Here is a 110,506-nt window from a genome sequence, read left to right on the forward strand (position 1 = left end):
CATGATGGTCGACATGGCGAGCGAGGTCCCCGGCGACGACGACCGGATGAAAGTACCGGGCAAGGCCGCCGCAAGCGGCCCACGCGAGGATGGGTCCATGCCGAACGCCGCCGCCACCCCCACGCTGGCCGACCGGCTGCGCAAGGACCTGCGCAACCCCCTGTTCCTGCAGGCCTACGCGCTCATGATCAACACGGCGATCACCGCCGTGCTGGGCCTCGGCTACTGGGTGCTGGCCACCAGGCTCTACTCCCCCGCCGCCTTCGGCGAGGGGCAGACGATGATCAGCGCGATGCGCCTGTTCTCCTCCCTCACCGGGCTGGCGTTCGTGGGCGCGATGGCGAGGTTCATCCCCGTGGCGGGGCGGCGCACCTCCGAGTTCGTGCTGCGCGGCTACGGCGTGGCGGGCGCGACCGGGGTGGTGGCCGCGCTGGGGTTCCTGCTGACGCTGCCGCTGTGGGGCCCGGCCTACGCCCAGCTCGGCGGGTTCGGCCCCGGCCTGTTCTTCCTCGTCTCCGTGCTGGTCTGGACGATCTTCACCTTGCAGGACGTGACGCTGGCGGGGCTGCGCAGGGCGGTCTGGGTCCCGGCCAACAGCCTCGGCTTCGGGCTGGTCAAGATGGTCCTGCTGGCGGCCCTGGCGTTCGCGCTGCCCGAGGGCGGGCTGTTCGGCGGCATCTTCCTGTCGTGGATCATCCCGACCGCGATGGCGCTGATCCCGATCAACTGGTTCATCTTCAGGCATGCCATCCCCCGGCACGTGGAGCGGACCGAGGACGACCCGCCGCGCCTGCGCGAGATCGGCCGCTTCCTGGCCGGCGACTTCCCCGGCGCGCTGTCGTTACTGCTGACGCTCTACCTGGTGCCCGTGCTGATCGCGGCCTGGCTCAACGACGCCACCGTCTTCGGCTACTTCTCCGTCACCCACACGCTGGGCTGCATGATCGGCCTGCTGGCGGCCAACATGGCGGTCTCGCTCACCGTGGAAGGATCGTTCCACCCTGCCGAGCTGGCCCGCAGCGTGCGCAACGCGCTGCGCCGCACCGTGCTCATCGTCGTGCCGATCGTGGCGATCGTGACACTGGCCGCGCCGCTGATCCTGACCGTCTTCAGCGCGGAGCTGGCCGAGGCGACCTCGCCGCTGCTGCGGCTGATGGCCCTGGGGGTGCTGCCCGGCATCCTGATCGAGATCCACCTCAGCACGCTGAGGACGCTGCGCCAGGCCAGGCGGCTGGCGATCGTCCAGATCGGGCTCGCCGTCATTATGCTGGGACTGATCGCGGTCCTCTTCCCCCTCGCGGGGGTCACCGGCGTGGGTTACGCGGTCCTGGCGGCCAACGCCGTGGTGGCCCTCGCCGTCGTGCCACATCTTCGCAGGGTCGCCGTCGTCTCCTAACAAGGTGGGTCATGCAGCAGCTCGACAGGAAGCACCACTCCGTATCGGTTGTTCGGCCCGACGAGCTCGGCGAGAACGAGCTCAGCGCCTGGCGCGGCATGCAGGCCGCGCAGCCACATCTGGCCAACCCCTTCCTCAGCCCCGAGTTCACCCTGGCCATGGGCGAGGTCAGCCCGTCCGCGCGGGTCGGGATCCTGAGCGACGAGGAGGGCTTGGCCGGCTTCCTGCCGTTCGAGTTACGCGCGAGAGGAGTGGGGTCGGCGATCGGCGACTGGGTGTCGCTGTGCCAGGGCGTGGTCCATCGGCCGGGCGCCGCCTTCGACGCCGACGCGCTGCTCCAGGGGCTGGGCCTGCACGTGTGGGAGTTCGGCTGCCTGGTCGAGCGGCAGCCGTGGTTCGCGCCGTACGAGACGCTCTCGCAGCAGAGCGTGGTCCTCGACCTTTCGGCGGGTTACGCCGAGTACTCCCGGGCGCTGGCCGGGCGCTCGCCCAAGTTCTACAAGAGCACGCTGTACAAGGAGCGCAAGCTCGGCAGGGACGCGGGCGAGATCAGCTTCACGTTCGCCTCTCGCGAGCCGGACGACTTCCGCACGCTGCGGAGGTGGAAGTCCGATCAGTACCGCCGCATGGGCCGCGCCGACCGTTTCGCGAAGCCGTGGGTGGTGGAGCTGACCGAGCGGCTGCACGCCATCGACACGCCGTCCTTCGCGGGGCCGCTGTCGATGATGTACGTCGACGGCAGGCCCGTCGCCGGGCACTTCGGCCTGCGCTCGGACTCCGTCCTCGTGGGCTGGTTCCCGGCCTACGACCCCTCCTTCGCCAAGTACTCCCCCGGCCTCATCCAGCACCTGCGCATGGCCGAGGCCGCCGCGGCGGCGGGGCTGGGCGCCATGGACCTCGGCATCGGCACGGGCTCGGAGTACAAGGAGGCGTTGCGCAGCCACGGCGCGCCGGTCGGCGAGGGTGTCGTGCGCCGCCGCACCCTCGGCGCCGCCGTGCACCGCGCGCGTCACGAACCCGTGAGGCTCGCGCGCAGGTTCGTGCTCGAGACCCCCGTGCTCTACAGGGCCGCCGACAAGCTGCTTCGCGCGTACGGGACACGCGCGTCCGCCAGGGGCCGATGATGCGCGACAGGATCGGGCAGGACTGCCTCCACGTGCCGTCGGCCAGGTTCGGCCTCCTCCTCGCGCTGCGTCACTGGTTCAGGCCCGGCGAGCGGGTGCTGCTCGCCCCGACCAACTGCGAGAGCGTGCTGTTCGTGGTGCTGGCGGCCGGGCTCACCCCGGTGATGGCGCCGGTCTCGTGGCGCGACGGCAACCTCGACGTCGAGGCCGTCGACTGGAGCGGCGTCTCGGGGGTGCTCACCACCCACCTGTACGGCCAGCCCGACCGGATGGACGCGCTCACGGCGGCCTGCTCGCGGCACGCAGTGACGATCATCGACGACGCCGCGCATGCGATGCTGACGACCGTGCGGGGCCGCCCCGCGGGCACGTTCGGGGCGGCGGGGGTCTTCAGCCTCGCCAAGCACGGCAGGGCGATGTCGGGAGGCTTCCTCACCTGCCCCGACCCCGCGGACCTGCAGGCCCTGGCGGCCGCGCGCGACGAGCTGCTGGTCCCCGGCCGCCAGCTGCCCGCGGTCCTGCGTCCGGTGATCAGGGAGACGATCTACAGGACCGGGCTGGTCAGGCCGGTGTGGAACGCTCTGCGGCGTCTGGGCCTCGTGCGGTGGACCGGACACCGCCTGCCCGCCCGCGAGCCCGACCTGCGCGCGGCGCTCGACGGCCTCGGCCACCCCCGTGAGGGCGGCGAACACGGCGACATGGAGCACGCGCTGACCGCGCTCGACTACTGGCTGTCCATCGATCTGGCCGACTGGCGGATGCGGCAGGGCCCGCTCCTGCGCCGGTACCAGCGTTCTCGCTTCAGGGTGATCGACCGCGAGCGGGAGCCCCGGCTGGCGGGGGTCAGGCTGCTGCGTGAGACGCCGTGGGCGGCCGAGGGGGTACGGCACGCCGAACCCCAGCCGCTGCTGCGGGTGCCGCTGGTGGTCGAGGACAGGGACACCGTCGTCGCCCAGCTGGAGCGGCGGGGCGTCGTGCCAGGCTTCGTCTACGACCCGCCGCTGAGCGACTATCTCGACCTGGTCGCGCAGGGGCCGGACCCCGAGGTGGCCCGCTGGTGGACGAGCCATGTCCTGCCCGTCGACCCCCTGCGCGCCCGGCGGGTGGCCGGACTGCTCGCCGACCTCAAGGTCCGGCCCGCCGTTCCACCAGACGTCTGACCCCGGGCACGGCTGGCGTGGGTCCAGGCCCGGGGCTCAAGGCGTTCACATCCAGCCGGGGGGCGCCATTCCCGCCGGTCAGACCTGAGAAAGAAATGGACCTTTCTCTCTCGCGAACACTCACAAAGGTAATAGCGCAATTCGCGAAACCGCCACACATTAAAATTCTGGCGTGCGCAGATTATCTCCCGCAGAACGCCGCCTGTGGCGGGCCTTCCCCACCGGCGCGTGGGTCGATCTGCGGGAGGGAGACAAGGAGCTCGACGATCCCGCGCAGGCGGGCCGATGGGGGCGCGAGCGGGAGGTGCGCGCCGAGGTGATCGCCGCCCTGCTCCTCGGCGCGGTCGAGCGCACCCCCGGGCAGGTGCCGGGGGTACGGCTGGCGGGCGCCCGCGTGACCGGTGTCCTCGACCTGTCCGACGCGGCGATCGACGCCACGCTCTACCTGCTCAACTGCCACCTGGCCGAGACGGTCGACCTGACCGACGCCACGACCAGGGGCGTGCGGCTGCGCGGCTGCGAGCTGGCCAGGTTCAGAGGCTCGCGGATGCGGGTGGACGGCCTGTTCGAGCTCGACGGCTCCACGGTGCACGCGGGCGTGCGCCTCGACAACGCGCGCGTCGAGGGGCAGTGCCGCCTGTCCAGGGCGGTGCTGACCGCGCCGCCGCGCCGCACGACGACCTCCGAGTCGGCCTTCGGCGACGTCCGCGAGCCGGAGGGCGACGCCGGCAACACCATGCACGAGTGGGCGCTGTGGGCGGGAGGGCTGTCGGTGGGCGGCGGCACGTTCCTGCGCGGCCTGCGCGCCGACGGCGCCCTCCGGCTGATCGGCGGCGACTTCCCCGGCGGGCTCTACCTGGAGGGCGCCCACGTCGGCGCGGTCAACGCCGACTTCGTGACGGCCGGCACGGTCGAGCTCAGCCGGGGCTTCACGGCGGAGGGCACGGTCAGGATGCGCGGCGCGCGGATCGACGGGGTGCTCTCCCTGCACCACGCCTCGGTGCGGGCCGAGGGGCGGGCGCTGCACCTGAGCCACATGCAGGCCGACGAGGTGATCATGCGGCCCGACGAGGTCGTGGGCGAGGTCAACCTGGGCTACTCCCGCTTCGGGGTGCTGCTCGACGCGCCCGACGCCTATCCGGGCCAGGTGCAGCTCAACGGGCTGAGCTACGAGACCCTGCGCGGCGAGTGGACCGTGGCCGAGCGGCTCGACTGGCTGCGCCGCGACCCCGACGGGTACCGGCCCCAGCCGTACGAGCAGCTGGCCTCGTGGTACCGGCGCATCGGGCACGAGCCCGACGCGCGGCGGGTGCTGCTGGCCAAGCAGCGCGAGCGGCGCGGCACGCTGCGCGCGCCCGGCAGGGCGTGGGGACGGCTGCTCGACCTCATGGTCGGCTACGGCTACCGCTCATGGCTGGCGGGGTTGTGGGCGGCGCTCCTGCTGGCTGCGGGAACGGCGATCTTCACCAGGGTGCCGCCTGTCCAGGTGGACCCCGACGAGGTGCGCACGTTCACCCCCTTCGTCTACTGCCTCGACCTGCTGGTGCCGGTCAGCGTGTTCGAGGTGCGCGGCGCCTACGAGCCGGCGGGGTGGACGGCCTGGGTGGCCTGGACGCTGGTGGTGTCAGGCTGGGTTCTGGCCACCGCGCTGATCGCGGGCGCCACGCGGGTCCTTCGGCCAGCCCCCGGGTCCTGAGTCGGCGAACGCGCCGTAGGAGGAGCTCTCCACCCTGAAACGGGGCAGCGCGTGGGGGTGGTTGGCCCTGAGGTAGGCCACCAGGTGCTCGCGGGCGTCGGCCTTCAGGTCCCACACCGAGGCCGAGTCGGCCGCGCTCATCAGCGCGCGCAGCTCCACCAGGCCGTTGGGCAGGACGTCGGTCACCTGGAGCGTCCAGTCCTTCTGGTCCCACAGCGGGTGGTCCTTGATGAAGCGGTGCAGTTCCTCACGCAGCTCGGGGACCGGCACCGACCAGTCGACCCTGATGTAGACGTGTCCGATGACCCTGCTGCCGTGCCTGGTCCAGTTCTCGAACGGGTTCTGGGTGAAGAAGGAGACCGGGAAGACCAGCCTGCGCTCGTCCCACGAGCGGACCACGACGTAGGTGAGCGTGAGCTCCTCGATCCTGCCCCATTCGCCGTTGACCACGACCACGTCGTCGAGCCGCAGCGCGTCGCTGAAGACGAGCTGCAGCCCGGCGATCATGTTGCCGATCGTGGACTGCGCCGCGATGCCGATGATCGCTCCGAAGATGCCCGCCGAGGCCAGCAGTCCTGCGCCGAGCGCCCGCACCTCGGGGAAGCTGAACAGCGCCGCGCCGAAGGCGATGACGATGATCACCGCGGCGGCGACCCTGCGGACCAGGGCGATCTGGGTCCTGGTCCGCCTGGCCCTGCGGTTGTCCTCCTCGACCCGCTCCAGCTGGTCGAGGACGAGGTCGGTGACCGCGTAGGCGGCCTGGATCACCAGCCACGTGACCACGGCGATGGTGATGACGCCCATGAACCGCTCGACCAGCGGCTCGGCCGACCTGCTGACCATGTTGGGGGTGAAGGCGGCGTTGAAGGCCACCACCGCCGCGACCGCGAACCCGGGCCAGGTGCACCTGCGCACGAGGTGTCCGATGAAGTCCCAGGTTCGGCCTGCCTTCAGCAGCAGCCGCCGAACCAGTTCGACTCCCACGACGGCTGCGAAGACGGACCCGATGAGGAGGAGCCAGTCCGTCGGCGACACAGTCATGCCCCCTAATGTCTCAGAATGTCTCGTCGAAGGTCACATTGCCCTCCACCGCCACCTGGTATGCCGAGACCCTGCGTTCGAAGAAGTTCGCCAGCTCCTGGACGTCCTGCAGCTCCATGAACCCGAAGGGGTTGGCGGTGCCGTACCTGATCGGCATGGACAGGCGGCGCAGCCGCTGGTCGGCGACGTACTCAAGGTACTCTCGCATCTGGTCGACGTTCATTCCCGACATGCCGTCGCCGCACAGGTCGCGGGCGAAGGCCAGCTCGGCGGCCACCGCCTCCTCGAGCATCAGGGTGACCTGCTCGCCGAGCTTGTCGTCGAACAGGTCGGGCTCCTCCGCCCTGACGGTGTCGACGACGCTGAAGGCGAACTCCATGTGCATCGACTCGTCGCGGAAGACCCAGTTGGTGCCGGTCGCCAGGCCGCTGAGCAGCCCGCGGGAGCGGAACCAGTAGACGTAGGCGAAGGCGCCGTAGAAGAACAGGCCCTCGATGCAGGCGGCGAAGCAGATGAGGTTGAGCAGGAAGGCCCTGCGGTCCTGCTTGGTCTCCAGGCTGCGCAGGTCGGCGAGGGTGTCGATCCAGCGGAAGCAGAACTCCGCCTTGTCGCGGATGGAGGGGATGTTGTCGACGGCGGCGAAGGCCTTGACGCGCTCGTCGGGGTCGGGCAGGTAGGTGTCGAGCAGCGTCAGGTAGAACTGCACGTGCACCGCCTCCTCGAACAGCTGCCTCGACAGGTACAGGCGGGCCTCGGGCGCGTTGACGTGCTGGTAGAGGTTGAGCACGAGGTTGTTGGCGACGATGGAGTCGCCGGTGGCGAAGAAGGCGACCAGGCGGTTGATGAGGTGGCGCTCCTGCGGCGTCATCCTGGCCAGGTCGGCCAGGTCGCTGTGCAGGTCCACCTCCTCGACCGTCCAGGTGTTGCGGATGGCGGCCCGGTAGCGCTCGTAGAAGTCGGGGTAGCGCATCGGGCGCAGGGTCAGGTCCATGCCGGGGTCGAGCAGCATTACTGGCAAGCCTCACAGATCTCGGGGTTCTCAAGGGAGCAGGCGACGGCCTCGGCCTCGGCGGGGACCAGGGCCTGCACGGTGGTCTGGGCGATGCGCGTGGCCGGGCGCGAGCGCAGGTAGTACGTCGTCTTCAGCCCCTGCTTCCACGCGTAGGCGTACATCGACGACAGCTTCCCGATCGTGGGGGTCGCCATGAAGAGGTTGAGCGACTGCGACTGGTCGATGTACGGCGTCCGCGCCGCCGCCAGGTCGATGAGCGCCTTCTGCGGCAGCTCCCACGCCGTCCTGTAGAGGATCTTCAGCTCGGAGGGGATGCCCGCGATGTCCTGGATCGACCCGTCGGCCCGCTTGACGGCGTCGCGCATCTCCTGGGTCCAGAGGCCGAGCCGCTGGAGATCGGTCACCAGATACCTGTTGACCTGCAGGAACTCACCCGACAGGGTCTCGCGCTTGAAGACGTTCGACACCTGAGGCTCGATGCACTCGTAGCAGCCCGCGATCGAGGCGATCGTCGCGGTCGGCGCGATGGCGACCATCAGGGAGTTGCGCAGCCCGGTCCTGTCGATCTTCTCGCGCAGGGCGGTCCACGCGGGCGAGGAGCCGAGGCCGTAGTGGTCGGGGTGCAGCACGCCGGCCGCGGCCCGCGTGTCGCCGTAGGACCGGTGGCGGCCCCGCTCGACCGCCAGGTCGGCGGAGGTGTCGTAGGCGGCCAGCGCGATCTCCTCGGCGATCCTCGTGGACAGCGCGAGAGCCTCGGGAGAGTCGAAGGGCAGGCGCAGCGAGAAGAAGACGTCGGCCAGGCCCATCACGCCCAGCCCGATCGGCCTCCAGCGCAGGTTGGCGGCCTCGGCCTCGGGCGTCGGGTAGAAGCCCAGGTCGATCGTCCTGTCCAGGAAGCGCACCGCGGTCCTGACCGTGGCGCGCAGCCGCGTCCAGTCCATCGACTCCCCCGCCAGGTGGGCGGCGAGGTTGATGGAGCCGAGGTTGCATACGGCGGTCTCGCCGTCGCTGGTGACCTCGAGGATCTCGGTGCAGAGGTTGGACAGGTGGATGACGTTCTCGGGGCGGGCGGTCTGGTTGGAGGCGCGGTTGGCGGCGTCCTTGAAGGTCATCCAGCCGTTGCCGGTCTGGGCGAGCGTGCGCATCATGCGGCCGTAGAGGGTGCGCGCGGGGATCTGGCGGGTGTGCAGGCCCTCGGCCTCCGCGGCCCGGTAGGCGGTGTCGAACGCCTCGCCGTACAGGTCGGTGAGGTGCGGCACGCGCTTCGGGTCGAACAGCGACCACATGGCGTCGGCCTCGACGCGGCGCATGAACTCGTCGGGGACCCAGTTGGCCAGGTTGAGGTTGTGGGCGCGCCTGGCCTCCTCGCCCGTGTTGTCGCGCAGCTCCAGGAACTCCTCGATGTCGGCGTGCCAGGTCTCCAGGTAGACGCACGCGGCGCCCTTGCGGCGGCCGCCCTGGTTGACGGCGGCGACGCTGGAGTCGAGGGTGCGCAGCCACGGCACGATGCCGTTGGAGTGGCCGTTCGTGCCCTTGATCAGGGAGCCGCGGGAGCGGACCCTGGTCCAGGAGATGCCGATGCCCCCCGCGTACTTGGAGAGCCTGGCCACCTGGCCGTACCTCTCGTAGATGCCCTCGAGCTCGTCGCGCGGCGAGTCGAGAAGGAAGCAGGACGACAGCTGCGGACGGCGTGAGCCCGAGTTGAACAGGGTGGGCGAGCTCGGCAGGTACGACAGCGTGGACATCAGCGCGTACAGCTCGGCGGCCTCGGCGACGGAGGCGGACAGGCCGCACGCCACGCGCAGCATGAAGTGCTGGGGCCGTTCGAGCACCCGCCTGGTCTCGGGGTGGCGCAGCAGGTACCGGTCGTAGACGGTGCGCAGGCCGAAGTACTCGAACCGGTCGTCGGCGCTCTCGTCGATCAGCGCGTCCAGCTCGGTTGAGTGAGCGCTCACGAAGGCGGCCAGGCCGTCCTGCAGCAGGCCCGCCGCGTGGGTGGCGGCGACCGACTCGGAGAAGGTGCGCACGCCGTGGGTGGCGGTCTCGTCGGCGATCTCCTCGGCCAGGAGTCCGGCGGCGACCTTCGAGTTCTCAGGGTCGGCGATCACCCTGGCGGCGGCCTCCTCAATGGCCAGCCTGCGGTCGACCTCAACGATCTGTGTCACGCTCTCTCCTCGCGAGCTCATCCTCGTGAGGGCAGGCGAGAGCACGCGGGCATGCCGCGTCACCCCCGGGCCCTCCCTCGAGGCCCTGGACAGGTCATACCGCTGGCAGGTCTTCGGACTCGCGGGCGCTGATCACATGCCTACTGGCCGTCGCTTCCATGACGGCGGTCGTTCCCGCTCACCGCTGCGGGGCAGTCCTGGTCTCGCACCAGGTTCCCTTTTGCTCCGCCCCTTTGCGAGGGGGCGAACCAGCGACGTCCAGGATCCTACATCTAGTGGCCGCCGACGCAACCACGCCCACAGGTTGTGTCGAGCAGGCCGAGCTCGCCCAGCACCGTGCGTGTCCTCGCGGTCTCGGATCCGAGCCACACGCCGAAGTCGTCGCCGAGGAGGGGGATCGGCGTCCACCCCTTCACGCGGCACGCCTTCAGCCACCGCTCGGACCTGACGACCTCGTCGAGCAGGTCGACCGCCCTGGCCTTCTCTCGCTCGCCCATATCGTTGGGCCCGAGCACCGCGCTCCAGTCGGTGAAGTCGACGCGGGCCCCCGACTCCAGCAGCGTGGGCGCGTCGATCCCGTCGATCCGCTCGGCCGACGAGACGGCCAGCACGCGCAGCCTGCCCTCGCCGATCCGCTCGCGCCACTGGCCCAGCGGGCCCGCCGCCACCCCCGCCTTCCCCGCCAGCAGCGCGTCGGCCGCGTCGGCGCAGGTGGGGTAGCCGGCGTAGTCGAGCACTCTCGCGTCGGCGCCGAGCCCTCGCGCGACCAGTCCGAACAGCAGGTGGTCCGACTCGCCCTGTTTCCTGCCCACCAGGGCCGTCTCTGCCGGAGAGGCCACCAGGTGCGCGGCGAAGGCGTCGAAGTCGCGAAAGCGGGACTTCCCGGGGACCACCAGCACCTCGACGTCCCCGATGAGCCTGGCCAGCGGGGTGCCCCGCTCGCCGACCCTGTTCATCTCGGCGGCGGCCAGGGCGGGCAGCCCCGTGACGGTGAGCCGGGTGCCGTCCTGCGCCAGGTCGGCGGGGTCGAGCAGGCCGGTGAGCGTCTCGGCGACGGGCTCCCACGCGGCGCCCCCGGCCACGAAGAAGAACCTGGGCGTGGGACGGCCCGGCTCGGTGCCGCAGCCGCTCAGGCACGCCAGCGCGCCCAGTGCCCCCGCCACGAAGTCCCGACGGCGCATGCGCGCCCTCCCCCGCTTCCGGTCCCGATCGCCCCATACAATACGTTATCGGTGCATCACAGCCAGTCACTCGGCGGGGTGGCCGTTCGGGTCACTCCTCCCGTGCGGGCGGGGCGGGCAGGTCCGCAGGCAGGGCCAGCAGACGCAGGTACAGGGGCCTGGCGCCCGGCGGGACGTCGGCGGCCCCGTGGCTGTACTTCTTCATCAGCGCGATGTACTCCTCGAAGAACGCCTCCAGCTCCTCCAGCCGCATCCTGCCGAGACCTCTCGAGACCTTCACCCAGGCCGGATCGGCCTCGTAGGCGGCGGGCAGCAGGTCGAGCAGGATCCCCTTGTCCTCCTCGTAGCCGATCCTGTGGAACTCGGCCAGCACGGGACGGTCCTCGGGCGCGAGCTCGGCAGGCAGCGGCAGCCGGATGTCACCGGTCTCCACGCGCCGCCACCACCGCTCACGTCCTGCCGAGCGCTCGACGATCTCCTCGATGAACCCGTACTTCTCCAACTGGCGCAGGTGGTAGCTGGTGGTGCCGGTCTTGGCGTCCAGCAGCGAACCGAGCGTGGTGGAGGTCGCCGGCCCGTGCAGCCCCAGGTGGCGCAGCATGGCCCGGCGCATCGGATGGGCAAGCGCCTTCAGTCTGCCCGGATCGTCCAGCACCCACGGCTTGTCATCCTTCATGAGGAGCAGCCTAATACTCCAGAAGGATATCTGCAGAGAAACCTTTGCCGAGAGGTCTCTGCAGACTACTGTCGGCGGTATGAACCGATTCTTGGTGACGATCGCGGCGGCGTTGATCGCGCTGGCCGCGCCCACGACAGCCGCGCAGGCGGCGCCCGTGCCCGACGGGCTGGTCGCGAAGGAGGTGAGCTTCACCGGCGGCGGCGGGCTCACCCTGCACGGGACGGTCCTGTCCTCCGGCCAGAGCGCGGCCGGCAGGCCCGGCCTCGTCCTGGTCCACGGGGCGGGAACAGGCACGCCCAGGACGAAGCTGATGACCGAGGCCACCGAGTTCGCCAGGCGGGGCCTCAGCGTGCTGGTCTACGACAAGCGGTCGGAGGGTTACTCCCTGTTCGAGCGCTCCTACTCGACACTCGCCGACGACGCGCTCGGCGCGGTCAAGGCGCTGCGTGCCCAGCCGGGCGTCGATCCCGCCAAGGTCGGCGTGTGGGGGCTGAGCGAGGGCGGCTGGGTGGCGCCGCTGGCCGCCGGCCGCTCCTCTGACGTCGCCTTCGTCGTGCTGGTCGGCGCCAACGCGCACCAGCCGCTGCGCCAGCAGGCGTGGGCGGTGTCGGCGGGCCTGAAGAAGGCGGGCGTGTCCGGCCCGCTGGCCGACAGGACCGTGCCGACGATGTACAGGGCGATCGCCGACGGCGGCCTGTTCCCCGAGCCGTGGTTCGACCCGCTGCCGACGCTCGGCCGGGTGCGCCAGCCCGTCCTGGCCGTCTGGGGCACGCACGACCTGCTGACCCCGCCCGCAGAGACACCGCCACTGATGGCGGGGGCTCTGGCGCGCGGCGGCAACGGGCACGTGACCATGCGCATGTTCGCCGGCGCCGACCACGCCGTCCACCAGAGCCCTGACGGCGGCGTCACCAGGCTCCCCGAACTGGCCCCCGGCTACGCCGACCTGGTCGGCTCATGGGTGAAGCAGGCCGCGGAGGGCAGAGCGCCGCGCACCCAGGACGCCGTCCAGGGCCCGCGCGCCAGCCAGGCCTCCTTGACCGTCGAGACCCCGCCGCCGGCCTGGTGGGAGTCGGCTCCCGTCCAGACCGCCGCGCTCGTGCTGTTCGTCGTCGCCTTCCTGGCCTACCCGATCACCGCGCTGGTCCGCAGGATCAGGGGCACCTCCGTACCGTCGGGAAGGGCGCCCCGGGTGCTGGCCTTCTCCGGCCTCGCCGTCAGCCTGGGCGGATTCGGCTACGTGATGTACCTGCTCATGACGGGCGGCAAGCTGGCCGCTCCCGGCCCCGTCCTGGCGGGGCGGCCGGTGCTCTGGCTGCTGCTGCAGGCGCTGGCCTTCACCGCGGCCGTCGCCACCGTCCTCACCGCGCTCGCCTGGCGGCGCGCGTCCGGCCGCTCCGAGCGGGTACGGCTGGGCGTGCTGGTGGCAGGCGGCGCGGTGATGATCCCGTGGGCCTTCTACTGGGGCCTGCTGCTCCCGTGAGGACCGCAGGCCGCGGGGTCCTACTCGACGGTGACGCTCTTGGCGAGGTTCCTGGGCTTGTCGACGTCGCGCTCCAGCGCGACGGCGGCGTGGTAGGCCAGCAGCTGCAACGGGATCGTGAGCAGGATCGGGTCGAGCTCGATCTCGTTCTTCGGGATCACGATCACGTCGTCGGCCAGCTTGGCGTCGGGCTGCCTGTGCCCCACCATCAGCACCCGCCCGCCGCGCGCCCTGATCTCGCCGAGCGTCGTGAGGTTCTTGTCCAGCAGTTCGTCGTCGGGCACGATCGCGACGGTCGGCATGTCGGGGCCGATGAGCGCGAGCGGTCCGTGCTTGAGCTCGCTGGCGGGGTAGGCCTCGGCGTGGACGTAGGAGATCTCCTTGAGCTTCTGCGCCCCCTCTCGCGCCACCGGGTAGCCGCGCACCCTGCCGACGAACATCATGCTCGGGTGGTCGGCGTACTTCTTGGCCAGCTCGGCGATGCGCTCGCCCTGCTTGAGGATCTGCTCGATCTGGTCGGGCAGCTTGCGCAGGCCCTCGACGATGCGCCTGCCGTCGGAGGGCGACAGGTCGTGCACGCGGCCGAAGTGCAGGGCCAGCAGCGCGAAGGCGATCGCGGTCGAGGTGAACGCCTTGGTCGAGGCCACCGAGACCTCGGGCCCCGCGTGCAGGTAGATGCCGCCGTCGACCTCGCGGGCGATGGCGCTGCCCACGGCGTTGACGATGCCGATGACCCTGCCGCCCTTGCGCTTGATCTCCTGCACGGCCGCGAGCGTGTCGTAGGTCTCGCCCGACTGGCTGATCGCGACGTACAGGGTGTCGGGGTCGATGACGGGGTTGCGGTAGCGGTACTCGCTGGCGGGCTCGGCGTCGGCGGGGATGCGGGCCAGCTCCTCGATGAGCTGGGCGCCGATCTGTCCCGAGTAGTAGGCGCTGCCGCAGCCGATGATCTTCACCCGGCGGAAGGAGCGGGTCTCGCGGGCGTCCATGTTGAGGCCGCCCAGGTGGGCGATGTGAAAGCGCTCGTCGAGCCGGCCGCGCAGCGTGCGGGCGATCGACTCGGGCTGCTCGGAGATCTCCTTGAGCAGGTAGTGCTCATAGCCGCCGGTGTCGTAGTGGCCGGCGTCCCAGTCGACGGTCAGCGGCTCCTTGGCGGTCTCGCGGCCGCCGCTGGCGAAGGTGTGGAAGCCGTCGGCGGTCAGGACCGCCAGCTCGCCGTCCTCCAGGTGGACGACCTGGCGGGTGTAGCGGACCAGCGCGGAGACGTCGGAGGCGGCGAACATCTCCTTCTCGCCCAGGCCCAGCACGATCGGGCTGCCGTTGCGGGCGACGACGATCTCCTTGGGCCGCTCGGAGTCGACGACCGCGATGCCGTAGGTGCCGACGATGCTCTTGAGCGCCTTCCTGACCGCCTCCTCGAGGGTCTCGGTCTCGGCGACCGTACGGGCGATCAGGTGCGCGAGCACCTCGGTGTCGGTCTCGGAGACGAACTCCACGCCCTCGGCGACGAGCTTGGCGCGCAGCTCGTCGGCGTTCTCGATGATGCCGTTGTGCACGACGGCGATGCGCTCGTCGGTCGACAGGTGCGGGTGGGCGTTCTCGTCGCTCGGCACGCCGTGGGTGGCCCAGCGGGTGTGCCCGATGCCGAGCGTCCCCTTGAACTTGGCGGGTACGGCCTTGGCCAGGTCAGCCACGCGGCCTTTGACCTTGCGCAGCTTGAGGCCTCTGTTGGACACCACCACCCCAGCCGAGTCGTAGCCTCGGTACTCCAGACGCTGGAGTCCCTCCAGCAGGATCGGGGCCGCGTCCTTGGGGCCGACATAGGCGACGATTCCGCACATGCAAGTCTCCTCTGATTGTCATCCGTAGACGATCCGGCGAAGTTGCCGCAGGGACAACTCCGGGGGCGCCATGCGGCGCGCCGGAAGTTCGGCCGCGATCCTCGGGAAGATCTCGTCGTTGGTGAGGCCACGGGACTTCAGCTCCCCGTGGCGCCGCCGTACGAACTCCTCGACGGTCTCGGAGTAGTACGACAGCACCTCCGCCACCACGCGCGCGGCCTCTCCAGGGCCGAGCGGACTCGTCCTGGTCAGGTGCGCGATGAGGTCCTCGTGTTGAGGCCGGGCCGTGGACACAGAGCAGGACACTACGCAGGGATCATCAGTCACGCCAACATCCTGCCCGAAATCGGGCAGGATTAGTCGTCCTCGCCGCGACACGCCGCAGGCGATCCCGCCGGATCCGCCGGAGAGGCCGTCGATTCCGGCCGAAAACGCAGCTCCAATCGGGAGGATCGGAGCAGCACGGCACTACTCTACGTAGCTAACTGATATCGCTACGTAGGGGGATGTCATGCTGCTCTGGGCCGCCGCGGTTCTCGCCGCCAGTGCCGCGGGAGGTCTTCAGGACGACGCCCGTGCCGCGGCCGCCGAGTACGGCGTTCCTGAGAGCGTGCTTCTGGGCGTCTCCTACCTGGAGTCGCGATGGGACTCCCACGGCGGCCGGCCGAGCGTGTCGGGCGGTTACGGCCCGATGCACCTGGTGGACGCGGCCGCCGTGCCGAAAGGCGGTCACCACCATGTCGGCGACCCGCGGGGAGACGGCGCGCGGCCGATGCGCATGGCCGCTCCCCTGCCGCCCGCACGGCCCGCCGAGCAGACGCTGCAGCGGGCGGCGCGCCTGACCGGGCTGCCGCCCGACGTGCTGCGGCGCGACAGGGCCGCCAACCTCAGGGGCGGCGCCGCGCTCCTGGCCGACGAGCAGCGCAGGCTCGGCGCCCCGCTCAGCTCCGACCCCGTCGCCTGGCACGGCGCCCTCACCCGCTACGCCAACGCCGGCTTCGCCAACGAGGTGTTCGAGGTGCTGCGCGAGGGCGCGGGACGCAGGACCGACGACGGCTCGCTCGTGCGCCTGCCCGCCACCCCGGTGCCCGCTTTCAGGACGGGCGGGGCCACGGCGGCCGAGTGCCCCTCCGAGCTGGCCTGCGAGTGGATGCCCGCCGCCTACGAACGTCTCGGCAAGGGCGACTACGGCAACCACGACAGGCTCGGGTCCAAGCGGCGCGTCGACTACATCGTCATCCACGACACCGAGGGCACCTTCCGCGGCATCCCCACGCTGGTCAAGAACCCCAGGTACGTGAGCTGGCACTACACGATCCGCTCACGCGACGGCCACGTCGCCCAGCACGTCCGCACCAACGACGTGGCCTGGCACGCCGGCAACTGGGACGTCAACTCCCGCTCGATCGGCATCGAGCACGAGGGCTACCTGGCCAAGGGCGGCACCTGGTACACCGAGGCGATGTACCGCTCCTCGGCCGACCTGGTGCGCCACCTGGCGGACAAGTACGGCGTGCCGCTGGACAGGGCGCACATCATCGGCCACGACAACGTGCCGGGCACCACCGCCAAGACCGTGCCCGGCATGCACGAGGACCCTGGGCCCTACTGGGACTGGGCGCGCTTCTTCGCCCTCATGGGCGCCCCCATCCAGGGCGACGGCGAGAGCGGGAGCGAGGGCGAGGGCGAGGGCACGTCGGTGATCATCAATCCCGACTACGCGACCCACCAGCCCACCTTCACCGGTTGCGTGAGCAAGACCTCCGCCAAGCTCTGCAAGCCGCAAGGGGCCGCCAGCGTCTGGCTGCACACCGAGCCCCGCTCCGACGCGGCCCTGGTCGACGACGCGGGCAAGCGCCCCGGCGCCGGCTCCACCTTCAGCGTCTACGACCACAGCGCCCGCGCCACCGCCGGACAGCGCTACGCCCTCGCGGGCACCAGCGGCGAGTGGACGGCCATCTGGTACCTCGGCCAGAAGGCGTGGTTCCAGAACCCGCCCTCCAGCCCCACCGCGGTCCGCGCGAACGGCCCGCTGGTCACGCCCATCACCGACAAGGTCAAGGTGTACGGCAGGGCCTACCCCGAGAGGTCGGCCTACCCCTCGGGCGTGCGCTACCAGGAGCACGCGCCGCTGCCCTACACCCTGCGCAAGGGCCAGTACTACTCCCTCGCCCAGACGCTGAAGGGCTCCTATCTGGCGGCGGGCTCCTACAACCCCGCCAAGCACGTCACGGTGCGGGGGAAGCTGCGCTACCACCAGATCCAGCTGGGGCACAGGGTCATGTTCGTCAGGGCCGACGACGTCCGGGTGATCTCCTGAGAATCGCGCCTTCCATGCGCACACGCACTCCCGAGAGGCGATATTGTTTTCCCGTGGCCGGTGAGCACCTCGCCGGAACGCACGCGGAAGTGGCTCAGTGGTAGAGCATCACCTTGCCAAGGTGAGGGTCGCGGGTTCGAATCCCGTCTTCCGCTCGGAGACGATCTCCTGGTGGAGTGGCCGAGAGGCGAGGCAGCGGCCTGCAAAGCCGTCTACACGGGTTCAAATCCCGTCTCCACCTCGGTGCGTGACGCGGAACCTTCAGGATCCGCTAAAGTAGTGCGAGCGCCATGCGGAAGTGGCTCAGTGGTAGAGCATCACCTTGCCAAGGTGAGGGTCGCGGGTTCGAATCCCGTCTTCCGCTCTGAGTTTCACCAACTCAATACGGACGATTAGCTCAGCGGGAGAGCGCTTCCCTGACACGGAAGAGGTCACTGGTTCAATCCCAGTATCGTCCACCATCCGCGAACGCGGGTCAGACACGCTCTGACCCGCGTTTCGTCTTTCGGCGAGAAAACCGATCGCCCCCACCGGCCGAGCGATCTATCGTCGGACGCGTTCGTTCCCGAATCGAGGAGCCCGCCATGGACCGCGACGAGATGTCCTTTTGAGCCCATCAGCAAGCGCCGCAGGGGGTTCCCTCTAGCGAGACCCACGTCAAGCGCGGCGACCGCCGCGTCGGCCTCGACACCGAGCTGGTCGAGAAGCTCGGCGGCGGCGACCCGTGCCCGTGCGGCTCGGGGCGGCGCTTTCCGCCGTTGCTGCCGGGCCACCGGCCGCTACGACGACACCCTCGGCCACTACTACGTCCGCGACCGCCCCTCGTAGCCTCTCCGCCCGATTTTGTCGGACCTCTGGCTCACACTCCCATCAACAGCCTTGGGAGAGGGGAGCCGGACGCGATGGCACGCCGGAAGGGCAGGAGGCGTCAGCGGAAGGGGCGGGAGATCGATCTGGTCCTGTGGGGCGGCGGAGCGGTCGTCGCCGTGGCGGTGGCCAGAGCGCTGTTCGGCTTCGTCGGCGAGCACTGGCCGCTGTTCGCGGCGGCCGGGCTCGTGGCGGCGGTCGCCGCCGTCGCCTTCCCCCTGATCCGTGCCCGCAGGGTCGCCCAGCGGCAGCGGCAGTGGTTCGCCGACCATCTGGAGCTGGCCCGCGTCGACGAGTTGTCGGGGTCCGACTTCGAGACGCTGACCGCCGAACTGCTGCGCAGGGACGGATTCCGCCACGTCAGGGAGCTGGGCAGGGCCGGCGACATGGGGGTGGACATCACGGCCGTCGGCCCCGACGGACGCCGGTTCGCCTTCCAGTGCAAGCGCTACGCGAGGACGGTGGGCTCCCCCGAGGTGCGCAACTTCCTCGGCGCGCTCGCCCACACCTTCGCGGGGCACACCGGCGTCCTGGTCACCTCGGGCCGCCTGACCCGGCACGCCATGGCCGAGGCGAGCGCGGCGAAGCTGATCCTCGTCGAACGCGACCAGCTCGCGGGCTGGCTGCGGGGGGAGGTCCCGCTGGAGCTGCGGCACTGAGGAGCCCGTCCGCACCGGGGAGGGGATGTCACACTTCGGGTCCGGTGTCGCTCTCAGGGTGCAAACGATCAGGAGGGCGAGACCACATGACAGTTCACACCCCGCGAGAATCGAAGCTCACGATCTTCGGGGCGACCCACATGGCCGACGTCGCGCTGATGGAGGAGTTCCTGCGCGGCAGCGACCTCGACTGGACGCTGATGCGCATCCCGTACGTGGTCGACAGGCCGCTGACGGGCCGCTACAGGACCGCGTACGGTCGCAACCTCAGGGGCGCCTTGCGCATCTCCCGCGCCGACGCCGCGCACCTCATGCTCGCGCTGGTCGGCCGGCCGGAGGCGGTGCGGCAGACGGTCACCGTCGCCTACTGACCGATCAAGGCGCGGAAGTCGCCGACGGCCAGGCCGGCGGCGCGCCGCATGGCGGCCACCACGCGTTCGGGCGGATCCTCCCGGCTCACGCTCACCGCCGCGGCCGCGGTCACGGCGCCCACGACGGAGCCGACCACCGCCGCGGCCGCGATGGGGTCGAGCGCCTCGGGATAGGCCCTGCGCAGGGCGTCGGCGATCAGCGCCTGCGCCTCCGCGAGACGTCGCAGCATCCGCGCCTGAAGGTCCGGCACCGACACGATGAGCTGGACGCGGCTGTAGGCGACTCCGCTGACCAGGTCGGTGTCCCCCGTGTGGGTGATCATCTGGTTGACCGCGCGCAGCAGCAGGTCCGTGAGGTGTTCGCCGGGCAGCGGCTGCTCGAAGACGCGCACGCCGAGCGCCACCCGCTCGGAGACCTCGGCCATGACCAGGTCCTCCTTCGCGGGAAAGTGGAGGAAGAAGGTCCTGACCGACACCTCGGCCGCGGCGGCGATCTGCGCGACGGTGGTCTGCTCGTAGCCCTGGCTCCTGAACAGCCCCATGGCCGCCGTGATCAACGCCTCGCGCGTGCGCCGCTTCTTGCGTTCGCGCAACCCCATGTCCTGACTCACGAGGAGCAGATTACTGCATCGCCTGAATCACTACATTGACTGCATTAATACATTGAGTGTAGTCATAGAGGCATGGGAACTCTCGAAGGGCGTGTCGCCCTCATCACCGGAGCCGGGCGTGGGATCGGCAGAGAAGAAGCGCTGTTCTTCGCGAAGGAGGGCGCGAAAGTCGTGGTCAACGACCCGGGGGTGGAGATCGACGGGACGGGCGGAGACGGCGCGGTCGCTCACTCCGTGGTCGAGGAGATCGTCGCCGCGGGCGGGCAGGCCGTCGCCAACCTCGACGACGTCACCGACTGGCACGGCGCGGAGCGCATGGTCGCCACGGCGGTGGAGACCTTCGGCGACCTGCACGTGGTGGTCAACAACGCGGGCATCGAACGGGTGCGCAGCCTGGTCGCCACCTCGGAGGAGGAGTTCGACGCGGTCATCGCGGTGCACCTGAAGGGCAGCTTCGCCGTCAGCAGGTTCGCCGCCCGCCACTGGCGGGAGCAGTACGACCTCGGCGCCCGCGTCGACCGCTCCCTCGTCAACACCGCCTCGGGCTCGGGCCTGCTCAACCCGTTGCCGCTGCACACCTCCTACGCCGCCGCCAAGGCGGGCATCGCGGCCATGACCACCGTCCACGCGCTCGAACTGGGCGGCTACGGCGTCCGGGTCAACTGCCTGTCCCCCTCCATGGCGCGCACCCGGCTGACCATGGAGGTCCCCGGCATGAGCGAGAGGCCGGCGCCAGGCGCGTTCGACCCGTTCCACCCCGCCGCCAGCGCCCCGGTGGCCGCCTATCTCGCCGCGGCGGGCTGCCCGCTCACCGGGCAGGTGCTGACCGTCAGAGGCGGCGACGTCATGGTCAACAAGGGCTGGTCGCCGGGCCCGCGCGTGGCCAAGGAGGGGCTGTGGACGGTCGGGGAGCTCGCCGCGGAGTTGGAGCGCCTGCCGTACGACGACCCCTTCGACAGGCTGGCCCAGGCGCTGGGCGGGGCGCTCGGCGGCGAGGGGCGTGAGCGGATCCGCGCCATGATCGACGCCGCCCTCGCCGAGCACGGCTGACCGTGCGGGCTACCTGGCCTCCCATGGCGGGCCGATCTCCGAGAACAGGGCCAGCCCCTCGGCGCTCGAGGTCACCAGCTCGTCGACCCCCTGAACGACGCGACGCTCTCCGACCAGCACGGAGGGGATGGGCAGCGGGTCGCGAGCGGTCAGGATCGCGGCCATCACCTGGGTGAAGGCGCCGGTGCGGGCGAGCGGCACGAGCGGCTCCCCGCCCGAGACGAGGTTCTCCAGCAGGTCGTCGCGACCGTAGGAGACGACAGGGTCCTCGCCCACGCGCACCTCGTCGCGGGTGTACCACAGCCTGATCCGGCCCCCGTCGCCGTGGACCGTGACGTACGGGTCAGCCTCACGCTCGGCGCAGAGCGTCACCGCGACCGCGATGACCGTGCCACCCGTGGTGCGGACCCGCAGGCTGGAGGTGTCGTCGGCGTCGATGGGGTGGGCGCGGAACAGCTCGGCCTCGACCTCGGCCACCTCGCCCAGCCGCTCGGAGCCCGCCAGGCACAGCGCGGTCGCGATGCCGTGCGCGAACGGGTTCGTGAGCGCTCCGTCGCCCGCCTCACGCCGCCCCGCCCACGCGGGCCCGCTCGTAGTAGCCGGGCTCGCGCGACCAGGTCCCCGTCACGCTGATGCCCCTGACCTGGCCGACGGCGCCGTCGGCGACGAGGCGGGCGACGGCGCCCAACGCGTGCGAGCCGAGGCTCTGGAAGGCGACCTGGCAGGTCAGGCCACTCTCGGCGACCGCGTCGGAGAGGCTTTCGAACTCCTCGACCGTGCGCACCGGCGGCTTCTCCAGCAGGACGTGGGAGCCACGCGCCAGAGCGGTGCGGGCGAGGTCCGCGTGGGTGTGGATCGGGGTGGCGATGATCGTGACCTCAGCTCCGGTACGGCGCAGCAACCAGTCGAGGTCGCTCGACTGCGGCACGCCGTCGAGATCGCCGTCGGCGTCCTCGAGAGGGACCAGGTCGCACACGCCCGCCAGCCGCAGGCCGAGACGGCGGATGTTCCGCAGGTGCCAGCGGCCGAACCCATGTGCCCCTGCGAGGACGACGTTCATGGGCTGATCGTAAACCTTCCGGCGTTTTCACGTTTTAATCATCGGCATGAGATATGTCGATCCGGTCCACGAGGGCCCCGCCGATCCCACCGTCGTATGGAACCCGTGGGCCCGGGCGTGGTGGATGTTCTACACCAGCCGCCGGGCCAACGTCCTCGGCCTGCCAGGGGTGTCATGGGTGCACGGCACCCCCGTCGGCATCGCCACCTCCGCCGACGGGTTCGCCTGGGATCACCTCGGCCACGCGGTGATCGACGTGCCGGAGCCGACGCTCTGGGCGCCGGAGGTGGTCGTGCATGAAGGGCTGGGCCACATGTTCCTGACCGTGGTGCCCGGCGTCTTCACCGACTGGGAGGCGGACCGCTCGATCGTCCACCTGGTCAGCGACGACCTGCGCCATTGGCGCGAGCCCCGGAGGCTGGAGCTGTCCAGCTCCAGGGTGATCGACGCCTGCGTCCACCAGCTGGAGGACGGCACGTGGCGGCTCTGGTACAACGACGAGCCCTCGGGCAAGCGGACCTTCTTCGCCGACAGCCCCGATCTGCGCTCGTGGACCGACCGAGGCCAGGCCGTCGGCGAGCAGCCGGGCGAGGGCCCCAACGTCTTCAGGTGGCGCGGCAGCTACTGGATGGTCGTCGACGTCTGGGACGGCCTGGCCGTCTACCGCTCGGACGACGCGCTGACCTGGGCCAGGCAACCGGGGACGATCCTGCGCGACGATCCGCGCGCTCACCACGCCGACGTGCTCGTCCGCGACGGGCGCGCCCTCCTCTACTACTTCACCCCGACGGGCGAGCGGACCAGCGCGGTGGGGGTCGCGGAGCTGGACCTGCGCGACGGGCGCCTCACCACCTCTTGACAGGGTTGTGATCAAGCCAGAGGATCTGCTAAATCGTTTTAAGAATGGAACCCCCCATGCGCCGAATCCGGGCAGTGACCACCACGCTCACTCTGCTTTTGTTAACGCTAACACCGCTGCGGGCCGCCGCCGCGCCGTCCGCCTACTCCTTCGACTTCGGCACCGCGGGCAGCGCCGTACAGGCCGGTTACACGCGCGTCACCGACACGACCTCCTACAGCAGCGCGCAGGGCTACGGCTTCGCCGACCCCACGGGGCTGTCCTCCACCGACCGGGGCACCGGCGACGCGCTGCGCTCCGACTTCGTGACCGCCACCGGCGCCACCTTCAGCGTGGACCTGTCCGACGGCGACTACACGGTCTCGCTCGTCGCGGGCGACGCGACCGAGGCGACCACCATCGCGATCTCCGCCGAGTCCATGGAGAAGGTCCAGGCGACGACCAAGGCGGCGGGCGAGTACCTGGAGATGTCGTTCGGCATCGCCCTGGTGGACGGCAGGCTCGACCTGGTCTTCTCCGGCGCCGCGCCGAAGATCAACGCACTGGTCGTGACCCGCCAGGCCGAACGCGGCCCTGGCACCATCCCGACCGCCTACCTCGCCGGAGACTCCACCGTCCAGACCTACGACCCCTACTGGGCGCCCGAGGCGGGCTGGGGCCAGATGGTCGAGCGCTTCTTCGGCACCGGCGTCGGATTCGACAACCACGCCATCGGCGGCCGGAGCTCCAAGAACTTCATCACCCAGGGCAGGCTGGACACGATCCTGCGCCAGATCAGGCCTGGCGACTACTTCCTGGTGCAGTTCGGCCACAACGACGCGACCGTCAGCGTCCCCGACCGGTACGCCTCCCCCGCCGACTACAAGGAGTACCTGCGGGTCTACGTCAACGGCGCGCGACAGCGCGGCGCGACGCCGATCCTGGTGACGCCCGTCTCCCGGCTGGACCACAACCCGGCCACCGGCGCGTTCAACGTCTCCTTCCCCGAGTACGTGGCGAAGATGAAGGAGCTCGCCACCGAGGAGGACGTCGCCCTGGTCGACCTGTCGGCGCTCAGCCGCGCCTACCTCGACTCCATCGGGCCTGAGGCGGCCAGGTCGGTGTTCCTGCACACCCCCGCGGGCGTGTACACCGCGTGGCCGAACGGCTCGGCCGACAACACGCACTTCCAGGAGTACGGCGCCATCCAGATGGCGCGCCTGGTCGCGGGCGCGGTCAAGGGCCTCGGGCTGCCGCTGTCCGCCCTGGTGAAGGAGGTCGAGCCGCCCGCCGCCGTACCCGCCAAGCCGACCGGCCTGGTCGCCGGCGGCATCTCCAACTCCGGCGCCGTGCTGAAGTGGGACGCCGCGGTGACCGCCGACGTCTACCAGGTCTTCCGCAAGGGGAGCGACGGCGCCTGGACGCTCGCCACGACGGCGACGATCCCCCAGGCCGCGCTCTCGGGCCTGGCCGAGGGCCGTTCCTACGACTTCCGCGTGGTGGCGGTGAACGGACGCGGCGACTCCGAGCCGTCCGACCCCGTGACGGTCACCACGCGTCAGGCCAAGTACCGCTACGACTTCGGCCCTGCCACCTCGCCGGTCGCGGCCGGGTACACGCAGGTCACCCGCGCCACCCTCTACACGGCCGAGCTCGGCCACGGTCTCACCGACGCCACCGGAATGATCGACAGGGACAGGGGCGCGGGCCTGGACGACGTGGGCAGGGACTTCCTCGCCTACTTCAACGGCCGCTACGAGTTCAAGGTGGACCTGCCCAACGGGCTGTACGGGCTGAACGTGCACGTCGGCGACCTGCTGGGCTCGGCGCGCACCAACGTCTCGGCCGAAGGAGGCACACCCATCGCGCTCTCTGCCAACAGGAACGTCACGACCAGGGCCGTCACCGGCGTGAAGGTCACCGACGGCCAGCTGAACGTGGTGATCACCGGCGCGACGGGCCATCTCAACGGCCTGGAGATCACGCCGGTCCTCACCGCGCCTACCGGGTTGACGGCCGGAGCCGTCACCTTCGAGGCGACCTCCGCCAGCGTCCCGCTGACCTGGCAGGAGGTCGACGGCGCGGCCGCCTACAACGTGTACAGGGCCGAGGAGGGCGACACCGCCCCCACCCTGCTGAAGAAGGTGCGGGACCCCTCCCACACCGACGCCACCGCGCGGATCGGCGGCGTCTACACCTACACGGTGACCGCGCTCGACCCGACGGGCGAGGAGTCCGTGCCCTCCGCGACCGCGAGCGTCGCGACCGTGGACGGCACGACGCCGCCGCCCGGCACGCCGCAGGACCTGCGGACGGGCAGGGTCGCCAAGAACAGCGTGGCGCTGCGCTGGCGAGCGGTGCCTGACGCGCTGCTGTACCGGGTCTACCGGGCGGAGAAGGAGGCGGGCCCCTACACCGGGATCGGGACGACCGAGCGGGCCTCCTTCGACGACGACGGCGTGCTGACGACGATCCCCTTCCACTACCGGGTCGCGGCGGTGAACAGGGGCGGCGTGTCCGAGCGGTCGGCGGTCGTCGCCTCGCGGGCGGTCACCAGGCTGAAGCGGCAGATGGAGCGCCTGGACCGGGCTCCGGTCGCCGTGGCCACCGGAGCCGGCGTCTACGTCGGCTGGCGGCTGCTCGGGCTGGACGAGGACGACCAGGTCTTCGACGTCTGGCGCGACGGCAGGAAGATCAGCAGCGTCAGGGGCGCCACCAACGTCCTCGACCCGCAGGGCAGTGCGCGCTCGCGCTACCGGGTGACGGCAGGCGACGGCGAGTCCACCGCCGAGTTCGGCGTGTGGAGCGCGCAGTACAGGGACCTCCCGCTGGACAGGCCCGCCGACGACTACACCAAGGACGGCCAGCCCCACTCCTACACCGCGGGCGACGCCTCCGTCGGCGACCTCGACGGGGACGGCCGCCACGAGGTGGTCCTGGTCTGGAACCCGACCAACGCCAAGGACAACTCGCAGTCCGGCTACACGGGCCTGGTGTACGTCGACGCCTACACCCTCGAAGGCAGGAGGCTCTGGCGCGTCTCGCTCGGCAGGAACATCCGCGCGGGCGCCCACTACACCCAGCTCGTGGTCTACGACCTGGACGGCGACGGCAGGGCCGAGGTGCTCATGAAGACCGCCGACGGCACGGTCGACGCCTCGGGCAAGGCCGTCGGCAGCCCCAGCAAGGACCACCGCAACTCCAGCGGCTACGTGCTGTCGGGCCCCGAGTACCTCACGGCCTTCGAGGGCGCGACGGGCAGGGCCGTCGACACGATCGACTACGTCCCCGCCCGCGGTGACGTGGCCTCATGGGGCGACGGCTACGGCAACAGGGTCGACCGCTTCCTCGCCGCCGTCGCCTACCTGGACGGCGAGCGCCCCTCCGCCGTCTTCACCCGCGGCTACTACACCAGGAGCGTCCTGGCCGCCTTCGACTTCGACGGCGAGAAGCTGAAGCGGCGCTGGGTGTTCGACTCGGCCTCGGCGGGTCCGCAGTGGGCGGGCCAGGGCAACCACAACCTGTCCGTGGCCGACGTGGACGGCGACCAGAAGGACGAGATCGTCTTCGGCTCCATGACGGTCGACGACGACGGCGAGGGCCTCTACAGCACCCGCCTCGGCCACGGCGACGCCCTCCACGTCAGCGACCTCGATCCGGGCAGGCCGGGACTCGAGGCGTTCGCCGCGCACGAGGACATGGGCAGCAGCGGCGGTCGCGGCGCGACCTTCAGGGACGCGGCCACGGGTCAGGTGCTGTGGGGGATGCCCGCCACGAGGGACACCGGGCGCGCCGCCGCGGGCGACATCGACCCGCGCCATCCGGGCGCGGAGGGCTGGGCGGTCACCACGACGGGCGAGTGGAACGCCCGTGAGGGCGAGCTGCGCTCCTCGGCCGGTGAGCTGATCGGGCAGGCCATCCCGCCGGCGAACTTCCTCGCCTGGTGGGACGGCGACCCGCTGCGCGAGATCGTCGACCACGACTACGACCCGGCCAGGGGCGTGGGCGTCGGCACGATCAGCAAGTGGGACTGGACGAGCGGCACGCCGAAACCGCTGCTCAAGGCGGAGGGCACCGCCTCGAACAACTCCACCAAGGGCACCCCCGCCCTCCAGGCCGACCTGTACGGAGACTGGCGGGAGGAGATCGTCTGGCGCACCGAGGACAGCTCCGCGCTGCGCATCCACACCACGGTCGACCTGACCGACGTGCGGCTGCGCACGCTGATGCACGACCCGGTCTACCGGCTCGGGGTGGCCTGGCAGAACATCGGCTACAACCAGCCGCCGCACCCCGGCTTCTTCATCGGGGCGGGCATGACCACGCCCGCGGCGCCACGCATCCGCTACACGCGAGCACGCTGACCCGACCGGAGGGGACGGCATCCACTGGAAAGCCGTCCCCTCCTGCACGGCGGTGAGGTCGAGGTGGCCGGTGGAGTCACGTTCCGTCGCGCAGTTCACCGACGACGTCCTGAGCCTCGTCGGCCAGGACGGACAGCGCCGCCTCGAGATCGGCGGCGCTGAGTGCACCCGAGATTTCGAGTGAGCGCCTGAACCTGTCGACCTCCATCACGGGGCGCAGCCACAGTGTCATGGAGCCATCCTCCACCAGAGCGCCGACACCCGAGGTCAGGGCGCAGCGGGTTCGCCGCGAGCGGGAGGGCGAATTCCGCCCTCAGCGGACCGCCAGGATGTAGTGGAGCAGGGGGCGTAGTTCTCCCGTCCCCTCGACGCGGAAGCCCGCCGCGGGGACGAGTTCGGCGAGCAGGTCGGGCATGCTCGGCCGTAGGGCGTGCCCGGCCACCACGCCGGCGAGGCGGGCAGCGAGCCGGTTGGCCGGTGGTCTCAACTCGACGATCAGCAGCCGTCCCCCGGGTCTCAGCACCCTGAACATCTCCCGCAGCGCGGTGCCGCGCGCCGCGGCCGGCAGGTGGTGGACGGCGAGGCAGGAGACGACGACGTCGAAGCGGGCGTCGGGGAACGGCAGCGCCTGCCCCTCCCCCAGCACGTACGCGCATGTGCCTGGGGCGCGGGCCCTGGCGTGCTCGATCATGGGCTGGGCGACGTCGAGGCCCGTCACGTGCCCCTCGGGCCCGACTCGTCTGGCCAGCAGCCTGGTCAGGTAGCCGGTGCCGCATCCGACGTCCAGGACGTGATCGCCGCGGCGGGCTCCCGACAGGGCGACCAGCCGGATGGAGACGAGGCGGCGCCGTCCCGCGAAGCCGATCTCGGACACCACCTCGTACAGCCTCGGTCGGAGGATGGGGCCGGCGCCCTCGGCGTGGTCGGTGTGGTGATGGAGCTTCATGGCCCCACCTCTTCCCTTTTTCCCGACAAGGTCCCGGTTCTTGCGAGGAGATCCGGGCGGCTGGCGTCGAGCCGATGAAGAGGAAGCCGCCGTACGGCGGGTTCGCCGTCAGTGGCGTCAGGCTCCCCTGGCGACGGCGCGGGCGCTCACCACTGGTCCTGCGGTAGCTCCACTCCCCCGACAGGGTCGTAGATGACGGTGTCGTCGGCCAGTCTGACGACCGCGACCCGCGTCGCGAGCCCCGCGTTCTCCAGCGCCCTCGCCGATTCCATCGCGTACTGCGCGAAGTGGTACTGGTCCCTGGTGCCGCTGAACGGCGCCAGGCGCTGACACAGCACCTCGTAGCGATCACCGGGCCAAGGGGGAGGTACATCCGCGGCACGCTGGTGCCGGGAGCCAACCGTCATCTCTCTCACCCCTGATGGTCTGTCTGTCGATGTCCTACCTTTGCAGATGATGTGGCCGTCCGGATAGGCGGGTGTCCCCTTCAGGCTCGTCGATCCCGGCCAACACGGCCCCGACCTGGTGAAACGCTGGTTACATGTGGCCGTGCCCGGGTAGCGCGGGTGGTCCGGCCCCGCGTGAATGGAGGTCTGCCGTGCGGACGCTGCGCGCCATCACGACCACCGTGCTGTGCCTCGCCCTCGCCACCGGCGCGTGTACGGGGGTGAGCAACGACTACGACGACGTGACCAGGTTCCATCACCCGCAGAACGAGGGGGCCAACGCCAGCGTGCACGGCCTGCACCTGCGCAACGCCTACCTGGTCGGCGGCGCGCCTGGCCAGCAGGCCCCCGCCGAGCTGCCCCTGTACGCGGTGCTGATCAGCAACCGCGCCGCGGCCGACAGGCTCGAGCGGATCACCGTCCAGGGCGGCTCCGTACAGCTGACGGCCCCCGTCGAGCTGCCGCCGAACCAGCCCGTCGGCGTGGACAAGCCGATCGCCACCGTCTCGGGGCTGAGGACGCAGAGCTCGGTCCCGATGACGTTCACCTTCAGTGGAGCGGGTGACGTGCGGGTGCAGGTCCCGGTGAAGGAGCGGGTGGGACAGTTCTCCAGCGTCGCTCCGCCGGCGAGCCCCTCCCCGACGCCCTGAGGGCTTCGATGCGCGTCACCGTCCTGTCCGACACGCACGCGCCGCGCCGGTGGCGGTCGTGCCCGCCGAGGGTGGCGGCGCACCTGCGCGGGGCCGACCTGATCCTGCACGCGGGGGACGTGTGCGTGCCCTCCGTCCTGGACGAGCTGGCGGCCTTCGCGCCCGTCCACGTCGTCAAGGGCAACAACGACGGGCCCGACGTGGTGGCGCCGGAGACCCTCCAGCTGGAGCTGGACGGGCTGCGCGTGGCGATGATCCACGACAGCGGACCCCTGGCGGGCAGGGGCGTCAGGATGCGCCACCGCTTCCCCTGGGCCGAGCTGGTGGTCTTCGGGCACTCTCACATCCCGATGGACGAGCAGGCCGAGGGCGTGCGGCTGTTCAACCCCGGCTCGCCCACCGACCGCCGCCGCCAGCCGCACGGGACGGTGGGGCTGCTCACCATCGAGCGGGGCGCGCTGGTGGAGGCGCGGATCGTGCCGGTCACCTGAGCGCGGCCCGTCCTGTTGGATAGGGGTGTGATGTCCATCGAGGAGGCAGAGGCCGAGCAGGAGCGGCTGCGCCCGCTGGTCGACCTGGACGATCCGGGGCCCGAGCGGGTGGAGTTCGTGGCCGGGCTCGACGTCGGCTACGGCGGCGACGACGAGGTGACGGGGGCCGTGGTCGTGCTGAGGTCCGGCACGCTGGAGGTCGTCGACCAGGTGGCCGTCCGTCAGCGCGCCGGCTTCCCCTACGTGCCCGGCCTGTTCGCCTTCAGGGAGCTGCCGCCGCTGCTGGCCGCCATGGACAGGCTGCGCGTGCCGCCTGACCTGCTGGTCTGCGACGGCTACGGCCTGGCCCACCCCCGCCGCTTCGGCCTGGCCTGCCACCTCGGGGTGCTGACGGGGCTGCCGACGATCGGCGTCGCGAAGACCGCCTTCGTCGGACGGCACGACGATCCGCCCGCCGCACGCGGGTCGTGGAGCCCGATCCTGCTCGACGGCGAGGTGGTCGGCCGCGCGCTGCGCACCCGCGAAGGGGTGAAACCCGTCTTCGTCTCGCAGGGCCACCGCGTCAGCCTCGACAACGCCTGCTCGCACGTGCTGCGACTGTCGCCGGACTTCAGGCTGCCCGAGCCGATCAGAGCGGCGGACCGGCTGTCGCGCTCGTGACCCCACCGGCCCTCGTGCGTCACCGGTGGACCACGGCCGCCCTTCCGTCGCTGCGCGGGTCGCTGCCCGCGGCGAAGGGGCCGGCCGCGACCACCTGAGCGTGTCCCACCCACTCCGAGCGAGGCGGAAGGGTCACCGCCGGCGCCCCTGAGGCGGTCAGCGCGGCCAGCTCCTCGTGGTCGGCCTCGACGCTGACGGTGTCCTCCCGCTGCCCGGCCTCGAGACCGCCGACCACGAAGCGCGCAGCGGCCACCGCGGCGGCGGGGTCGGCCCCTTCGAGCAGGCGCAGCAGCACCTGGGTGAGGATCTGCGGCTGGGCCTTGCCGCCCATCGTGCCCGCGACCCAGACCAGCCGTCCGTGCCTGGTGACCATGACGGGCATGAGGGTGTGAGCCGGCCTCTTGCCGGGGGCGATGACGTTGGGCGAGGCGGGGTCGAGGGAGAAGAACGAGCCCCTGTTGTGCAGCAGGACGCCGGTGGAGGGGTCGAGCACGCCCGAGCCGAAGCTGTGGAACAGGCTCTGGATGAGCGAGACCGCCCACCCTTCGCTGTCGGCGGCGACGACGGCGACGGTGTCGCCCGTGGCCCTGCCGGTGACGGCCGGTGGGGGCGAGGGGGTGAGCGCTCGGGCGGGGTCGAGGAGGGCGTCGACGTCCACCGGCACGAAGCGGGGGTCGGCCAGGTGCGCGTTCCTGTCGGCGATGCCGCGGTGGAAGGCCAGAGGGAGCGGCTCGGTGGCCGCGAGGGCCTGCAGGAGCAGGAAGCCGTGGGTGTTGGGCGGGCTGGTGTGCACGTCGTGGCCGCGCAGGGGACGGCTCAGCGGCGCGGTGCGCTCCACCTCGAAGGCGGCGAGGTCGGCCAGGTCGAGCACGCCGGAGAGGCAGAGGCGGCGGCCGAGCGGCCCGCCGTACAGGGTGGAGGGGCCGTGGGCGGCCAGGTCGGCCAGCGTGGCGGCCAGCGCGGGCTGGCGCAGGGTGTCGTTCTCGGTCAGCGGCCTGCCGCCGAGGCTGAAGACCTCACGCATGCCGGGGTCTGCGGCGATCAGCTCGGCCGCCTCCGCGATCGCCTCGGCCAGTCCGGGGACGACCGGGGTGTCGTCGGCGTGCCGTACGGCGGCCTCGAAGCAGGCGCTCCACTTCAGCGCCGCGCCCGCCTCGTGCAGCGCGGCCCATCCCGCGACGGCGCCCGGCACCGTGATCGTGTCGGGCCCCGTGACGGGCATCAGGGCGCCGTGCCTGGCCGCGAGCGCGGCGCGGTCGGCCGTGGCCGGGGCAGGGCCGCTGGCGTTGACGCAGGTGATGCGGCCCTCTGGGTCGCGCACGAGGGCGATCAGGTCGCCGCCGACGGAGGTGTTGTGCGGGTAGACGACGCTCAGCGTGGTGGCCGCCGCCAGCGCGGCGTCGAGCGCGTTGCCGCCGTTCGCGACCGCCTCCTCGGCGGCGGCCGTGGCCAGGGCGTGAGGGGTCGCGACGGCACAGGTGTAGGTCATCCGCTCATCGTGCCCGGCCTGTCGGGGCGGCTCCGTGCCGGGGGTCAGATGTCGAGGTCGAGCCTGGCGATCGGCTCGACCAGCTCCTCCTCCTCGTAGGCGAGGTGGGACAGCAGGGCCTCCGACAGCACCTCGAGGCGCTCGCGCACGCCGTCGATGGCGTCGGCGTCCTCGACCATGGCCACGAGCGCCGCGTCGAGGTCGGTCAGCAGCTCCGCGATGACCTCGTGCTCCTCCTGGAGCCGGTCGACGACCGGCGCGAGCGACGCCTGCGCGCTGCTGAGCGCGGGGAACATCCGCTCGTCCTCGATCGTGTGGTGGACGGTCAGGATCCTGCAGTAGGAGGCGCAGAAGCTGCCGAGGGTCCAGTAGTTCTGCCGCATGGTGAGCCGGCTGATCATCGAGCGGAGCGCCGCCACCTCGCCGCGGCCCGCGGCGACCTGCTCGACGGCGTCGCGGATCTGCGTCAGCTCCTGGCGCAGCTGGTCGTGGATCATCACCAGGCGCAGGCCGCGCTCCTGCTGCGCGGCGGGCAACGCGGCAAGGTCGCGCTTGGGCAGCCTGGGCCTGGTCGACTCCTCCAGCGGCCCCCGCGCCGCCGGCTGGACGGCCGGCGGACGCTCACGGCCCACCGCCTGCCTGACGGCGGGCGCGACCTCCTCGGCGAAGATCTTGAGGTCGCGCTCGTCGCCCGGCGCCATGACGAAGACGCTCATGCCGTACGCGTGGGCCAGTTCGGTGAGCTGCTCGGCCCACAGGGAGGGCGGCCCCTGGAGGAAACCCTTGCCCGCGAGCGCCGAGAAGCGGCCGCTGACGTTGTAGACGCGGCGGATCAGCCCGGGGTCGCGCCCGGCCTCCTCGGCGGCGCGGTCGACGACGGCGCTCATCGCGGCCAGCTCGGACGGCGCGGCGTAGGCGGAGGAGGGCACCCAGCCGTCGCCCACGCGCCCGGTCAGCTCCAGCATGCGCCGCTTGTACGCGCCGATCCACACGCCGATCGGGTGCGGGGGGAAGGGGCCGGGAAGCGCGCCCCGCAGGCGGTGGTGCTCGCCGTCGAAGGAGACAGGCTCTCCGGGCGTCCACAGCGCCCGCAGCACCTCGATGCTCTCCTCGAGCGCGGCCACCGCCTGCCCCGGCGTACGGCGCTCGCCGCCCATCGCGGCGATGCCGTCCCAGAAGGCGCCGGAGCCGACACCCAGCTCCAGCCTGCCGCCGCTGAGGATGTCGAGGCTGGCGGCGGCCCTGGCCAGCACGGCGGGCGGACGGAGGGGCACACTGGCCACGTCGGGGAAGAATCTGATGTGCTGGGTTCTGGCCGCGAGGACCGACAGCAGCGTCCAGGTGTCGAGGAAGGAGGGCTGGTAGGGATGGTCCTGCACCCCGATGATGTCCAGGCCGAGATCCTCCGCGAGCACGGCCTGGCGCACGAGCGGGTGCGCGTCCTTCGCCTCGGGCGTCAGGAACGCGCCGAACCACAGGTCATGCGGGAAATCAGCCATAGGACCTACACTACATAAGTGGCTTACGAAGTGTAAGTAGAGGAGGCCCGATGTCCTTCCCCGAGGCGCTCAGCCGGCACTGCCCGCGGTTCCAGATCGCGATCGAGCTGGTCGGGCGCAGGTGGAACGGCGTCATCCTGCTGGCGCTCGCCAGGGGCGCCACGCGCTACGGCGAGCTGCGCGACGACGTCCCCGGCCTGTCGGAGCGGCTGCTCGCCCAGCGCCTTCGCGAACTGGAGGAGGCGGGGGTGGTGGCCCGCGAGGTGACGCCGACCACGCCCGTCCAGATCCGCTACACGCTCACCGAGAGCGGCGCGGCCCTGGTCGAGGCGATGCGCCCGCTGATGGCGTGGGCCGACCAGTGGGCGGCCCTGCCCGCGGATCAGTCGGCGACGTAGCCGATCGAGCGCACCTCGTAGCCCCGCGCCTTGGAGCCCTTGACGTGCATCAGCATCGCGCCGCCCTCGTAGGACCAGGCACAGACGCTCGCCTGGCAGCCCTGGAAGGTGTACGGCACGCCCTTGGGGTCCCACTTCACCCTGAAGATCGTCTTGACCGCGGCCGCGCTCGCGACCTCCCTGCCCTGGTTGCGGTCACCCTTGTGCCAGGCGTCGAGCAGGTGCTTGGCGACGGCGGCCTTCGGCAGGTGGCGTGAGGTATAGACCTTCGTCACCTTGGCGCCTGAGACGATCATCAGCAGGCCGTTGAGCTCGCCCGGCACGCGCACGCTGGTGTGCGTGAACCGGCAGGCGCCGCCCACGCATCCTGCGAACCTGTCGGGCGCCCTGAACGGGTAGGCGAACAGGGTGTGCACCGCGGCGGGCGAGGCGAGCTTCGCCGCGGCGGTCCTGTCGGCGCGCAGCCACGCGTCGAACAGCTTCTTGGCGGTGGCGGGCGGCTTCGGTGCCGCGGCGTGGGCCCGCGGCGGCGGGGAGCGTCAGGGTCGCGGCCGCCGCTGCGGCGGCCACTCCGGTCAACCAGCGTCTGGACACGCGCCAAAGGTAGGCTCACGGGCTTGCACGCCGGTTGCAGCCTAGGGTGGCCTGATGGACTTCCTGGAGATCGCCGTCGAGCAGGCCAGGCTCGGCCTGTCCGAGGGCGGGGTGCCGGTCGGCGCGGCGCTGGTGGCCGACGGCCAGGTGCTGGGCGCGGGGCGCAACCGCAGGGTGCAGGAGGGCAGCGTCATCCGCCACGGCGAGACCGACGCGCTGGAGCGGGCAGGGCGCAGGCCGGCGCGGGTCTACCGGCGCGCGACCATGTACACCACGCTGTCGCCCTGCGCGATGTGCACGGGTGCGATCCTGCTCTACGAGATCCCCCGGGTGGTGATCGGCGAGAACCGCACCTTCATGGGGCGCGAGGACCTTCTCCTCGCGCACGGGGTGGAGGTCGTGGTGGCCGACTCCGCCGAGTGCCGCTCGCTCATGGCGGCCTTCATCGAACGCTGGCCGGAGGTGTGGAACGAGGACATCGGCCAGCCGTCCTGACGTGGCGGCGCGTGACCGGCCGGTTACCGAAAATCACCTCAAGCCGGTACGGCGCGCGGCTAAGGTCGGCCCATGGATCTACTCGCGCGTGCCGCGGAGCTGAAACCCGAGCTGCTGGAGTTCGCGGTGTCAGGCAGGTTCACCAGGGAGCTCGGCCTGGTGTACAGCCGATTCTTCCCCGACGGGGTCGTCACGGACGAGGCGACCTCCGCGCTGGCCCTCGACCACTTCGCGCTGGAGTACCGCCTGCCGGGCGGCGACCTGCTGATCGACAGGTTCCTGGCCGAGCGGCCCGAGCTGCACGAGGCCGAGCGGGCGATGGTGCTCGGTTGGAAGGACGTCGTCGAGGGCATCTTCGAGGTCCGCACCGTCGCGGGTCCCGCGCTCATCCTGCACAACCTGATCGACGAGCTCACCTACACCGCCCACTCCGACCTGGGCGAGGACGCCTTCGAGGCGCTCGACCCCGGCATGTTCATGGTCGGCAGGCTCATCCCCGTCACCTTCGACGACTGGATGATCAGCGCCACGCCCGCCGTCTACACCCCCGACGCGCGCAGGCAGCTGGTGCGGGCCGCGGCCGAGGCCGCGCTGCGCAACCCGGCCAGGGTGTTCCGCAACCCCGCCCTGCTGGCCGAGGCCTGGCAGATCCAGGCGGCGCAGCGGCGGCAGTTCACCGAGCACTTCGGCTCCGACCTGGTCGTGATGCAGGGGGCCGAGGTCGCCGCGCGGATGGGCGCGTTCACCTCGATGAGCTTTCCCGACCATCTGGCGCGGGAGGAGACGGTCGCGCTGATCTTCGACGAGCGCGACGGGCTCGGCTACTACACCGACTTCGGCGCGGTGGAGGAGGCCTTCGCCGATCCCTCGCTGGTGACCAGGGCCCGCTACCGCGACGCGGTCAGCCGCTACCTGCGCGGCGACTCCGTCTCACCGGTGCCGATCAGGCGCCTGGCCGCCCGCGATCCCGAACGGGCAGGCAGGCTGTTCGCCACCCTGCTCGGCAGGCGCGGCTTCACCTGGCAGCTCGACGGCGAGGCGCTGCTGAGGGCGCACAAGCCCGGCTACTTCAGCTCTCCCAGGCTGCCGGCGTGCACGCCCGTGACGGCGGTCATCGCCGAACTCGACCACGACCTCGAACAGGAGCACGTCCAGGACCACGGGCACGACGCCGAGCAGCGGGTCTAGCCGGGCGGGCGCCAGTCCTCAGGCCACGGGTTGTAGTCGATCTCCAGCGCCTCCTGCTCGGGACGCAGGTCGGCGGGCACGTGCTGCAGGTTGACCCTGATGCGGTACCACACGCTGCTGCGGCCGCGCATGCCGTCCACCAGCACGTCGGCGGGTTCGAGGAACTCCACGACCGGCTGGTGGCGGGCCTTCCAGCGCTCGAGCCCGGCCAGCGCCTCGTCCTTGTGCTGCGCCCTCGCGATCTCGATCAGCGGCAGCTCGGCGCGCTCGGGCGGCGGCCCCTGCGACTCGGCCAGCTCGAGGAGCGGGGCCAGCGAGCCCGCGTGCAGATCCATGTCCTCCCACGGGTCGCCGAGGGCGGCGAACCGCTTGGGCACGGTGTCGATCGTGAACTCCTCGGGACGGCACCCGGGCACCTCGTCCCACGTCAGCGGTGTGGACACGCGGGCGTCACGGACGGGCCTGACCGAGTAGGCCGAGGCGACGGTGCGGTCGTAGGCGTTCTGGTTGTAGTCGACGAAGACGCCCTGCCTCTCCTCCTTCCACCACCTGCTGGTGGCCAGGTCGGGCGCGCGGCGCTCGACCTCGCGGGCGACGGCCTCGGCGGCCTGCCGTACCTGGGCGAAGGGCCAGTCGGGGGTGATGCGGGCATAGACGTGGAAGCCGCGTGAGCCCGACGTCTTGGGCCAGGCCGTCAGGCCGTGGTCGGCGAGCACCTCACGGGCCACCTGCGCGGTCTCCACTACCTGGCCCCACGGCACCCCAGGCACCGGGTCGAGGTCGATGCGCAGCTCGTCGGGGTGGGCCAGATCGGCGGCGCGCACCGGATGCGGGTTGAGGTCGACGCAGCCGAGGTTGACCACCCACAGCAGCTGGCGGACGTCGGTGACGACGACCTCCTCCGCGCTGCGGCCCGACCGGTAGCGCAGCTCGGCGACCTCGACCCAGTCAGGACGCTTGGCGGGAGCGCGCTTCTGGAAGAAGGCCTCCTGCTCGATGCCGTGCACGAACCGCTTGAGGATCATGGGTCGTCCGAAGACGCCGCGCAGGGCGCCGTCGGCGACGGCCTGGTAGTAGCGGATCAGGTCGAGCTTGGTCCGCCCGCCCTCAGGAAAGATCACCTTGTCCTGGCTGGTGATCGTCACACCGTCGATGTCCGGCATGCCCTCACCTTACGCGGCGCCCCCGACAAGATCCCTGACCCCCTCAGGAGAAGTCGCCGTGGCGGCCGGCGCCCTCGGCGAAGCGGGCGGCGCCGTGCGCCGCCTCGCCGAGGGCGGCCACGCCGTGCCGCAGCTCGTTGCCCATCGCCTCCCTCTCCGGCAGGCCGAACTGCTCGAGCGCGGAGAGCCTGTCGCCTCGCATGCACGCCTGCGGGAACCTGGCCAGGTCGCGGGCGAGCGCCTCGGCCGCCTGGCGGGCCTGCCCTTCGGGGACGAGCCTGTTGGCCAGTCCCATGCGCAGCGCCTCGCCGGCGGGAACCGGCCTGCCGGTGAGGATCAGGTCCATGGCGTGGGACAGGCCGATGAGGCGCGGCAGCCGTACGGTGCCGCCGTCGATCAGGGGGACGCCCCAGCGGCGGCAGAAGACGCCGAAGACCGCGCTCTCCTCGGCCACCCGCAGGTCGCACCAGAGCGCGAGCTCCAGTCCTCCGGCGACCGCGTGGCCCGCGACGGCCGCGATGACCGGCTTGGACAGCCGCATCCTGGTCGGCCCCATCGGGCCGTCGCCCTCCTCGCCGACGTGGTTGTCGAGACGCTTGAGATCGGCGCCGGCGCAGAAGGTCCCGCCCTCGCCCCACAGGACGGCGACCGAGGCGTCCGACTCCTCGAACGCGGCGAACGCCTCGCTCAGCGCGTCCGCGGTCGCGCGGTCGACGGCGTTACGGGCCTCAGGGCGGGAGAGCACCACCGTGGTGACGGCGCCCTCCCTCTCGACGCGCACGGTCATCTGCTTCTCCGTTCGTCCGTCCCGGCGCCTTCTCCCGGGCCAGCCGATCGTAGCCAGCGCAGGCGGCGGGTCCGTCGCGGCCGCGCCGAGAGGATCGGTCGTCTAGGCTCGCCGTGATCCAGGTCATCGGCCGGCAACCAGGGAGGGGCGAGATGGCGACTCACGATGCCGCGCAGCCGACGGAGTTCCCGCCGCGGATGGGCAAGGTGGCCCCTCGCGAGCTGGCCCTCAACGGCTACACCCGCTACGACCAGCTGACGAGCGTGACGCCCGCGCAGCTCCTGCGTATCCATGGCGTGGGGCCCAAGGCCATCAGGATCCTCGAGGAGGAGCTGGCGGCCAGGGGGCTCGCCTTCGCCGACTCCTGAGCCTGCGGCCTGCGCGGCGCGTTCGGAGGCGGAGGTGGCTCAGGACTCGCCCACGCAGAACTCGTTGCCCTCAGGGTCGGCCATGACGACCCAGCGGTGACCGTGCTCCTCCACCTGGCCGTTCTCGAGCCGCCTGGCGCCGAGGGCCTCCAGCCGGTTCACCTCGGCCTCGATGTCGGCGGCATCGATGTCCAGGTGCATGCGGTTCTTGCCGGTCCTGCCCTCCTTCACCTTCTGCAGGAGCAGACGCGGGCCGCTGCGGCCTTCGGGCCGCAGCATGACGTAGTTGCCCACGCCGCCGACCACGGAGTAATGGAGCGCCTCGGCCCAGAAGGGCGCGAGCGTGTCCGGGTCGGCGACATCGAGCACCAGGCCGAAGCCGATTTCACTCATGACGGCAACCTAGCTCAGAACGGCCCGCCCAGATCAGAGCGTGACGGCTCCCGCGACGAGGTCGTCGAAGTGGTCCAGGTCCTCCGCCGTGCGGTCGAGGCCGCGCAGGGGGCCGTGGTCGGCCAGGTGGGCGTCGGCGTAGAGGCGGGCGACCAGGGCCTTGCGGTCGCCGTGCCCCGAGCGCTGCTCCCAGCCCGCCTGCTCGAGCAGCAGAGCCGCCGCGTAGACGTCCGCCATGAACTGGGCCAGCGGATACAGCCGCGCCTCCGCCGTGACAGGGTCGAGCGAGGACCAGACGGTGATCGCCTTGCGGAGGTCGTCGATCCGGCCGCGGACCAGGTCTCCCGAGCCGGGCGGGGCCTGCTCGACGGCCGTGGTCAGGCGCTCGAGGAACGGCTCGTGGGCGGACTCCTTCAGCATCGCCCGCCGTACGTCCAGGCAGAGGATGTTGTCGCCGCCCTCCCAGATGGGGTTGACCTGGGCGTCGCGCAGCAGGCGGGCGACCGGCCACTGCTCGATGTAGCCGTTGCCGCCGTGGATCTCGATGGCGTCGCTGGCGGCGTGCACCCCCAGCCTGGCGGCGCGCAGCTTGACCAGCGCGGGGGCCAGGCGCAGGCGTGGGCCGAGGTGTCCGTCGAAGACCAGCGCCTGGACGGCCTCGACCTCCACGACGAGCTCGGCCAGCTTGCGACGCATGAGCGGCTGGTCGATCAGGCGCCTGCCGAAAGCCTCGCGCGCCGAGGCGTAGCACAGGGACTCCACCAGTGCCCTGCGCGCGACGCCGAGGCCCATCATGGCCACGCCGAGCCTGGAGGCGTTGGTGAGCTTCATCATCGTGCCGAGCCCCGAGCCCGACCCCGAGCCCGCGAGGAGGAAGGCCTCCGCCCCGGTGAACTCGACCTCGGCGGAGGCGACCGACCTGGTGCCGAGCTTGTCCTTCAGTCTCCTGATCCGTACGGCGTTGCGCGCGCCGTCCCTGCGCTCCCACAGCACGAGGAAGGGAGCCACGTCGCCTGAGGGGAGCCTGGCCAGCACCACGAACGCCGACCCGTTGGCGTTGGAGGCGAACCACTTGAGGCCCGTGAGGCTCCACGCCTGCCCGTCGGGTGTGGCGGTGGCCTCCAGCGCGGCCAGGTCGGAGCCGCCGGTCCGCTCGGTGAACATCTGGGCGGCCTCGCCGGAGTAGAAGCCGTTGGCGAAGATCGCGCGGACTCGTTCGAGGACGTCGGCGGGCGCGTGCTTCTCGGCGAGGGAGACCACCATGTCGCCGCCCGTGCCCAGCGCGCAGCCCATCCCGATGTCGGCCTGGTCCAGCAGGTAGGTCCAGGCGGCGCCCAGCGCGGCGGGGTCGGCGCCGTTGTCCTTCGCGGTGGCGGCGAAGCCAGGCGAGGTGAAGTTGTCGGCCATGAGCGCCTCGCGAGCCGACGTGAACGACGGCGGCATGACGACCTGGCTGACGTCGCGGCCCCACCTGTCGTACTTCTCCAGGCGGGGCGGGTTGCGGTCGGTCTCCTCCGCGTAGGCGGCGATCGGCCCGCCCATCAGCGCGCCGAGGCGGGACAGGTGGGGCTCGGCCCAGCTGTAGCCCTCTCCGAGGTGACGGCGCATCAGCAACTGCAGCGAGGGGTCGCTCGTCCACCAGTTGCGGCCCGCGGCGCCCTGGTAGCGCGCGGTGTCGTAGCGGCCGCTCGGGCCGTCCACGGGTTCGATCAGATAGCTCGCCATTCTCGGAGTGTTACATATAATCGACACGCGATGGAAGACCGTAATACTCTCACCGCCCGCTCCGCCGTCCTGAGCGCGCTGCTCGGCAGCCACCCTCCGCGCCTGCCGAGCAGGGCTCTCGTGCGCGTCGGGGAGGTGTTCGGCATCGCGGAGGGCACCGTGCGGGTGGCGCTGTCCCGCATGGTCGCCGCCGGCGACCTGGTGCAGGACGACGGGCGCTACGAGCTGTCCGAGCGGCTGCGCGAGCGGCAGGCCAGGCAGGACGAGAGCCGCTCCCCGCACACCAGGCCGTGGGACGGCACGTGGGAGATCGCGATCGTGACGGCCGAGCGGCGCGCGCCGTCCGACAGGGCGGCCCTGCGGCACACCATGACGGCGCTGCGCCTGGCCGAGCTGCGGGAGGGCACCTGGCTGCGTCCCGCCAACCTGATCAGGCGGTGGCCGGAGATCGTCACCGCGCAGTGCACGCTCGTCGACGGGCGGCCGAGGGAGGATCCGACGGCGCTGCTGTGGGACCTCGACGGGTGGGCGGCCGAGGCGCGCAGGCTGGAGCGGGCTCTCGGCCAGGCGGAGGGGCTGGCCGAGGGGTTCCTGGTGTCGGCGGCGGTGCTGCGGCATCTGCTGGCCGACCCGCTGCTGCCCGCCGAACTGCTGCCGCAGGACTGGCCGGGGGCGCGGCTACGGGCGCGCTACGACGACTTCGACCGCGACTACCGCAGGGCGCTGCAGGCCCACCTCAACAGCTGACCCCGGCCCTCCCCCGCTGACCCCCGCTTCCCGCAGGAGCGATCGGAAGAAGCGGGCCGACGGAGCCGGAAAGCCTGGAGGTCAGAGGTCGACGCCGAAGATGACTCTGCGGTTCCTGAACTCGGTGACGCTCCACAGCCGCTTCCCCGAGACCGTCAGGTCCTCGGGCCCGACGGGGAAGGCCCTGACCGACACCTTGCCTCCCGACTCCACGACCAGCCTGCCGTTCGAGCGGGCGTCGACGGTCTGGCTGAGGTACCACCTCCCGCCGTGCGACACCGCCCCCTGGATCTTGGCCTGCCCCATCGTGTACGCGTCGACCGGCACCCCGTCGGTCAGGTCGAGGGCCCACCTGGCCACCCTGCCGGTCGGCGCCTCGCCGTCGTACTCGCCGGAGATCAGCGTGTGCGGGCTGGTGCTGCGGTCGACCGAGACGAAGGAGAAGTGCGCCCCCGGCGTGACGACCCGCCAGAAGTCGGTCTGCGGGATCACGTACCGGTAGCCGAAGGCGTGGAACCTGCCCTCCGACCGGCCGACCCGCGCCCCGTCGCCCAGGTCGCTCTGGACCGTCCGCAGGTCGAGGATCTTGCCGACGTCGAAGACGCGCAGGCCGCGCTTGGTGTCGGCGACGTACAGGTGCTCGCCGTACCACGCGATCCCGCCCGCGTGGATGTTGATCGGGGTGTAGGAGCCGTCCGGCCTGGCCTCCACGAGCAGCGCGTGCTGGTAGCGCAGGGTCTGCGGGCTCAGGAACGTCACCCTGATGCCCCGCTCGGCCACGGGGGGCAGGGGCTTGAAGTACCAGCTTGCGACGAAGGCCGGCACCCCCGCGGAGCCCGCGTCCTCCGAGCAGGTCAGACCCTGCGGGTACCAGTCGGGGGTGTCGTTGTCCTTCTCGTCGAAGGCGTACCACTCGTGCGGCCTCGGCCGCATGGCGCCGAACGCGGCGGGCGCCCCCTTGCGCACCGCCTTCCTGTTGGCCTGGGCCAGCACCGCTTCCACGGACGCGGCGCCGAGGTCGGCGGCGAGCTTGTCGGCGCCCTCGGCCAGCGTCCCCGTCGCCCGCCTCAGCGTGAAAGCGCCCTTGTCCGCAGGAAGCATCATTGTTGCCCTCGCTTTATCCCGTCTTTGCCATGTTTTGACGGGCGAAAGGGGCTTCTGGTTCAGTTATCGCCACATGTGCACGGGCATTCCCGTCAGCGCGTTCTCGTGATACCTGCGCACCAGCGCCTCACTGTCTCCTCCCAGCTCGGCCAGCGTCTCCCGCTGCCAGACCGCTCCCGTACGGCCCAGCCGTACGCGCTGGGCGATGACGTCGAGGTCGGCGTCGGCGGGGTCGACGCCCGCCCGCAGCAACGCCGCCTTCGCCTCGGGCAGCAGCGACAGCACCAGATCGGAGGCGAGCACCTCCTGCCCCTCCCAGGTGAGCTTGGCCTGCAGTCCACGCATGGCGGCGCGGTAGAAGTTCTGGTAGGCGTCGCCGAAGGGCAGCTCCGTCAGGTCCCTCTCGGCCAGTGCCAGCGTGAGGCCGAGCAGGAAGGCGGTGTTGGCGGCCATGTCGGCGCAGGTGGGCCCGGCGGGAAGGGCGCGGAACTCGATGCGGAGGTGGCCGCCGTCGGCCGGGTCGTAGACGGGCCTGTTCCACTGCCAGATCGTGCCCAGGTGCAGCCGCAGCTCGGGCAGCTCGCCCTCGTCCGACAGCGCGGGGATGACCGGCTCATAGTCGCGCACGTACCGCTCGAACAGCTCGAAGGCGCCCGAGCGCACCCAGTCGGAGCCGAAGGTGACGCGGCCGTCCCTGCGGAAGCGGCGTTCGACGTCACGGTCGTCCGAGGCCTCCTCGAACAGCGCGATCCTCGTCTCCTCCCACAGCTGTCTGCCCAGGAAGAGGGGCGAGTTGCCGCTCGCGGCCAGCACGGGACCGATCGCCAGCTGGGCGGCGTTGTAGAGCCTGGCGAAATCGGAGGCGGGCGTGCGCAGGTGGACCTGCCACGAGGTGTTGGCCGCCTCCAGGATGATGTCCTCCACCTCCAGCTCGAGCTCGTCGATCTGGACGATGAACGGCTCGAGCCGCAGCCTGCGCATGCCTCTGGCCATCGCGCGGTAGCGCGCCTCGTCGCTGATCGCGGCATGGGTGAAGTCGCCCGTGCCGAGTGTGGGCAGGATGCCGATGGGCAGCGCTCCCCCGCCGTCGATCGCGCCGTCGACGGCCTTGAACAGCTCCTGCATCTCGGTCGCGAGCGCCGTGAACGGCCTGCCCGCCAGCGGCAGCGGGGTGAGGTTGGCCTCCACGTTGTAGCGGCCGAGCTCCATGACCAGCCGGTCGTCACCGAGCTTGTCGAGCACCTCGGCGTTGCGCGGCAGCGGCCTGCCGCGCTCGTCGATCAAAAAGAGTTCGAGCTCGGCGCCCACGGTGGTGACACCGTCGCCGAAGCCCGGTCTATCGAGCAGCTCGCGAAGCTCGGCCAGCTGCTCGGTGAGGCGCTCCCCGAAGCGAAGGTAGTCCGCCTCGGAGAAGCGCTCCTTGTCCACATCTTGTCCCATGCCCCGGTTACTGTCCGGTCAGAAGGTGTCCACACCTCACCACGGAAGTGTCCCTTCGTCCTGCAGATAGGCGCCGCTCGGGCCCTCGCCGTCCAGGGTGGCCAGGCGGACGGCGATCTCGGCGCCCTGCTCGGCCGTACGGTGGCCGGTGTGGCCGTTGAGATCGGTCGCGCAGTAGCCGGGGTTGGCGGCGTTGACCTTGATCGGGGTGTCCCACAACTCCTTGGCGTAGGAGACGGTGATCATGTTGAGCGCGGCCTTGGAGGAGTTGTAGGCCATCAGGTTGAAGGGCCAGAAGGGGCTCTCGGGGTCGATCGCCATGGCGATGGAGCCGAGCTCGCTCGACATGTTCACGATCCGGCCCGCCGGTGAGCGCCGCAGCAGCGGCAGCATCGCGTTGGTGACGGTCACGACGCCGAACACGTTGACCTCGTAGACCTGCCTGAGCACGTCGGCGGAGGTGGCGCTGGGCCTGTCGTCGTCCTGCCAGACGGTGATGCCCGCGTTGTTGACCAGGATGTCGAGGCCGCCGTGCGCCTGCTCGATCCACTTGGCCGCGTCCTGCGCGCTGCCGGGGTCGGTGACGTCGAGCCGCACGTACGGCTGCCCGAGCCGCTCCGCGGCGGCTCTGCCGCGCTCCTCGTCCCGCGCTCCCACGATCGCGGTGATGCCGCGCTCGCCGAGCCGCCTGGCGATCTCGAAGCCGATTCCCTTGTTCGCGCCTGTGATGAGAGCTGTCGTCATGGCCTCCACGCTGGTCGCCCCGGTGGCCGGGCGGGAGAGACCCCGCGAGGCTGGGATCGGCGGTACCACCCACGCTTCGGCCGGGTGGACGAGACTGGCGGCATGAACCGTGAGGAGCTGGCCGAATTCCTGCGCAGCCGCCGCGCGCGGGTGACACCCCGCGAGGTGGGGCTGCCCGAGAGCGGGCGCCGCCGCACTCCCGGGCTGCGCAGGCAGGAGGTCGCCCAGCTGGCGGGCATGTCGATCGACTACTACATCCGCCTCGAGCAGGGCAGGGGCCCGCATCCCTCGCGGCAGGTGCTCAACGCGCTGTCCAGGGCGCTGATGCTGTCCGCCGACGAGCGCGCGTACCTGTTCCATCTGGCGGGGCAGGCGCTGGAGCCCGAGCGGCTGCGCGGCGACGTGCCGCGGTCGATCCTGCACCTGATCGCCTTTTTGGAGGAGGTGCCCGCCTACGTGCTCGACGCGAAGTACGACATCCTGGCGTGGAACCCCATGGCCGCCGCGCTCATGGGCGGTCTCGACAGCCGGCCGCGCGACGACCTGAACGTCATCCGCTGGGTGTTCCGCTCCCCCGACCTGGCCGAGCACCTGAGCGACGAGGAGAAGGGCCGCTTCGCCCGCGCCGCTGTCGCCGACCTGCGCTGGGCGGCGGGCCGTTACCCCGGCGACGCCGGCATCCAGGCGCTGGTCGCGGAGATGCTCGCGCTCAGCCCCGAGTTCGCCGCCCTGTGGGCCGAGCACGAGGTGAAGGTGCGCAGGGAGCAGCGCAAGCAGATCGCCCACCCGGCCGTCGGCGTGATCGAGGCGATCTGCCAGGTCCTGCCGGTGCCCGACAGGGAGGACCTGCGGCTGGTCCTCTACACCACCGAACCGGGCTCCCCCTCTCACCAGGCCTTGCGCAGGTTGCGGGAGGTGACTCTAAGCTCATGAGATGCGCGCGGTGACGTTTGACCTGTTCGGCGGGGAGCTGGACCTGCGGGAGCTGCCCGATCCCACTCCCGCATCCCACGGCGTCGTGATCAGGGTGGCCGCCACGGGCCTGTGCAGGAGCGACTGGCACGGATGGCAGGGGCACGACCCCGACATCAAGGTGCTGCCGCACGTGCCAGGTCACGAGCTGGCGGGCGTGGTGGCGGCCGTCGGGGCCGACGTGCGCGGCTGGCGCGAGGGCGACAGGGTGACCGTCCCCTTCATCTGCGCCTGCGGCGCGTGCGCCGCCTGCGCGGCCGGTGAGCAGCAGGTGTGCGAACGGCAGACGCAGCCCGGCTTCACCCACTGGGGCTCCTTCGCCGACTACGTCGCGATCGACCACGCCGACGTCAACCTCATCACGGTGCCCGAGGACATGGAGTTCAGCACCGCCGCGGGCCTCGGCTGCCGTTTCGCCACCGCCTTCAGGGCCGTCGCGCACGTCGGGGAGGCCAGGCCGGGCGAGTGGGTGGCGGTGCACGGGTGCGGCGGCGTCGGGCTGTCCGCCATCATGATCGCCACCGCCGCCGGGGCGCGCGTCGTGGCCGTCGACGTCAGCACCGACGCGCTGCACCTGGCCGAGCGGGCGGGCGCCACCCACTTCGTCAACGCCTCATCGGGTGACGCGGCCGACCAGGTCAGGGAGCTGACCAGGGGTGGGGCGCACGTCTCGATCGACGCGCTGGGCAGCCCGCAGACCGCGGCCGCCTCGATCGAGAGCCTGCGCCGCAGGGGCCGCCACGTGCAGGTGGGACTGCTGCCCGGCGGGCACACGCCGCTGCCCATGGGCAGGGTGATCGCCCACGAGCTGCGCCTGCTCGGCAGCCACGGCATGGCCGCCCACGCCTACGCCCCGATGATGGAGCTGATCAGGGCCGGTACGCTCCACCCCGACCAGCTCGTCACCCGCACGATCGGCCTGGCCGATGCAGGCAAGGCGCTCGCCTCGATCGGCTCGGTGCCGGGCGTGACCATGATCGTGCCCTGAGCCGGGCGCGACGTCACAGCCTGCGTACCCGCAGCCGCTGTCCCCACCTGCTGATCGCCTCGTCGTCGGCGAAGGCCAGCGCGCGCATCATGTTGCCGCCGTCGCTGTTCTCCACCGCCCGCCGCAGCCTGGCGCGCAGCGGCCCGGGCAGCTGCGAGGTGCCCGCCTCGATCGTGTCGCCGTAGTGCGGCGCGTAGGCCACCCCGCTGAAGCCGGTACGGCCGAGCAGCGTGGGCAGCGTGGCGGAGGAGTAGAACATCAGGTGGTTCTTGGTGAACCCGCTCCACCCCGACTCGTAGGCCTTGAGCAGCAGCGACCCGGCGTTCACCGTGAGGATGAGCAGCACCCCTCCGGGCGCCAGCAGGTGCCTGAACCGCTCGAAGTCCTCCAGCGGCCTCGGCAGGTGGGCCAGCACCGACCACAGTGTGATCACGTCGAACCCGCCGGCGGCGATCTCGGGCACGTCCTCAGGAGCGCCGAAGTAGGCCCTGGCCTTGGTGAGCCTGGCGTTGGCCTGCTCGACGGAGTCGGGTGAGAGGTCGACGCCCACCGCGTCGAAGCCGCGCTGCTCGGCCAGCTCAAGGAACAGGCCGGCTCCGCAGCCGAAGTCGAGCAGCCGCCGTCCCTCGCCGTGCTCGAAGACCGGCGAGAAGGCGTCCATGGTCAGCTGGTAGCGGCGCTGCCTGTTGGCGGCGTACTTGCCGGTCAGGAAGCTGCTGTAGGAGTTGGCGTACAGGTCGCCGAGCCGTTCGGGCCTGATGTTGGGGTTGCGGTAGAGGAAGCCGCACGAGGGGCAGCGCACGACGTGGTAGCGCCAGTTCCTGCCCCCTGTCGGCTCGAACAGCGGTTGCTGGCGAGAGTCCCCGCACATCATGCAGGAGAGGAACTCCTCGATCTCGCCGAGCGGGACGGTGGCCTTGTACTCCTCCAGGGACATCACGCGCGCGCTTCTGAGCTTGAGGCGCCATTGCGCCTCGCGCATCAGGCGCTCGCCGGGTCTGACATAGACTCGCTGCCCCCACGGCACGTTGTTGTAGCGGGATCCGAACAGCATCCTGGCGGCTGTGCGCTTGACAGAGACCATCGACACCTCACTTGGGCTTGGTTCTGATCCTCTTTGAACGCCTACCAGGCCCCCATAAAGTGACATTCATGGACTACACACGGCTTGGCAACACCGGATTGAAAGTTTCCCGGATCTGTCTGGGCATGATGAGCTACGGCGACCCGGGCGAGTGGGACTGGGTGCTGTCCGAGGAGGCGGCCGAGCCCATCGTGCGCAGGGCGGCGGAGGCCGGCGTCACCTTCTTCGACACGGCCGACGTCTACACCTCGGGGGCCAGCGAGGTCGTGACGGGAAGGCTGCTGCGCAAGATCTTCGCCAGGCGTGAGGACTATGTCCTGGCCACGAAGGTGTACTTCCCCGTCGGTGAGGCCGTGAACGACAGGGGCCTGTCGCGCAAGCACATCCACGCCGCGATCGACGCCTCGCTCGAGCGGCTCGGAACCGACTACGTGGACCTGTACCAGATCCACCGGTGGGACGACGAGACGCCCATCGAGGAGACCATGGAGGCGCTGCACGAGGTCGTGAAGGCGGGCAAGGCGCGCTACCTCGGCGCCTCCTCGATGTGGGCGTGGCAGTTCGCCAAGGCCCAGCACGTGGCCGCCGCCAACGGCTGGACGCGGTTCGTCTCCATGCAGCCGCACTACAACCTCCTCTACAGGGAGGAGGAGAGGGAGATGCTGCCGCTCTGCGCCGACCAGGGCGTCGGGGTGATCCCGTGGAGCCCGCTGGCGCGCGGCACGCTGGCCCGCGCGGGGCAGTCGGGCGAGGGCACCGCCCGCAGCGGCTCCGACGGCAGGATCGACTACCTGTACGACCCCGACAACGACGCGCTCATCCTGGACAGGGTGGCGGAGGTGGCACGTGAGCGCCGGCTGCCCGCCGCGCAGGTGGCGCTGGCGTGGCTGCTGGGACAGCCGGGCGTGACGGCCCCGATCGTGGGCGCGACCAAGGACAGGCACATCGACGACGCGGTGGCCGCGGTCTCTGTCGCCCTCACCGACAAGGAGCGCGACTACCTCGCCGAGCCGTACCGCGCCCGTGAGGTGCGGTTCTAGCCGGCGGAATGCGGGAGCCGGGCCGCTCGAGGGGAGCGGCCCGGCTCGCGCGGAGCTGGCGGCGTGGGCGAGGGGGGACGCCCACGCAGCCCGTCTACGGGGTCAGGACGTCCGCAGTGGAGGAGGTCCAGAACAGCGCCCTGGCGACCTGCGGGAACAGGCCCTTCGGGTGGTTGCGGAACATCGGCTCGGTGCCGAAGAGCACCACGGCCGCGCCCCGCTCGTCCCTGCCGCTGACCACCGCGGCCTGGCCTCTGGCGGCTTCGGGGCCGCCGCTGCCGTCGCCGGGGTTGGGCCGCCAGTGGCCCGCCACCAGCGGTCCCTCGGTGGCGTAGGTCTGCTCGACCCGCACCTCGGGGCCCAGCGCCGTGAACCAGCGCGGTGAGAAGACGAAGGAGTGCGCGGGTGAGCCCGAGCCGACGGGGCCGTTGGCCGAGGAGACCTTGACCACGCCGTTGGCGTCGGAGCGGCCCGCCACCGCGGTGGCGGTCAGCAGACCCGCCGCGGCGTTGAAGGCGGCGCCCGTGCCGCCGCGGGTGACCACACCGCCCCTGGTCATGAAGGCGTCGAGCGCCGTCCTGGCCGCGGGGTTGAGCGCGCCGTAGGACAGCCCGCTGGAGACGTACAGCACGTCGACGCCGCTCCAGTCGAAACCGTTGTTCAGCACGGTGGTCGAGACGGGCGTGACGGCGAAGCCCAGCTCGCGCAGCGTGAACAGCTCGTCGGCGGAGAGCGCGGCGGCGATCCTGACACGGGACAGCGGGGTTCCCGCGGTCGAGGCGGCCCTGGTGAACGGCACGCCGTACCTGTCGGCCACCGTCTTCGCCGCCTGCCTGGCCGAGGCGGGCACGACGGCACTGCCGTCGGCCGCCATGGTGACGGCCGTGCCCTGGCCGAGCAGGTCGTTGACGGCCCGCACCGCCTTGGCGTCGTCGATCCTCAGCGAGAGGGGGCCTTCGCCGCGCGGCACGTGGCCGGTGGGCGAGGCGAGCCTGACCGGCTGGGCCACCACGTGGAGGCGCCGCTCGGTGATCGGCTCGACCGCCGCGCCCCACAGCAGGGCGTGGCTCCATCCGGAGATGTCGTACATGGCGTCGACCCTCGGGCTGATGTCGGCGCCGGGCTCCAGCATGACGTTGGCCAGGCCGCGCTTGGGCTGGCGCATGTCCACGACGTAGGTGCCCTGCGGGTAGGTTCTGCCGCCGGCGCGGAAGGGCAGCAGCGCCCGCTCGACCTTCACGTCGTTGGCGAGGAGGAAGTCCACCAGGGTGGCGGCCGAGGGGGTGCCCGAGGGGATGGCGTAGGCGCGGGGGAAGGTGGTGGTGTAGACGTCCTCGGGGCCGAAGCCGGGGACGATGCCGAGGGGCACCTCCTTGGAGGGCTCACCCGCCGCTCCCCGCCTGAACACCTCGATCTGGTCGCCGACCAGCCTCTCCCTGTTGTTCTGGACGAAGGTGTAGGTGGCCCTGATGGAGGCGGCGGCGATGTCGACGTTGATGCGGCTGCGCCGCTGCAGCTCGGCCTGGGGCAGGGTGGTGTAGTCCGTGCCGTTGACGCGCATCGGGAACTCGATGGTGTGCGAGGCGACCGCGCCGTGGAAGGGGGCGTACTGCGGGGTGAAGATCGGCGGCCAGTCGTCCCAGCCTTCGGCGGAGTCGCGGAAGGGGATCTGCGGCGGGTGCGTGCCGTCCTTCTCGAAGGTGTAGCCGAGGGCGAGGATGGCCTGCTCGATGCCGAGCGCGTTGGCGTAGGCGTTCTGGATGAACAGGTCGTACTCGTAGTTGGCGCCGTGCGGCGGGGTGGTCGGCTCGACCAGGGTGCCGTTGACGTAGCCGTGCAGGTCGATCATGACGACCGGCTGGTTGTCGATCATGATCTGGCGCATCGCCCGCGTCTCGGGCTGCGAGGCGGTGACGAAGTCGCGGTTGAGGTCGAAGCCGTTGCCGTTGGGCCGCTGGCCCAGCACCCTGCCGTCGGGGTTGGCGGTGATGTTGAAGTACAGCCGCGTGGTGGCGAGCAGGTCCTTGATCTGGGGAGAGGTGCTGGTGGCCAGCTCCTCGATGACGCGCAGGCTGGCGTCGGTCCCCTCCCACTCGTTGCCGTGGATGTTGCCGTTGACGAAGACGGGCGCCTTGTAGGTCCTGGCCTGGATGCGGTGGCCGTTCTCGATCTGCTGGCGCAGCCGCTCCTGCCTGCGGGTCTCCGAGGCGCTCTCGGGGGCGGTGACGGTGACCAGGTACATGTCCCTGCCGCCGGCCGAGCGGCCGACCACCTCGGCGCTGACCCTGTCGCCCACGGCCTGCAGCTGGTTGAGCCTGGCCGCGATGGCGTGGTGCGGGACGAGGCCAAGCTTGATGGAGGCGTCGGCGGGGTTCTCCTGCGGGACGGGGAGCGTGGTCCTGCGCGGGTAGCCGCGGGTGTGGTCGGGGCGCCACGACAGTTCGGGCGCGCTCTCGCGCAGCGTCTTGGCGGCGGACTCGCCGACGCCTGCGGCCTCCTCGTTGCGGTCGGCGCCGTTGCCGAAGTCGCGTACGGGGGGCGTGGGGTCGGCGGCGGCCGTGCCGCCGGGCAGCAGAAGGACGGACAGCAGCGGTATCACGACACGTAAGCGCACGCTCTGTTCGTACTGATCGCACCCGACGCGGCACAAGGGGTGACATCCAATCCACGCCGATCCGTGATCTGGAAGTGTCAGAGCGTTCCCCTACGCTGGCCCCATGGCACGGGCAAACGACGAGGCGGCCGCCGCCCTTCAGGAATATTCGGAGTTGTTCGCTCTCACGGGCGGCGACGCCTTCAGGGTGCGCAGCTATCAGAAGGCGGCCAAGGCGATCGCCGGCTTCCCCGAGGACATCTCTCAGGTCGACGTGCGCAGCGTGCCGGGGGTGGGCGAGGCGATCGCGCTGAAGATGGAGGAGTTCCTCCAGCGGGGCAGCTTCCGCCAGCTCGACGCGTTGCGCGGCAGGGTGCCCGACGGCGTGCGGAGGCTGACCCGCGTGCCGTCGCTGGGCCCGAAGACGGCCATCATGCTGTTCGAGGAGTTCGGCATCGACTCCCCCGCCGGGCTGGCCGAGGCGATCGCCGCGGGCAGGCTCGACGGCGTCAAGGGCCTCGGCCCCAAGACCCTCGCCAACCTGGTGAAGGGCGTCCAGCAGCTGGAGCAGTCGGGCCGCAGGGCGCACATCGGGGTGGCGATGTCGCTGGCCGAGACCGTCATGGCGTCGCTGAGCGCCGAGCGGCTGGCCTACGCGGGATCGCTCAGGCGGATGAAGGACACGATCGGCGACATCGACATCCTCGCCGTGGCGCCCGAGTCGATCATGGAGGAGTTCAGGGCGCAGCCGTACGTCGCCGAGGTGATCGCGGCGGGCGAGAAGAAGACCTCGATCCGCACGACCAGCGGCATGCAGGTCGACCTGCGCAGGGTTCCCGCCGAGTCGTGGGGCGCGGCGCAGATCTACTTCACCGGCTCCAAGGAGCACAACGTCACCATCCGCGAGATGGCGGTGAAGAAGGGCTGGAAGCTGTCGGAGTACGGCCTGTTCGAGGGCGAGCGGGTGATCGCCTCGCGGACCGAGGAGGAGATCTACGCCGCGCTCGGCATGCAGTGGGTGCCGCCCGCCATGCGCGAGGACGGCGGCGAGGTGCGGGCCGCGCTGCGCGGCGAGCTGCCCACCCTGGTCACGCTCGGCGACCTGCGCGGCGACCTCCACACCCACACCAACCTGACCGACGGCATCGCCTCGCTGGAGGACATGGTGGCGGCGGCGCACGCGCGCGGCTACTCCTACTACGCGGTCACCGACCACGCGCCCGATCTGGCGATGCAGCGCATGACCCTCGACAAGGCCCTCGACCAGCGCGGCGCCCTGCTGGAGCTGCAGCGGAAATACCCTGACATGCGGCTGCTGCACGGCACCGAGCTCAACATCGCCCCCGACGGGTCGGTCGACTGGCCGGGCGAGGTGCTGAAGGGGTTCGACGTGTGCGTGGCCTCGGTCCACTCGCACTTCACGCAGTCGCGCGAGGAGATGACCAGGCGCTTCATCGCCGCCTGCGAGAACCCTCACGTCGACATCATCGGCCACCCCACCACCCGCAAGATCGGCAAGCGTCCCTCTGTCGACGCCGACTGGGAGGCCGTCTTCCGCGCCGCGGCCCGCACCGGCACCGCGATGGAGATCGACTCCTACCCCGACCGCTCCGACCTGCCCTCCGACCTGGTCAGGCTGGCCAGGCACCACGGGGTGAAGTTCTCCATCGACAGTGACTCCCACGCCATCCCCCACCTGGACAACCAGCGCTTCGGCATCGGCATCGCCCAGCGGGCCTGGCTGACCGGCGACGACGTGATCAACACCTGGCCGCTCGAGCGCCTGCTGGCCTTCTTCGGCCGTTAGACTGCTCCCCGAAAGTGAAAACCATTTCCACTTGAGGGGATCGTCATGACACCCGAGCTCGCCCAGGTGTGGCTGGAGCGCTGGGACGCCCAGCAGGAGCGTTATGTCGCCGATCGGGAGGCGCGCTTCGCCGCGATCGGGGAGGTGGTGGCCCAGGCGGTGCCAGGCTCTCCCCTGGTGCTCGACGTCGGCTGCGGCCCCGGCTCGCTGTCGGTACGGCTGGCGCGGCGCCTGCCGTCGGCCGAGGTCGTGGGCGTGGACGTCGACCCGCTGCTGCTGGCCCTCGGCAGGGCGGGCTACCCGGAGATCTCCCGTCTGGTGGACGCCGACCTGCGCTCCCCCGGCTGGACGGCCGCGCTCGGCCTCGACCGCAAGGTCGACGCGGTGGTGTCCACCACCGCCCTGCACTACCTGCCGAAGGAGCAGCTGGGCGCGCTCTACGCGGAGCTGGGAGGGCTGCTGCGACCTGGAGGGGTGCTGGTCAACGCCGACAACGTCCTGGAGGAGCAGCCGGCCGTCGCCACGCTGGCCGCGGCGCTGCGCCGCACCATGACGGCGGGGGGCGAGGACTGGTCGGCGTGGTGGCGCGCGGTCGAGGCCGAACCCGCGCTGGCCGACCTGGTCGCCGAGCGCGGGCGCAGGCTCGGCGCGCACGGCGGCGACCATCACCTGCCGCTGCGGACCCATCGTGAGCTGCTGCGGGAGGCAGGGTTCGGCGAGGTGGGGCCGGTCTGGCAGATGGGCGACGACGTGATCCTGGTGGCGGTGCGCTGACCACGATTAGAGAGTTAACTGGTAGGGAATAGGGAATACATGAGGCTGGCCACCGAGTCCATCGTCAAACCCCTGCCCTCCCACCTGTTCACCCTCCACGACGGCAACGCCGAAACGCGCTGGGAGGCGATGGCGGGTCAGGGATACCACACGCCCAACGACCGCTTCTTCGTCCGCAACCACACCGCGACCCCCCGCGTCGACGCGGCCACCTGGCGTCTGCTCCTGCACGGCCCAGGGCTGCGCCGCGCCGTCGAGGTGGGCTACCGGCAGCTGCGCGCGATGCCCGCCCGCAGCGTGGACGTGACGCTGGAGTGCGCGGGCAACGCCCGCCGCTTCTACGACATCCAGCAGCACGAGCCCGCCCCCGGCATCCAGTGGGGTCTCGGCGCGGTCGGGGTGGCGCGCTGGCGGGGCGTGCTACTCAGGGACCTGCTGACCATGGCGGGGCTCAGGGACGGCGCCGTGGACGTGCTGGCCACCGGGCTCGACGCGCCCTACGTCCACGAGGGCGAGAACCTCGGGCATGTGCGCCGTCCGATCCCGGTGCGCAAGGCGCTGGACGATGTCCTGGTCGCCTACGAGATGAACGGCGAGCCGCTTCCCGTGGACCACGGCTTTCCCGCGCGTCTCATCGTTCCCGGGTGGGCGGGAATCGCCTCGGTGAAATGGCTGGGCGACCTCGAGGTCTCGACCACGGAGTTGTTCACGCCGTGGAACACTCTCTTTTACCCCGGCGTGACGACCATGACGGTGAAAAGCGCCTTCGAACTGCCGTGGCCGGCCGTGCTCGAGGCGGGGCGGCGGCACGTGCTGCGCGGCAGGTCGTGGTCAGGCAACGGGCGCGTCGGGCACGTCGAGGTGAGCGCCGACAACGGAGCGACCTGGCACCCGGCCGAGCGCCGGGGTCCCCGGCGCGAAGCCTGGCTGACCTGGAGCGTCGCCTGGACCCCGCGCCAGGTGGGGCCGCACGTCCTGCTCGCCAGAGCCCTCGACGAGACCGGCGCGGGACAGCCCCCGCGTACCGCGCGCCACCCCTTCGGATACCACTTCGACGCCGTGGTCAGACACCCGATCACGGTTACCCGGGGATAGGGAATTATCACTTCGGATGGCTGAGCTGCACCATCATAAAAGTCAGCCGAAATCTTGGGAAGCGCTCTGGAATTCATCTGAAAGACTCTCGCAGAAACGTACTCGCAATCCTGGCGGGTCACCATGACACCACCGCGGAAAGGGAGGTCCCATGACGCAGCTGACCGCGCTCGACGCGCAGTTCCTGAGCGCCGAGTCCGCCACGACCGCCGCGCACGTCGCGGGTGTGGCCGTCCTCGACCCGAGCTGCGCACCGTCGGGCACGATCACGCGTGAGCGTCTGGCGGCCCTGCTGCTGGAGCGGATGCACCTGTCTCCTGCGCTGAGCCTGCGGGTGACGGAGGTGCCGTTCGGGCTCGACCATCCCTACTGGGCGCCCGATCCCGACTTCTCCATCGACAACCACCTGTTCGAGACCGAGCTCGAGGCGCCGGGCGAGGACACCCAGTTGGCCGATACCGTCGCCCGGCTGCACGCGCGGCACCTGAACCGCGATCATCCGCTGTGGGAGATGCACCTGATCACCGGGCTGTCCGGCGGCAGGGTCGCGGTCTACACCAAGGTCCACCACGCGGCCATCGACGGCGTCTCGGGCGCCGAGACACTGGCCGCGCTGCTCGACCTCTCCCCCGAGCCGCGCTCGGTGGAGCCGCCCTCGTGCCCGCCGCCCGAGGGCCCCGCACGTGCTCGACATGCTGGCGGGCGCCGCCGTGCGCACGGTGACACACCCGGCGCGGGCGGTGCGCTCGCTGGCCAGGGCGGCAGGTGACCTCGACGCGATCCCCGTGGTGGCCACGCTGCCTGGCTCCAGGCTGATCGCCAGGGCGGCCCGCTTCGTCACGGGCGACGAGCGCTCCAGGCCCGACCTGCCCTCGCTGGCCGTCCCGCACACCCCGTTCAACGGGCCGATCAGCGCCGAGCGCAGGTTCGCCTACGGCTCGGTGCCGCTGAAGGAGGTCAAGCACGTCGCCAAGAGCTACGGGATGAGCGTCAACGACATCGTCATGGCGCTGTGCGCGTCGGCGCTGCGCGCCTGGCTCGACGAGCGCGGCGCGCTGCCCGACCAGCCGCTGATCGCCGCGGTGCCGGTGGCGGTGCGCACGGCCAGCGCGCGAGACTGCGCGGGCAACCAGATCTCGGCCATGATCATTCCGATGGCCACGCACGTCGCCGACACCGGCGAGCGGCTGAGGGCGACGGCCGAGGCGATGAGCACCGCCAAGCGCAGGTTCGCGATGTCTCCCGCGACCTGGCTCCACGAGCTGTGCGCGATGCTGCCCTCGCCGGTCTCCGCGCTGACCCCCGCGGTCTTCAGGCTGGCCTCGGTGGCGTTCCCGCCGATCAATCTGATCATCAGCAACGTGCCAGGGCCGCAGTTCCCCCTGTACCTGTGCGGAGGGCGGGTGCTGTCGTACTACCCGCTGTCGGTGCTGACGGATCTGAGCGGCGGGGTCAACATCACCTGCTTCTCCTACGACGGCGTGCTCGACTTCGGCGTCGTGGCCTGCCCCGATCGCGTGGACGACGTGTGGCGGCTGATGCACCACCTGCGCACGGCGATGGACGAGCTCACCTTCCTCACCAGGGATCTCGCGCCGGTCTAGGGGCCTGAGGGAGGGCAGGCGCTCTCGGCCTGCCTGCCGTCCTCGATCGCCAGGATGGGCGCGCCGACGAGATGGCGCAGCGCCTTCCTCAGCACGGCCCGCTCCTGGGTGTCGAGGCCGCCCAGGAGCCGCTCCTCGATCGCCTCCATGTCGCCTCTGGCGGCCTTGAGCGCCCGGCCGCCCTCGGGTGTGACCTCGATGATGCGCGCCCTGCGGTCCGCGGGATCAGGCCTGCGCACGACCAGCCCAGCGCCCTCGAGCTCGTCGAGGATGATCACCAGCTTGCTCTTGTCGACCGACACCGCCTGGGCGAGGGCGAGCTGGGTGCGGGCAGGGGCCTCGACGATCGCCATCAGCACCGTGTAGCCCCACAGGCTCATCCCGTGCTCCCTGACCACCGCGCTCTCGGCGGTGGACAGGCCCTGCTTCAACCTGGCGAACGACCAGTGCAGGTCCTCGTGCAGCCAGCTGCCTGGCGAGTCTTCGGCGGCGGAGGCGGCGGTCATGACGCCATGATAGCAACAGCAAATCATCTTGACTTGAAACCATCTGATTCTATATTGATTTCTGTCTCAGATCATCTGAAGTTGAGAGGAATCAGCGTGGACACCGAACTCAGGGATCGCGTGGTCCTGGTCACCGGCGCGTCGAGCGGCATCGGGGCGGCGACCGCCCGCGCCTTCGGACGCGAGGGCGCCCGGGTGGCGATCACCTACAGGAGCAGCAGGGACAAGGCCGAGAAGGTGGCGGCCGAGGTGGAGGCCGCGGGCGGGCAGGCGTACGTCGTGCGGCTCGATCTCGAGGACCTGCCGAGCGTCGCCAGGGCAGTCGAGGCCGTCGCCGGACACTGGGGCGACGTCGAGGTCCTGGTGGCCAACGCCGTCCGCTGGGGCGGTGACGCACCGCCCGAGCCGGGCGTCCGGTTCGAGGACGTGCCGCTGAAGGAGTGGGAGGCGATGATCAACGCCAACCTGGTAGGGGCCGCCGCCTCCGTCAGCGCGGTCCTTCCCGGCATGCGCGCCAAGGGCTGGGGCCGCATCGTGCTGATCTCCTCGGGTGTCGCGGAGGAGGGCCTGCCGGGGCCGGGCCCGTACGGCACCGCGAAGTCGGGCCTGTACGGGCTCGCCCGCAGCCTCGCATGGAACGGAGGCAGGGACGGGATCCTGGTCAACGTCGTGGCGCCCGGCTTCACCCTGACCGAGAGCCGCCCGCCCGTCCCGGAGTTCGTCGTCGAGGCGCTGACCGCCGCGACGCCCACCCGCAGGCTCTCCGACGCCGACGACGTGGCCAGGATCGTGGTGTTCCTGGGCTCGGGCGCCAACGGCAATCTGACGGGCGAGCTGATCAGGGACGGCTCCTCCGCCGCGCGCGCTCCGCACCTCGGCGGTTAGCGAGGGGGCGGGGCGGTCAGGCGAGCGAGTGGGCGATGAGGTCGGCCACGGCGTCGGCGTCGATCTGGTGTCCGGTGAGCTGGCAGAGGTTCTCCTGGTAGAGCAGCACCGCGGCGAAGGTCGCCGCGGCCACCTCCAGCCGCGCCCTGTCGCCCCTGGCCCCGGGCAGCGCCAGCTCCAGCGCGAACCTGGAGCGCCCGATCAGCTCACCGTTCAGCCGCCCCAGCCGCTCGCGCACCGAGCCGTGCGTGTCGGCCTCCCTGAACAGGATGCGCCGCATCGCGGGCGAGGCCCTCAGCGGCAGCCGCCTGGCGAGCCTGGACAGCGTGCGGGCCGCGTCCCCCGGCACCGCCTCGACCTCACGCCCCTCCTCCACCAGCGTCCGCTCGTCGACCAGGGCGACCAGGACGTCGATCTTGCGGGGGAAGTAGTGGAACAGCAGCCCCTTGGGGACCTTGGCCAGCTTGGCGATCAGCGAGGTGGGCGTCGCGGCGTAGCCGCCACCCGCGAACAGCTCCTCCGCCGCGTCGAGGATCCGCGTGCGGGAGTCGCCTCCTGCGAACTCCTTGGCGGGTGGGCCTGGCTCGTCGGGGTGCGGTGAGGTCTGGTCCACAGCCGAACGATAGCCGGGGCCTCGCCGTGCAGGACCTGCCGCCAAGGGGAGATCACCGTTATGAGAAACTCGTGTATGGTTTGAGACATATATGTCGCAAAAGATACGGGGAAGTATCATGGCAGTGACCGCCGAGCAGATCGTCACGGCGGCGATCCACCACCTCAACTCCCACCCCACCGCCTCCATGGCCGAGCTGGCCGAGGCGGCGGGGGTCAGCAGGGCCACCCTCCACCGCCACTTCTCCAGCCGCGACGACCTGCTCGTCGCCCTCGGCAGGCGGGCGCTGGAGCGCTGGGAGCAGGTGCAGGACGCGCTCGACCTCACCTCAGCCGCCCAGGAGAGCGACCCCGCGCGGCTGGCCGCCACGCTGCGCGACCTGCTCGTCAACCTCGTGGACATGGCCGACGAGCACGGTTTCGCGCTCACCGACCCCGCCATGGAGGTCGACCCCGATCTGCTGCGCAAGCTCGAGGAGCTGGAGGGGCGCGAGATGGCGCTGTTCGCCGCCGCCCAGCGGGCCGGCGTGCTGCGCGCCGAGCTGCCGGTGCGGTGGGTGGGCAACGCGGTGTACGGCCTGCTGGTCGCGGTGAGGGAGAGCCTGCGCAGGGGTGACGTGGCCAGAAGGGACGCGACCGGCCTGCTCGTCGACACCTTCCTCAAGGGCATGGGCCGATGACCCAGCTGCAGGACGGCGGCCTGTTGAGCCGCAGGCGGCGGTGGGCGGCGCTGGCCGTCCTGTCGGTGAGCCTGCTGCTCGTGGTCATGGACATGACGATCCTCAACGTGGCGCTGCCCTCCATCTCCGAGGACCTGCGGCCCGACGCGATCGAGCTGCTGTGGATGGTCGACGCCTACTCGCTGGCGGTCTCAGGCCTGCTCGTCACGGTGAGCGCGCTGGGCGACCGGTGGGGTCGCAGGAAGATGCTGATCAGCGGCTTCGCGCTGTTCGGCGCGGCCTCGGTGGCGGTGGTGTGGGCGAGGGATCCCGCCGCCCTCATCGCGCTCAGGGCGCTGCTCGGCGTGGGCGGCGCGATGATCATGCCGTCCACGCTCTCCATGATCCGCACCCTGTTCACCGACCCCAGGGAGCGGGCCACCGCGCTCGGCATCTGGTCGGCGATGGCCGCCCTCGGCGCCGCGCTGGGCCCGATCCTGGGCGGGCTGCTGCTGGAGGCGTTCAGCTGGCACGCCGCGTTCCTGGTGAACGTGCCCGTGATGGCCCTCGCGATCGTGGCGGGGCTGATGCTGCTGCCCGAGTCGCGCAACCCGAACCCCGGCCGTTGGGACGCGCTCGGCACCCTGCTGTCGATCGCCGGCATGGTCGCCCTCGTCTACGGCGTCAAGCACGCCGGCGACGCGGGCGGCTGGGTCGCGCTGGCCTCGGCGGCCGTCCTGCTGGGCTGGTTCGTCAGGCGCTGCCTGACCAGGAAGGATCCGCTGCTGGAGATCCGTCTGTTCGGCAGCCCGTCCTTCAGCGCGGGCACGGTCGCCGCGCTGACCACCTCGATCGCCATGGCCGCGATGATGCTGCTGCTGGCGCAGTGGATGCAGCTGGTGCAGGGCTACTCTCCGCTGGAGACCGGCGTGCGGATGCTGCCGACCGCGTTCGGCGCCTTCGTGCTGTCGCCGCTGGCGCCCGCGCTGGCGGCCAGGATCGGCGCGCGCACCGTGCTGGCGGGCGGCCTGCTGGTGGCCGGGGCGGGCTTCCTGGTGCTGTTCGTCGCGCCGAGCCCGCTCGGCTACGGCGCGGTCGCGCTGGCGCTGCTGCTGGTCGGAGCGGGCATGGGCTCGCTGGCCATCGCGTCGGCGGTGATCATGGCGGGCTCACCGCCCGAGAAGGCGGGCAGCGCGGCCGCCATCGAGGAGACGAGCTACGAGCTGGGCGGCACGCTCGGCGTCGCGGTGCTCGGCAGCCTCGCCACCGCCTTCTACCGGTCGCGGCTGACGGTTCCCGAGGGCATGCCCGCGCAGGCCGTCGAGGAGTCCCTGGGCTCGGCGCTGGAGGCGGCGCGGGAGGCGGGAGCCGCGGGGGCCGAGCTGGCCCGGCAGGCGCAGACCGCCTTCACCGATTCGCTCGCGGTCACGGGGGCCGCGGGAGCGGCGCTGATGCTGGTCGCCGGTGTCGCGGTGTGGTGGCTCACCCCGCGCGCGCTGAGCCTCACCGAGCACCGATAGCGCGCATCAGCGTGGGGTAGGCGCGGCGTAGCTCCTTCTGCCAGTGGGCGTGGTCGTGCCTGCCCCTGTAGAAGTGCGTCTCCACTTCGATGCCCAGCTCGCCGAGCCTGGCGGCGAAGGCCCTGCCCGCCTTTCCCGCCAGGTGCTCGGCGGGGTCCTCCCACAGCTCGGCCGTCCCCGAGGCGACGACCAGGCGGACGCCCCTGAGCCGTTCGGCCTGGTCGTAGGGGTTGTGCGCGCGCCAGACCGCGCGCTGCTCGTCGGGGTCGCCCCAGACGCGCTTCCAGTCGGTGCCGGGGCAGCCGAACGTGGTGCCCGCCATGACCGCCTGCGGCACCCCTGGCGCCAGGATGTGGACGGCCCCGCTGAAGGAGGCCGCCGCCTGGAAGTGGCCCTCGGCGGCGTAGAGCATCGCCCCCTGCCCGCCCATCGAGTAGCCGGCCACGGCGCGCCGCCCGCCCGCCCTGTAGCGCGTCTCCAGCAGCGGCAGCAGCTCCTTGAGGTGGTAGGTCGCCCAGCGGGGCGGGCCGCCGCTGCCGCCGTTCCACCAGTCGGAGTAGCTGCCGCACCTGCCGCCGTCGGGCATGACCACGATGACGCCGGTGTCCTCGGTGAGATCGTCGACGTCGGTCCTCGAGGTCCACGAGGTGTAGCTGTCGAACCCTCCGTGCAGCAGCCACAGCACGGGCCAGGTGCGGTCGGCCTCGCGCGACCACCCCTTGGGCAGCAGCAGCCTGACCCTGGTGGTGGCGCCGAGCGCCGCCGACTCGATCGTCAGCTCCATCCGCCGGGCGTCGAGCCGCCGCTCGGTGACGGCGGGCTCCGCGTCGCGTTCGACGGGGACGTCGCGGTTCAGCGGGCCGCGCTCCTGCCGGCCGCCGTTGTTCAGGAGCAGGACGACCGCGACCGCCACGACCAGTGCGAGCACGCCGCCCGCCGCCAGGACCCTGGCCGCCATCGGGCCTCCTTATGAGACCCGCGCATAATAGCCGGATGAGATCGATCAGCACCACGGCTCTGTCCGTGTTCCCTTTGTGCCTGGGCACCAACACCTTCGGCTGGACCGCCGACCGTGAGGCCTCCTTCGCCGTGCTCGACGCCTACGTCGAGGCCGGCGGCAACTTCATCGACACCGCCGACGTGTACCCGAGCTGGGCTACGGGAGAGTCCACCTCGGAGATCGTCATCGGCGAGTGGATGGCCGAGCGCGGCAACCGCGACTCGATCGTCCTGGCCACCAAGGTCGGCATGCTGGCCGGCCTCGAGGGCCTGTCGCCCTCCACGATCCGCACCGCCGTGGAGAACTCCCTGCGCCGCCTGCGCACCGACCGCATCGACCTGTACTGGGCGCACGTCGACGACCGGGACACGCCGCTGGCCGACTCGCTGGCCGCCTTCGACGCGCTGGTGCGCGAGGGCAAGGTGCGCTACCTCGGCGCCTCCAACTACGGCGCGGCACGGCTGGCCGAGGCGCTGCGCATCTCCGACGACGAGGGCATGGCCCGCTACATGGCGCTCCAGCAGCCCTACAACCTCGTCGAGCGCGGCTACGAGGGCGAGCTGCGCGAGGTGGTGGCCCGTGAGGGGCTGTCGAGCACGCCGTACTTCGGCCTGGCCCGCGGCTTCCTGACCGGCAAGTACGCCGGCGGCGCCGCCGTCGACAGCCCGCGCGCGGGAAAGGCGGCGGAGTACCTCGAGACCGAGCGCGGACCCCGAGTCCTGGAGGCGCTGGCCACGGTCGCCGCGGGCAGGGGCGTCGAGCAGGCCACGGTCGCGCTGTCCTGGCTGCTGGCCCAGCCGACCGTCGCCGCGCCGATCTCCAGCGCGCGAAACGCCGAGCAGCTCAAGCCGCTGCTCGACGCCGTCCACCTGAAGCTCGGGGCCGACGAGCTGGCGCTGCTCGAGCGGGCCTCGCGCTGACATACGCGAAAGGGCCGGGCTCGCGGTGAGCCCGGCCCTTCGAGGCGGCGACGGTCAGTGCTTGACTGCCTGCTCGGCGCCGACACCGGTCAGCGAGCGGACCTCGATCTCGGCGTACTTGGCGGCGTTGTACTCCTTGCTCAGCACGGTGCCGAGCCAGCCGCAGAAGAAGCCGACGGGGATGGAGATCAGGCCCGGGTTCGACAGCGGGAACCAGGCGAAGTTGGCGTCCTTGAACAGCGCGGTCGCCGAGCCCGACACCACGGGCGAGAAGATCACCAGGATGAGCGCGGAGACCAGTCCTCCGTAGATGGCCGACACCGCCCCCACGGTGTTGAACCTCTTCCAGAACAGGCTGTAGAGGATCGCGGGCAGGTTGCCGGAGGCCGCCACCGCGAAGGCCAGCGCCACCAGGAAGGCGACGTTCTGCCCCTGGGCCAGGATGCCGAGGCCGATGGAGGCCGCGCCGATGACGAACGCCGACACCTTGGCGACCACGACCTCCTGGCGCTCGCTGGCGGTGCCGCGTCTGAACACGTGGGCGTACAGGTCGTGGGCGAAGCTGGAGGAGGAGGCGAGGGTGAGCCCTGCGACCACCGCCAGGATGGTGGCGAAGGCGACGGCGCCGATGAGAGCCAGCAGGATCGTGCCGCCGATGGGGCCGAAGATGTCCTCGCCGATCTGCTGGGCCAGCATGGGAGCCGCGGTGTTGCCCGCCTTGTCCCCCGCGGTGATGGCCTTCGTCCCGACCACGGCGGCGGCGCCGAAGCCGAGGACGAGGGTCAGCAGGTAGAAGGTGCCGATGATGCCGATGCCCCACAGCACCGACTTGCGGGCGTCCTTGGCGGTGGGCACGGTGTAGAAGCGGATGAGGATGTGCGGCAGGCCCGCCGTGCCGAGGACGAGCGCGAGGCCGAGGCTGATCAGGTCGAGCTTGCCGGCCAGGCCCTGCGCCTCGGTGCCGTACTTCTGACCAGGCTTGAGGAAGGCCTCGCCCTTGCCACTCTGCGTGGCGGCGTCGCCGAGCAGGGCCGACAGGTTGAAGCCGAACTTGCCCAGCACCAGCAGCGTGACCAGGGCCGCGCCGCCCATCAGCAGGACCGCCTTGACGATCTGCACCCAGGTGGTGCCCTTCATGCCGCCCACGACCACATAGATGATCATGAGGACGCCGACGCCGACGATGACCAGGTTCTTCTGGGCCGGGTCGGTGACGCCGAGCAGCAGGCCGACCAGCGCGCCCGCGCCGACCATCTGGGCCAGCAGGTAGAAGATGCTCACCACGATCGTGGAGACGCCCGCCGCGGTGCGGACGGGGCGCGGGCTCATCCTGAAGGCCAGCACGTCGGCCATCGTGAACTTGCCCGAGTTACGCATCAGCTCGGCCACCAGCAGCAGCGCCACCAGCCAGGCCACCAGGAAGCCGATGGAGTAGAGGAAGCCGTCGTAGCCCGACAGCGCGATGATGCCCGCGATGCCGAGGAACGAGGCGGCCGACATGTAGTCGCCGCCGATCGCCAGGCCGTTCTGGAAGCCGGTGAAGGAGCGGCCGCCCGCGTAGTAGTCGGCGGCGGTCTTCGTCTGACGGCTGGCCCAGAAGGTGATGCCCAGCGTCGCGACGACGAAGACGAGGAAGAGGACGGCGGAGAGAGTCACTTGGCCTTCTCCTCGACCTCGTGGCGGAGCTTGTCGGAGATGGGGTCGAGCTTCTTCTCCATGTGCCTGGCGTAGGCCCACGCGATCCAGAAGGTCGAGACGAACTGGAGCAGTCCGAAGATGAGCGCGATGTTGATGTTGCCAAGGACCTTGATGCCCATGAAGTCGCGCGCCCAGCCCGACAGGACCACGTACAGCAGGTACCAGGCCAGGAACGCCGCGGTCATCGGGAAGGTCCACGCCCTGAAGCGCCGCCTCAGCTCCTGGAACTCACTGCTGGCCTGCACCTGTTCATAGACAGAAGAGTCATGTTCTCTGGTAGTCACAGCTCAAGCCCTCCGGGGAGTGTGATGCGGATCACGCACAAGGTAAGAGGGCAAACTACCCGGCGTGGAGGGGGTGAGTCCGCTTGTTCGGTGAGCCGCCACGGCGTGGCGACCAGCTGAAGTCAGGTTGCGATGAATGGTCCGATTTGCGCGGTGAGCGGTCTCACCCCTTCACCGCCCCTGCCGTCAGCCCCTCGACGATGTAGCGCCGGATCGCGGCGAACAGCACCAGCGTCGGCACCACCGACACCACGGTGGCCGCCGCCATGGACCCCCAGTCGATGTCGTACTGGGTGATGAAGGAGTTCATCGCCACCGGCACGGTCTTGGCGTCCTCGCTGTCGATGAAGGTGATTGCCAGGAACAGCTCGTTCCACACCTGGACGAAGGCGAAGATGAAGGTGGCCGCGACCCCCGGCAGCATGACCGGGAGGATCACCCTGACCATCGCCTGGAGCCTGGAGGCCCCGTCCACCTGCGCGGCCTCCTCCAGCGCGACGGGGACCCGCTCGTGGAAGCCCCGCATGATGATCGTGCAGAACGGCACCAGCATGGCGATGTAGACGACCATCAGCCCCGCCAGCCTGTTGAGCAGGCCGAGGTCGGACATCAGCAGGTAGAGCGGGCCCAGCGCGATGAACAGCGGGATCATCTGCGTGACGAGGAAGGCCAGCATCAGCGCGCCCCTGCCGGGGAAGTCGAAGCGGGCCAGCACGTAGCCGCCGAGCACCCCGATCACGGTGACCACCGCGGCGGAGACCAGCGCCACCAGGAGGCTGTTGAGCAGGTAGAGGTCGAAGTCGGCGAAGGAGAACAGCTCGGCGTAGTGCTCGAAGGTCACCTCGGCCGGCCAGTAGCGCAGCGGCATGGAGAAGATCTCGCTCTTGGGCTTGAGCGAGGTGATGACGATCCAGTACAGCGGGAAGACCGTGATCAGGAGCCAGACGCCGAGCACGATCGTCTTGGCCGCTCTCCTCAGGATCATCGCGACCTCTCGAAGCGTGTGGCGTTGAGGTAGAACAGGCTGAAGGCCAGCAGGAGACCGAGCACCAGGAAGCCGACCGCGCCCGCCCTGCCGTAGTCGCCTCCCATCACCTGCTGGATGAGGAAGGTCGTGACGATGTCCGTGGAGCCCGCGGGCCCTCCGCCGGTCATCGAGTAGATGAGGTCGGGGAAGTTCAGGATCCAGATCACCCGCAGCAGCACGATCAGCGCCAGCGTCGGGCGGATGTGCGGCAGCGTCACGTGCCAGAACTGGCGCAGGCGCGAGGCGCCGTCCACCGCGGCCGCCTCGTACAGCTCTCGCGGCACCGACTGCAGCGCCGCCATGATCATGATCGCGAAGAAGGTCACGCCGTACCAGACGTTGGCCACGATCACCGACGTCATGGCCCAGCCGGGCGAGGACAGGAAGCCGATGCGGGTGTCGATGATCCCGGTACGCAGCAGCAGGTCGTTGATCACACCGAACTGGCCGTTGAACATCCACCGCCACAGCAGCCCGATCAGGAAGCCCGACATCGCCCAGGGGAAGAACACCCACGCCTGGTAGAGCCCCCTGCCGCGAAAGTGCCTGCGCAGCAGCAGGGCCAGACCGAAACCGAGGAGGAACTGGAAGAACAGCGACAGGCCCACCCAGAGGCCGGTGTTGCGCAGCGCCGTCCAGAACCGCTCCTCGGCCAGCACCGCCCTGAAGTTCTCCAGGCCCACGAACGGCGTCGAGGTCAGGTCGAAGAGGTTGTAGCGCTGGAAGGCGATGACGCTGCCGCGCACCATCGGGTAGTAGGTGAAGACCGCGACGAAGGCCACGCCGGGCAGCAGGCACAGCGCGATGAGCCCTGCCTTCCTCGCGGTGAAGGCGGGACGGCTCACGAAGCCTGACCCGTCCAGAACTCGTCCCACGCCTTCAGCACCTCGGCCGTGCTCTTCTTGCCGGTCAGCAGCGCCTGGACGTCACGGTCGGAGTCGACGAGGAACTGGCTCCATCCCGGCGAGTCGACCGGCCTGATCGTGATGACCTGCTTGGGGTCCTTCTGCGCCTCCAGGTAGGCCTTCCACGCGCCCTGCGAGAACTGCGGGTCGTTCTGCGCCGAGGACGAGATCGGGATCAGCGAGTTGCCCTTGGCGAAGCGCAGGCTCTGCCGCGCCTCCGACAGGAACTGCACCAGCTTGACGGCCTGGGCCTTGTGGGCGCTGAAGGAGGTGACGCCCCATCCGGCGTAGCCGACGGGCTGGAAGGCGTAGCCGGTCGGGCCCTTGGGGATGGGCGCCGTCGACCAGGAGGTGACGCCGCTCTCCTCGACCGTCTTGATCACCTCGGGGTCCTGGATCAGCATGCCGGTGACCCCCGAGGTGAAGCCCTGGACCATCTCCGGGTAGCCCCACGAAACCGAGTCCGGCGGCGACGCCTCCTTGAAGATCTTCACGAACAGGTCGAGCGCCTGGGCCGCCTCGGGCGTGGAGAAGATCGTCTTCTTGTCCTTCAGGTAGAAGGACTTCTCGGGGTCCAGCGCCTCGCCGTTGTAGGCGCTGATCATCTGGACCGCGTAGTCGGCGCCGCCCTTGCCGCCCCTGAAGGAGTAGCCGAACCGCTCCCCCGTGGTCATCCTCTTGCCCTCCTGGTAGAGCTCCTCCCAGGTGGCGGGCGGCTTGGTCATCCCCCAGTCGGTCCTGTAGAACAGCGCCCGCTGGTAGAAGCCGTAGGGAATCAGGTACGGCTTGCCGCCCACCTCCACGGCCTTCTTCCTGGCCAGCTCGGTGAGGTCCTGCCAGCCGGCCCACTGCGTGGTGGGCAGTTCGGCCAGCCAGCCGTTGTTGGAGAAGGACTTGACCGTGTGGTCGCGCACCTCCAGCACGTCCAGGTCCTTCTTCGTCTGCAGGATCTGGGTGATCTTCTGATCCGCGCTGTCGAGGGGCGGCGAGATGAGCTCCACCTCCACGCCGGGGTTGGCCTTCTCGAAGTCGGCGAGCAGGCTCTTCATCAGTTTGGTCCTGTCGGGGCTGGTCAGGCTCTCGATCATGCGGAGCCTGACCGTGCCGCCGCCGTCGGACGAGGAGCCCGAGCCGCACGCGGCGATCGTCAGAGTGGCGGCGGCCAGGGCCGCGAGGAGGGGAGTTCTCATGGGTGCCTCCTGGGTGACAGCGCTGTCACTCAAGCTAGGCGCACAACCCCCTCCAGCGCTAGAGCCAGATCCTCGACGAGCGTGTCCGCAGGCTCGAGACCCACCGACAGGCGCACCAGCCCGACGGGGATGCCCATGGTGACGCGCACCGACTCCTCGGTGGTCAGCGCGGGCGCGGCGACCAGGCTCTCGAACCCGCCCCACGACACCCCGATCCTGAAGACCTTCAGCCCGTCGAGGAAGGCGGCCACGACCTGCCGCTCGTCGGTGTCGAGCTCGAGGCCGAAGACGCTGGAGAAGCCCGCCATCTGCCGCCTCGCCAGCTCGTGGTCGGGGTGGGAGGCCAGCCCCGGATGGTGGACGGCGCGCACCGCCTCGTGCCGGTCGAGGAAGGCCGCGACGGCCAGGCCGCGCTCCTGGTGGGCGGCCATCCTGACGGGCAGCGTGCGCAATCCCTTGATCACCTTGGCCGCGTCGTGCGGGGACATCGCCGCGCCGTACAGCTGGTACTCCGTCAGCGCGATCGGCCTGATCAGCTCGGCGGAGCCGGCCACCACCCCGCCGACGAGGTCGCTGTGGCCCCCCACGTACTTCGACAGCGAATGGATCACCAGATCGACGCCCATGGTCAGCGGCTTCTGGAACAGCGGCGTGGACCACGTGTTGTCCATCACGGACACCAGCCCGTTGCCCGAGGCCCACGCGGTCACGGCGGGGATGTCCACCACGCGGTAGCTCATGTAGGAGGGCGACTCGAAGTAGAGTACTCGCGTGTTCGCTCTGATAGCGCTGTCAAGACCGGCGGGGTCGCCGACATGTGTGTGCGTGACGCCGAACTTCTCCAGGTAGCGGAGGAACTGCGTGGTGGGCCCGTAGATGGCGCCCAGCACCAGCACGTGGTCGCCCCCCGACACCAGCGACGAGACGGTCGCCGAGATCGCGCCCATGCCCGAGCCGAAGCACTTGGCCCGCTCGGCGCGCTCCAGCGCCGCCAGCTTGCGCTGGGCCAGGTCGACGGTCGGGTTGGTGCCGCGCCAGTAGACGTAGCGCTCGTCCTCGTCCTTGATCGCCTCGGCGAGGTCGCCCGCCGTCTCGAAGGTGAACAGGGAGTTCTCGAACACCGGCGGATTGACCGCGCCCAGCGCCCACGGTTCGTCCTCGCCCAGCCTGCCGCAGATCCAGTCATCGTTCATGGGGGGACACTATGACAGCGCGCCAGAGACCCACCATGGCGGACGTGGCCAGGCACGCGGGGGTGAGCCTCAAGACGGTCTCGCGGGTGGTCAACCAGGAGCCGCATGTCAGCGGGCCGCTGCAGCGCAGGGTGCAGGAGGCGATCAACGCGCTCGGCTTCCGCCGCAACGAGGCGGCCAGCCGCCTGGCCAGGGGCGCGGCGATGCTGACGATCGGGCTGGTGATGGAGAACATCTCCAACCAGTTCTACGCCCACCTGGCCGCCGCCGTGGAGAGCGCGGCGGCCGAGCACGAGGCGCTGGTCGTCTTCGGCTCCTACGAGGAGCGGCCCGAACGGGAGCGGATGCTCGTGGAGTCGATGTTCGCGCGCGGCGTCGACTCCCTCATCCTGGTGCCGTCGGCAGGCGGCCACAGCTGGCTGGCCGAGCTGCTGGGCGGCGGCCTTCGCGCGGTGTTCGTGGACAGGGTGCCCGCCGGGCTGCCCGAGTCCAGCGCGGTGCTGCTCGACGACTTCAAGGGCGGGCGCCTGGCCACCGAGCACCTGATGGCGCGCGGTCACCGGCGCATCGCGCTCATCTCCGACGACGAGAACCTCAGCTCGGTGCACGACAGGGCGCGCGGCTACCGCGAGGCCCTCGGCACGGTGGACGAGTCGCTCGTGACCCGCGGGGTGTTCGACCCCTGGCGGGCCGCGCGCGAGGTCGACAGGCTGCTGGAGCTGCCCGACCCGCCCACGGCCTTCTTCGCCACCAACAACAGGGCGGCGATCGGGATCCTCCAGGCGTTGAGGACGCGCCGCGAGAGGCCCGCGTTCGTGGGGTTCGACGACTTCGCGCTGGCCGACGTCTTCGACCCGGGGGTGAGCGTGGTGCGCTACGACACCGCGCTGCTCGGCCGTACCGCCGTCGACCTGCTCCTGGACGGCGGGCCTGCGCGCATGGTCAGGGTGCCGGTCGAGCTGGTGGTGCGCGGCTCGGGCGAGCTGCCCGTCACGACGAGCGAGAGCGCCAGTCGCCGCGGTCGAGGTTGAGCGTCTCGGGGGTGTGCAGGCGGACCATCGTCCTGGCCACTCCCAGCGGGACGCGGTGCGGGGTCAGGAACGAGACCACGACCATGACGAAGAAGGCGATCGGCACCGTCCAGGCCGCGGGCTGGGCCAGCAGCGCGCCCACGAGCCCGCCGTACGGCCCGCCGGTGATCTGCGCCATCACCGCCGCGCACGCCAGCCCCCCGCCCACGAACAATCCCGCCAGCGCCCCCGTCGACGACAGCCTGCGCCACCAGATGCCCAGCACCAGCAGCGGGCAGAAGGACGAGGCCGCCACGGCGAAGGCGAGCCCGACCACGTCGGCGACCGGCAGCGCCCTGGCCCACACGGCCAGCACCAGGGGCACGGCCACGGCCATCAGCGTCGCCAGCCGGAAGGCGCGCACCGCGCCGCCGCCCAGCAGGTCCTGCGCGATCACGCCCGCCACCGACACCGTCAGCCCCGAGGAGGTCGACAGGAACGCCGCGAAGGCGCCCGCGGTGACCAGCGCCGTCAGCACGTCGCCGAGCGTGCCGCCGATCACCCTGCCGGGCAGCGTCAGCACGACCGCGTCGGTGCCCGCCACGTCGGGAGCGTAGATCCTGCCCAGCCAGCCGTAGAGCGCGGGAAGCAGGTAGAAGGCGCCCAGCAGCGACAGCACCACCAACGTCGTACGGCGGGCCGCCCGCCCGTCGGGGTTGGTGTAGAAGCGCACCAGCACGTGCGGCAGCCCCATCGTGCCGAGGAAGGTGGCCAGGATCAGCGAGTAGGTCGAGTAGAGCCCGTACTCCTTCGCGCTGGACAACGGCAGCTGCCAGTGCGCCATGTCGTGCTCCGACAGCCCGGGCGCGCCGCCCGACCGCCAGGCCATCAGCAGGAAGACCAGGGGGACGGCGAGCGCGGTGAGCTTGAGCCAGTACTGGAAGGCCTGCACGAACGTGATCGAGCGCATCCCTCCCGACAGCACGTTGACCGCCACCACCACGGCGACCACCAGACCGCCCACCCAGCCGGGCGCCCCCGTGATCGCGCGCAGCACGATGCCCGCGCTCTGGAACTGCGGCATGAGATAGAGCCAGCCGATCAGCACCACCAGCACGCTGGCCGTCCTGCGCACGGCCATCGACTCCAGGCGCGACTCGGCGAAGTCGGGCAGGGTGTAGGCGCCCGAGCGGCGCAGCGGCGCCGAGACCAGCACCAGCAGCACCAGGTAGCCGCCGGTCCAGCCGACGGGCAGCCACAGCATGTCCGCGCCATGGGTGAGGATGAGGCCCGCGATGCCGAGGAAGGAGGCGGCCGACAGGTACTCCCCACCGATGGCCGAGGCGTTCCACAGCGGGGTGACCGTTCGGGAGGCCACGTAGAAGTCGGACGTCGTGCGCGACAGACGCAGGCCGAACGCGCCGATCAGGATCGCCGCGACCACCACGATGACGACGGCGGCCAGGCTCATTGCCGCTCGACCAGGTCCTCGAAGTGGCGCTCGTTGCGCTCGGCCTGCCGGACGTACAGCCAGGCCCCCGCGACGAACATCGGGTAGATCAGCCCCGCCAGCACCGCCCACGGCAGCGGCACCCCCGCCAGGTGCACCGCCCGCAGCTCGGGCACGAGCAGGAACAGCATCGGCAGCCCCAGCACCACGCAGGCCAGCACGGTGCAGACGAGCAGCGCGAGCCTGAACTGCGTGCGCAGCAGCGAGCGCATGTAGACCTCACCGAGGTGGGTCTGCTCGTCGATCTCCCTGCTGACCGGGTAGCGGGGCCTGCGCGCGGCGGCCGTGCGCGGGCTCATGACCGTGACTCTGCGCCTGGTCATCAGGCCTTCACCGCCTCTCCCTGCGCAGCAGCAGGTCGCGCAGCTCGCGGGTGTGGCGGCGGCTGACCGGGATCTCGGTGTCGCCGACCCTGACCGAGCAGCGCCCGGAGTCGATGTGCAGCTCCTCGATGTGCCTGAGCGCGACCAGATGGCTGCGGTGCACGCGCACGAAGCCGGAGGAGGCCCAGCGCTCCTCCAGCGTGGCCAGCGGGATGCGGACCAGATGGCTGCCCGCGGCGGTGTGCAGCCGGGCGTAGTCGCCCTGCGCCTCCACGTAGATCACGTCCGCCGTGGAGACGAACCTCGTCACGCCGCCCAGCTCGACGGGGATCGTGTCGGACTCCGCGCCCTCGACGGGAACGTCGGCCGAGACGCACACCCGCCTGATCGCCTCGGCAAGCCTCTCGGGCCGCACCGGCTTGAGCAGGTAGTCCTCGGCCTTGATCTCGAAGGCGTCGACCGCGTGCTCCTCGTAGGCGGTCACGAAGACGACGCGGGGCGGGTTGGCGAACTGCGACAGCAGCCTGCCGAGCACCACGCCGTCGAGCCCGCGCATCCTGATGTCGAGGAAGACCGCGTCGATCGGCCGCCCCTCGGCGATGGCCCTGTCGAGCAGCCGCAGCGCGGCGGCCCCGTCACGAGCGGTGGCCACCTCGCCGATCCTGGGATCGGCCCGCAGCAGGTACGACAGGTCTTCGAGCGCCGGAAGCTCGTCGTCGACCGCCAGCACCCGCAGCCCGTTCACGGCTCTCCCCTTCCATCGTTGAGAGTGATGAAACAGACATCAGGCGTCAAGCCTGTCACGCCCCGATCACAGCCGAGTATGGTTTCCCCGTGCGTGTGCAGAACCGAGTGGATCGTTCTCTCACCGCCGCCGACCTGCTGCGCGAGGAAACCTCCGCCTGGCTGGCCGCCCGCGCGGCCGACGGGCGTTTCCGCAGGTTCGGCCACCACTTCGAGGTCCTCGGGGCGATCCTGGACGGCATGCTCACCGGCATCAGGCAGCAACTGCTCGCGGTGACGGGCGCGACCTCGCAGGCGGCCTACGCGCGCTGCTTCCATCTGGACGCGAGCCTGTCGACGGTCAAACGGCTCTTCGAGTGGTACGCCCCGAAGTACGACCAGCGGCTCGACCCGCTGCGCGGCCCCGTGCTCGCCGCGGCCGACGAGGTGGTGCGCAGTTGCTGGTGGCAGCCGTTCGACGTGCTGGGCAGGAGACCGCCCGCCGGGCCGCTGCCCTACCTCGACCCGATGTTCGACGCCTTCGCCACCCCGCGCAAGGACGTGCCGAGGGACCTCGTCGACGAGCTGGTGCGCGAGCTGCCGATCCCGGTGATCTCGCTGCCCGCGTGGGCGGCCAGACAGGCGTGGTGGCTGGTGGTCGCGGCGCACGAGACGGGCCACCTCGTCATGCACGACCTCGACCTGGCCCACGACGCCAGGATGGTGGCGGGCGACTGGGCCGACGAGATGTTCGCCGACGCCTACTCGGTGCTCATGGTCGGCGACGCGGCCGCCTGGATGGTGGAGGAGCTCCAGCACGGGCTGAGCGTCGACACCCTCTACTACCCGCCGCCCGCCGAACGCCTGGCCCTGCTCGCCGACCCCGCCTCCTCCGGCCTGCTCGGCCTCCAGGTCGACGGCCGTCCGCTGCGCGAGCTCGGGCAGGGCTTCGACGCGGACCTCGCGCGCCGGTGGACCTCCGCCCTGGCCGCGAACGACAGCGCCATCACCAAGGTGCGCTCCCGCGCCGCCGCCAGGACACTGGTCGCCGCCGGGGTCGCCGCCTTCCCCTCCGACCCCGAAGGGGTGCACACGAGGCTGCTGGAGAAGCTGCCCCTGTGCGGCCCCGACGGCACCATGGGCGCCGCCCCTGCCGCCCCCTCCCTGCGCGAGCTGACCGGCGAGCTCACCAGGAGGCTGCTGTGACGCTCCCGCGCGTCGTCGTCAGGGTCGCCGAGGGCGTGGTGAGCACCCCCGTGGGCTCGCGTCCGCTCGGCCCGCTCCCCCCTGCCGGCGCCCCTGCCCACGAGTACGGCAGGGCGCTGTTCGCCGCGCTCCTCGGCCCGCTCTGGCCCCGCGTGCTGGAGAACCACGCGGGACGAGGCGTCGAGCTGGCCCTCGATCTGCCCGCTGAGCTGCACGACCACATGTGGGAGGCCATGCACGACGGCGAGCACCCCCTCGGCGCCAACCCCGGTCTGCTCGTCGCGGTCACCAGGCTGGTCCCCTCGAACGCGGGCCCGCCGCCCGCCGTGAGGGGCGCGCCCAGGGTGCTGTTCGCCTCGGGCGCGAAACTGACCGAGCAGGTCATCCTGCCCGGCGCGATGTTCCTCGGCCTCCTGCGCGAGTGCGAGTCTGCGGGGCTGGCGCTGGCCAGGGTCGCCGACGGGCTGACCCTCGACGGCCTGACCCGCCGCTGCGCCGCCTTCGAGCCCGACCTGGTCCACCTGGTCGCCCATGGCAGACCCGACGAGGACGGCAGGGTCCTGGTCGACCTGGCGGGCGCCATGGCCACGCCCGAGCAACTGGTCGCCGCGCTGCTGGCGGGCGGGCGCAGGCCGCTCGCCGTCGTGCTCAGCGTCTGCCACACCGCCCGCCTGTCCCCCGCCTCGCTGGCCGCCTCGCTGATCGCGGCAGGGGTGCCGATCGTGGTCGCCATGGACGGCGAGATCGCCGAACCCGCCTGCCGCCTGTTCTCCAAACGCCTGGTGCGGGCGCTGCTGAACGGCGACGGCGTCGCCGAGGCCGCCGCCCACGGCCGCAGGGCCGCGCTGATGGGCCAGCGCGATCCCGGCGACAGCGACGACTGGGCCAGGCCCACCGTCTACACCGCCTCCTCGCTGCCCGCCGCCTTCCAGCCCGTCGACCCCGCCCCCGCCCGCGCGATGCTGCGGATGGCCGAACAGCTCCAACTGGCCCAGCAGCCCCTCTACATCGGCCGCCGCAGCCTCTTCGACGAGGTCGACGCGCTGTTCAGCGCGCGAAGGGCGCTGCTGGTGGCCTGCGCCGAGGGCGACTTCCGCAGGCTCGGCGCCACCAGGCTGCTGCGCGAGATCGGCTTCAGGCTGCTGCACGACGGCCATGTCCCGCTCCTGCTCGCCCCTCGCGCCCACCCGACGGCGCCGCACTCCTTACGGCAGGTCGCCGCCCAGGTGCTGCAGGCCGTGGTCGACACCTGCGAACGCCTGTCGCTGCCGGCTCCCCCTCTCGAAACCGTGGCCTGCGCCGCGCCCTCCGGGCACGCCCAGTCGGCCGTACGGCGCGGTCTGCGCAAGGCGATCGCCGCCTTCTCCGCCTCCTCCGACCCTCTCGACGTGGACGATCTTCGAGAGTCGCTCGCCGAGGACCTGTCCTCGTTCGCCCTGACGGCGCAGTCCCTCGGCGAGCCGTTCGGCCCCCACACCCGCGCCGTCGTCCTGGCCGAGGGCCTGCACCTGTGGGACGGCGCGCTGGGCTGGATCGCCGGCCGGCCTCCCGGCCTGCTCGACCTGCTCACGCCCAGCGGCCTCGGCCCACCCGAACGGCCGGCTCCCGTCATTGCCACGACCGCCGAGAGCGTCGAGCTGGGCCTGTTCAAGGCCGAGCGAGCGGGCATGGCCGCCTATCGGTTCGTCCCGCTCGCCGCGTTGCCTGAGGACGAGGCGACGCTCGGCTACCAGTGGGTCCTGCTGCAGCCGTGGCACGAGCAGGACCGCTACAAGAAGGTGTGGGTGGCCGCCCCCGGCCACGACAGGGAGATGCTGCGCGAGGCGTTCAGCACGCTGGAGGGGCGTCCCGCCATGGTCGACTACGAGCTCTACCTGGTCGCGCACGCCCTGGCCTCGGCGAAGATCTTCCTCTCCCACGACGACGAGGCGGCCTGGCGGGCCTACGCCGAGCTGAACAGGCTCGCGCCGTGACCGGGCTGCAGGAGGAGCTCGAGCGCCTGCGCGCCCAGCGCTTCGCCGCCTATCCGGCCGCGACCCTGGCCGCCCTGGCGCTGCTGCCGCGCTGGACGGACACGCTGGCGCGCACGGCAGAGCTCGGTGCGGTCCCCGAAGAGCTGGTGGAGAGCACGATGCTGCTCCTCGACGACGGGGGGCAGGAGCGGGCCTTCTGGGTGCGTGAGAGCGTCAGGGCGGAGCTGGGCGCCTATCTCCGGCGCGAACACGCCGACACGCTGCGGCGAGCGCTACGGCGCCTGACCGGGCTCCTTTACAGGGTAGATCACGACTGGTTCACGGTCGCCGACGTCCACGAGAAGGACCCCACCGGGCTGCGGCTGCTGCGGGAGGTGTCCGACCGGGTCGAGGCGGGACGGCTGCCCGAGGCCGCCAGGCTCGTGGCGACCGCCGAGGCGCTGGCCGACGTGCTCGGCGGCCATCTGACCGGGTCGGCGCGCAGGGCCGCCTGGCGGCTGGCCAGAGCCACCCGCGAGGCCGAGGACGCCCATCGCCTGCGTCACTACCAGCGCAGGGACGAGATCGAGGAGGAGATGCTCGTCGGGCCGTCGTGGGCGGTGCACCTGCTCGGCTCGGGCGGCGCCGGCAAGACCATGCTCGTCAGGCGCCTGGCCACCAGGGTCACCACGGCCAGGGTGGACTTCGACCATCTCGACCCGCGCTATCCGGAGAGCCGTCCAGGCGAGATGTTCACCGCGCTCGCGGTGGACCTGCTCGGCTGGGTGGGCAGCAGGGCAGGCGAGGCGGCCTACCGGCGCTTCCTCGACGCGGTGGAGGAGCTGCACGAGGAGCTGGCCAGGCCGTATCGGCTGGAGAGCAGGACCGAACCGCTGCTCGACCGGATGGTCGCCGCCTTCGCCGGGTTGCTCACCTCGCTCGACCAGGAGGTCACACTCGTCCTCGACACGTGCGAGGAACTGGCCAAGCTCTACCCGCCCGGCGAGCCCGCGCCAGGCATCGACATGACGTTCGCGCTGCTGGAGCGGCTGCACGCGCTGGTGCCCTCGCTGCGCGTCGTGCTGGCGGGACGACGCTGGCTGGTGCCGCCGCCCTCCGGGGCGCCTTCGGGCCCGCTGCTGCGGCCGCGGCCGTATCTGCGGGTGCTGCCCGTCGGCGGGTTCACCAGGGCCGAGGCCGAGCGCTACCTGACGGCCAGGGGCCTGCCCCCACGCTTCACCCCCGCGGTGCTGTCGCGAGCGGCGGGCGAGAACGGCTACAACCCCTTCGACCTCGCCGTCCACGCCGACTGGGTGCTCGCGGAACCGTCGCTCGATCCCGCCTCCCTCGTCACCGATCCTGGCGACCCCTACATCGAGCGCCGGGTGATCGGCCGCCTGCGCGACCCCGCGCTGGTGCGCTGCCTGGGCGTGGCCGCCGAGCTCGGCACGCTCGACAGGGCGCTGGCGGCGGCCGAGTTCGCGGCGCTCGGGGTCGAGGCCGACGCCGTGTTCGGCGAGCTGGCGGCCCAGGAGTGGGCTCGCGTGCGCGCCCACACTCCCGACGGTCGCCCGTCGGTGGTGGAGCTGGAGGCGCAGCTGTGCGCGCGCCTGCGCGCGGTGACGTCCGCCGATCCCGATCGCTTTCCCCTGCACGGCCGCCGTCTGGGCCGTACGGCCGCCGAACTGGTCAGGGGGGTGGAGTCGATCGCGGAGGCGCCGGTGGCGACGCTCCTGGCCGCCCTTCGCCTGCTGCCGTCGGGAGAGGCGCTCGCGCTGTGGGCGGAGGTGGAGGCGCGGGTGGTGGCTGAGCGGGCGTGGGGGTGGGCCGAGCATGTCACGGCCCGCGCCGCCGCCGACCTCACCGACACCGCCGACCGCCTCCTCAGTCACCCCTCCCCCTTCTCACCCGAACGGAGCGACTCCCCCTCCCCCGACCGCCGCTCGGAGGGCCGCCGCTCGGAGGACCGCCGCTCTGGCGGCGATCGGCGGGCAGGTGTGCTCGCCGGGGTGCGGGAGGTGCTCGCGGCGGTGCTGTCCACGCAGGCCGCGACCCGCGTCCAGACCGGAGGTGGAGGAGTGGCCGCGCTGTGGTGGCACGTCCTGCGCTTCGGCAACGCGGTCCAGCGCGACCGTGCCCTGCTGGGGCTGGTGTCCGCCGGCGAGGGCGACATCGACTTCCCCGCCGAACTGCGCAGGATCGTGGCCACCGGCACGAACCTGGCAGCCCCGGACGCCGAAACCGGCGCGGAGGCTGACGAGGGAACGAAATCCACGGTGAGAACGCCCGCCGGCTCGACCGTGGGCGTGCTCGCGGGATCCATCGCCGCCGCCGCCGACCGCTGGATGATCGAAGGCCGATGGAGTGACCTGCGCGCCGCGGACCTCCTCGCCGTCGCCGAGGCGGGCGTCGACCCCGCCGTCCGTTCTCTTCTCTACGGCCAGGCCGCCCTCCTCGCGCAGGCCGCGGAGGAGCGGACTCATGATCCACGAGAGCTGGCCGCCCTCGCTGTGGAGACGCTCGAAGGCCCGCGCGGGGCAGGCCAGGCACCGGCGCTCTTCCGCGTGTCCGCCGCCGACTTCCCTCCTGGCTGCGACGCCCGCGCCCGGGCCGCGCTCGTCAGCCTGCTGATCAGGAGCGCCTCCGACGAACCCTCCGCCAGCTCGCCCGAGCGCCGGCCTCCCGGCGGACCGGCCGAGAGCAGACCCACCGACAGCGGACCCGCCGCGAGCGAACCGGACGAAAGCAGCCCGGCCGGCAGCGGACCGGCCGACGGGCAGCCCGGCGTCGGGGTGGTGGACCCCGAGCAGTCCGACGCCAGGCCGGTCGACGCCAGGCCGATGGACGCCGGGCAGTCCGGCGTCGGGCCGGTGGGCGGGCGACGCGGAAGCGCGCCGGTGGGCGAGGGCGACGGGAAGGCGTCCCAGGGGGAAGGCACGGGCGGGCCGAGAGAGGAGCTGGGCAGCCTGGAGGCGTTGTTCGCCGCGGGGCTGCCCCGCTCTGTGGACGCCGACCGGTGGCTCTCCCTCACGCTGCTCCTGCTGTGCGCGCGCGGGCGGGCGACAGGCTCGACGCTGGGGCTTCTGCCGACCACCGGGTACCCGCTGTGGCGGGGTGGCAGCGCGTGGGTGCACAGGCGGATCCAGCCGTTCGCGGTCAGTCTGGCGTGGGCACGGATGGCGCGCGGCGAGTACGGCCAGGCGGCCGCCGTCCTGCGAGCCCGCCTGCGCGAGGCGCTGGAGGCCGGCGACGACCCCGCGACGGTGGAGGAGTGCCAGCTCGCTCTGCTCATGGTCTGCCGCAGGGAGCGCGACCTGCGGCACTATCCGGGGGTCAGGGACCTGTCGCTGCACGGTTCACCGCTGTGCAGGGCGGAGGCCTGGCTGACGCTGACCCTGGTGGAGGGCGAGCGGCCCCGCTCGATCAGCGAGGCAGGCTCCTGGTACGGCTGGTGGCGCTGCCAGGATGTGAACTCGCTCCAGGACGGGCACCGGCCGCCGCCACGTCAGGAGGAGGGCGTCCCAGCCGCGCTCCTGCGCGCGGCGGCGACCGAGGCGAGCCTCCTGACCGGAGGCGGCGACCCTCCCGTCGAGCCCCCCGGCCCGCTCGACCCGCGTCTCGGCTGGGTGCGCGGCGTCACCCTGCTCACCGAGGCGGAGGTGCTCGCGCTGCGCTTCCCCGCCCAGGCCGCGCGCCTCCTCGAGCAGGCGTCCGTGCTGCTCGGCCGCGACTCCGAGCTCGGAAGGCAGGCCGCGCTGCTGGCGGCGATGGCCGGGATCCGCTCCGGAGCGCCCCTGGAGGCCGGCCGCAGGGAGCCGGCGAAGCCGCTGTCAGGAGGATGGGTGGTGCGCACGACCGCGCTGAGCCGCCTGTCCTGGACCACCAGCGTCTCAGGGCTGCCCGAGCTCGCCCTCCCGGACCTCTCGCGGCCGTCGCTCCCGCAGTGGGTGTACGGCGGCGAGCAGCCGCTCGGCAGGCCTGATCAGAGCGCTGACGACCCGACGCGGGGCGAGCGCGGCTCCGACCGCCTGCTGCCGACGAGACGCCGGCCGCCCGCCGACGCCAGAGAACAACCGGACGACGGCTCTCCCCACCCGCAGCGGCGGCCTTCCGTGAACGACCAGGACCCCGCCCCCACCACGGCAGAGGACGAGCCGGAGTCGGAGTGGATCTCGGGATGGAAGATCGCCGCGGTGCTGGTGGCCTTCGTGGGCGTGGTCGCGTTTCAGGCGTTCCTCCCTCAGATCATGAGCGCGTTGGGCCCGACGGTCGTCGTCGCCGGATGCGTCCTGGCCGCGGCAGCCGGCGCGGTGCACTGGAGCGGCATCCTGTCCACCGCGATGACCGCCGAGATCAGCGACGGCTCCACCGACCTGCTTCTGCACGGGTCGGGGGAATGGCGAGGCCAGGCGTGGGGGCCGGGCGTCCCGACGTGGCTGGCGCCGTCGCGGCATGTCGCCACCGTGCGGACGACCTGGCACGAGGCGCGGCCCAGACCATGGGTGAAGGCCGTCAGACTCGTGAGCACAAACCGCGTCATCGACGGTGACGTGGAGTTCGGGCTGTTCGGGCACCTTCCCCCCGCACGGCTGCCCGCGATGTTCCGTTCGTTCCACTCACGGGCGCGGTTGACGCCTGTCAGCCCGCAGGGCGACTACAGGGGGCCCGATCACCTCGCGCCGCGCGCGCTGTCGGGAGGGCGTGCCCTCTGGGTGGGCACGCTGGTGCGCACCGCCGACGGGCTGCGCCTGCGCGTCGCCGACGACAGATCCGCCCCTTCGGGCGCGCAGTCGAGGGAGCGGCTGATGGATCTCGCCCCGCCGCCCGACTTCGTGGTGCTGCAGGCCGAGCCCGTGGACGGCCCGCCCGAGCCTCTCGGCTCCGCTCATGCCCTGGCGGCGAGCCTGGCCCGCGCGCTCTGCGAAGGCGGGACGCCCGCCGCGCTCGTCGTGCCTCCCCTGCCCGACGAGCTCGCAGCCCAGGTGATCGCCGCGTGCGCCGACTGGCCGATGTGGCGACAAGGCGAGGTACTCGACGCCAGGAGCCTGCTCAGGCTGCAGCGGCACCTGAGGAAGATCATCGGAGCCGGTTCCGAGGTGCTGTGCGACCTGATCCTGTTCCTTCCCATCGACCCGGAGGATGAATGAGCCGTCTGTCCCAGTGGTTCAGCGCCAAGGCCGACCACGTCCACCTGGAGTTCATCCCCGACCCTGGCTCCAGGCCGCTCGTCCCCCGCGAGGGCTACGTGCGGCTGTGGCTGACCGAGGGGTTCCTCGCCCAGCGCAGGTCGTGGGGCAACGACCACTTCCCCGCCCTGCACGGCGGGCTCACCCTCAACTTCCTGGGCACCCAGCCCGTCGGGTTCAAGGCGGTCAGCACGCCCGCGTGGTCCACGCCGGGCGTCCACCTCGACCTGCAGGTCTCGCCGCTGGTGCCGTACAACGGCGGGGTGGTCACCGTCGAGGCCGGGCTCTACCAGGTCACGCAGCAGGGGCCGCTGGGCGCCGCCGTCCAGGTGCTGGGCAAGCTCGCGGGCCTGGTCGGCCCGCCGCTGGCGACCGCGGCCACCATCGCGGAGAAGATGTCCGAGGGCCTGGAGGTGGTGCTGGAGGCGACGGGAGACCAGCCGAGGCTGGGCGTCCACTGGAGCATGGTGGCGCCAGGCGGCGGCGGCAGGCCGGTGCAGGCGGGGCATCTGGTGGTGCTCGACGCGCCCGCGCCGCCGGGAAGGCTGGAGATCGTCGAGGGACGGCTCAGGGCCGACGGCCGGCCGGTGCTGCTCGACTACCTGGTGCTGCGTGTGGAGTGCCGCGAGGAGCGCGACGACCCGATCACGCCCGAGCTCGAGCAGCTCATCAGGCGGGCGGTCGAGGACGGCCTGCGCGGCAACACCGAGTCGATGAACGCGATCAGGACCGAGGCGATCGTGCGGGCGTGGACCTCCTCCGACCTGGTGCCGAAGGACCAGCGGCGGGTGGCGCTGCTCATCCGCGACGAGATCGACGCGGCCAGGCCGCTCGGCGTCGTTCCGGTGGAGAGGCTGGCGGCCAGGATGGTCTCGCGCGACTCGCCCGAGCTGAAGGGGCTGCGGCTGGAGGAGCTGATCAGCGGGCCGACACGCCGGGGTGGTACTTGGGCACCCTGATGTTGACCTTGGTGCCCGCGCCCTCCGCCGTCTCGACGACCAGGCCGTACTCGTCGCCGTAGACCTGGCGCAGCCGCTCGTCGACGTTGGCCAGGCCGACGCCGCTCTCGGCCGAGACGTCCCCGGCCAGGATGCGGCGCAGGCGCTCGGGGTCCATGCCGAGGCCGTCGTCCTCGACGCTGATGTGGCACTCCGCGCCCGCGTCCTCGGCGACGATCGCGATGCGGCCGACGCCGTTCTTGGATTCGAGGCCGTGCCGTACCGCGTTCTCCACCAGGGGTTGCAGGCACAGGAACGGCACCGCGACGGGCAGCACCTCGGGCGCGATGCGCAGCGTGACCCGCAGGTGGTCGCCGAAGCGGGCGCGCTCGAGGATCAGGTAGCGGTCGATGGAGCGCAGCTCCTCTGCCAGGGTGGTGAAGTCGCCGTGCCTGCGGAAGCTGTAGCGGGTGAAGTCGGCGAACTCCAGCAGCAGCTCGCGGGCGCGCTCCGGGTCGGTGCGGACGAAGCTGGCGATGGTGGTCAGCGAGTTGTAGATGAAGTGCGGGGAGATCTGCGCGCGCAGCGCCCGCACCTCGGCCTCCATCAGCAGGGTGCGGCTGCGGTCGAGCTCGGCCAGCTCCAGCTGGGAGTCGACCCACCTGGCCACCTCCTGGGCGGCCCTGACGAGCCCCGCTGAGGTCTCCTGGCCGTAGGCGGCCAGCGAGCCGACCACTCTTTCGTCGGTGCTGAGCGGCACCACCACGGCGTGCCTGATCGGGCATTCGAGAAGGTCGCAGTCGAGGTTGAGCACCTGGGTACGGCCGTCCTTGAGCGTGCCCGCCGCGTGCGCGAACGCCTCGGCCGCGTGGTGCTCGCCCGCGCCGTCGTAGACCAGCAGCCGCTCGCCGTCGGTGATCGCGATGGCGGGCGAGCCGAGCAGCTCGCGCAGGTGCCGCGAGGCCCGCTGCGCGCCCTCCTCGCTCAGCCCCGCGCGCAGCGGGGGCGCGGCCAGGGAGGCGGTGTGCAGGGTCTCGAACGTCGCGCGCTCGGCGGGGCCCGCACCCAGCTCGCGCCTGCCCCGCAAGACGCGCCACAGCACGAGCGAGGGGCCCCCGACAAGGAGGACCAGCAGCAGAACGACGACCAAGGGTTCCACGCGCGGAGCTTACCGTTCCTCATCAGTGATCAGGAGTGAGTCTTGGACCCACTGCCCGGCACTGAGCGCATCCCGAACGGTGGTGGATGCGCTGGTCGCCCGCTTTCCTTGAGTGTTCCCTGTCCGGGGTCGTGCATCGTGTGCACATTCCGTGACGGGGCGGCGGGCTTCCTCTCGCCCCCGAGCAGGACGATCGGCCTGGACGGTCCGATGCCCCACAGCATCGCTCTGGTGTTGTGGGGGCGGTGTCGTCCGTCGCCGGATCGGGTGCCCGAGGGCGCGTCGTCCGATCGCGATGCTCGCGGCATCGTGACGGGTGGTCTTTCGCCGGGGCGCGGTCATGGGCTTCTGCCAGTGCTGCGCGCCCCACATGCTGGTGTAGGCCGGGTCCACCGCGACGATGGATACGTCCCTCTCAGCCGCCATCGACACCAGCCGCGCCTTGAGTTTGCCGGTGGGGATGCCGGAGACGAGCTGCCGGAACCTCTTCTTACGGCCATGCTTCTCGCGGGACTTCTCCGCGGTGAAGTCCAGGTCCTCGATGCCGACCGCAGCCACACCGGCACGTTTGGCCCAGTGCAGGAGCCGGGTGATGGCATGCCGGATCTGGGCGTCGCGGTGGTTCGCGCTGCCGGTCAGATCGTAGAAGAAGCGGTGAGGGGCGCCGACCGGGTTGCCGTGCCGGTCGAGGCGGTAGGCGGCGAAGTGGTCGGCGTTCGTATCGACACCGATCATCCCGCCTGCACGGGCCGTCTCCAGCGGGATCGTCTTCACAACCGGGCGTTGCCAGGACGCGGTGAGGTACCAGCGGCCTCGGGCAACGTCGTAGTGGATGCGGTAGGCCACCGCCCGGTTGCCGTGGACGCGGTCGCCCCACTCCTCGCCCCGGTGCTTGAACTGGATCCTGGAAGCGAGGATGTACCGGCTGTGCTTCGCGTTGGCCAGGTGGGCGAGCGGTGCGGGCAGCTTGATGGAGACTTCGCCGTCAGGAGTGACGCGGATGGTTTCGTTGCCGTATCGCTTGCCAGACTCGCCGTCAGCGGCGAGAAACCAGCGCTCCGCCTCCCACCGCTGTCGCCACTCAGTCTCGGTGAGCCGGGCTTTCTCGAGGTTGTGCCGGATGTTGAACAGGCGACGGCCGCCGCGCACGACGTGGACGATCCCGGCCTCGCGCTCGGCGCGGGCGGCATCGAGCCGGCGCTCCAGCGCGGCCAGTCGGCGTGACTTCACGAACCACTCGTGCTCGGAACGGTATCCGCCTGGTACCCGTTTCGTGCCCTTATCTCCAATGGGCCGGGAAAGCCGGTGCATCAGGGTGCGCACACCGGCTTCAAGGTTGTGGATGTGTGCGAGCTGACAGCGGTGGGAGAGAGCCCACTGGTCATGCGTGGCTTTAGTGATGCTGCCCGCCCATCGGGAGGACGACTCGGCGGTCAGATCCCGCTTCCGGGCCGCCCACATATCCGTGTCGTGCTTCAAACCATCCGCACAACGGGCCTTGAGGTCACGGGAGGCGAGAGACCCCAGATGTGCACCTGCCAGCCGGAGGACTTTCTCGTCCTCGGGCGTGAGGTGCCCCAGTCGGTCGCGTATCGTCACACCAGCCGGGCCCAGGGCAACGAACGGCGCGTCGATGGCGCGGAGCTGCTTCTTCTTGTTCTCAGTCATCGGCCGCCGCAGCCTCATGCCGTTCAAAATTCGCCTTCTGGTCATTCGACGACACTCGGGCAGACAAGCCCACGCCACCGCTCACGGAGCGTGAGGTGTTCGCGTCGATGTCACCAGGACCATGCGCGACCCCATGCGTCCGCAGGGGCCGGCAGCGTGCCCTCACGAAACCATCGGCACGCGGTACGAGGGGTGATGCCCTGCGCTCGTGCCAATTCCGTCAGGCCCCAGGACAAGAACATACAGCGCTCACGGTCAGCAAGGAGGCACCCTTGAACACTCATCCGAAGCACTTCCCGAACCCTATGCTGCGGGCGTGAACGATCTCGCACGGCGTTACGAGCTGTTCGGACGGGTGGAGGCGCCGGGTTATCGGGAGCTGACCGAGGGGATCGCGGCCGATCCGGCGATCCTGAGCCTGATCGCCGCGCTGCCCGCCCCGAAGCAGCAGCCCAACCTGCTGTTCGCCGCCGTCCGCTTTCTCGGCGGCCCTGTCACCGCCTATCCCGCTTTCTCCTCGTTCGTACGGCAGAGCTGGGACGCCGTCCGCGCCACCATGCTGGCCCGCTCCACCCAGACCAACGAGGCGGCCCGCTGCGCCGCCCTGCTGCCCGCGCTCTGCCTGCTGGACGGACCGCTGGCGCTGATCGAGGTGGGCGCCTCCGCGGGGCTGTGCCTCTATCCCGACAGGTACGGCTACCGCTATCCGGGACGAGAGCTGGGCCCCCAGGAGGGGGCGTTCACGTGTGAGGTCACCGGGCCGGCCCCGCTGCCCGACAGGCTGCCCGAGGTGGTGTGGCGGGTGGGCGTGGACCTGAACCCGCTCGACGTGCGCGACCCCGACGCCGTGGCCTGGCTGAGGGCGCTGGTGTGGCCGTGGCAGCCCGAACGGCTGGCCAACCTGGAGCGGGCCGTCGCGGTCGTCGCGCAGGACCCGCCCCGCCTGGTGCGCGGCGACCTCAACGAGTGCGTGGCGGGGCTGGTCGCCGAGGCGCCCGAGGAGGCGACGGTCGTGGTCTTCCACACCGCCGTGCTGCCGTACCTGAGCGAGGCCGAGAGGGAGCGGTTCGCCGCGACCATGCGGGCGCTGCCGTGCCACTGGCTGGCCAACGAGGGACCGGCCAGGCAGCCGTGGGTGCGCCTGCCGTACCCGCCGCCGGCCGACAGGGCGGTGATGGCGCTGGTCCTGGACGGCAGGCCGCTGGCCTTCGCGGGGCCGCACGGCCAGTCGCTCAGCTGGTTCGCCTGATCGCCGCGGCGTACGACTCGGCCTCCTCGTCGGAGGCGTACCTGGTGCGTGGCCAGAAGAAGCCGCGCAGGCCGTCCTTCCTGTTGCGCGGCACGATGTGGACGTGCAGGTGCGGAACGCTCTGGCTGACGCGGTTGTTCATCGCCACGAACGTGCCCGCCGCCTCGAGCCCCTTCTCGACGGCTCCCGCCAGGTGCTGGACGCGTTCGAAGAACGGCCCGACCTCGGCCAGGTCCGTCAGTGTCTCCACGTGCGCGCGCGGCACGACGAGCAGGTGTCCCTTGAACACGGGCCTGGTGTCGAGGAAGGAGAGCGCCACCTCGTCGGAGGTGACCACGAAGGCGGGTCGCTCCCCTGCCACGATCTCGCAGAACAGACAGCTCACCAGCCGACCTTAACCGCTCCGCTGAGCAGGTCCCTTGCTATCACCAGGCGTTGCACGTCGTTGGTGCCCTCGCCGATCGCCATGAGCGGTGCGTCGCGGTAGAGCCGTTCGAGCACGAACTCCTGCGAGTAGCCGTAGCCGCCGTGCACCCGCATGGCCTCCATCGTCACCCTGAGTGCGACCTCGGAGGCGAAGTACTTGGCCATGGCGGCCTCCGCCCTGGCCGACCTGGAGGCCGCCCAGTACGTCATCAGCCTGGCCGCCTGGATCTCGGTGGCCATGTCGGCGAGCTTGAGCTGGATGGCCTGGAAGTCGCCGATGGGCCTGCCGAACGCCTCGCGCTGGCCCGCGTAGGCGAGCGCGGCGTCGAAGGCGCACTGCGAGACGCCCACGGCCCTGGCGGCGATGTTGACCCTGCCCAGCTCGAGGGCCGACAGCGCCTGCTGCATGCCGCGCCCCTCGACGCCGCCGAGCAGCTGGTCGCTGTGCACGCGGACGTCCTGCAGGGTGATCTCGCAGGTCTCCGTGCCCTTGTAGCCCAGCTTGGGCAGGTCGCGGCTGACGGTGTAGCCGGGCGTGCCCGCCTCGACGAGCAGCATCGACAGCCCCCTGTGGGCGGGACTCTCGTCGGAGGTCTTCACCAGCACCGGCATCGGGTCGGCGTGGCGGGCGTTGGTGATCCACGTCTTGGCGCCGTTGACCACGTAGTGCTCGCCGTCGCGCTCGGCGCGGGTCTGGATGCCCTGCAGGTCGGTGCCCGCGCCAGGCTCGGTCAGCGCGATGCCGGTACGGCGGGCGCCGCTGGCCAGGTCCGGCAGGTAGCGCTCCTTCTGGTCCTGCGTGCCGTACTGGTTGATCATCCACGCGGACAGCGAGTGGGAGCCGAGCACCCCCGCCACGCCCATCCAGCCGCGCGCGATCTCCTCGAAGACCAGCGCGTAGGAGACGCGGTCGAGGTCGAGCCCGCCGTACTCGGAGGGGATCGTCATGCCGAAGAGCCCGAGCTCCTTGAACCGCTCGACGATCTCAGCGGGATAGCGTCCCGAGCGCTCCCACTCGGAGGCGACGGGCACGATCTCCTTGTCGACGAACTCCCTCAGCGTGGCGCGGAACAGCTGCTGGTCCTCGTCGAGCTCGAAGTTCATCACATGGGTCCGTTCTTCGCGGTGGGAAAGTAGCCCTTGTCGTGCGGGGCGTCGCGCTTGTAGACCATGACGGTCCTGCGCCAGGACATCACCTCGTCGCCCTCCTGGTTGAGGCCGCGCGTGGCGCAGGTGACGATCCCCGCGTACGGCCTCGACCCGGACTCACGCTTGGCGAGCACCTTCGACTCGGCGTAGAGGGTGTCGCCGATGAAGACGGGGTGGGTGAGCCTGATCTCCTCCCAGCCGAGGTTCATCATCGCGGTCTGGCTGACGTCGATGACCGAGAGGCCCAGCACGATCGCCACCGACAGACCGGAGTTCACGATGATCTTCCCGGCCGGGGCTTTGGCCGCGAAGTGCGCGTTGAAGTGGTTCTGGTTGGTGTTCATCGTCAGCAACGTGAACCAGGTGTTGTCGGCCTCGCTGATCGTCCTGCCCAGAGGATGCTGGTAGACGTCGCCGACGGTGAAGTCCTCGTAGTACCTGCCAAGCGTCACCTTGACAAGGCTAACGATCAGAACTTTCTTCGGTCAACGAACGTCGTCCAGCTCGTCTGGTTGGGCGCGCTCCACTCGGTGGGCGCGTTGAGCGGCCCGAACAGGGTCTCCAGGTTGCCGGGCACCTCGCCGACCTTGGCTCCCCTGCAGTGGTAGACCAGCGCACCCGGCCGCTGGCCCATCGTCATCCACGGCAACCAGGGCGAGACCCTGCACCACGACAGCGTGTTCGGCACCGACGGCGCGTCGCCCTCGAGCGCGGCGGCGGGGGCGAAGAACTGGAACAGTTCCATCGCCCTGTAGGTGTCGCTGAAGGAGTTGTCGGGGTAGTCGGCGACCTTCAGCGGCGAAGGGTAGGCCAGCAGGATGTCGGTGTTGAGCACCACCGTGTCGCCCATGCGCGTGGCAGGCACCTGGAAGCCGCGCAGCCGCTGGTTGACCGGGTCGTTGTAGACGTGCTGGACGTCCACGAGCCTGCCGGTGAAGGGGTTGTCCCAGGTGTCGAGGGGGTCGCGCGAGGCGGGGTCGAGATAGGCCGCCGCCTCCCTGGTCAGCAGCTCCCAGCCGCCGTCCTTCTCCACCGCCCTGGCCACGTTGACGCCCTCGAACCCGAACAGGTGGTGCGGGCCGTCGTCGAGGCCGTAGGCGTAGACGTCGCCCGTCCACCAGGTCACCGTCTCGGCGCCGTCGGCGCTGGCCCGCACTCGCATGAAGTCTCGGAGATCGCTCATGGGCGCACCCTACTCATGACGACCGCGCGAGCGCCTACGAGTTCCTGACGGTGATCGAGAAACTCGCCTGCGCCTGGCCGGTGATCTCGACGCGGGTGGAGCCTGGATGCTTGGCGTTGAAGACGAAGTAGGTGCGGCCTTCGAGGTGCTCCTCGCTGATGAAGGAGGCCACCTTGGCGTCGGGCACCGCCTTGAGGTCCCACTGCCCCTCGGTGAGCGACAGCGAGAAGCGCTGCCCCTTGCGCACCTCGACGGGGGTGGTGGCGCCCGGAGCCCCCTCGACGACCTTGCCGAGATCGCTGACGGCCGTGCCCGCACCGCATCCGGCCAGGCCCAGCGCGAGAACCAGCGCCACCATCGCGCGACGAATCATTCAGGAAGCGTATCCGGCTTGGGTGGATCTCTCGGCACCGCGTACGGCTCCACCTCAGGGGGATGCCCCTCCGCGATGCGTTTGCCCCTGATCAGCTCGGCGTCGAACTCGGCGCCGAACAGCAGGGCCATGTTGGACAGCCACAGCCAGATGAGGAAGACCACGACGGCGGCGAGCGTGCCGTAGGTCTTGTTGTAGGAGCCGAAGTTGGCCACGTACAGCGCGAAGCCGCCGGAGACCAGCACCCACAGGACCACCGCGAGCAGCCCGCCGGGAGTGATCCAGCGCAGGCCCGGCTGCCGCACGTTCGGCGCCGCCCAGTAGAGCACCATGATCAGTCCTGCGGCGATGAGCGCGAGGACGGGCCACTTGACGATGTCCCAGAGCGTGACGAGCGTGTCGCTGATGCTGAGCCTGCTGCCCGCCACCTGCGCCACCCTGCCTGTCAGCGTGACCGCGATGGCCCCCGCGGCCAGCAGCACCATGACCAGCAGGGTCAGGCCGAGCCTGAGCGGGGTCAGCTTCCAGAACGGGCGCCCCTCCTCGATGTCGTAGATCGCGTTGGCGGCGCGGACGAAGGCGGCGATGTAGCCGGAGGCCGACCAGAGCGCGACCAGCAGGCCGACGATCGCCAGCACGCCCGCGCCGGTGCTGCGCACCCCCGCCAGCCCCTGGACCAGCAGGTCGCGCACCTCCGCAGGAGCGAGGACGGCGATGCTGCCGATGACGGCCGCCGCGTCGTCACGCCCGACCAGCCCCAATAAGGACACCAGCACGATCAACGCGGGGAAGACAGACAGGACGCCGTAGTAGGTGAGGGCGGCCGCCCAGTCCTGCACCCCGTCGTGCCTGAACTCGGCGAACGCCCTCTTGAGCGCACCCCACCACATGCGCCTACTTCCGGTTCCGCTGCATCATCCTGCGGATCACGAACAGGGCGACCGCCCCTGCCGCCGCGATCATCAGCGCAGGCCTGCGCCTCGCCTCCGCGCCGACCTTGTCGGCGGCGTCCTTCACCTGGTCGGGCATCTTGTCGGCGACGGCGACGACCTTGTCCTTGGCCACTCCCGCGGCCTCGGTCGCCCTGCCCTTCACATCCGCCTTGTTCACGATGGCCTCGACCGTGTCGCCGAGCTCCTTGCGGGTCTCGGTGATGTCCTTGCGCACCTGCTCCTCCTTGAATACCTCTGTGTCATGGGCGGTCGTCGATCCTGTGGTGCCGCGTGGCCGTCTGGCCGCCGGGCGGGCGACCCCGCGGCCGCCGTCCTCCACGAAGCGGCTCGTCTCCTCGGCCGTCTCGAACTCGGCCGAGGCGGCCGTCTCGGCCCGGAGCTCGGCCTCCTTGGAGGCGGTAGTCCTTCCCGAGGCCCCCGCATGCGTCCAGGCGGCGGTCTTGCCCGATCCGGGGATCTCCGGCGGCTGGACGACCTCTCCCGAGCCGACGCGCTCGTCCGGCACCGTTCCCTCGGCCACGAACTCCTCGTGCGGCCTGCGGGACTCCTCGGCCTGATGGGCGTTCTCCGCCGCGCCCGCACGAGTCGGCGGAACGTTGATGGACTCATGATCTGTCGGCGTGCCGACGGTGGCCCTGCGCGCTCCCACGTCGCCCGCGTGTGACTCACTGAAGCCTGGATCGGTCTCGCTCATCGTCGTGCCCTCTCCTTCACCACGTCGATGTCGGTCTTGACGCTCGCGATCGCCGCTTCAGGTGTCGGTGGTGTCGCCTGCTTGACCTGCTTCTTACCGATCAGGCCGAGAACGGCGGCAAGCACGAACAGGGCCGCGGCCACGATCGCGGCGGCGGCCCAGGCCGGCAGCACGGCAGTCAGCAGCAAGATGACGGCGGCCACCAGGGCGGCTCCGCCGTAGAAGGCCATGAGGCCCGCGCCGCCGAACAGGCCCGCGCCGAACCCTGCCCGCTTGCCCTTCTCGGCCAGTTCCAGGCGCGCCAGGCGCATCTCGCTACGCACGAGCTGCGACAGCTGTGCGGAGAGGTCGCTGACCAGCTCAGCCGTGGACAGGCCCTGCTTCGTGTTCATGGGTATGGCGCCTACCCACCCCACGGAAGGAAAACCTCAGCGCTTGACAGCCTTCAGCAGCTTGTCCAGGACGCTGAGCACGGAGGACTCGGGGCTCTCGCACCAGGGGGCGGGAGGGGCGGGGCGCTCGCACCACGGCTGGGGAGGACGCGGCGTTTCGCACCAGGAGCCGGGACGTTTCATATCTCCTGTCTACCACCGATGAGGTGAGTCAGCGCGGCCACCGACCGATAGGGATCGGTACGGCCGGCGAGTTCCTCGCACGCGATCAGCGCGTCGAGGTCTGCGGGAGCCTCCTCGGTGTCCGGATCGAGATCGGTGAAGACGCGCACGCCGTACCAGGCGACGACCTCGAGGCCGCGGGCCGACAGGGCCGCGGACAGGTCGAGGCGGCGGTCGGCCCTGGCGCGCAGGCCCAGGCGGTTGGTGTAGTGGCCGCCCTCGAAGGCCCGCAGAGCGGCCTGCCAGTCGCCCATCAGGCCGGGCCGCATGGCGAGCGCGTCGCCGTTGCGCACCAGCAGCGACAGGAACCCGCCGGGCCTGACCAGCGCCGCGAGGTCGGTGAGGAGCGAGCCGGGCTCGTCGAGGTACATCAGGACGCCGTGGCACAGCACCACGTCGAACGACTCGGGCTCGAACAGCGACGACAGCCCTGACAGGTCGGATTGGACCGTGCGGACCAGGGCGGGGTCGATGAGGTCGAGCAGTTCGCGGGAGGCGTCGACCCCCGTGACGTCGTGGCCGCGTTCGGCCATCCGCAGGGCCTGGGTGCCCTGGCCGCATCCCGCGTCGAGCACGCGGGCAGGTGCCGCGGGCAGATGGCGGTCCAGCTGCCTGGTCACCAGCTCCTGCCTGACCACGTTGCGCAGCGTCCCGAGACCGGCGCGCCAGCGTCCCTCCGCACCCTCGAATCCCATGATCGGGAGCCTATCCGGGGAAATCAAGGAGGAACCGAAGTGAAACTCCCGGCCCCGACACTCGTGGAACTCGGCACTACCGCTGGAAGGGAAGCCTATGCATGTCGTCATACTCGCGGGCGGCAAGGGGGTGCGGCTGCGGCCGTACACCTCGGCGCTGCCCAAGCCGCTGGTGCCGATCGGCGAGGAGTACGCGATCCTCGACATCATCCTGCGCCAGCTGGCCGCGCAGGGGTTCACCAGCGTGACGCTGGCCGTCGGCCACCTGTCACCGCTGATCAGGGCGTTCGTCGGCGACGGCACCCGCTGGGACCTCGCCGTCGACTACACCGAGGAGGTGACGCCGCTGTCGACGATCGGGCCGCTGTTCTCGATCAGGGACCGGCTGCCCGACGACTTCCTCGTCATGAACGGCGATGTCCTGACCACCCTGAACTACGCGGACCTGCTGCACCGTCACACCGCCTCCAGCGCCCCGCTGACCGTCGCCACGGCGCCGCGGGTGGTCAAGATCGACTTCGGTGTGCTGGAGGCCGCGGGCGGGCACATCACGGGGTTCAGGGAGAAGCCGTTGCTGAGCTACCTGGTCAGCATGGGCGTCTACGCGCTGTCGCGCGGCTGCATCGAGGGCTATCCCGAGGGGATGGCCTTCGGCTTCGACGAGCTGGTGCTCGACCTGCTGGCCAGGCGGCGGCCGCCCGCCGTGTTCGAGTTCGAGGGCTACTGGCTCGACATCGGCCGCCCCGACGACTACGACGAGGCCAACGCCCGCTTCGAGGAGATCAGGCCGCTGCTGCTGCCCGAGAGGGAGCGGGCGCTGTGAGGGTGCTGCTCCTCGGCGCCTCCGGCTTCCTCGGCAGGCAGGTGCGGCTCCTGCTGGAAGGCGACCCCAGGGTGGGCCAGCTGGTCTGCGCGGGACGGGCGAGGCTCGACCTCCTCCGCGCCGACGTGGCCTCCGTCGCCGGGCTGCTGGCGTCCGTACGGCCCGGCGTCGTGATCAACTGCACGGGGCGGATGAGCGGCGGGCCCGACGAGCTGCTGCGCGGCAACGCGGGCGTGGTGGCGATGCTCGTGGAGGCGATGGCCGAGGTGACGCCCTCGGCCAGACTGGTGAGGCTCGGCTCGGCCGCCGAGTACGGGCCGGTGCCGTACGGGAGCTCCACCCGCGAGGACGACCCCGCCAGGCCGGTGACCGCCTACGGGGTCAGCCACCTGGCGGGCACCGGGCTGATCACCTCGGCCCCTGTGGACGGGGTCTCGTTGCGGGTCTTCAACCCCGTCGGCCCCGGGCTGACGAGGGTGAACGTGATGGGGAAGGCTCACGCCCTGCTCGGCGAGGCGGAGGGGAGCATCACGCTGGGCCCCCTCGGCGCGGTGCGCGACTTCGTGGACGTCAGGGACGTGGCGCGGGCGGTGGTGGCCGCCGCCTTCGCCGGCCCCCTCCCCGAGCGGGTGTTCAACGTGGGCTCGGGGCGCGCGGTGACGGTCAGGCAGGCGGTGGAGCAGCTGGCGCGGACGGTCGGCTTCACCGGCGAGATCCGCGAGAGGGAGGACCCCCGCGCGGTGACGGGTGAGGACAGGTCGGGGGCGGCGACGTGGAGCCAGGCCGACATCTCAAGGGCGGAGAAGGTGCTCGGCTGGCGACCCGTCCACGGCCTGGCCGACTCCCTCAAGGCGATGGCGGAGCAGGGATGAGGCGGCCCGCGCCGGCGCTGGCCGCGCTCGCGGCCCTGACCGCGCTGTGGTTGCCCGCCTGCGCCGCGCCGTCGAAGGGGTCGGCCTCTCGGGAGGCGGGACCGCTGACCGGGGTGCGGTCGTTCACCTACGTGCTGACCGGCTATCCGGGCGGACGGCTCGACGCGGTCGCCGCCGCCCCGCACGAGCTGGCCATCGTCGACCTGTCCCGCGACGCCACGGCTCCCGGCTACTTCAGCGCCGCCGAGATCGCCGAGGTCAGGAAGTCGGGCAAGAGGGTGCTGGCCTACTTCGAGATCGGCTCGGTGGAGGAGTTCCGCACGGAGTTCGCGACGCTGCCCGCCGATCTCAGGCTGAACGTCTGGCCCGACTGGCCCGACGAGCACTTCGTGCGCTACTGGGACCCGCGCTGGTGGGAGCTGGTCGTCAGGCCCAGGCTCGAGCAGGCGATGCGGGCCGGGTTCGACGGCGTCTACCTCGACACCCCGCTGGCCTACGAGGAGATCGACCTGGCACGCGTGCCGGGAGAGAGCCGGCGCAGCCTCGGCAGGAAGATGGCCGACCTGATCGTCAGGATCAGCGCCCACGCCAAGGCGAGCAGGCCAGGCTTCCTCGTGGTCCCGCAGAACTCCCCCGAGCTGCGCCACCACGCCGGCTACACCGAGGCGATCGACGGCATCGGCATGGAGGAGCTGTTCTTCAGAGCCACGGACCGGCCCTGCGACCGGCAATGGTGCGGGGAGAACCTCTCGGAGGCCGCCGCCCTGCGCGCCGCGGGCAAGGCGGTTCTGGCCACCGACTACGCCACCACGGCCGCGCACCGCCGTACCGCCTGTGAGGCGTACGGCAGGGCGGGGTTCGCGGGCAACGTCACCACGGTCGAACTCGACGTGGTGAGTCCTCCCTGTGACGGAAAGGAGTGACGATGCCGAAGACTGTCGGCGTTGTCGGCATGGGATACGTGGGCCTCACGCTCACCGCGGCGATGGCCGCCAAGGGCTACAGGGTGCACGGGGTCGACGCGAACCCCGAGGTGGTCCAGGCCCTGGCGAGGGGCCGCGTCCACGTGTACGAGCCGGGGGTGGCGGAGGTCTTCGCCGACCACCTGGGCACCGGTGTGACGGTCGGGCACACCCTGCCCGACGGTGTGCCGCTGGACGCGGTGATCCTCTGCGTCTCCACGCCCGTAGACCTCGCCAGCGGCGCGCCGAGGCTCGGCAACCTGGCCGAGGCCGCCGCCGCCTGCGCGGGGCAGCGCCTCGTGGTGGTCCGCTCGACGGTGCCGATCGGCACCAGCCGCGCCGTGGTGCTGCCGCGGCTGGACGAGGGCGCCCGGCTGGTCATGGCGCCCGAACGCACGATCCAGGGCCAGGCGCTGCGCGAGCTGGTCGAGCTGCCGCAGGTGATCGGCGGCCTGGACGAGGCCAGCCTGCGCGAGGGCGTCGAGCTGTTCGAGGGCCTGGCCGACCGGATCGTCCCCGTCTCCAGCCTCGAGGCCGCCGAGATGGTCAAGCTGGCCAACAACTGCCACACCGACCTGATCTACGCCTACGGCAACGAGCTGGCCCTGGTCGCCGAGCAGCACCGCCTGGACCCCCTGGAGGTCATCCGCGCGGCCAACCTCGACTACCCCCGCCCCGACCTGGCCAGACCCGGCTACGTGGGAGGGGGCTGCCTCACCAAGGACCCCTATCTCATGCGGGCCAGCGCCACCACCTCCCTGGTCGGCCACGCCAGGGCGCTCAACGAACGCCTGCCCTCCCACGTCGCCGGCAGGCTCGTGGACCTGATCCGCGAGACCTTCGGCGAGACGCGCGGCAGGCGGCTGTCGGTGCTGGGCTGGGCCTACAAGGGCTGGCCCGCCACCGACGACATGCGCGGCACCCCCATCGCCGACATGATGCCGGTCTTCACGGCCGCCGGACTGACCGTCCTCGGCCACGACCCGCTGGTCACCGACGAGGTCATCCGCGAGTACGGCGGGCAGCCCGTCAGCCTCGACAAGGCCTTCTCCGAGGCCGACGCCATGCTGATCGTCAACGACCACCCCGACTACAGGGGGATGGAGATCGGCGAGACCTCGATCAGGGTCCTGTTCGACTCCTGGCGCATTCTCGACACCGACCGGCACGCCGGCGTGCTCGCCGGCAGGGGCATCCGCTACGCGGGGATCGGATACACGCGATGAGAGTCCTCCTGCTGGGCGGCGCCGGCTTCATCGGCCTGCACCTGGCCGCGCGTCTGCTCGCCGACGACCACGCCGTCACGGTCGTGGACGACTTCTCCAGGGGCAGGCGCGATCCCGCGCTGGAGGAGCTGCCGCTGGACGTGCGCGACGCCGACCTCACCGACCCGGGCTCCTACCGGGCGCTGGAGCACGGCTGGGACCAGATCTACATGCTGGCCGCCGTCGTCGGTGTGCGGAACGTGGAGCGCGACCCCGCCAGGGTGCTGCGGGTCAACACGCTGGCGCTGATGCACCTGCTGGACTGGATCGAGCCCGGTGAGCCGCTGTTCTTCGCCTCCACCAGCGAGGCGTACGCGGGCGGTGTCACCGCGGGGCTGGTCCCCGTTCCCACGCCGGAGACCGTCCCCCTGGTGATCGAGGACGTCGCCGCGCCGCGCTTCTCCTACGCGATCAGCAAGCTGCACGGCGAGGCGGCGGTCCTGCACGGCGCGCACGCGGTGGTGGGGCGCTTCCACAACGTCTACGGGCCCAGGATGGGCCACGACCACGTCATCCCCGAGCTGTCGCTGCGGGCGGCGCGCGGCGAGAACCCCTTCACCCTCTACGGCGGCGAGCAGAGCAGGGCGTTCTGCTACGTCGACGACGCGGTCGAGGCGATGGTCAGGCTGATGGCCACGCCCGAGGCGTTCGGGCGGATCGTGCACATCGGTGACGACAGCGCGGAGACCGGGATCGCCGACCTGGCGGAGCTCGTCCTGAGGGTGGCCGGCGCCGATCCCGTCATCTCCCCCGCTCCCGCGCCGGCGGGCTCGGTCGCCCGCCGCTGTCCCGACATCTCACTGCTGCGCGAGCTCACGGGTTTCGAGCCGAAGGTCTCGCTGGAGGAGGGTGTCCGCAGGACCTTCGCCTGGTACCGCGAGCACGCCTGAGCGCCCCCGCGCGCCGGTCCTCAACCCTGCTCGGTCAGACGGGCCCTGGGCCGCCTTCAGCTCCTGGCGCAGGCGGCGCACCTCACGTTCGAGGTCGAGGATGCGGCGGATGGCGATGAGCGTCATGCCCTCGTCGGCCATCTGGGTGACATGCTGCACGGTCATGATGTCGTGGCGGGAGTAGCGCCGCTGCCCGCCGGTGGAGCGGGCAGGGCTGACGACCTCGTGCTGGTCGAGCCGGCGCAGATAGGCCTGCTGCACCTGCAGCATGTCGGCCACCTGCCCCAGTGAGTAGAGCGGCGCGTGGTCGTCGTCGAAGGGCAGGGCGGGCATCACGACCTCCTGGGGACATGGGGCGGGCGACGGGGACCTGGGTTCCCTCGCCCGCCCCCGCCTCAAGGTCAGGCCTTGATGGCCTTGCTCTCGCCGCGCTGGATCTCGACCTTGCGCGGCTTGGCGCGCTCCAGCACGGGGATGCGGACGACGAGCACGCCGTTGGCGTAGCCCGCGTCGATCCTGTCGCTGTCGAGATGCTCGGAAAGGTAGACCCGGCGGGTGAAGGCGCCCATCGGGCGCTCCCTCACGAACATCCGCTCGTTCTCGGCGATCTCCTCCTCGCGGCGGGCGGTGACGCTGAGCACGCCGCGGTCGACGGTCACCTCGATGGAGTCGGGGTCGATGCCGGGAAGGTCGAACTTGAGCACCACGTCGTCGTCACGCCGCAGCCCGTCCATGGGCATGGCCGAGCCGGCTTCGACGCTCTGGCGAGCCAGCCGGTTGAACTGGCGCTCGAACTCCTGGATGAACGGGTCGATCGAGGTCAACAGCATCTCCGAACCTCCTCGCTGACTAGAACCTGCAAATCTGTTTATAGGTTAATTCGCTGTCAGCTTGGATGCAAGTGGCCGGGTCAGCTGTCCTCGAACTCCGACGGCACCATGACCCGCAGCCCGTTCGGCACCACGCGCAGCCTGATCGGGGTGCGCAGCCGTACCTCGCCGTCGACGTCGGCCGCCATCGGCGGCTCGGTCTCCAGCAGCATCTCGCGGCCCATCACGAACGGGCCGCCCGCCAGGCTGCGCCACCTTCCCGTGGTCGCGCGCACGAGCGTCTCGCCCAGCAGGCGCAGCTTCTTGCCCGAGCCGAGCTGGTAGGCCACGAGCATGCCGTTGTCGATGCTGATGTCCCTGGCCACCTGCCAGCCGCCGTGGAAGCGGCCGTTGGCGATGTTGAGCTGGTCGGTGAGGAGCTCGTGGCGCTTGCCGTCGACGGTGAGGATCGCCTTGAACGGCTTGTGCCCTGGCAGGATCGTGAGAGCGGTCAGCGGATAGGCGGGACGGCCGAGTACGCGCTTGAGCCACGGCTTGACGGTGCCGGCCACCTCGACGGAGACGCCGAAGCTGGCGAGGTTGGCGAAGGGCCTGTCCTCGGCCATGCCGAGGTCGATGTCGGCGACCTTGCCCGTGTCGAGGACGCGGATCGCGCCGGCGAGGTCGAGCGGCAGGCCGAGGCTGCGGGCGAAGTTGTTGGTGGTGCCGAGCGGCAGCACGCCCAGCGCGACGTCGCGGTGGGCGACGTGGCGGACCGCCGAGGACAGGGTGCCGTCGCCACCGCCCACGACGAGCAGGTCGGGCTTGGTCTCCAAGGCCCGGTCCAGGTGGGCGCGCAGCCGCTTGGGGTTGACGACGGAGAGCTCCGCCAAGGGCTCGAAGCCCAGCGCGTGGATCTGGTCCAGCACCTCGAAGTAGTGGCGGCGGCCACGGCGGGAACGCGTGTTGATCACGACGGCGATCCGCCGGTCCCTGCGAATGGCCTCGGTGTGCTCGGCCTTGCTGCGGAGCTCGGTCATGGATGACATCGTAGGGCCGCCGGGACGCTCGTCCCGGCGGCGCATGATCACTTCTTGGGCGGGGTGACCCGCACGACGGCTCCCAGGTTGCCCGGCAACGGGGTGAGCAGGCTGAACCGCACGCCGAGCGCCTGCCCGCCGGGCTCGCCCGAGCCGAGGACGTGGCCGCCGGCGAGCTCGGTGCCGTACAGCTCGGTGGCGGGCCTGCCGTCCGCGTCGACGACCCTGGTGGTGTAGGGCCCCTTGGCGGGGATCACCACAGAGGCGTCGAAGTCGCGGTAGTCGAGGGAGCCCTCGACGAGGTCCAGCCCCGGGTACCAGGTCTTGGCGTCGGTGAAGGCGGGCACGCCCTTCAGCGCCGGGTAGGAGGCGCAGTGCTCGGTGAAGGGCTCGCCCTCCAGGCACTCCCTGAACGGCCGGGTCGCGCCGAAGGAGAAGGCCGCGTTCGAGCTCTGCACCCGCCCGTCGAGGTTCTTGCGCTCCCTCGGGTCCACGGCCGCCGACTTCCCCGTACGGCGCAGCGGCTCGTAGTGCGAGTCGACGAGCAGCAGCCCGCCCTTCACCCCGAGGCTCGGCCCTTCGAGCAGCGTGGGGGCCAGCACGTTGTTGGTGTAGGTCGAGTCGCGCAGCCACACCAGCAGCCCGGGCGCGTTGTACCGCACCCGCTCGACCTTCCACGAGCCCTCGCGCAGGTAGCTGGTGTCGTAGGCGTGGGCCAAGCCCCTGTCGAAGCCGTCGAGGTTGCGCCATTCGGCCAGGTAGAAGCGGGAGATCTCGCGGGAGCCCGTGCTGACGGTCCAGCCCTGCCCGCTGGTGTTGGTGAAGGTGGCGCCCGAGGGCGTCCATCCGCCCGCGCCCTGCTCCACGCCGTCGCTCCACACCGTGGCGCCGCCGCTGGTGAGGGCGAAGTCGTCGGCGAACCAGCCGCGCGGGGTGGTGCCGCCGTCGGTGTTGTAGACCAGGCGCAGCTTGATCGTGGTCCCCGCGAACGGGGTGAGGTCGACGTAGTCGTGCCGCCAGCCGCCGGTGGCGCCGGTCAGGCCGTGCTTCCTGCCGCCGTAGCCGCGCAGGGCCTTGTTGGGGTCGGGGTAGCCGTCGGGCGTGCTGACCTCGGCCCCCGACTCGGCGAACACCTTGCGCTGGGTCCAGGTGGCCCCGCCGTCGGTGGAGACCTCGACGAAGCCGTAGTCGTAGTCGGGCTCGATGTCGTAGCTGTTCCACATCCAGAACCGCAGGTCGGAGCCCGCCGGCACGGCCAGGTCGCGGGTGATCCTGACGTCGGCCCACTCCTGGTCCATGCCCGACCACCACATCTTCGCGCCGCCGTGGGGGTCGAGCATCTTCAGGGGCGCGCTGTCCAGGTTGACCCGCACGCCGTCCTCGGTCAGGCGGGGCGTGCGCGAGGACTGCCCGACGACCACCGTCCTGGGCCTTTCACCCGGGTCGAGGATCTCGGGGTCGGCCCAGCCGAGCACCCACTTGGCCCACAGGCCCAGGTGTGCGGGCATCGACTGGTAGAGGGGCCCGCTGTGCGAGCCGCTCGCCATCAGGTCCCAGAAGTCGACGGCCGAACTGGCCGCGCCGCTGGTGTCGTAGAGGTCGGGCAGGCCGAGGTCGTGGCCGTACTCGTGGGCGAAGACGCCGACGCCGGCGTCCTCCGGCTGCACGATGTAGTTGGAGATCTTCAGTCTCGTGCCGGGGACGGTGTGGCCTCCCGCGACCGCGCTGGAGTGCGCCCACAGCGCGTACGCGCCCTGGGCGCCGCCGTCGGAGGACTTGTCCTTGCCCGCGTGCACCAGCACGAGATGGTCGACGACGCCGTCGGGCTCGTCGACATTTCCATCGCGGTCGGCGTCGCCGAGGTCCTCGCGGTCGTAGTCGGACCAGTTGAAGCGGGGCTGGGCGGCGGCCAGCGCGTTCACGGCGTCGATGGGCAGCTGGGCGTTGCCGCGCGGATTGTCGGGGTGCCCCGACATGTCCTGGTACGGCTGGCCGCACGCCGCCGCGCCGTACCACGCCTCGGAGTGCGGGAGCCTGATCCAGCCCACCGCCGAGCCCGAGACGGAGTAGGCGCCCTTGGACATCTCCTCGTACATGTTCCGCATGGTGAGGCCGGACAGGTCGACGCCTCTGACCTTGGCCGTAAGGCCCTGCCTGGAGTAGAGCAGCCTGTCGTAGTGGCCGGGGCTGAAGTCGGGCACCCAGAAGGAGAAGTTGTCCTCGCGCGGCAGGGTGTCGGGGTCGGGGATGCGGTTGTGCAGGGGGCCGTTCAGCCTGGTGCCGGGCGGTTCGGTGACGCAGTCGTCGGGAGCGCTGCGCGGCCCCCTGAGCCGCTCGAATCCCGAAAAATCATCGTTCGCCCGGTCGTTGAACTCGACCAGGATCGTCAGCAGCCTGGCCGTCTTCGTCCTGCGGGACTTCTTGAAGATGAAGTCGGCCGGGTTGAGCCCGGTCCTGACGGCCTGGCGCTCCCGCGCGGCCAGCACCCTGGCGGTCACCGGGTTGCCGCTGCTGAACCGGCTGTCGAGCTTCTGCGCGGGGATGCGGGCTCTGGCGTCCTTGCCCGGCCTCGGCGGGTCGGCCGGGGTGAAGCCCTCGGCGGGCGGCACGTAGTTGATGTAGTGGTCGGCGAGCGCCGGTTCGTAGCGGGCGGCGGTGTCGGCGTGGACGCCTGTTAACCCGCCCGCGACCAGCGCCACCAGGGGGAGCGCCACGAGCAGGCGCTTCGCGCTTGGCACCACATTCCCTCTCTCCCCGGGATCTACCGGGCGAATGGCCTCAGAGGTCGTGCAGTGCGGACGTTAGGCGCGAAAGCGGAGATCGTTCCGGCCTATGCGCAAAGCGGTATGTCAGAACAGCAGCAGGGCGGCCACCACCCCGCCCGCGACGGCCGCGCCGTAGCAGAGGACGGCGACGGCCAGGTCGAACCTGGCGACGCCCAGGATCTCCTCGCTGGTGAAACGGATCCTGTGCGCGGCGTGGAAGAGGCAGAGCACGACCACCACGAGCAGCGCCAGCCGTACGAGGAGGGGGTCGAGGAGGGCGGCCAGCTCGGCCTGCGTGGGCCAGTCGACCAGGCCCAGCGGCATGAGCACCCCGAACAGCAGCACCAGGACGGGCAGCAGCAGCGCGGCCACCACGCCGCCACCGCTGAACAGCAGCCACAGGTACGGCTCCAGCGTGCGCCTCATCGCGTCACCACCCAGAACAGCACGGCCGAGACCAGCAGCCAGGCGGTGTGGTTGCCGCCCTGGATCATGAAGGCGGGCACCCGCCAGCCGTCCAGCCTGACGACGGTGGCCTTGGGGGCGAGGTTGAGGAAGGTGACGGAGTGGAAGGCGGTGGCGGCCAGCGCGACCAGGTTGAGCGCGATCACCCACGGCTGGGCGGCGAAGGCGGAGAACGCGGGCAGGGCGCCGTCGAGCGCGGCGGCGACGAGCAGCAGCAGGTAGGCGATCGTCCACGCCACGAAGACGCTGGTCAGCTCCCTGATCACGAAGATCGTGTAGGCCCTGGAGCGCAGGAACCACACCCGGTCGCGTCGGGGCCTGTAGGTCCTGGTCGTCTCGCTCATCGCCGCGCCCAGGGCAGGACCGAGCGCATCGCCGCGGTGACCTTGTAGCGCTGGATGGCCTCGGCCGGGTCGACGTGCTTGGGGCAGGCGCTCGTGCACTCCCCCACGAACGTGCATCCCCAGACGCCCTCGTCGGTGTTGAGCAGGTCGAGCCTGTCACCCTGGTCGCGGGAGTCGAGGTTGTAGCGCTGGGCGAGCGCGATCGCCGCGGGGCCGAGGAAGTCGGGATTGAGCACGTACACGGGGCAGGCCGAGTAGCAGAGCATGCAGTTGATGCACATCGAGTACTGCTTGTAAGCCTCGAGCTGCTCGGGCGTCTGGGCGTACTCCGTGGTCAGCGGCAGCTCCTCGCCCTCCCTGATCAGCCAGGGCTTGACGTGGGAGAGCTTGGCCAGGAAGTCGTCGATCTCCACCACGAGGTCGCGGATCACGGGGAAGCCCTTGAGCGGCTCGATCCTGACCGGGCCGGCGCCGAACTCGGTGAGGAAGGTGCCGCACGTCAGCCTGGGCTTGCCGTTGACGGTCATGCCGCAGGAGCCGCAGACCCCCATCCGGCACGACCAGCGGAACGACAGCGTGCCGTCCAGCTGGTCCTTGACGTGGTTGAGGCCGTCGAGGACGGCCCAGTCGTCGCGCAGCGGCACGTCGAAGGTCTCGAAGACGGGCTCGCTGTCCTGTTCCGGGCGGAAGCGGCTGATCTCCAGTGTGATCGTGCGTTCGCCGCCGGTGGACCGTCCGGCCCGTGTGGCCTTGGCGCTCATCGCCCGCACCTCCGTACGAGATCAGTCACGGCCGTAGATCCTCTCGCCCGGAGGCCAGCGGGTGAGGGCGACGGGCAGGAGCCCGACCGAGGGGTTCCCTGAGGGGGCGCGGTGGACCAGCGAGTGGGCCAGGAAGCGCTCGTCGTCGCGGGCGGGGAAGTCGAGACGCTGGTGCGCGCCGCGCGACTCGGTCCTGTTCAGCGCGCTGGCGACGATCGTCTCGGCGACGTCCAGCATCGCGTGCAGCTCCACCAGCGAGATCAGCTCGGTGTTGAAGGTCGTGCTGTGGTCGTCGACCCGCGCGTCGGCCGCCCGTTCCCGCAGCGACTCCAGCGTCTCCACGGCCTTGGCCAGCGTGTCGTGGGTGCGGTAGATGCCGGCCGCGCCCTCCAGCGTGTGCTGCATCTCCTCCCGAAGGTCGGCGATCCTCGGCCCGGTGCCGCCGCTCTCCAGCGCGCGCCTCAGCCTGCGCTGCTCGTCGGCGCCCTGGCTGCGGACGGCGGCCGCCTCTCCCTCGCGGTGCTCCCGCGCGAACGCGGCCGCAGCCGCCCCCGCGCGGGCGCCGAAGACGAGGATCTCCGGCAGCGAGTTGGAGCCCAGGCGGTTGGCCCCGTTGATGCTGACGCACGCCGTCTCCCCCGCCGCGAACAGCCCCGCGACCGGGGTCGCGCCGTGGAGGTCGGTGTGGACGCCGCCCATCATGTAGTGCACGACGGGCCTGACCGGGATCAGGTCGGTGGCGGGGTCGAGGTTCTGGTAGCTGCGGCACAGCTCCCGCACGAACGGGATGCGGGCCTCGATCTTCGCCTCGCCGAGATGGCGCAGGTCGAGGTAGACGACAGGGCCATAGGGGGTCTCGACCGTCCGCCCCTTGTTCTGCTCGGCCACGAAGGCCTGCGAGAGCCGGTCGCGGGGGCCGAGCTCCATGCTGCGCAGCTTCGGCGTCGCGGTGGGCTGCCCGAGGTCGTAGTCCTGCAGGTAGCGGTAGCCGTCCTTGTTGATCAGCCAGCCGCCCTCCGCCCTGGCCGCCTCGGTGATGAGGATGCCGGTGAAGGGCAGGCCCGTCGGGTGGTACTGGACGAACTCCATGTCCTTGAGCGGCGCGCCCGCCCTGTAGGCCAGGGACATGCCGTCGCCGGTCTTGATGGCGGCGTTGGTGGTGAAGGGGAAGACGCGCCCGCAGCCGCCGGTGGCCAGGATGACCGTCCTGGCCGCGATCGCCTCGACCCTGCCCGTCCTGATCTCGACCGCCACGACGCCGTGGACGCGTCCGTCGTCGACGACGAGCGAGGTGACGTACCACTCGTCGTACCTGACGATCTCCTGGTACTTCAGCGTGGTCTGGAACAGGGTGTGGAGCAGGTGGAAGCCGGTCTTGTCGGCGGCGTACCAGGTGCGCATCCTCTTCATCCCGCCGAAGGGCCGCACCGCCACGCGCCCGTCGCGCTCCCTGCTCCAGGGGCAGCCCCAGTGTTCCAGGCGCATCAGCTCGCGCGGCGCCTCGACCACGAACGCCTCGACCGCGTCCTGGTCGCACAGCCAGTCCCCGCCGGAGATGGTGTCGTAGGCGTGCTCGTCGAGCGTGTCGCCGTCGGCGATGACGCCCGCGGCGCCGCCCTCGGCGGAGACCGTGTGGCTGCGCATGGGGTAGACCTTCGACACCACCGCCACCGTCATCGACGGGTCGGTCTCGGCGACCGCGATGGCCGCGCGCAGACCGGCCCCTCCTCCCCCGACGATGAGCACGTCGATCATGCCTCAGCTCCCGTGGTCGGGCTGGACCTGGTCCCTGATGGGCTTGCCGTCGTGGCGCACCGCCGTCAGATGAATGCTGCCGTCGTGGTACTCGTGGCGGATCCTGCGGCAGCCGCAGTCGAAGTACTGGTCCCTGATCAGCAGGCCGTAACCGTCGTCCTCGACGAACCGCTCACCACCGCACTTCCTGCCACAGGGTGCGGTCTCGGGTGCGAAGGGGGTGCGTGTACCTGTCATCGCCGACCTCCTTGATTGGCGAATCGTCCCTTCCACGTAAGCACCGGGTACGGGTTTCGGAAACCCCTGTTCCTCCACGGCATGGCGACGCGGACCGCTCCCTCCTGGCTCAGCCCTTGGGAGGAGCGTCGTCCGTGGCCGTGACCTCCCCCGACCCCGTGACGGCGTCGAGTTCCGTCGGGGCGCCTGTCACGGTGTCGTCGGGCTCGACCGCCCGCGGGTAGTGCAGGTCGAAGGCGGGCCTTTCCGACCTGATCTGCGGCATGAACCGGAAGTTGTGCCGGGGCGGCGGGCAGGAGGTGGCCCATTCGAGGCTGTTGGCGTAGCCCCACGGGTCGTCGACGGTGACCTTGGGCGCCCTGCGCGCGGTCTTCCACACGTTGTAGAGGAACGGCAGCGTGGACAGCCCGAGCAGGAACGCGCCGACCGAGGAGATCAGGTTCAGGGTGGTGAAGCCGTCGTTGACGCTGTAGTCGGCGTACCTGCGGGGGAAGCCGATCATCCCGAGCCAGTGCTGCACCAGGAAGGTGGTGTGGAAGCCGACGAACAGCGACCAGAAGTGCACCTTGCCGAGGCGGTCGTCGAGCATCCGCCCCGTCATCTTCGGCCACCAGAAGTAGAAGCCGGAGAACATCGCGAACACCACGGTGCCGAAGACCACGTAGTGGAAGTGCGCGACGACGAAGTAGGTGTCGCTGATGTGGAAGTCGAGCGGCGGCGAGGCGAGGATGATGCCGGTCAGCCCGCCGAGCAGGAAGGTGATCAGGAAGCCGATCGCGAACAGCATCGGCGTCTCGAAACTGAGATGGCCCCGCCACATCGTGCCGATCCAGTTGAAGAACTTCACCCCCGTCGGCACGGCGATCAGGAACGTCATGAACGAGAAGAAGGGCAGCAGCACCTGGCCCGTGGCGAACATGTGGTGCGCCCAGACCGTCATCGACAGCCCCGCGATGGCGATCGTCGCGGCCACCAGGCCGATGTAGCCGAAGAGGGGCTTGCGGCTGAAGACGGGGATCACCTCGGTGATGATCCCGAAGAACGGCAGCGCGATGATGTAGACCTCGGGGTGGCCGAAGAACCAGAACAGGTGCTGCCACAGCAGCGGGCCGCCCGTGGCCGGGTCGTAGATGTGGGTGCCGAGTTTGCGGTCGGACTCGAGCGCCAGCAGCGCGGCGGCCAGCACGGGGAAGGCCATCAGCACGAGCATGCTGGTCAGCAGCGTGTTCCAGGTGAACAGCGGCATCCTGAACATCGTCATGCCGGGGGCGCGCATGCAGATGATCGTGGTGATGAAGTTGACGCTGCCCAGGATCGTGCCCAGCCCCGACAGGGCCAGCCCCATGATCCACAGGTCGCCGCCCACGCCGGGCGAGAAGGTCGCCGTGGACAGCGTCGTGTAGGCGAACCAGCCGAAGTCGGCGGCGCCGCCAGGGGTGGCGAACCCGGCCAGCACGATGAGGCCGCCGAACAGGAACAGCCAGTACGCGACGGCGTTGAGCCTGGGGAAGGCGACGTCGGGCGCGCCGATCTGCAGCGGCATGATGACGTTGGCGAACCCGGCGAACAGCGGGGTGGCGAACAGCAGCAGCATGATCGTGCCGTGCATGGTGAACAGCGCGTTGTACTGCTGCTGGCTCACGAACTCCAGGCCGGGCTGGGCGAGCTCGGCACGGATGATCATCGCCATCACGCCCGCGATGAGGAAGAACGCGAACGACGTGATCAGGTAGAGATACCCGATGACCTTGTGATCGGTGGTCGACATCCACGCGGCGATGACGGTGCCGGTGCGTCGGCGCCTGACCTGCTGGACTGAGGCCTCGCGAACGGTCGTCACGGCTGCTCCCTCCACGCTGGGTGTGAGCCCGGTCACTCCCATTTCACGCCCATGCCCACCGGATAGAAAGCCGTAACCACGGATTTCTCAATAGGCGGCTCTGCCGCCTTTCTCAATAGGTGGCTCTGCCGCCGCTGATGTCGTAGACGGCTCCCGTGGAGAAGCTGCACCGCTCGGAGGCCAGCCACGCCACCAGCTCGGCCACCTCCTCCGCCCTGCCGAGCCTTCGCATCGGGATGAGCGAGACCAGGCGGTCGAGCACCTCGGGGGCCGTCGCGGCGTTCATGGGCGTCTCTATCACCGCGGGGGCGACCGCGTTGACCAGTACCCCGCTGGTCGCCAGCTCCTTGCCCAGCGCCTTGGTGAGCCCGATGACGGCCGCCTTCGAGGCCGAGTAGGCGGCCAGCCCAGGATTGCCCTCCTTGCCCGCGATGCTGGCCAGGTTGACGATGCGGCCCCATCCCGTCTCCGCCATCCCCCGCGCGAACGCCCTGCACAGGTGGAAGGTGCCGGTCACGTTCACGGCGAAGGTCGCGGCCCACTCCTCGTCGGAGACCTCCCACAGCGGCTTGTTCGGCCCGATGATCCCCGCGCTGTTGACCAGGATGTCGACGGGCCCGATGCGGCCCGCCGCCGCCGTGACGGCCTCGGGGTCGGTGACGTCGAGGCGCACGTCGCAGCCCGGCGCGAGATCGGCGGTGACGACCCGCACGCCCTCGGCGGACAGCCGGTCGGCGCAGGCGCGGCCGATGCCGCTCGCGCCGCCGCTGACGAGCGCCGTTCTCAATGCGACTCCCTGCTGACCTCGTGGCCGCTGGAGCCGACCAGGAAGTCGAGGTCGGCGCCCTGGTCGGCCTGCAGGACGTGGTCGATGTAGAGACGCTGCCAGCCCCTGGCGGGCTCGGCGAAGCCGGTGGTCACCGGGGTCCTGAGCGACAGCTCCCGCTGCGGGAGGTCGATGTCGAGCCTGCGCGCGGGCACGTCGAGCACGATCGGGTCCCCTGTGCGCACCAGCGCGAGCGGCCCGCCGACGGCCGCCTCGGGCGCGGCGTGCAGCACGACGGTGCCGTAGGCGGTGCCGCTCATCCTGGCGTCGCTGACGCGCACCATGTCGCGCACGCCCTTCTCCAGCAGCCTGCGGGGCAGGGGTAGGTTGCCGACCTCGGGCATGCCGGGGTAGCCGCGAGGGCCGCAGCCGCGCAGGATGAGCACGCTGGTCTCGTCCACGTCGAGATCGGGCGAGTCGAGCCTGGCGTTGAGGTCCTCGACGCTGTCGAAGACCACCGCCCTGCCGCGGTGGCGCAGCAGTTCGGGCGAGGCGGCGGCGGGCTTGATGACCGCGCCGCGAGGGGCGAGGTTGCCGCGCAGGACGGCGATGCCCGCGTCCTCCAGCAGCGGCGACGACCTGCGCCTGATGACCGTCTCGTCCCAGATCTCCGCCGCGTCCAGGTAGGCCGTCAGCGGCTCCCCCGTGACGGTCGGCGCGGAGGGGTCGAGCAGGTCGCCGACCTCCTTCAGCACGGCCAGCAGTCCGCCGGCCCTGAACAGGTCGTCCATGAGGTGACGGCCGGCGGGCTGCAGGTCGACCAGCAGCGGGACGCCCGAGCCGACCCTGTCGAAGTCGTCCAGGATCAGCTCGACGCCGAGCCGTCCTGCGATGGCCAGCAGGTGGACGACCGCGTTCGTGGAGCCGCCGATCGCGGCCAGGGTGACGATCGCGTTGAGGAAGGAGGCGCGGGTGAGCACCCTGCTCGGTGTCCTGTCCTCGGCGACGAGCGAGACCGCGAGGCGCCCCGTCTCGTGGGCGCGCTCCAGCAGCCTGGCGTCGGGGGCGGGGGTGCCCGCCGTCCCGGGGATGGTCATGCCGAGGGCCTCGGCCAGGCAGGCCATCGTGGAGGCGGTGCCCATCGTGTTGCAGTGGCCCTTGCTGCGGATCATCGCCGACTCCGAGCGCAGGAAGGCCTCCCTCGACAGGGTTCCCGCCCGCACCTCCTCGCTGAGGCGCCACACGTCGGTGCCGCAGCCGAGCGGCGCGCCGCGGAAGTGCCCCGTCAGCATCGGCCCTCCCGGCACCACGACGGCGGGCAGGTCCACCGAGGCCGCCGCCATGAGCAACGAAGGGATCGTCTTGTCGCAGCCGCCGAGCAGGACCACACCGTCGATGGGGTTGGCGCGCAGCATCTCCTCGATCGCCATCGCGGCCAGGTTGCGCCACAGCATGGCGGTGGGCCTGACGTTGGTCTCGCCGAGGGACATGACCGGCAGGTTCAGCGGGACGCCGCCCGCCTCCCAGATGCCCTGCTTGACGCTCGTGGCGACCTCGTCGAGGTGGGCGTTGCACGGGGTGAGGTCGGAGGCGGTGTTGGCGATCGCGATGTACGGCTTGCCGCCCTCGAAGGCGTCCTGCGGAAGACCGCGACGCATCCACGCGCGGTGAATGTAGGCGTTTCGATCGGTTCCTGCATACCAGTGCGAACTACGCATGCGCTTCTTCCATTAATCGGAACACTGATCTACCATTCGGAACGTGATCGACTCTAGCCCCGAAACGGCCCGAGGAGAAGACCGGCTCGTCGGCTCCGACCGGGTGCTCGTGGTGCTGCGGGTGCTGGCCGAGCACCCCGAGGGCATCGGCCTGGAGGAGATGGCGAAGGCGGTCGGCAGCCCCAAGCCCACCGCGCACAGGGCGCTGGCCGCGCTGCGCCGCGCCGGGTTCGCCAGCCAGGACGGCAGAGGCCGCTACGTGCTGGGCGACGACTTCCTCAGGCTCGCCTTCGCCCATCACGAGGCGCGCCCCGACCATGTCAGGATCAGGCCCGCGCTGGTGCGGCTGGCCGCCAGGTTCGGCGAGACCGCGCACTACGCCGTGCTCGACGGCCGCGAGGTCGTCTACCGGGCCAAGGTCGATCCGCCCTCGGGCGCGGTGCGGCTGACCTCGACGGTCGGCGGGCGCAACCCCGCCCACAACACCGGTGTCGGCAAGCTGCTGCTGGCCTGGGCGCTGCCCGACGACGCCGCGGTGACCGCGTGGGTGGACCAGGCCCCGCTGGAGCGGCGCACCCCGCGCACCAAGGTGAGCGCGGGGGAACTGGCCGAGGAGCTGGCCGCCGTGCGCGAGCGCGGCTACGCGGTCGACGACCAGGAGAACGAGGAGGGCGTCACCTGCCTGGCCGTGCCCGCCTTCCTGACCTCCTCGACCAGGCCGAGCGGAGCGGTCAGTGTGAGCGCCCTCGCCTACAGGACACCGCTGCCCTCGCTGGTCGAGGCGGTGCCCGAGATCCACGCCATCCTCAGGGAGCCATGATGACCGTCCACCCGCTGTCGACCGAGACCTACGCCCTGGCGGAGGGGCCCGTCTGGGATCCGGTGGCAGAGCGGCTGCTCTGGGTGGACATCCCCACAGGGCGCGTGATGGAGGGCGCCTTCGACGGGGACCTCACCGTCACCGCGACCCACACGCTGCCCTGCATGGTCGGCGCGGTCGTGCCCGCCGCCGACGGCTCTCTCCTGACGGCCGCGGAGTACGGCTTCGCGACGCTCGGCCCCGACCTCGCGATGGGCCCCCGGGTGCTGTCCGACGGGGCGCCGAGCCGGTTGAACGACGGCGCGTGCGATCCCGCGGGGCGCTTCCTGGCGGGCGGCATGGCGCGCGACGACCGCAGGGGGCAGGAGCGGCTCTACCGGCTGGAGCTCGACGGGTCGGTGAGCGTGGTCGCCGAGGGGCTGACGATCTCCAACGGCCTGGGCTGGTCCCCCGATGGACGGACGTTCTACAACGTCGACAGCGTTCCCGGGGTGGTGTGGGCGCGCCCCTACGACGTGGAGAGCGGCGAGACCGGCGCGCCCCGCGAGATCCTGCGGGTGGACGACGGGCTGCCCGACGGGATGGCGGTGGACGTGGAGGGGAACCTCTGGATCGCGATCTGGGGCCGGGGCGAGGTGCGCCGCCTCTCACCCGGCGGGCGGCTGCTGTCCACGGTGAAGGTGCCGGCCCCGAAGGTTTCCAGCGTCACGTTCGCCGGCTCCACCCTGGTCATCACCACGGCGGGCGGCGGCCTGTTCGCGA

At 71.1% G+C, this 110,506-nt stretch carries 102 protein-coding genes, 4 tRNA genes, 2 pseudogenes and 1 riboswitch (1 of these 109 running past the window's edge); of the genes and pseudogenes, 48 read left to right on the plus strand and 60 right to left on the minus strand.

What is annotated here, in order from left to right:
* Positions 1 to 13: 13 nt before the first annotated feature.
* The 4 genes from FHR33_RS10030 to FHR33_RS10045 all read left to right on the plus strand — a co-directional run bounded on the left by FHR33_RS10030 (position 14) and on the right by FHR33_RS10045 (position 5,376).
* Positions 14 to 1,396: a lipopolysaccharide biosynthesis protein gene (locus tag FHR33_RS10030; RefSeq protein ID WP_183645682.1), complete on the plus strand. Its 1,383-nt coding sequence runs from the start codon at positions 14 to 16 to the stop codon at positions 1,394 to 1,396.
* An 11-nt stretch (positions 1,397 to 1,407) separates the two neighbouring features.
* Positions 1,408 to 2,520 (plus strand): GNAT family N-acetyltransferase, encoded by a 1,113-nt coding sequence (locus FHR33_RS10035; protein ID WP_183645683.1) that lies wholly within the window; start codon positions 1,408 to 1,410, stop codon positions 2,518 to 2,520.
* Complete coding sequence (locus tag FHR33_RS10040; protein WP_183645684.1) at positions 2,520 to 3,680, plus strand: DegT/DnrJ/EryC1/StrS family aminotransferase; 1,161 nt, start codon at positions 2,520 to 2,522, stop codon at positions 3,678 to 3,680. The genes FHR33_RS10035 and FHR33_RS10040 overlap by 1 nt, the downstream gene beginning before the upstream one ends.
* Positions 3,681 to 3,852: 172 nt before the next feature.
* Entirely contained in the window at positions 3,853 to 5,376 is a 1,524-nt protein-coding gene (locus FHR33_RS10045; protein WP_183645685.1) for a hypothetical protein, read from the plus strand.
* On the opposite strand, the gene FHR33_RS10050 is transcribed toward FHR33_RS10045, so the two are convergent.
* The 5 genes from FHR33_RS10050 to FHR33_RS10070 form a co-directional block, all read right to left on the minus strand.
* Positions 5,305 to 6,417, minus strand: a complete 1,113-nt coding sequence (locus tag FHR33_RS10050; RefSeq protein WP_183645686.1) for a mechanosensitive ion channel family protein — start codon at positions 6,415 to 6,417, stop codon at positions 5,305 to 5,307. The two genes, FHR33_RS10045 and FHR33_RS10050, sit on opposite strands and share 72 nt — an antisense overlap.
* 13 nt (positions 6,418 to 6,430) lie before the next feature.
* Entirely contained in the window at positions 6,431 to 7,426 is a 996-nt protein-coding gene (locus tag FHR33_RS10055) for a ribonucleotide-diphosphate reductase subunit beta (RefSeq protein WP_183645687.1), read from the minus strand.
* On the minus strand, positions 7,426 to 9,594 hold the full coding sequence (locus FHR33_RS10060) for a ribonucleoside-diphosphate reductase subunit alpha (protein ID WP_312895451.1): 2,169 nt from the start codon (positions 9,592 to 9,594) through the stop codon (positions 7,426 to 7,428). Before FHR33_RS10060 ends, FHR33_RS10055 begins: the two co-directional genes overlap by 1 nt.
* A gap of 87 nt (positions 9,595 to 9,681) precedes the next feature.
* Positions 9,682 to 9,862, minus strand: a riboswitch (cobalamin riboswitch).
* 4 nt (positions 9,863 to 9,866) lie between these two features.
* Positions 9,867 to 10,775 carry a tripartite tricarboxylate transporter substrate-binding protein gene (locus FHR33_RS10065; RefSeq protein WP_183645689.1) on the minus strand — a complete coding sequence of 303 codons (909 nt, stop codon included), beginning with the start codon at positions 10,773 to 10,775 and terminating at the stop codon, positions 9,867 to 9,869.
* Between the two features lie 91 nt (positions 10,776 to 10,866).
* Entirely contained in the window at positions 10,867 to 11,451 is a 585-nt protein-coding gene (locus FHR33_RS10070; RefSeq protein WP_183645690.1) for an ArsR/SmtB family transcription factor, read from the minus strand.
* 79 nt (positions 11,452 to 11,530) lie between these two features.
* Here FHR33_RS10070 and FHR33_RS10075 point away from each other — a divergent pair, with 79 nt between their 5' ends.
* Complete coding sequence (locus tag FHR33_RS10075; protein WP_183645691.1) at positions 11,531 to 12,937, plus strand: alpha/beta hydrolase family protein; 1,407 nt, start codon at positions 11,531 to 11,533, stop codon at positions 12,935 to 12,937.
* 20 nt (positions 12,938 to 12,957) lie between these two features.
* On the opposite strand, the gene glmS is transcribed toward FHR33_RS10075, so the two are convergent.
* Positions 12,958 to 14,778, minus strand: coding sequence for a glutamine--fructose-6-phosphate transaminase (isomerizing) (gene glmS, locus FHR33_RS10080; RefSeq protein ID WP_183645692.1), 1,821 nt, complete (start codon positions 14,776 to 14,778; stop codon positions 12,958 to 12,960).
* 18 nt (positions 14,779 to 14,796) lie between these two features.
* The gene (locus FHR33_RS10085; protein ID WP_183645693.1) at positions 14,797 to 15,072 is read right to left on the minus strand and encodes a hypothetical protein; all 276 of its coding nucleotides are present in this window, start codon (positions 15,070 to 15,072) and stop codon (positions 14,797 to 14,799) included.
* Between the two features lie 217 nt (positions 15,073 to 15,289).
* Between FHR33_RS10085 and FHR33_RS10090 the strand changes: the two genes are divergently transcribed.
* From FHR33_RS10090 to FHR33_RS10120, 7 genes are all read left to right on the plus strand, one after another.
* Positions 15,290 to 17,098 (plus strand): N-acetylmuramoyl-L-alanine amidase, encoded by a 1,809-nt coding sequence (locus FHR33_RS10090; protein WP_183645694.1) that lies wholly within the window; start codon positions 15,290 to 15,292, stop codon positions 17,096 to 17,098.
* 83 nt (positions 17,099 to 17,181) lie between these two features.
* A tRNA-Gly gene (locus FHR33_RS10095) sits at positions 17,182 to 17,253 on the plus strand.
* Between the two features lie 15 nt (positions 17,254 to 17,268).
* Positions 17,269 to 17,339: transfer RNA gene (locus FHR33_RS10100), tRNA-Cys, on the plus strand.
* Positions 17,340 to 17,390: 51 nt separating this feature from the next.
* A tRNA-Gly gene (locus tag FHR33_RS10105) sits at positions 17,391 to 17,462 on the plus strand.
* A gap of 22 nt (positions 17,463 to 17,484) precedes the next feature.
* Positions 17,485 to 17,559 (plus strand) — tRNA-Val (locus FHR33_RS10110).
* A gap of 441 nt (positions 17,560 to 18,000) precedes the next feature.
* Entirely contained in the window at positions 18,001 to 18,624 is a 624-nt protein-coding gene (locus FHR33_RS10115) for a restriction endonuclease (protein ID WP_183645695.1), read from the plus strand.
* Positions 18,625 to 18,710: 86 nt separating this feature from the next.
* On the plus strand, positions 18,711 to 18,995 hold the full coding sequence (locus FHR33_RS10120; RefSeq protein WP_183645696.1) for an NAD(P)H-binding protein: 285 nt from the start codon (positions 18,711 to 18,713) through the stop codon (positions 18,993 to 18,995).
* Here the strand turns inward: FHR33_RS10120 and FHR33_RS10125 are convergent.
* Positions 18,989 to 19,606, minus strand: coding sequence for a TetR/AcrR family transcriptional regulator (locus FHR33_RS10125; RefSeq protein ID WP_183645697.1), 618 nt, complete (start codon positions 19,604 to 19,606; stop codon positions 18,989 to 18,991). The two genes, FHR33_RS10120 and FHR33_RS10125, sit on opposite strands and share 7 nt — an antisense overlap.
* 72 nt (positions 19,607 to 19,678) lie before the next feature.
* Here FHR33_RS10125 and FHR33_RS10130 point away from each other — a divergent pair, with 72 nt between their 5' ends.
* Positions 19,679 to 20,656: an SDR family NAD(P)-dependent oxidoreductase gene (locus FHR33_RS10130; RefSeq protein WP_183645698.1), complete on the plus strand. Its 978-nt coding sequence runs from the start codon at positions 19,679 to 19,681 to the stop codon at positions 20,654 to 20,656.
* Between the two features lie 9 nt (positions 20,657 to 20,665).
* Here FHR33_RS10130 and FHR33_RS52520 read toward each other — a convergent pair.
* A pseudogene (locus FHR33_RS52520) lies at positions 20,666 to 21,187 on the minus strand (gfo/Idh/MocA family oxidoreductase); the annotation flags it as partial.
* A gap of 31 nt (positions 21,188 to 21,218) precedes the next feature.
* Entirely contained in the window at positions 21,219 to 21,716 is a 498-nt protein-coding gene (locus tag FHR33_RS52525; RefSeq protein ID WP_312895453.1) for a Gfo/Idh/MocA family protein, read from the minus strand.
* 46 nt (positions 21,717 to 21,762) lie between these two features.
* Here FHR33_RS52525 and FHR33_RS10140 point away from each other — a divergent pair, with 46 nt between their 5' ends.
* Together FHR33_RS10140 and FHR33_RS10145 are read left to right on the plus strand one after the other, a co-directional pair.
* Positions 21,763 to 22,575 carry a glycoside hydrolase family protein gene (locus FHR33_RS10140; protein ID WP_183645699.1) on the plus strand — a complete coding sequence of 271 codons (813 nt, stop codon included), beginning with the start codon at positions 21,763 to 21,765 and terminating at the stop codon, positions 22,573 to 22,575.
* A 56-nt stretch (positions 22,576 to 22,631) separates the two neighbouring features.
* Entirely contained in the window at positions 22,632 to 26,918 is a 4,287-nt protein-coding gene (locus FHR33_RS10145; RefSeq protein WP_221241040.1) for a rhamnogalacturonan lyase family protein, read from the plus strand.
* A 76-nt stretch (positions 26,919 to 26,994) separates the two neighbouring features.
* On the opposite strand, the gene FHR33_RS10150 is transcribed toward FHR33_RS10145, so the two are convergent.
* From FHR33_RS10150 to FHR33_RS10160, 3 genes are all read right to left on the minus strand, one after another.
* On the minus strand, positions 26,995 to 27,150 hold the full coding sequence (locus FHR33_RS10150; protein WP_183645701.1) for a hypothetical protein: 156 nt from the start codon (positions 27,148 to 27,150) through the stop codon (positions 26,995 to 26,997).
* Between the two features lie 81 nt (positions 27,151 to 27,231).
* On the minus strand, positions 27,232 to 27,864 hold the full coding sequence (locus FHR33_RS10155) for a class I SAM-dependent methyltransferase (protein WP_183645702.1): 633 nt from the start codon (positions 27,862 to 27,864) through the stop codon (positions 27,232 to 27,234).
* 146 nt (positions 27,865 to 28,010) lie between these two features.
* Positions 28,011 to 28,271 (minus strand): hypothetical protein, encoded by a 261-nt coding sequence (locus FHR33_RS10160; protein WP_183645703.1) that lies wholly within the window; start codon positions 28,269 to 28,271, stop codon positions 28,011 to 28,013.
* Positions 28,272 to 28,462: 191 nt separating this feature from the next.
* Here FHR33_RS10160 and FHR33_RS10165 point away from each other — a divergent pair, with 191 nt between their 5' ends.
* Genes FHR33_RS10165 through nfi form a run of 3 tightly spaced genes read left to right on the plus strand, consistent with a single transcriptional unit; the run spans position 28,463 to position 30,111 of the window.
* Complete coding sequence (locus FHR33_RS10165; RefSeq protein ID WP_183645704.1) at positions 28,463 to 28,960, plus strand: copper chaperone PCu(A)C; 498 nt, start codon at positions 28,463 to 28,465, stop codon at positions 28,958 to 28,960.
* An 8-nt stretch (positions 28,961 to 28,968) separates the two neighbouring features.
* Positions 28,969 to 29,451, plus strand: a complete 483-nt coding sequence (locus FHR33_RS10170) for a metallophosphoesterase family protein (RefSeq protein WP_183645705.1) — start codon at positions 28,969 to 28,971, stop codon at positions 29,449 to 29,451.
* 30 nt (positions 29,452 to 29,481) lie between these two features.
* Positions 29,482 to 30,111, plus strand: coding sequence for a deoxyribonuclease V (nfi, locus tag FHR33_RS10175; RefSeq protein WP_183645706.1), 630 nt, complete (start codon positions 29,482 to 29,484; stop codon positions 30,109 to 30,111).
* 19 nt (positions 30,112 to 30,130) lie between these two features.
* Here nfi and FHR33_RS10180 read toward each other — a convergent pair whose 3' ends face one another.
* Together FHR33_RS10180 and FHR33_RS10185 are read right to left on the minus strand one after the other, a co-directional pair.
* Positions 30,131 to 31,600, minus strand: coding sequence for a gamma-glutamyltransferase (locus FHR33_RS10180; RefSeq protein WP_183645707.1), 1,470 nt, complete (start codon positions 31,598 to 31,600; stop codon positions 30,131 to 30,133).
* 44 nt (positions 31,601 to 31,644) lie between these two features.
* Positions 31,645 to 33,099, minus strand: coding sequence for an LLM class flavin-dependent oxidoreductase (locus FHR33_RS10185; RefSeq protein WP_183645708.1), 1,455 nt, complete (start codon positions 33,097 to 33,099; stop codon positions 31,645 to 31,647).
* A 50-nt stretch (positions 33,100 to 33,149) separates the two neighbouring features.
* Between FHR33_RS10185 and FHR33_RS10190 the strand changes: the two genes are divergently transcribed.
* A complete protein-coding gene (locus tag FHR33_RS10190; RefSeq protein ID WP_183645709.1) occupies positions 33,150 to 33,497 on the plus strand; it encodes a winged helix-turn-helix transcriptional regulator in 348 nt (115 codons plus the stop codon).
* Here FHR33_RS10190 and FHR33_RS10195 read toward each other — a convergent pair.
* Complete coding sequence (locus tag FHR33_RS10195) at positions 33,482 to 33,913, minus strand: hypothetical protein (protein ID WP_183645710.1); 432 nt, start codon at positions 33,911 to 33,913, stop codon at positions 33,482 to 33,484. The genes FHR33_RS10190 and FHR33_RS10195 overlap by 16 nt on opposite strands.
* Positions 33,914 to 34,145: 232 nt before the next feature.
* Here FHR33_RS10195 and FHR33_RS10200 point away from each other — a divergent pair, with 232 nt between their 5' ends.
* Positions 34,146 to 34,586 carry a nucleoside deaminase gene (locus tag FHR33_RS10200; RefSeq protein ID WP_183645711.1) on the plus strand — a complete coding sequence of 147 codons (441 nt, stop codon included), beginning with the start codon at positions 34,146 to 34,148 and terminating at the stop codon, positions 34,584 to 34,586.
* Between the two features lie 72 nt (positions 34,587 to 34,658).
* On the plus strand, positions 34,659 to 35,774 hold the full coding sequence (locus tag FHR33_RS10205) for a hypothetical protein (RefSeq protein WP_183645712.1): 1,116 nt from the start codon (positions 34,659 to 34,661) through the stop codon (positions 35,772 to 35,774).
* On the opposite strand, the gene ligD is transcribed toward FHR33_RS10205, so the two are convergent.
* Positions 35,771 to 36,937 (minus strand): non-homologous end-joining DNA ligase, encoded by a 1,167-nt coding sequence (gene ligD, locus FHR33_RS10210; RefSeq protein WP_183645713.1) that lies wholly within the window; start codon positions 36,935 to 36,937, stop codon positions 35,771 to 35,773. The genes FHR33_RS10205 and ligD overlap by 4 nt on opposite strands.
* Positions 36,938 to 36,980: 43 nt before the next feature.
* Positions 36,981 to 37,724 (minus strand): crotonase/enoyl-CoA hydratase family protein, encoded by a 744-nt coding sequence (locus FHR33_RS10215; protein ID WP_183645714.1) that lies wholly within the window; start codon positions 37,722 to 37,724, stop codon positions 36,981 to 36,983.
* 152 nt (positions 37,725 to 37,876) lie between these two features.
* Here FHR33_RS10215 and FHR33_RS10220 point away from each other — a divergent pair, with 152 nt between their 5' ends.
* Positions 37,877 to 38,092 carry a helix-hairpin-helix domain-containing protein gene (locus FHR33_RS10220; protein ID WP_183645715.1) on the plus strand — a complete coding sequence of 72 codons (216 nt, stop codon included), beginning with the start codon at positions 37,877 to 37,879 and terminating at the stop codon, positions 38,090 to 38,092.
* 39 nt (positions 38,093 to 38,131) lie between these two features.
* On the opposite strand, the gene FHR33_RS10225 is transcribed toward FHR33_RS10220, so the two are convergent.
* Together FHR33_RS10225 and FHR33_RS10230 are read right to left on the minus strand one after the other, a co-directional pair.
* Entirely contained in the window at positions 38,132 to 38,485 is a 354-nt protein-coding gene (locus FHR33_RS10225; protein ID WP_183645716.1) for a VOC family protein, read from the minus strand.
* A 33-nt stretch (positions 38,486 to 38,518) separates the two neighbouring features.
* Positions 38,519 to 40,210, minus strand: coding sequence for an acyl-CoA dehydrogenase family protein (locus tag FHR33_RS10230; RefSeq protein WP_183645717.1), 1,692 nt, complete (start codon positions 40,208 to 40,210; stop codon positions 38,519 to 38,521).
* Between the two features lie 30 nt (positions 40,211 to 40,240).
* On the opposite strand from FHR33_RS10230, the gene FHR33_RS10235 reads away from it, so the two are divergent.
* On the plus strand, positions 40,241 to 40,957 hold the full coding sequence (locus FHR33_RS10235) for a PaaX family transcriptional regulator C-terminal domain-containing protein (protein ID WP_183645718.1): 717 nt from the start codon (positions 40,241 to 40,243) through the stop codon (positions 40,955 to 40,957).
* Positions 40,958 to 41,038: 81 nt separating this feature from the next.
* Here the strand turns inward: FHR33_RS10235 and FHR33_RS10240 are convergent, their stop codons facing one another.
* The 3 genes from FHR33_RS10240 to FHR33_RS10250 form a co-directional block, all read right to left on the minus strand.
* Positions 41,039 to 42,061 (minus strand): hypothetical protein, encoded by a 1,023-nt coding sequence (locus FHR33_RS10240; protein ID WP_183645719.1) that lies wholly within the window; start codon positions 42,059 to 42,061, stop codon positions 41,039 to 41,041.
* 63 nt (positions 42,062 to 42,124) lie between these two features.
* A complete protein-coding gene (locus FHR33_RS10245) occupies positions 42,125 to 43,501 on the minus strand; it encodes a glutamate-cysteine ligase family protein (protein WP_183645720.1) in 1,377 nt (458 codons plus the stop codon).
* A 36-nt stretch (positions 43,502 to 43,537) separates the two neighbouring features.
* Positions 43,538 to 44,245: an SDR family oxidoreductase gene (locus FHR33_RS10250; protein WP_183645721.1), complete on the minus strand. Its 708-nt coding sequence runs from the start codon at positions 44,243 to 44,245 to the stop codon at positions 43,538 to 43,540.
* Positions 44,246 to 44,347: 102 nt separating this feature from the next.
* Here FHR33_RS10250 and FHR33_RS10255 point away from each other — a divergent pair, with 102 nt between their 5' ends.
* Together FHR33_RS10255 and FHR33_RS10260 are read left to right on the plus strand one after the other, a co-directional pair.
* Positions 44,348 to 45,178: a helix-turn-helix transcriptional regulator gene (locus FHR33_RS10255; protein WP_183645722.1), complete on the plus strand. Its 831-nt coding sequence runs from the start codon at positions 44,348 to 44,350 to the stop codon at positions 45,176 to 45,178.
* A 1-nt stretch (position 45,179) separates the two neighbouring features.
* Positions 45,180 to 46,205: a zinc-dependent alcohol dehydrogenase family protein gene (locus FHR33_RS10260; protein ID WP_183645723.1), complete on the plus strand. Its 1,026-nt coding sequence runs from the start codon at positions 45,180 to 45,182 to the stop codon at positions 46,203 to 46,205.
* Between the two features lie 13 nt (positions 46,206 to 46,218).
* On the opposite strand, the gene FHR33_RS10265 is transcribed toward FHR33_RS10260, so the two are convergent.
* The gene (locus FHR33_RS10265) at positions 46,219 to 47,289 is read right to left on the minus strand and encodes a class I SAM-dependent methyltransferase (RefSeq protein WP_183645724.1); all 1,071 of its coding nucleotides are present in this window, start codon (positions 47,287 to 47,289) and stop codon (positions 46,219 to 46,221) included.
* Between the two features lie 68 nt (positions 47,290 to 47,357).
* On the opposite strand from FHR33_RS10265, the gene FHR33_RS10270 reads away from it, so the two are divergent.
* On the plus strand, positions 47,358 to 48,329 hold the full coding sequence (locus FHR33_RS10270; protein WP_183645725.1) for an aldo/keto reductase: 972 nt from the start codon (positions 47,358 to 47,360) through the stop codon (positions 48,327 to 48,329).
* A 94-nt stretch (positions 48,330 to 48,423) separates the two neighbouring features.
* On the opposite strand, the gene FHR33_RS10275 is transcribed toward FHR33_RS10270, so the two are convergent.
* Positions 48,424 to 50,943 (minus strand): M14 family zinc carboxypeptidase, encoded by a 2,520-nt coding sequence (locus FHR33_RS10275; RefSeq protein ID WP_183645726.1) that lies wholly within the window; start codon positions 50,941 to 50,943, stop codon positions 48,424 to 48,426.
* Positions 50,944 to 51,046: 103 nt separating this feature from the next.
* On the opposite strand from FHR33_RS10275, the gene polX reads away from it, so the two are divergent.
* From polX to FHR33_RS50035, 5 genes and pseudogenes are all read left to right on the plus strand, one after another.
* A complete protein-coding gene (gene polX / locus FHR33_RS10280; RefSeq protein WP_183645727.1) occupies positions 51,047 to 52,729 on the plus strand; it encodes a DNA polymerase/3'-5' exonuclease PolX in 1,683 nt (560 codons plus the stop codon).
* A gap of 45 nt (positions 52,730 to 52,774) precedes the next feature.
* On the plus strand, positions 52,775 to 53,503 hold the full coding sequence (locus tag FHR33_RS10285; RefSeq protein WP_183645728.1) for a class I SAM-dependent methyltransferase: 729 nt from the start codon (positions 52,775 to 52,777) through the stop codon (positions 53,501 to 53,503).
* 39 nt (positions 53,504 to 53,542) lie between these two features.
* Positions 53,543 to 54,598 carry a sulfite oxidase gene (locus FHR33_RS10290; RefSeq protein ID WP_183645729.1) on the plus strand — a complete coding sequence of 352 codons (1,056 nt, stop codon included), beginning with the start codon at positions 53,543 to 53,545 and terminating at the stop codon, positions 54,596 to 54,598.
* Between the two features lie 151 nt (positions 54,599 to 54,749).
* Positions 54,750 to 55,542: pseudogene (locus FHR33_RS50030) on the plus strand (wax ester/triacylglycerol synthase domain-containing protein); the annotation flags it as partial.
* 210 nt (positions 55,543 to 55,752) lie between these two features.
* The gene (locus FHR33_RS50035) at positions 55,753 to 56,202 is read left to right on the plus strand and encodes a WSD1 family O-acyltransferase (protein WP_246452688.1); all 450 of its coding nucleotides are present in this window, start codon (positions 55,753 to 55,755) and stop codon (positions 56,200 to 56,202) included.
* Here the strand turns inward: FHR33_RS50035 and FHR33_RS10300 are convergent.
* Positions 56,199 to 56,708 (minus strand): MarR family winged helix-turn-helix transcriptional regulator, encoded by a 510-nt coding sequence (locus FHR33_RS10300; RefSeq protein ID WP_183645730.1) that lies wholly within the window; start codon positions 56,706 to 56,708, stop codon positions 56,199 to 56,201. The genes FHR33_RS50035 and FHR33_RS10300 overlap by 4 nt on opposite strands.
* Before the next feature lie 96 nt (positions 56,709 to 56,804).
* Here FHR33_RS10300 and FHR33_RS10305 point away from each other — a divergent pair, with 96 nt between their 5' ends.
* A complete protein-coding gene (locus FHR33_RS10305; protein WP_183645731.1) occupies positions 56,805 to 57,593 on the plus strand; it encodes an SDR family NAD(P)-dependent oxidoreductase in 789 nt (262 codons plus the stop codon).
* 16 nt (positions 57,594 to 57,609) lie between these two features.
* Here FHR33_RS10305 and FHR33_RS10310 read toward each other — a convergent pair whose 3' ends face one another.
* Positions 57,610 to 58,206 carry a TetR/AcrR family transcriptional regulator gene (locus FHR33_RS10310; protein WP_183645732.1) on the minus strand — a complete coding sequence of 199 codons (597 nt, stop codon included), beginning with the start codon at positions 58,204 to 58,206 and terminating at the stop codon, positions 57,610 to 57,612.
* A 118-nt stretch (positions 58,207 to 58,324) separates the two neighbouring features.
* Here FHR33_RS10310 and FHR33_RS10315 point away from each other — a divergent pair, with 118 nt between their 5' ends.
* Both FHR33_RS10315 and FHR33_RS10320 read left to right on the plus strand, forming a co-directional pair.
* Positions 58,325 to 58,885, plus strand: coding sequence for a TetR/AcrR family transcriptional regulator (locus FHR33_RS10315; protein WP_183645733.1), 561 nt, complete (start codon positions 58,325 to 58,327; stop codon positions 58,883 to 58,885).
* The gene (locus tag FHR33_RS10320) at positions 58,882 to 60,384 is read left to right on the plus strand and encodes an MFS transporter (protein ID WP_183645734.1); all 1,503 of its coding nucleotides are present in this window, start codon (positions 58,882 to 58,884) and stop codon (positions 60,382 to 60,384) included. The genes FHR33_RS10315 and FHR33_RS10320 overlap by 4 nt, the downstream gene beginning before the upstream one ends.
* On the opposite strand, the gene FHR33_RS10325 is transcribed toward FHR33_RS10320, so the two are convergent.
* A complete protein-coding gene (locus tag FHR33_RS10325; protein WP_183645735.1) occupies positions 60,368 to 61,342 on the minus strand; it encodes an alpha/beta hydrolase in 975 nt (324 codons plus the stop codon). The genes FHR33_RS10320 and FHR33_RS10325 overlap by 17 nt on opposite strands.
* 35 nt (positions 61,343 to 61,377) lie before the next feature.
* Here FHR33_RS10325 and FHR33_RS10330 point away from each other — a divergent pair, with 35 nt between their 5' ends.
* Positions 61,378 to 62,304, plus strand: coding sequence for an aldo/keto reductase (locus FHR33_RS10330; protein WP_183645736.1), 927 nt, complete (start codon positions 61,378 to 61,380; stop codon positions 62,302 to 62,304).
* A 54-nt stretch (positions 62,305 to 62,358) separates the two neighbouring features.
* Here FHR33_RS10330 and FHR33_RS10335 read toward each other — a convergent pair whose 3' ends face one another.
* From FHR33_RS10335 to FHR33_RS10360, 6 genes are all read right to left on the minus strand, one after another.
* Positions 62,359 to 63,960 (minus strand): monocarboxylic acid transporter, encoded by a 1,602-nt coding sequence (locus FHR33_RS10335; protein WP_183645737.1) that lies wholly within the window; start codon positions 63,958 to 63,960, stop codon positions 62,359 to 62,361.
* A complete protein-coding gene (locus tag FHR33_RS10340; protein WP_312895454.1) occupies positions 63,957 to 64,247 on the minus strand; it encodes a DUF485 domain-containing protein in 291 nt (96 codons plus the stop codon). Before FHR33_RS10340 ends, FHR33_RS10335 begins: the two co-directional genes overlap by 4 nt.
* 202 nt (positions 64,248 to 64,449) lie before the next feature.
* Positions 64,450 to 65,271, minus strand: coding sequence for a carbohydrate ABC transporter permease (locus FHR33_RS10345; RefSeq protein WP_183645739.1), 822 nt, complete (start codon positions 65,269 to 65,271; stop codon positions 64,450 to 64,452).
* Positions 65,268 to 66,188, minus strand: coding sequence for a carbohydrate ABC transporter permease (locus FHR33_RS10350; protein WP_221241044.1), 921 nt, complete (start codon positions 66,186 to 66,188; stop codon positions 65,268 to 65,270). The genes FHR33_RS10345 and FHR33_RS10350 overlap by 4 nt, the downstream gene beginning before the upstream one ends.
* Positions 66,155 to 67,408, minus strand: a complete 1,254-nt coding sequence (locus FHR33_RS10355; protein ID WP_183645740.1) for an ABC transporter substrate-binding protein — start codon at positions 67,406 to 67,408, stop codon at positions 66,155 to 66,157. Before FHR33_RS10355 ends, FHR33_RS10350 begins: the two co-directional genes overlap by 34 nt.
* Before the next feature lie 29 nt (positions 67,409 to 67,437).
* On the minus strand, positions 67,438 to 68,601 hold the full coding sequence (locus FHR33_RS10360; protein ID WP_183645741.1) for a trans-sulfuration enzyme family protein: 1,164 nt from the start codon (positions 68,599 to 68,601) through the stop codon (positions 67,438 to 67,440).
* Positions 68,602 to 68,612: 11 nt separating this feature from the next.
* On the opposite strand from FHR33_RS10360, the gene FHR33_RS10365 reads away from it, so the two are divergent.
* Positions 68,613 to 69,632, plus strand: coding sequence for a LacI family DNA-binding transcriptional regulator (locus FHR33_RS10365; protein WP_183645742.1), 1,020 nt, complete (start codon positions 68,613 to 68,615; stop codon positions 69,630 to 69,632).
* Here FHR33_RS10365 and FHR33_RS10370 read toward each other — a convergent pair.
* From FHR33_RS10370 to FHR33_RS10380, 3 genes are read right to left on the minus strand one after another with little or no spacing between them, the layout of a single operon-like run.
* On the minus strand, positions 69,592 to 71,082 hold the full coding sequence (locus FHR33_RS10370) for a sodium/solute symporter (RefSeq protein WP_183645743.1): 1,491 nt from the start codon (positions 71,080 to 71,082) through the stop codon (positions 69,592 to 69,594). The genes FHR33_RS10365 and FHR33_RS10370 overlap by 41 nt on opposite strands.
* Entirely contained in the window at positions 71,079 to 71,420 is a 342-nt protein-coding gene (locus FHR33_RS10375) for a hypothetical protein (protein ID WP_246451727.1), read from the minus strand. Before FHR33_RS10375 ends, FHR33_RS10370 begins: the two co-directional genes overlap by 4 nt.
* 31 nt (positions 71,421 to 71,451) lie before the next feature.
* Entirely contained in the window at positions 71,452 to 72,189 is a 738-nt protein-coding gene (locus tag FHR33_RS10380; RefSeq protein ID WP_183645745.1) for a LytR/AlgR family response regulator transcription factor, read from the minus strand.
* Between the two features lie 89 nt (positions 72,190 to 72,278).
* Here FHR33_RS10380 and FHR33_RS52530 point away from each other — a divergent pair, with 89 nt between their 5' ends.
* From FHR33_RS52530 to FHR33_RS10400, 4 genes are read left to right on the plus strand one after another with little or no spacing between them, the layout of a single operon-like run.
* Positions 72,279 to 73,373: a hypothetical protein gene (locus FHR33_RS52530; RefSeq protein ID WP_183645746.1), complete on the plus strand. Its 1,095-nt coding sequence runs from the start codon at positions 72,279 to 72,281 to the stop codon at positions 73,371 to 73,373.
* Positions 73,370 to 75,346 (plus strand): CHAT domain-containing protein, encoded by a 1,977-nt coding sequence (locus FHR33_RS10390; protein ID WP_183645747.1) that lies wholly within the window; start codon positions 73,370 to 73,372, stop codon positions 75,344 to 75,346. Before FHR33_RS52530 ends, FHR33_RS10390 begins: the two co-directional genes overlap by 4 nt.
* Positions 75,343 to 80,472 (plus strand): hypothetical protein, encoded by a 5,130-nt coding sequence (locus FHR33_RS10395; protein ID WP_183645748.1) that lies wholly within the window; start codon positions 75,343 to 75,345, stop codon positions 80,470 to 80,472. Before FHR33_RS10390 ends, FHR33_RS10395 begins: the two co-directional genes overlap by 4 nt.
* On the plus strand, positions 80,469 to 81,470 hold the full coding sequence (locus tag FHR33_RS10400) for a hypothetical protein (RefSeq protein WP_183645749.1): 1,002 nt from the start codon (positions 80,469 to 80,471) through the stop codon (positions 81,468 to 81,470). Before FHR33_RS10395 ends, FHR33_RS10400 begins: the two co-directional genes overlap by 4 nt.
* Here the strand turns inward: FHR33_RS10400 and FHR33_RS10405 are convergent.
* Both FHR33_RS10405 and FHR33_RS10410 read right to left on the minus strand, forming a co-directional pair.
* Positions 81,430 to 82,608, minus strand: coding sequence for a sensor histidine kinase (locus FHR33_RS10405; RefSeq protein ID WP_183645750.1), 1,179 nt, complete (start codon positions 82,606 to 82,608; stop codon positions 81,430 to 81,432). The genes FHR33_RS10400 and FHR33_RS10405 overlap by 41 nt on opposite strands.
* A gap of 9 nt (positions 82,609 to 82,617) precedes the next feature.
* A complete protein-coding gene (locus tag FHR33_RS10410) occupies positions 82,618 to 84,276 on the minus strand; it encodes a transposase (protein ID WP_183645751.1) in 1,659 nt (552 codons plus the stop codon).
* A gap of 316 nt (positions 84,277 to 84,592) precedes the next feature.
* Between FHR33_RS10410 and FHR33_RS10415 the strand changes: the two genes are divergently transcribed.
* Positions 84,593 to 85,525 (plus strand): DUF2332 domain-containing protein, encoded by a 933-nt coding sequence (locus FHR33_RS10415; RefSeq protein WP_183645752.1) that lies wholly within the window; start codon positions 84,593 to 84,595, stop codon positions 85,523 to 85,525.
* On the opposite strand, the gene FHR33_RS10420 is transcribed toward FHR33_RS10415, so the two are convergent.
* The 9 genes from FHR33_RS10420 to FHR33_RS10460 all read right to left on the minus strand — a co-directional run bounded on the left by FHR33_RS10420 (position 85,509) and on the right by FHR33_RS10460 (position 91,612).
* Positions 85,509 to 85,910, minus strand: coding sequence for an HIT family protein (locus tag FHR33_RS10420; protein ID WP_312895455.1), 402 nt, complete (start codon positions 85,908 to 85,910; stop codon positions 85,509 to 85,511). The two genes, FHR33_RS10415 and FHR33_RS10420, sit on opposite strands and share 17 nt — an antisense overlap.
* Positions 85,907 to 87,055 carry an acyl-CoA dehydrogenase family protein gene (locus tag FHR33_RS10425; RefSeq protein ID WP_183645753.1) on the minus strand — a complete coding sequence of 383 codons (1,149 nt, stop codon included), beginning with the start codon at positions 87,053 to 87,055 and terminating at the stop codon, positions 85,907 to 85,909. Before FHR33_RS10425 ends, FHR33_RS10420 begins: the two co-directional genes overlap by 4 nt.
* Positions 87,055 to 87,552, minus strand: coding sequence for a MaoC family dehydratase (locus FHR33_RS10430; RefSeq protein ID WP_312895456.1), 498 nt, complete (start codon positions 87,550 to 87,552; stop codon positions 87,055 to 87,057). The genes FHR33_RS10425 and FHR33_RS10430 overlap by 1 nt, the downstream gene beginning before the upstream one ends.
* Positions 87,553 to 87,569: 17 nt before the next feature.
* Complete coding sequence (locus FHR33_RS10435; RefSeq protein WP_183645754.1) at positions 87,570 to 88,283, minus strand: DUF1838 family protein; 714 nt, start codon at positions 88,281 to 88,283, stop codon at positions 87,570 to 87,572.
* Positions 88,284 to 88,317: 34 nt separating this feature from the next.
* Complete coding sequence (locus FHR33_RS10440; protein ID WP_183645755.1) at positions 88,318 to 88,656, minus strand: hypothetical protein; 339 nt, start codon at positions 88,654 to 88,656, stop codon at positions 88,318 to 88,320.
* Positions 88,653 to 89,546 (minus strand): YihY/virulence factor BrkB family protein, encoded by an 894-nt coding sequence (locus FHR33_RS10445; protein ID WP_183645756.1) that lies wholly within the window; start codon positions 89,544 to 89,546, stop codon positions 88,653 to 88,655. The genes FHR33_RS10440 and FHR33_RS10445 overlap by 4 nt, the downstream gene beginning before the upstream one ends.
* 4 nt (positions 89,547 to 89,550) lie before the next feature.
* Positions 89,551 to 90,303, minus strand: coding sequence for a DUF3618 domain-containing protein (locus tag FHR33_RS49080; protein WP_221241045.1), 753 nt, complete (start codon positions 90,301 to 90,303; stop codon positions 89,551 to 89,553).
* The gene (locus FHR33_RS10455) at positions 90,300 to 90,695 is read right to left on the minus strand and encodes a phage holin family protein (RefSeq protein WP_183645757.1); all 396 of its coding nucleotides are present in this window, start codon (positions 90,693 to 90,695) and stop codon (positions 90,300 to 90,302) included. Before FHR33_RS10455 ends, FHR33_RS49080 begins: the two co-directional genes overlap by 4 nt.
* Positions 90,696 to 90,874: 179 nt before the next feature.
* Positions 90,875 to 91,612: a class I SAM-dependent methyltransferase gene (locus FHR33_RS10460; protein ID WP_183645758.1), complete on the minus strand. Its 738-nt coding sequence runs from the start codon at positions 91,610 to 91,612 to the stop codon at positions 90,875 to 90,877.
* 97 nt (positions 91,613 to 91,709) lie between these two features.
* On the opposite strand from FHR33_RS10460, the gene FHR33_RS10465 reads away from it, so the two are divergent.
* Genes FHR33_RS10465 through FHR33_RS10485 form a run of 5 tightly spaced genes read left to right on the plus strand, consistent with a single transcriptional unit; the run spans position 91,710 to position 96,424 of the window.
* Complete coding sequence (locus FHR33_RS10465) at positions 91,710 to 92,435, plus strand: sugar phosphate nucleotidyltransferase (protein ID WP_183645759.1); 726 nt, start codon at positions 91,710 to 91,712, stop codon at positions 92,433 to 92,435.
* The gene (locus FHR33_RS10470; protein WP_221241046.1) at positions 92,432 to 93,307 is read left to right on the plus strand and encodes an NAD-dependent epimerase/dehydratase family protein; all 876 of its coding nucleotides are present in this window, start codon (positions 92,432 to 92,434) and stop codon (positions 93,305 to 93,307) included. The genes FHR33_RS10465 and FHR33_RS10470 overlap by 4 nt, the downstream gene beginning before the upstream one ends.
* A complete protein-coding gene (locus FHR33_RS10475; RefSeq protein ID WP_183645760.1) occupies positions 93,304 to 94,230 on the plus strand; it encodes a glycoside hydrolase family 191 protein in 927 nt (308 codons plus the stop codon). The genes FHR33_RS10470 and FHR33_RS10475 overlap by 4 nt, the downstream gene beginning before the upstream one ends.
* 2 nt (positions 94,231 to 94,232) lie before the next feature.
* Positions 94,233 to 95,495: a nucleotide sugar dehydrogenase gene (locus FHR33_RS10480; protein ID WP_183645761.1), complete on the plus strand. Its 1,263-nt coding sequence runs from the start codon at positions 94,233 to 94,235 to the stop codon at positions 95,493 to 95,495.
* Positions 95,492 to 96,424: an NAD-dependent epimerase/dehydratase family protein gene (locus FHR33_RS10485; protein ID WP_183645762.1), complete on the plus strand. Its 933-nt coding sequence runs from the start codon at positions 95,492 to 95,494 to the stop codon at positions 96,422 to 96,424. The genes FHR33_RS10480 and FHR33_RS10485 overlap by 4 nt, the downstream gene beginning before the upstream one ends.
* On the opposite strand, the gene FHR33_RS10490 is transcribed toward FHR33_RS10485, so the two are convergent.
* The 12 genes from FHR33_RS10490 to FHR33_RS10545 form a co-directional block, all read right to left on the minus strand.
* Positions 96,332 to 96,757 (minus strand): MerR family transcriptional regulator, encoded by a 426-nt coding sequence (locus FHR33_RS10490; RefSeq protein WP_221241047.1) that lies wholly within the window; start codon positions 96,755 to 96,757, stop codon positions 96,332 to 96,334. The two genes, FHR33_RS10485 and FHR33_RS10490, sit on opposite strands and share 93 nt — an antisense overlap.
* Before the next feature lie 68 nt (positions 96,758 to 96,825).
* A complete protein-coding gene (locus tag FHR33_RS10495) occupies positions 96,826 to 97,254 on the minus strand; it encodes an Hsp20/alpha crystallin family protein (RefSeq protein ID WP_183645764.1) in 429 nt (142 codons plus the stop codon).
* 80 nt (positions 97,255 to 97,334) lie between these two features.
* Complete coding sequence (locus FHR33_RS10500; RefSeq protein ID WP_183645765.1) at positions 97,335 to 98,273, minus strand: diacylglycerol/lipid kinase family protein; 939 nt, start codon at positions 98,271 to 98,273, stop codon at positions 97,335 to 97,337.
* A 47-nt stretch (positions 98,274 to 98,320) separates the two neighbouring features.
* Positions 98,321 to 101,011 (minus strand): immune inhibitor A domain-containing protein, encoded by a 2,691-nt coding sequence (locus FHR33_RS10505; protein ID WP_312895457.1) that lies wholly within the window; start codon positions 101,009 to 101,011, stop codon positions 98,321 to 98,323.
* Between the two features lie 111 nt (positions 101,012 to 101,122).
* Positions 101,123 to 101,464, minus strand: a complete 342-nt coding sequence (gene frdD / locus FHR33_RS10510; protein WP_183645767.1) for a fumarate reductase subunit FrdD — start codon at positions 101,462 to 101,464, stop codon at positions 101,123 to 101,125.
* On the minus strand, positions 101,461 to 101,847 hold the full coding sequence (locus FHR33_RS10515) for a succinate dehydrogenase/fumarate reductase transmembrane subunit (protein ID WP_183645768.1): 387 nt from the start codon (positions 101,845 to 101,847) through the stop codon (positions 101,461 to 101,463). Before FHR33_RS10515 ends, frdD begins: the two co-directional genes overlap by 4 nt.
* Positions 101,844 to 102,608 carry a succinate dehydrogenase iron-sulfur subunit gene (gene sdhB, locus FHR33_RS10520; protein WP_183645769.1) on the minus strand — a complete coding sequence of 255 codons (765 nt, stop codon included), beginning with the start codon at positions 102,606 to 102,608 and terminating at the stop codon, positions 101,844 to 101,846. The genes FHR33_RS10515 and sdhB overlap by 4 nt, the downstream gene beginning before the upstream one ends.
* Before the next feature lie 21 nt (positions 102,609 to 102,629).
* Positions 102,630 to 104,363, minus strand: a complete 1,734-nt coding sequence (gene frdA / locus FHR33_RS10525) for a fumarate reductase (quinol) flavoprotein subunit (RefSeq protein ID WP_183645770.1) — start codon at positions 104,361 to 104,363, stop codon at positions 102,630 to 102,632.
* A gap of 3 nt (positions 104,364 to 104,366) precedes the next feature.
* The gene (locus FHR33_RS10530; RefSeq protein ID WP_183645771.1) at positions 104,367 to 104,600 is read right to left on the minus strand and encodes a hypothetical protein; all 234 of its coding nucleotides are present in this window, start codon (positions 104,598 to 104,600) and stop codon (positions 104,367 to 104,369) included.
* Positions 104,601 to 104,709: 109 nt separating this feature from the next.
* Positions 104,710 to 106,482, minus strand: a complete 1,773-nt coding sequence (gene ctaD / locus FHR33_RS10535; RefSeq protein ID WP_183645772.1) for an aa3-type cytochrome oxidase subunit I — start codon at positions 106,480 to 106,482, stop codon at positions 104,710 to 104,712.
* Between the two features lie 70 nt (positions 106,483 to 106,552).
* Positions 106,553 to 107,227 (minus strand): SDR family NAD(P)-dependent oxidoreductase, encoded by a 675-nt coding sequence (locus FHR33_RS10540; protein WP_183645773.1) that lies wholly within the window; start codon positions 107,225 to 107,227, stop codon positions 106,553 to 106,555.
* Positions 107,224 to 108,924: an IlvD/Edd family dehydratase gene (locus FHR33_RS10545; RefSeq protein WP_183645774.1), complete on the minus strand. Its 1,701-nt coding sequence runs from the start codon at positions 108,922 to 108,924 to the stop codon at positions 107,224 to 107,226. Before FHR33_RS10545 ends, FHR33_RS10540 begins: the two co-directional genes overlap by 4 nt.
* A gap of 43 nt (positions 108,925 to 108,967) precedes the next feature.
* Between FHR33_RS10545 and FHR33_RS52535 the strand changes: the two genes are divergently transcribed.
* Both FHR33_RS52535 and FHR33_RS10555 read left to right on the plus strand, forming a co-directional pair.
* Positions 108,968 to 109,744 carry an IclR family transcriptional regulator gene (locus FHR33_RS52535; RefSeq protein ID WP_183645775.1) on the plus strand — a complete coding sequence of 259 codons (777 nt, stop codon included), beginning with the start codon at positions 108,968 to 108,970 and terminating at the stop codon, positions 109,742 to 109,744.
* A protein-coding gene (locus tag FHR33_RS10555) for an SMP-30/gluconolactonase/LRE family protein (RefSeq protein ID WP_183645776.1) crosses the window boundary here: on the plus strand, positions 109,741 to 110,506 show its 5' portion. 86 nt of this gene lie beyond the right edge of the window; the window shows 766 of its 852 coding nt (coding positions 1–766); it begins with the start codon at positions 109,741 to 109,743; its stop codon lies beyond the right edge, outside the window. The genes FHR33_RS52535 and FHR33_RS10555 overlap by 4 nt, the downstream gene beginning before the upstream one ends.

The sequence above is a fragment of the Nonomuraea dietziae genome (genome assembly GCF_014195505.1).
GTDB lineage: Bacteria > Actinomycetota > Actinomycetes > Streptosporangiales > Streptosporangiaceae > Nonomuraea > Nonomuraea roseola.

Excerpts from the sequence above, each read along its gene's own strand:
- FHR33_RS10030 (WP_183645682.1), top strand. The coding sequence starts at position 14 with ATGGCGAGCGAGGTCCCCGGCGACGACGACCGGATGAAAGTACCGGGC.
- FHR33_RS10035 (WP_183645683.1), top strand. The coding sequence starts at position 1,408 with ATGCAGCAGCTCGACAGGAAGCACCACTCCGTATCGGTTGTTCGGCCC.
- FHR33_RS10040 (WP_183645684.1), top strand. The coding sequence starts at position 2,520 with ATGCGCGACAGGATCGGGCAGGACTGCCTCCACGTGCCGTCGGCCAGG.
- FHR33_RS10050 (WP_183645686.1), bottom strand. The coding sequence starts at position 6,417 with ATGACTGTGTCGCCGACGGACTGGCTCCTCCTCATCGGGTCCGTCTTC.
- FHR33_RS10055 (WP_183645687.1), bottom strand. The coding sequence starts at position 7,426 with ATGCTGCTCGACCCCGGCATGGACCTGACCCTGCGCCCGATGCGCTAC.
- FHR33_RS10065 (WP_183645689.1), bottom strand. The coding sequence starts at position 10,775 with ATGCGCCGTCGGGACTTCGTGGCGGGGGCACTGGGCGCGCTGGCGTGC.
- FHR33_RS10070 (WP_183645690.1), bottom strand. The coding sequence starts at position 11,451 with ATGAAGGATGACAAGCCGTGGGTGCTGGACGATCCGGGCAGACTGAAG.
- FHR33_RS10075 (WP_183645691.1), top strand. The coding sequence starts at position 11,531 with ATGAACCGATTCTTGGTGACGATCGCGGCGGCGTTGATCGCGCTGGCC.
- glmS (WP_183645692.1), bottom strand. The coding sequence starts at position 14,778 with ATGTGCGGAATCGTCGCCTATGTCGGCCCCAAGGACGCGGCCCCGATC.
- FHR33_RS10090 (WP_183645694.1), top strand. The coding sequence starts at position 15,290 with ATGCTGCTCTGGGCCGCCGCGGTTCTCGCCGCCAGTGCCGCGGGAGGT.
- FHR33_RS10115 (WP_183645695.1), top strand. The coding sequence starts at position 18,001 with ATGGCACGCCGGAAGGGCAGGAGGCGTCAGCGGAAGGGGCGGGAGATC.
- FHR33_RS10120 (WP_183645696.1), top strand. The coding sequence starts at position 18,711 with ATGACAGTTCACACCCCGCGAGAATCGAAGCTCACGATCTTCGGGGCG.
- FHR33_RS10130 (WP_183645698.1), top strand. The coding sequence starts at position 19,679 with ATGGGAACTCTCGAAGGGCGTGTCGCCCTCATCACCGGAGCCGGGCGT.
- FHR33_RS52525 (WP_312895453.1), bottom strand. The coding sequence starts at position 21,716 with ATGAACGTCGTCCTCGCAGGGGCACATGGGTTCGGCCGCTGGCACCTG.
- FHR33_RS10140 (WP_183645699.1), top strand. The coding sequence starts at position 21,763 with ATGAGATATGTCGATCCGGTCCACGAGGGCCCCGCCGATCCCACCGTC.
- FHR33_RS10145 (WP_221241040.1), top strand. The coding sequence starts at position 22,632 with ATGCGCCGAATCCGGGCAGTGACCACCACGCTCACTCTGCTTTTGTTA.
- FHR33_RS10150 (WP_183645701.1), bottom strand. The coding sequence starts at position 27,150 with ATGACACTGTGGCTGCGCCCCGTGATGGAGGTCGACAGGTTCAGGCGC.
- FHR33_RS10155 (WP_183645702.1), bottom strand. The coding sequence starts at position 27,864 with ATGAAGCTCCATCACCACACCGACCACGCCGAGGGCGCCGGCCCCATC.
- FHR33_RS10160 (WP_183645703.1), bottom strand. The coding sequence starts at position 28,271 with ATGACGGTTGGCTCCCGGCACCAGCGTGCCGCGGATGTACCTCCCCCT.
- FHR33_RS10170 (WP_183645705.1), top strand. The coding sequence starts at position 28,969 with ATGCGCGTCACCGTCCTGTCCGACACGCACGCGCCGCGCCGGTGGCGG.
- nfi (WP_183645706.1), top strand. The coding sequence starts at position 29,482 with ATGTCCATCGAGGAGGCAGAGGCCGAGCAGGAGCGGCTGCGCCCGCTG.
- FHR33_RS10180 (WP_183645707.1), bottom strand. The coding sequence starts at position 31,600 with ATGACCTACACCTGTGCCGTCGCGACCCCTCACGCCCTGGCCACGGCC.
- FHR33_RS10185 (WP_183645708.1), bottom strand. The coding sequence starts at position 33,099 with ATGGCTGATTTCCCGCATGACCTGTGGTTCGGCGCGTTCCTGACGCCC.
- FHR33_RS10190 (WP_183645709.1), top strand. The coding sequence starts at position 33,150 with ATGTCCTTCCCCGAGGCGCTCAGCCGGCACTGCCCGCGGTTCCAGATC.
- FHR33_RS10200 (WP_183645711.1), top strand. The coding sequence starts at position 34,146 with ATGGACTTCCTGGAGATCGCCGTCGAGCAGGCCAGGCTCGGCCTGTCC.
- FHR33_RS10205 (WP_183645712.1), top strand. The coding sequence starts at position 34,659 with ATGGATCTACTCGCGCGTGCCGCGGAGCTGAAACCCGAGCTGCTGGAG.
- ligD (WP_183645713.1), bottom strand. The coding sequence starts at position 36,937 with ATGCCGGACATCGACGGTGTGACGATCACCAGCCAGGACAAGGTGATC.
- FHR33_RS10215 (WP_183645714.1), bottom strand. The coding sequence starts at position 37,724 with ATGACCGTGCGCGTCGAGAGGGAGGGCGCCGTCACCACGGTGGTGCTC.
- FHR33_RS10220 (WP_183645715.1), top strand. The coding sequence starts at position 37,877 with ATGGCGACTCACGATGCCGCGCAGCCGACGGAGTTCCCGCCGCGGATG.
- FHR33_RS10225 (WP_183645716.1), bottom strand. The coding sequence starts at position 38,485 with ATGAGTGAAATCGGCTTCGGCCTGGTGCTCGATGTCGCCGACCCGGAC.
- FHR33_RS10230 (WP_183645717.1), bottom strand. The coding sequence starts at position 40,210 with ATGGCGAGCTATCTGATCGAACCCGTGGACGGCCCGAGCGGCCGCTAC.
- FHR33_RS10235 (WP_183645718.1), top strand. The coding sequence starts at position 40,241 with ATGGAAGACCGTAATACTCTCACCGCCCGCTCCGCCGTCCTGAGCGCG.
- FHR33_RS10240 (WP_183645719.1), bottom strand. The coding sequence starts at position 42,061 with ATGATGCTTCCTGCGGACAAGGGCGCTTTCACGCTGAGGCGGGCGACG.
- FHR33_RS10245 (WP_183645720.1), bottom strand. The coding sequence starts at position 43,501 with ATGGGACAAGATGTGGACAAGGAGCGCTTCTCCGAGGCGGACTACCTT.
- FHR33_RS10250 (WP_183645721.1), bottom strand. The coding sequence starts at position 44,245 with ATGACGACAGCTCTCATCACAGGCGCGAACAAGGGAATCGGCTTCGAG.
- FHR33_RS10255 (WP_183645722.1), top strand. The coding sequence starts at position 44,348 with ATGAACCGTGAGGAGCTGGCCGAATTCCTGCGCAGCCGCCGCGCGCGG.
- FHR33_RS10260 (WP_183645723.1), top strand. The coding sequence starts at position 45,180 with ATGCGCGCGGTGACGTTTGACCTGTTCGGCGGGGAGCTGGACCTGCGG.
- FHR33_RS10265 (WP_183645724.1), bottom strand. The coding sequence starts at position 47,289 with ATGGTCTCTGTCAAGCGCACAGCCGCCAGGATGCTGTTCGGATCCCGC.
- FHR33_RS10270 (WP_183645725.1), top strand. The coding sequence starts at position 47,358 with ATGGACTACACACGGCTTGGCAACACCGGATTGAAAGTTTCCCGGATC.
- polX (WP_183645727.1), top strand. The coding sequence starts at position 51,047 with ATGGCACGGGCAAACGACGAGGCGGCCGCCGCCCTTCAGGAATATTCG.
- FHR33_RS10285 (WP_183645728.1), top strand. The coding sequence starts at position 52,775 with ATGACACCCGAGCTCGCCCAGGTGTGGCTGGAGCGCTGGGACGCCCAG.
- FHR33_RS10290 (WP_183645729.1), top strand. The coding sequence starts at position 53,543 with ATGAGGCTGGCCACCGAGTCCATCGTCAAACCCCTGCCCTCCCACCTG.
- FHR33_RS50035 (WP_246452688.1), top strand. The coding sequence starts at position 55,753 with ATGGCCACGCACGTCGCCGACACCGGCGAGCGGCTGAGGGCGACGGCC.
- FHR33_RS10300 (WP_183645730.1), bottom strand. The coding sequence starts at position 56,708 with ATGACCGCCGCCTCCGCCGCCGAAGACTCGCCAGGCAGCTGGCTGCAC.
- FHR33_RS10315 (WP_183645733.1), top strand. The coding sequence starts at position 58,325 with ATGGCAGTGACCGCCGAGCAGATCGTCACGGCGGCGATCCACCACCTC.
- FHR33_RS10320 (WP_183645734.1), top strand. The coding sequence starts at position 58,882 with ATGACCCAGCTGCAGGACGGCGGCCTGTTGAGCCGCAGGCGGCGGTGG.
- FHR33_RS10325 (WP_183645735.1), bottom strand. The coding sequence starts at position 61,342 with ATGGCGGCCAGGGTCCTGGCGGCGGGCGGCGTGCTCGCACTGGTCGTG.
- FHR33_RS10330 (WP_183645736.1), top strand. The coding sequence starts at position 61,378 with ATGAGATCGATCAGCACCACGGCTCTGTCCGTGTTCCCTTTGTGCCTG.
- FHR33_RS10345 (WP_183645739.1), bottom strand. The coding sequence starts at position 65,271 with ATGATCCTGAGGAGAGCGGCCAAGACGATCGTGCTCGGCGTCTGGCTC.
- FHR33_RS10355 (WP_183645740.1), bottom strand. The coding sequence starts at position 67,408 with ATGAGAACTCCCCTCCTCGCGGCCCTGGCCGCCGCCACTCTGACGATC.
- FHR33_RS10360 (WP_183645741.1), bottom strand. The coding sequence starts at position 68,601 with ATGAACGATGACTGGATCTGCGGCAGGCTGGGCGAGGACGAACCGTGG.
- FHR33_RS10365 (WP_183645742.1), top strand. The coding sequence starts at position 68,613 with ATGACAGCGCGCCAGAGACCCACCATGGCGGACGTGGCCAGGCACGCG.
- FHR33_RS10370 (WP_183645743.1), bottom strand. The coding sequence starts at position 71,082 with ATGAGCCTGGCCGCCGTCGTCATCGTGGTGGTCGCGGCGATCCTGATC.
- FHR33_RS10375 (WP_246451727.1), bottom strand. The coding sequence starts at position 71,420 with ATGAGCCCGCGCACGGCCGCCGCGCGCAGGCCCCGCTACCCGGTCAGC.
- FHR33_RS10400 (WP_183645749.1), top strand. The coding sequence starts at position 80,469 with ATGAGCCGTCTGTCCCAGTGGTTCAGCGCCAAGGCCGACCACGTCCAC.
- FHR33_RS10410 (WP_183645751.1), bottom strand. The coding sequence starts at position 84,276 with ATGACTGAGAACAAGAAGAAGCAGCTCCGCGCCATCGACGCGCCGTTC.
- FHR33_RS10425 (WP_183645753.1), bottom strand. The coding sequence starts at position 87,055 with ATGAACTTCGAGCTCGACGAGGACCAGCAGCTGTTCCGCGCCACGCTG.
- FHR33_RS10435 (WP_183645754.1), bottom strand. The coding sequence starts at position 88,283 with ATGAGCGATCTCCGAGACTTCATGCGAGTGCGGGCCAGCGCCGACGGC.
- FHR33_RS10440 (WP_183645755.1), bottom strand. The coding sequence starts at position 88,656 with ATGATTCGTCGCGCGATGGTGGCGCTGGTTCTCGCGCTGGGCCTGGCC.
- FHR33_RS10445 (WP_183645756.1), bottom strand. The coding sequence starts at position 89,546 with ATGTGGTGGGGTGCGCTCAAGAGGGCGTTCGCCGAGTTCAGGCACGAC.
- FHR33_RS49080 (WP_221241045.1), bottom strand. The coding sequence starts at position 90,303 with ATGAGCGAGACCGATCCAGGCTTCAGTGAGTCACACGCGGGCGACGTG.
- FHR33_RS10455 (WP_183645757.1), bottom strand. The coding sequence starts at position 90,695 with ATGAACACGAAGCAGGGCCTGTCCACGGCTGAGCTGGTCAGCGACCTC.
- FHR33_RS10460 (WP_183645758.1), bottom strand. The coding sequence starts at position 91,612 with ATGGGATTCGAGGGTGCGGAGGGACGCTGGCGCGCCGGTCTCGGGACG.
- FHR33_RS10465 (WP_183645759.1), top strand. The coding sequence starts at position 91,710 with ATGCATGTCGTCATACTCGCGGGCGGCAAGGGGGTGCGGCTGCGGCCG.
- FHR33_RS10475 (WP_183645760.1), top strand. The coding sequence starts at position 93,304 with ATGAGGCGGCCCGCGCCGGCGCTGGCCGCGCTCGCGGCCCTGACCGCG.
- FHR33_RS10480 (WP_183645761.1), top strand. The coding sequence starts at position 94,233 with ATGCCGAAGACTGTCGGCGTTGTCGGCATGGGATACGTGGGCCTCACG.
- FHR33_RS10485 (WP_183645762.1), top strand. The coding sequence starts at position 95,492 with ATGAGAGTCCTCCTGCTGGGCGGCGCCGGCTTCATCGGCCTGCACCTG.
- FHR33_RS10490 (WP_221241047.1), bottom strand. The coding sequence starts at position 96,757 with ATGCCCGCCCTGCCCTTCGACGACGACCACGCGCCGCTCTACTCACTG.
- FHR33_RS10495 (WP_183645764.1), bottom strand. The coding sequence starts at position 97,254 with ATGCTGTTGACCTCGATCGACCCGTTCATCCAGGAGTTCGAGCGCCAG.
- FHR33_RS10500 (WP_183645765.1), bottom strand. The coding sequence starts at position 98,273 with ATGACCGAGCTCCGCAGCAAGGCCGAGCACACCGAGGCCATTCGCAGG.
- frdD (WP_183645767.1), bottom strand. The coding sequence starts at position 101,464 with ATGAGGCGCACGCTGGAGCCGTACCTGTGGCTGCTGTTCAGCGGTGGC.
- FHR33_RS10515 (WP_183645768.1), bottom strand. The coding sequence starts at position 101,847 with ATGAGCGAGACGACCAGGACCTACAGGCCCCGACGCGACCGGGTGTGG.
- sdhB (WP_183645769.1), bottom strand. The coding sequence starts at position 102,608 with ATGAGCGCCAAGGCCACACGGGCCGGACGGTCCACCGGCGGCGAACGC.
- frdA (WP_183645770.1), bottom strand. The coding sequence starts at position 104,363 with ATGATCGACGTGCTCATCGTCGGGGGAGGAGGGGCCGGTCTGCGCGCG.
- FHR33_RS10530 (WP_183645771.1), bottom strand. The coding sequence starts at position 104,600 with ATGACAGGTACACGCACCCCCTTCGCACCCGAGACCGCACCCTGTGGC.
- ctaD (WP_183645772.1), bottom strand. The coding sequence starts at position 106,482 with ATGGGAGTGACCGGGCTCACACCCAGCGTGGAGGGAGCAGCCGTGACG.
- FHR33_RS10545 (WP_183645774.1), bottom strand. The coding sequence starts at position 108,924 with ATGCGTAGTTCGCACTGGTATGCAGGAACCGATCGAAACGCCTACATT.